97 protein-coding genes, 2 pseudogenes, 1 riboswitch and 1 other annotated feature (2 of these 101 only partly in view) are annotated in these 115,343 nt (G+C 47.2%); of the genes and pseudogenes, 10 read left to right on the forward strand and 89 right to left on the reverse strand.

Features of this window, described 5'->3' with window-relative positions:
* The 8 genes from DWX68_RS05000 to cysK all read right to left on the reverse strand — a co-directional run.
* Positions 1-143 carry the start of an O-methyltransferase gene (locus tag DWX68_RS05000; RefSeq protein ID WP_022359735.1) on the reverse strand. The gene continues 499 nt to the left of window position 1, outside the view, so only the first 143 of its 642 coding nucleotides appear in the window; the start codon lies at positions 141-143; its stop codon lies off the left edge, out of view.
* Positions 130-543 carry an aminodeoxychorismate lyase gene (locus DWX68_RS05005; protein ID WP_118628759.1) on the reverse strand — a complete coding sequence of 138 codons (414 nt, stop codon included), beginning with the start codon at positions 541-543 and terminating at the stop codon, positions 130-132. Before DWX68_RS05005 ends, DWX68_RS05000 begins: the two co-directional genes overlap by 14 nt.
* Positions 544-573: 30 nt before the next feature.
* Positions 574-2,241 (reverse strand): ribonuclease J, encoded by a 1,668-nt coding sequence (locus DWX68_RS05010; RefSeq protein ID WP_118628760.1) that lies wholly within the window; start codon positions 2,239-2,241, stop codon positions 574-576.
* A gap of 34 nt (positions 2,242-2,275) precedes the next feature.
* The gene (locus DWX68_RS05015) at positions 2,276-2,578 is read right to left on the reverse strand and encodes a DUF1292 domain-containing protein (RefSeq protein WP_107001592.1); all 303 of its coding nucleotides are present in this window, start codon (positions 2,576-2,578) and stop codon (positions 2,276-2,278) included.
* Positions 2,579-2,634: 56 nt separating this feature from the next.
* Entirely contained in the window at positions 2,635-3,072 is a 438-nt protein-coding gene (gene ruvX / locus DWX68_RS05020; protein ID WP_117795092.1) for a Holliday junction resolvase RuvX, read from the reverse strand.
* Positions 3,073-3,179: 107 nt separating this feature from the next.
* Positions 3,180-3,443, reverse strand: coding sequence for an IreB family regulatory phosphoprotein (locus DWX68_RS05025; RefSeq protein WP_022359731.1), 264 nt, complete (start codon positions 3,441-3,443; stop codon positions 3,180-3,182).
* 110 nt (positions 3,444-3,553) lie between these two features.
* Positions 3,554-4,723: an ATP-binding protein gene (locus tag DWX68_RS05030; RefSeq protein ID WP_118628761.1), complete on the reverse strand. Its 1,170-nt coding sequence runs from the start codon at positions 4,721-4,723 to the stop codon at positions 3,554-3,556.
* 281 nt (positions 4,724-5,004) lie between these two features.
* Entirely contained in the window at positions 5,005-5,940 is a 936-nt protein-coding gene (cysK, locus tag DWX68_RS05035) for a cysteine synthase A (protein WP_107001595.1), read from the reverse strand.
* A gap of 808 nt (positions 5,941-6,748) precedes the next feature.
* Here cysK and DWX68_RS05040 point away from each other — a divergent pair.
* Positions 6,749-7,507 (forward strand): tRNA threonylcarbamoyladenosine dehydratase, encoded by a 759-nt coding sequence (locus DWX68_RS05040; protein ID WP_118628762.1) that lies wholly within the window; start codon positions 6,749-6,751, stop codon positions 7,505-7,507.
* Positions 7,508-7,633: 126 nt separating this feature from the next.
* Here DWX68_RS05040 and mtaB read toward each other — a convergent pair whose 3' ends face one another.
* Positions 7,634-8,950 (reverse strand): tRNA (N(6)-L-threonylcarbamoyladenosine(37)-C(2))-methylthiotransferase MtaB, encoded by a 1,317-nt coding sequence (gene mtaB, locus DWX68_RS05045; RefSeq protein ID WP_118628763.1) that lies wholly within the window; start codon positions 8,948-8,950, stop codon positions 7,634-7,636.
* 91 nt (positions 8,951-9,041) lie between these two features.
* Between mtaB and DWX68_RS05050 the strand changes: the two genes are divergently transcribed.
* Positions 9,042-9,272 carry an HPr family phosphocarrier protein gene (locus DWX68_RS05050; protein WP_022359725.1) on the forward strand — a complete coding sequence of 77 codons (231 nt, stop codon included), beginning with the start codon at positions 9,042-9,044 and terminating at the stop codon, positions 9,270-9,272.
* 211 nt (positions 9,273-9,483) lie between these two features.
* Here the strand turns inward: DWX68_RS05050 and thiI are convergent, their stop codons facing one another.
* The 28 genes from thiI to DWX68_RS05190 all read right to left on the reverse strand — a co-directional run bounded on the left by thiI (position 9,484) and on the right by DWX68_RS05190 (position 40,604).
* Positions 9,484-10,662, reverse strand: a complete 1,179-nt coding sequence (thiI, locus tag DWX68_RS05055; protein ID WP_117795086.1) for a tRNA uracil 4-sulfurtransferase ThiI — start codon at positions 10,660-10,662, stop codon at positions 9,484-9,486.
* A gap of 80 nt (positions 10,663-10,742) precedes the next feature.
* Positions 10,743-11,897: a cysteine desulfurase family protein gene (locus tag DWX68_RS05060; RefSeq protein ID WP_118628764.1), complete on the reverse strand. Its 1,155-nt coding sequence runs from the start codon at positions 11,895-11,897 to the stop codon at positions 10,743-10,745.
* 31 nt (positions 11,898-11,928) lie between these two features.
* Positions 11,929-12,663 (reverse strand): 16S rRNA (uracil(1498)-N(3))-methyltransferase, encoded by a 735-nt coding sequence (locus tag DWX68_RS05065; RefSeq protein WP_118628765.1) that lies wholly within the window; start codon positions 12,661-12,663, stop codon positions 11,929-11,931.
* A gap of 2 nt (positions 12,664-12,665) precedes the next feature.
* A complete protein-coding gene (prmA, locus tag DWX68_RS05070) occupies positions 12,666-13,622 on the reverse strand; it encodes a 50S ribosomal protein L11 methyltransferase (RefSeq protein WP_107001601.1) in 957 nt (318 codons plus the stop codon).
* A 273-nt stretch (positions 13,623-13,895) separates the two neighbouring features.
* Positions 13,896-14,657: a TSUP family transporter gene (locus tag DWX68_RS05075; protein ID WP_107001602.1), complete on the reverse strand. Its 762-nt coding sequence runs from the start codon at positions 14,655-14,657 to the stop codon at positions 13,896-13,898.
* 92 nt (positions 14,658-14,749) lie between these two features.
* Complete coding sequence (hemW, locus tag DWX68_RS05080; protein ID WP_118628766.1) at positions 14,750-16,006, reverse strand: radical SAM family heme chaperone HemW; 1,257 nt, start codon at positions 16,004-16,006, stop codon at positions 14,750-14,752.
* On the reverse strand, positions 16,006-17,820 hold the full coding sequence (gene lepA / locus DWX68_RS05085) for a translation elongation factor 4 (RefSeq protein WP_022359720.1): 1,815 nt from the start codon (positions 17,818-17,820) through the stop codon (positions 16,006-16,008). The genes hemW and lepA overlap by 1 nt, the downstream gene beginning before the upstream one ends.
* A 178-nt stretch (positions 17,821-17,998) precedes the next feature.
* On the reverse strand, positions 17,999-19,225 hold the full coding sequence (gene spoIIP, locus DWX68_RS05090; protein ID WP_107001604.1) for a stage II sporulation protein P: 1,227 nt from the start codon (positions 19,223-19,225) through the stop codon (positions 17,999-18,001).
* A gap of 88 nt (positions 19,226-19,313) precedes the next feature.
* Complete coding sequence (gene gpr, locus DWX68_RS05095) at positions 19,314-20,315, reverse strand: GPR endopeptidase (protein WP_118628767.1); 1,002 nt, start codon at positions 20,313-20,315, stop codon at positions 19,314-19,316.
* A gap of 574 nt (positions 20,316-20,889) precedes the next feature.
* Entirely contained in the window at positions 20,890-21,495 is a 606-nt protein-coding gene (gene yihA, locus DWX68_RS05100) for a ribosome biogenesis GTP-binding protein YihA/YsxC (protein ID WP_107001606.1), read from the reverse strand.
* Positions 21,496-21,516: 21 nt separating this feature from the next.
* Positions 21,517-23,838 (reverse strand): endopeptidase La, encoded by a 2,322-nt coding sequence (lon, locus tag DWX68_RS05105; protein ID WP_118472498.1) that lies wholly within the window; start codon positions 23,836-23,838, stop codon positions 21,517-21,519.
* Positions 23,839-23,979: 141 nt separating this feature from the next.
* Positions 23,980-25,278 carry an ATP-dependent Clp protease ATP-binding subunit ClpX gene (clpX, locus tag DWX68_RS05110; RefSeq protein WP_117795072.1) on the reverse strand — a complete coding sequence of 433 codons (1,299 nt, stop codon included), beginning with the start codon at positions 25,276-25,278 and terminating at the stop codon, positions 23,980-23,982.
* 43 nt (positions 25,279-25,321) lie between these two features.
* A complete protein-coding gene (gene clpP / locus DWX68_RS05115) occupies positions 25,322-25,903 on the reverse strand; it encodes an ATP-dependent Clp endopeptidase proteolytic subunit ClpP (RefSeq protein ID WP_022359226.1) in 582 nt (193 codons plus the stop codon).
* Between the two features lie 249 nt (positions 25,904-26,152).
* On the reverse strand, positions 26,153-27,439 hold the full coding sequence (tig, locus tag DWX68_RS05120; protein ID WP_022359227.1) for a trigger factor: 1,287 nt from the start codon (positions 27,437-27,439) through the stop codon (positions 26,153-26,155).
* 199 nt (positions 27,440-27,638) lie between these two features.
* Positions 27,639-28,193, reverse strand: a complete 555-nt coding sequence (locus DWX68_RS05125; RefSeq protein ID WP_118570227.1) for a DJ-1 family glyoxalase III — start codon at positions 28,191-28,193, stop codon at positions 27,639-27,641.
* A gap of 127 nt (positions 28,194-28,320) precedes the next feature.
* Positions 28,321-28,989, reverse strand: coding sequence for a phosphatase PAP2 family protein (locus DWX68_RS05130; RefSeq protein ID WP_182429730.1), 669 nt, complete (start codon positions 28,987-28,989; stop codon positions 28,321-28,323).
* A gap of 47 nt (positions 28,990-29,036) precedes the next feature.
* Positions 29,037-29,510 carry a CYTH domain-containing protein gene (locus tag DWX68_RS05135; RefSeq protein WP_117795066.1) on the reverse strand — a complete coding sequence of 158 codons (474 nt, stop codon included), beginning with the start codon at positions 29,508-29,510 and terminating at the stop codon, positions 29,037-29,039.
* 36 nt (positions 29,511-29,546) lie between these two features.
* Positions 29,547-29,825 carry a DUF4160 domain-containing protein gene (locus DWX68_RS05140; RefSeq protein WP_107001610.1) on the reverse strand — a complete coding sequence of 93 codons (279 nt, stop codon included), beginning with the start codon at positions 29,823-29,825 and terminating at the stop codon, positions 29,547-29,549.
* Entirely contained in the window at positions 29,809-30,081 is a 273-nt protein-coding gene (locus DWX68_RS05145; protein ID WP_107001611.1) for a hypothetical protein, read from the reverse strand. Before DWX68_RS05145 ends, DWX68_RS05140 begins: the two co-directional genes overlap by 17 nt.
* A gap of 52 nt (positions 30,082-30,133) precedes the next feature.
* Positions 30,134-30,421 (reverse strand): hypothetical protein, encoded by a 288-nt coding sequence (locus DWX68_RS05150; RefSeq protein ID WP_227589388.1) that lies wholly within the window; start codon positions 30,419-30,421, stop codon positions 30,134-30,136.
* Between the two features lie 372 nt (positions 30,422-30,793).
* Positions 30,794-31,786, reverse strand: coding sequence for a beta-methylgalactoside transporter (locus DWX68_RS05155; protein WP_107001612.1), 993 nt, complete (start codon positions 31,784-31,786; stop codon positions 30,794-30,796).
* Between the two features lie 14 nt (positions 31,787-31,800).
* A complete protein-coding gene (locus DWX68_RS05160) occupies positions 31,801-33,309 on the reverse strand; it encodes a sugar ABC transporter ATP-binding protein (RefSeq protein WP_107001613.1) in 1,509 nt (502 codons plus the stop codon).
* Positions 33,310-33,421: 112 nt separating this feature from the next.
* Complete coding sequence (locus DWX68_RS05165) at positions 33,422-34,513, reverse strand: substrate-binding domain-containing protein (RefSeq protein ID WP_181357250.1); 1,092 nt, start codon at positions 34,511-34,513, stop codon at positions 33,422-33,424.
* Between the two features lie 247 nt (positions 34,514-34,760).
* Positions 34,761-35,789 carry a galactose ABC transporter substrate-binding protein gene (locus DWX68_RS05170; RefSeq protein ID WP_118628769.1) on the reverse strand — a complete coding sequence of 343 codons (1,029 nt, stop codon included), beginning with the start codon at positions 35,787-35,789 and terminating at the stop codon, positions 34,761-34,763.
* A gap of 24 nt (positions 35,790-35,813) precedes the next feature.
* Positions 35,814-36,788 carry a substrate-binding domain-containing protein gene (locus DWX68_RS05175; RefSeq protein WP_118628815.1) on the reverse strand — a complete coding sequence of 325 codons (975 nt, stop codon included), beginning with the start codon at positions 36,786-36,788 and terminating at the stop codon, positions 35,814-35,816.
* 31 nt (positions 36,789-36,819) lie between these two features.
* Positions 36,820-38,619, reverse strand: a complete 1,800-nt coding sequence (locus DWX68_RS05180) for a sensor histidine kinase (protein WP_117795062.1) — start codon at positions 38,617-38,619, stop codon at positions 36,820-36,822.
* The gene (locus tag DWX68_RS05185; RefSeq protein ID WP_118472438.1) at positions 38,619-40,247 is read right to left on the reverse strand and encodes a response regulator; all 1,629 of its coding nucleotides are present in this window, start codon (positions 40,245-40,247) and stop codon (positions 38,619-38,621) included. Before DWX68_RS05185 ends, DWX68_RS05180 begins: the two co-directional genes overlap by 1 nt.
* A 174-nt stretch (positions 40,248-40,421) precedes the next feature.
* Positions 40,422-40,604: a hypothetical protein gene (locus DWX68_RS05190; RefSeq protein WP_107001618.1), complete on the reverse strand. Its 183-nt coding sequence runs from the start codon at positions 40,602-40,604 to the stop codon at positions 40,422-40,424.
* A 185-nt stretch (positions 40,605-40,789) separates the two neighbouring features.
* On the opposite strand from DWX68_RS05190, the gene DWX68_RS14865 reads away from it, so the two are divergent.
* Positions 40,790-41,590, forward strand: coding sequence for a hypothetical protein (locus DWX68_RS14865; protein ID WP_243027557.1), 801 nt, complete (start codon positions 40,790-40,792; stop codon positions 41,588-41,590).
* A 46-nt stretch (positions 41,591-41,636) separates the two neighbouring features.
* Positions 41,637-41,742: riboswitch (TPP riboswitch) on the forward strand.
* A 140-nt stretch (positions 41,743-41,882) separates the two neighbouring features.
* Here the strand turns inward: DWX68_RS14865 and DWX68_RS05200 are convergent.
* Both DWX68_RS05200 and DWX68_RS05205 read right to left on the reverse strand, forming a co-directional pair.
* Positions 41,883-42,623 carry a L,D-transpeptidase family protein gene (locus tag DWX68_RS05200; RefSeq protein WP_118628770.1) on the reverse strand — a complete coding sequence of 247 codons (741 nt, stop codon included), beginning with the start codon at positions 42,621-42,623 and terminating at the stop codon, positions 41,883-41,885.
* A gap of 77 nt (positions 42,624-42,700) precedes the next feature.
* Positions 42,701-43,414: a DUF6198 family protein gene (locus tag DWX68_RS05205; protein WP_243027559.1), complete on the reverse strand. Its 714-nt coding sequence runs from the start codon at positions 43,412-43,414 to the stop codon at positions 42,701-42,703.
* 310 nt (positions 43,415-43,724) lie between these two features.
* Between DWX68_RS05205 and DWX68_RS05210 the strand changes: the two genes are divergently transcribed.
* Complete coding sequence (locus DWX68_RS05210) at positions 43,725-45,065, forward strand: MATE family efflux transporter (protein WP_118628771.1); 1,341 nt, start codon at positions 43,725-43,727, stop codon at positions 45,063-45,065.
* A gap of 360 nt (positions 45,066-45,425) precedes the next feature.
* On the opposite strand, the gene DWX68_RS05215 is transcribed toward DWX68_RS05210, so the two are convergent.
* The 22 genes and pseudogenes from DWX68_RS05215 to DWX68_RS05325 all read right to left on the reverse strand — a co-directional run bounded on the left by DWX68_RS05215 (position 45,426) and on the right by DWX68_RS05325 (position 71,870).
* Positions 45,426-46,322 carry a transposase gene (locus DWX68_RS05215; RefSeq protein ID WP_118472437.1) on the reverse strand — a complete coding sequence of 299 codons (897 nt, stop codon included), beginning with the start codon at positions 46,320-46,322 and terminating at the stop codon, positions 45,426-45,428.
* A gap of 493 nt (positions 46,323-46,815) precedes the next feature.
* On the reverse strand, positions 46,816-47,721 hold the full coding sequence (locus DWX68_RS05225; RefSeq protein ID WP_117795045.1) for a transposase: 906 nt from the start codon (positions 47,719-47,721) through the stop codon (positions 46,816-46,818).
* A gap of 241 nt (positions 47,722-47,962) precedes the next feature.
* Positions 47,963-49,174: a hypothetical protein gene (locus tag DWX68_RS05230; protein ID WP_118467375.1), complete on the reverse strand. Its 1,212-nt coding sequence runs from the start codon at positions 49,172-49,174 to the stop codon at positions 47,963-47,965.
* A 37-nt stretch (positions 49,175-49,211) separates the two neighbouring features.
* Positions 49,212-50,138: a sugar phosphate nucleotidyltransferase gene (locus DWX68_RS05235; RefSeq protein WP_347475161.1), complete on the reverse strand. Its 927-nt coding sequence runs from the start codon at positions 50,136-50,138 to the stop codon at positions 49,212-49,214.
* Positions 50,139-50,156: 18 nt separating this feature from the next.
* Positions 50,157-50,924: an acyltransferase family protein gene (locus tag DWX68_RS05240; RefSeq protein ID WP_182431299.1), complete on the reverse strand. Its 768-nt coding sequence runs from the start codon at positions 50,922-50,924 to the stop codon at positions 50,157-50,159.
* Complete coding sequence (locus tag DWX68_RS05245) at positions 50,899-51,201, reverse strand: hypothetical protein (protein WP_118472434.1); 303 nt, start codon at positions 51,199-51,201, stop codon at positions 50,899-50,901. Before DWX68_RS05245 ends, DWX68_RS05240 begins: the two co-directional genes overlap by 26 nt.
* A 112-nt stretch (positions 51,202-51,313) precedes the next feature.
* Entirely contained in the window at positions 51,314-52,315 is a 1,002-nt protein-coding gene (locus tag DWX68_RS05250; RefSeq protein WP_118467368.1) for a kinase, read from the reverse strand.
* Positions 52,316-52,362: 47 nt separating this feature from the next.
* Complete coding sequence (locus DWX68_RS05255) at positions 52,363-54,708, reverse strand: glycosyltransferase (protein ID WP_118472433.1); 2,346 nt, start codon at positions 54,706-54,708, stop codon at positions 52,363-52,365.
* 139 nt (positions 54,709-54,847) lie between these two features.
* Positions 54,848-55,645, reverse strand: coding sequence for a hypothetical protein (locus DWX68_RS05260; RefSeq protein ID WP_147354941.1), 798 nt, complete (start codon positions 55,643-55,645; stop codon positions 54,848-54,850).
* Positions 55,642-56,085: an adenylyltransferase/cytidyltransferase family protein gene (locus tag DWX68_RS05265; protein ID WP_118467362.1), complete on the reverse strand. Its 444-nt coding sequence runs from the start codon at positions 56,083-56,085 to the stop codon at positions 55,642-55,644. Before DWX68_RS05265 ends, DWX68_RS05260 begins: the two co-directional genes overlap by 4 nt.
* A gap of 17 nt (positions 56,086-56,102) precedes the next feature.
* The gene (locus DWX68_RS15065) at positions 56,103-57,491 is read right to left on the reverse strand and encodes a LicD family protein (RefSeq protein ID WP_333491332.1); all 1,389 of its coding nucleotides are present in this window, start codon (positions 57,489-57,491) and stop codon (positions 56,103-56,105) included.
* Positions 57,492-57,533: 42 nt separating this feature from the next.
* Positions 57,534-58,256 (reverse strand): annotated as a pseudogene (locus DWX68_RS15070) (ABC transporter ATP-binding protein); the annotation flags it as partial.
* An 11-nt stretch (positions 58,257-58,267) separates the two neighbouring features.
* Positions 58,268-59,050 (reverse strand): ABC transporter permease, encoded by a 783-nt coding sequence (locus tag DWX68_RS05275; protein ID WP_118628774.1) that lies wholly within the window; start codon positions 59,048-59,050, stop codon positions 58,268-58,270.
* 38 nt (positions 59,051-59,088) lie between these two features.
* Entirely contained in the window at positions 59,089-60,921 is a 1,833-nt protein-coding gene (locus DWX68_RS05280; RefSeq protein WP_118628775.1) for a glycosyltransferase, read from the reverse strand.
* A 112-nt stretch (positions 60,922-61,033) separates the two neighbouring features.
* Positions 61,034-62,005, reverse strand: a complete 972-nt coding sequence (locus tag DWX68_RS05285; protein ID WP_347475162.1) for a glycosyltransferase — start codon at positions 62,003-62,005, stop codon at positions 61,034-61,036.
* Between the two features lie 151 nt (positions 62,006-62,156).
* Positions 62,157-63,527, reverse strand: a complete 1,371-nt coding sequence (locus DWX68_RS05290; protein ID WP_118467352.1) for an exopolysaccharide biosynthesis polyprenyl glycosylphosphotransferase — start codon at positions 63,525-63,527, stop codon at positions 62,157-62,159.
* A gap of 100 nt (positions 63,528-63,627) precedes the next feature.
* The gene (locus DWX68_RS05295) at positions 63,628-64,638 is read right to left on the reverse strand and encodes a glycosyltransferase (protein ID WP_118492053.1); all 1,011 of its coding nucleotides are present in this window, start codon (positions 64,636-64,638) and stop codon (positions 63,628-63,630) included.
* Positions 64,598-65,293, reverse strand: coding sequence for a transcription termination/antitermination NusG family protein (locus DWX68_RS05300; protein ID WP_117795021.1), 696 nt, complete (start codon positions 65,291-65,293; stop codon positions 64,598-64,600). Before DWX68_RS05300 ends, DWX68_RS05295 begins: the two co-directional genes overlap by 41 nt.
* A gap of 712 nt (positions 65,294-66,005) precedes the next feature.
* On the reverse strand, positions 66,006-68,417 hold the full coding sequence (gene leuS, locus DWX68_RS05310) for a leucine--tRNA ligase (RefSeq protein WP_022360162.1): 2,412 nt from the start codon (positions 68,415-68,417) through the stop codon (positions 66,006-66,008).
* 195 nt (positions 68,418-68,612) lie between these two features.
* Positions 68,613-68,851, reverse strand: a binding site (T-box leader).
* Positions 68,852-68,979: 128 nt separating this feature from the next.
* Positions 68,980-69,192 carry a ferrous iron transport protein A gene (locus tag DWX68_RS05315; RefSeq protein WP_022360163.1) on the reverse strand — a complete coding sequence of 71 codons (213 nt, stop codon included), beginning with the start codon at positions 69,190-69,192 and terminating at the stop codon, positions 68,980-68,982.
* A 233-nt stretch (positions 69,193-69,425) separates the two neighbouring features.
* A complete protein-coding gene (locus DWX68_RS05320; RefSeq protein ID WP_118628778.1) occupies positions 69,426-70,484 on the reverse strand; it encodes an MBL fold metallo-hydrolase in 1,059 nt (352 codons plus the stop codon).
* A gap of 30 nt (positions 70,485-70,514) precedes the next feature.
* Positions 70,515-71,870 carry an MATE family efflux transporter gene (locus DWX68_RS05325; protein ID WP_118628779.1) on the reverse strand — a complete coding sequence of 452 codons (1,356 nt, stop codon included), beginning with the start codon at positions 71,868-71,870 and terminating at the stop codon, positions 70,515-70,517.
* Between the two features lie 404 nt (positions 71,871-72,274).
* On the opposite strand from DWX68_RS05325, the gene DWX68_RS05330 reads away from it, so the two are divergent.
* Positions 72,275-73,594, forward strand: a complete 1,320-nt coding sequence (locus tag DWX68_RS05330) for an acetyl-CoA hydrolase/transferase C-terminal domain-containing protein (protein ID WP_118628780.1) — start codon at positions 72,275-72,277, stop codon at positions 73,592-73,594.
* A gap of 158 nt (positions 73,595-73,752) precedes the next feature.
* On the opposite strand, the gene DWX68_RS05335 is transcribed toward DWX68_RS05330, so the two are convergent.
* The 3 genes from DWX68_RS05335 to DWX68_RS05345 all read right to left on the reverse strand — a co-directional run bounded on the left by DWX68_RS05335 (position 73,753) and on the right by DWX68_RS05345 (position 77,872).
* The gene (locus DWX68_RS05335; RefSeq protein WP_107001643.1) at positions 73,753-74,274 is read right to left on the reverse strand and encodes a hypothetical protein; all 522 of its coding nucleotides are present in this window, start codon (positions 74,272-74,274) and stop codon (positions 73,753-73,755) included.
* Positions 74,271-75,401, reverse strand: a complete 1,131-nt coding sequence (locus tag DWX68_RS05340; RefSeq protein WP_118628781.1) for a hypothetical protein — start codon at positions 75,399-75,401, stop codon at positions 74,271-74,273. Before DWX68_RS05340 ends, DWX68_RS05335 begins: the two co-directional genes overlap by 4 nt.
* 380 nt (positions 75,402-75,781) lie before the next feature.
* Positions 75,782-77,872: an elongation factor G gene (locus tag DWX68_RS05345; RefSeq protein WP_118492046.1), complete on the reverse strand. Its 2,091-nt coding sequence runs from the start codon at positions 77,870-77,872 to the stop codon at positions 75,782-75,784.
* A 334-nt stretch (positions 77,873-78,206) separates the two neighbouring features.
* On the opposite strand from DWX68_RS05345, the gene DWX68_RS05350 reads away from it, so the two are divergent.
* Together DWX68_RS05350 and aroA are read left to right on the forward strand one after the other, a co-directional pair.
* A complete protein-coding gene (locus DWX68_RS05350; RefSeq protein ID WP_117795005.1) occupies positions 78,207-79,313 on the forward strand; it encodes a prephenate dehydrogenase in 1,107 nt (368 codons plus the stop codon).
* A gap of 66 nt (positions 79,314-79,379) precedes the next feature.
* Positions 79,380-80,657 (forward strand): 3-phosphoshikimate 1-carboxyvinyltransferase, encoded by a 1,278-nt coding sequence (aroA, locus tag DWX68_RS05355; RefSeq protein ID WP_118628817.1) that lies wholly within the window; start codon positions 79,380-79,382, stop codon positions 80,655-80,657.
* Between the two features lie 74 nt (positions 80,658-80,731).
* On the opposite strand, the gene DWX68_RS05360 is transcribed toward aroA, so the two are convergent.
* The 22 genes from DWX68_RS05360 to DWX68_RS14515 all read right to left on the reverse strand — a co-directional run bounded on the left by DWX68_RS05360 (position 80,732) and on the right by DWX68_RS14515 (position 109,147).
* Positions 80,732-82,192: a penicillin-binding transpeptidase domain-containing protein gene (locus tag DWX68_RS05360; RefSeq protein ID WP_118628782.1), complete on the reverse strand. Its 1,461-nt coding sequence runs from the start codon at positions 82,190-82,192 to the stop codon at positions 80,732-80,734.
* Positions 82,176-83,516 carry an FtsW/RodA/SpoVE family cell cycle protein gene (locus tag DWX68_RS05365; protein ID WP_118628783.1) on the reverse strand — a complete coding sequence of 447 codons (1,341 nt, stop codon included), beginning with the start codon at positions 83,514-83,516 and terminating at the stop codon, positions 82,176-82,178. Before DWX68_RS05365 ends, DWX68_RS05360 begins: the two co-directional genes overlap by 17 nt.
* 47 nt (positions 83,517-83,563) lie before the next feature.
* Positions 83,564-85,948, reverse strand: a complete 2,385-nt coding sequence (locus DWX68_RS05370; RefSeq protein WP_118628784.1) for a DUF3656 domain-containing protein — start codon at positions 85,946-85,948, stop codon at positions 83,564-83,566.
* Positions 85,949-85,961: 13 nt separating this feature from the next.
* Complete coding sequence (gene zapA / locus DWX68_RS05375) at positions 85,962-87,116, reverse strand: cell division protein ZapA (protein ID WP_118628785.1); 1,155 nt, start codon at positions 87,114-87,116, stop codon at positions 85,962-85,964.
* A gap of 88 nt (positions 87,117-87,204) precedes the next feature.
* On the reverse strand, positions 87,205-88,227 hold the full coding sequence (ruvB, locus tag DWX68_RS05380; protein WP_117794997.1) for a Holliday junction branch migration DNA helicase RuvB: 1,023 nt from the start codon (positions 88,225-88,227) through the stop codon (positions 87,205-87,207).
* A gap of 158 nt (positions 88,228-88,385) precedes the next feature.
* Positions 88,386-89,009, reverse strand: a complete 624-nt coding sequence (gene ruvA / locus DWX68_RS05385; protein WP_118628786.1) for a Holliday junction branch migration protein RuvA — start codon at positions 89,007-89,009, stop codon at positions 88,386-88,388.
* Positions 89,010-89,265: 256 nt separating this feature from the next.
* Positions 89,266-90,792: an FGGY-family carbohydrate kinase gene (locus tag DWX68_RS05390; RefSeq protein WP_118628787.1), complete on the reverse strand. Its 1,527-nt coding sequence runs from the start codon at positions 90,790-90,792 to the stop codon at positions 89,266-89,268.
* A gap of 3 nt (positions 90,793-90,795) precedes the next feature.
* Entirely contained in the window at positions 90,796-91,617 is an 822-nt protein-coding gene (locus tag DWX68_RS05395; RefSeq protein ID WP_118628788.1) for a BtpA/SgcQ family protein, read from the reverse strand.
* Positions 91,618-91,631: 14 nt separating this feature from the next.
* Positions 91,632-92,468 (reverse strand): sugar phosphate isomerase/epimerase family protein, encoded by an 837-nt coding sequence (locus DWX68_RS05400; protein WP_117794989.1) that lies wholly within the window; start codon positions 92,466-92,468, stop codon positions 91,632-91,634.
* 29 nt (positions 92,469-92,497) lie between these two features.
* Positions 92,498-93,334, reverse strand: a complete 837-nt coding sequence (locus tag DWX68_RS05405) for a sugar phosphate isomerase/epimerase family protein (RefSeq protein WP_118628789.1) — start codon at positions 93,332-93,334, stop codon at positions 92,498-92,500.
* A 108-nt stretch (positions 93,335-93,442) separates the two neighbouring features.
* Entirely contained in the window at positions 93,443-94,810 is a 1,368-nt protein-coding gene (locus DWX68_RS05410) for a sodium/glutamate symporter (RefSeq protein WP_118492035.1), read from the reverse strand.
* A 31-nt stretch (positions 94,811-94,841) separates the two neighbouring features.
* Complete coding sequence (locus tag DWX68_RS05415; RefSeq protein WP_022360184.1) at positions 94,842-95,252, reverse strand: hypothetical protein; 411 nt, start codon at positions 95,250-95,252, stop codon at positions 94,842-94,844.
* A gap of 390 nt (positions 95,253-95,642) precedes the next feature.
* Positions 95,643-96,620: an SIS domain-containing protein gene (locus tag DWX68_RS05420; protein ID WP_107001657.1), complete on the reverse strand. Its 978-nt coding sequence runs from the start codon at positions 96,618-96,620 to the stop codon at positions 95,643-95,645.
* A 39-nt stretch (positions 96,621-96,659) separates the two neighbouring features.
* Entirely contained in the window at positions 96,660-97,517 is an 858-nt protein-coding gene (locus tag DWX68_RS05425; protein ID WP_022360186.1) for a fructoselysine 6-kinase, read from the reverse strand.
* Positions 97,518-97,776: 259 nt separating this feature from the next.
* Positions 97,777-98,538, reverse strand: coding sequence for a GntR family transcriptional regulator (locus DWX68_RS05430; protein ID WP_338108872.1), 762 nt, complete (start codon positions 98,536-98,538; stop codon positions 97,777-97,779).
* A gap of 379 nt (positions 98,539-98,917) precedes the next feature.
* Positions 98,918-100,225, reverse strand: a complete 1,308-nt coding sequence (locus DWX68_RS05435) for an AMP-binding protein (protein WP_118628790.1) — start codon at positions 100,223-100,225, stop codon at positions 98,918-98,920.
* Positions 100,226-100,329: 104 nt separating this feature from the next.
* Positions 100,330-101,475 (reverse strand): acetyl-CoA C-acyltransferase, encoded by a 1,146-nt coding sequence (locus DWX68_RS05440; RefSeq protein WP_107001661.1) that lies wholly within the window; start codon positions 101,473-101,475, stop codon positions 100,330-100,332.
* Positions 101,476-101,610: 135 nt separating this feature from the next.
* Complete coding sequence (locus tag DWX68_RS05445; protein ID WP_022360190.1) at positions 101,611-102,180, reverse strand: biotin transporter BioY; 570 nt, start codon at positions 102,178-102,180, stop codon at positions 101,611-101,613.
* Between the two features lie 182 nt (positions 102,181-102,362).
* Positions 102,363-103,004 (reverse strand): hypothetical protein, encoded by a 642-nt coding sequence (locus DWX68_RS05450; RefSeq protein WP_118696022.1) that lies wholly within the window; start codon positions 103,002-103,004, stop codon positions 102,363-102,365.
* A gap of 84 nt (positions 103,005-103,088) precedes the next feature.
* Complete coding sequence (locus DWX68_RS05455; RefSeq protein WP_243027561.1) at positions 103,089-104,225, reverse strand: FAD:protein FMN transferase; 1,137 nt, start codon at positions 104,223-104,225, stop codon at positions 103,089-103,091.
* Positions 104,226-104,246: 21 nt separating this feature from the next.
* Complete coding sequence (locus tag DWX68_RS05460; protein ID WP_147354942.1) at positions 104,247-108,677, reverse strand: hemoblobin-interacting domain-containing protein; 4,431 nt, start codon at positions 108,675-108,677, stop codon at positions 104,247-104,249.
* A 239-nt stretch (positions 108,678-108,916) separates the two neighbouring features.
* Positions 108,917-109,147 carry a hypothetical protein gene (locus tag DWX68_RS14515; RefSeq protein ID WP_147354943.1) on the reverse strand — a complete coding sequence of 77 codons (231 nt, stop codon included), beginning with the start codon at positions 109,145-109,147 and terminating at the stop codon, positions 108,917-108,919.
* On the opposite strand from DWX68_RS14515, the gene DWX68_RS05465 reads away from it, so the two are divergent.
* Entirely contained in the window at positions 109,132-110,547 is a 1,416-nt protein-coding gene (locus DWX68_RS05465) for a spore germination protein (RefSeq protein WP_118628793.1), read from the forward strand. The genes DWX68_RS14515 and DWX68_RS05465 overlap by 16 nt on opposite strands.
* 97 nt (positions 110,548-110,644) lie before the next feature.
* Here DWX68_RS05465 and DWX68_RS05470 read toward each other — a convergent pair whose 3' ends face one another.
* The gene (locus DWX68_RS05470) at positions 110,645-112,147 is read right to left on the reverse strand and encodes a PLP-dependent aminotransferase family protein (protein WP_118628794.1); all 1,503 of its coding nucleotides are present in this window, start codon (positions 112,145-112,147) and stop codon (positions 110,645-110,647) included.
* A gap of 286 nt (positions 112,148-112,433) precedes the next feature.
* On the opposite strand from DWX68_RS05470, the gene DWX68_RS15025 reads away from it, so the two are divergent.
* Both DWX68_RS15025 and DWX68_RS05475 read left to right on the forward strand, forming a co-directional pair.
* Positions 112,434-112,556, forward strand: coding sequence for a hypothetical protein (locus DWX68_RS15025; RefSeq protein ID WP_265104095.1), 123 nt, complete (start codon positions 112,434-112,436; stop codon positions 112,554-112,556).
* Positions 112,557-112,571: 15 nt separating this feature from the next.
* A pseudogene (locus DWX68_RS05475) lies at positions 112,572-112,718 on the forward strand (transposase); the annotation flags it as partial.
* 224 nt (positions 112,719-112,942) lie between these two features.
* On the opposite strand, the gene DWX68_RS14870 reads toward DWX68_RS05475, so the two are convergent.
* Both DWX68_RS14870 and DWX68_RS05485 read right to left on the reverse strand, forming a co-directional pair.
* Positions 112,943-113,176 (reverse strand): winged helix-turn-helix domain-containing protein, encoded by a 234-nt coding sequence (locus tag DWX68_RS14870; RefSeq protein WP_243027563.1) that lies wholly within the window; start codon positions 113,174-113,176, stop codon positions 112,943-112,945.
* Between the two features lie 117 nt (positions 113,177-113,293).
* Positions 113,294-115,343: the 3' portion of an S-layer homology domain-containing protein gene (locus DWX68_RS05485; protein WP_182432138.1), read on the reverse strand. Its footprint extends 830 nt past the window's final position; 2,050 of the gene's 2,880 nt are visible here — the last part of the coding sequence; its start codon lies off the right edge, out of view; the stop codon is at positions 113,294-113,296.

A 115,343-nucleotide genomic window follows, 5' to 3' on the forward strand; every position in this document is an offset into this window, starting at 1 on the left:
AGTGTTTTCAGAAATGCGGAGGTCTCCCTGCGGATGATCGGCACGCAGTCAGCCAGCGCTTCTTCCTCTATCGAGTCGAGCAGCGGTCCGTTGCCCGCGTCCAACGACTGGATATAGGCGGTAATTCTGTCATTTACTATCACTTTTATCCTCCTCCGGGCTGGCGGCAGAAGCTGCCGCCTCATCCATCTCCTTCAGCATCTCCAGAGAAGTCTGGGCGGTGCTGAACTGATAGGTTCCCGGATATATCTTGTATTCATAAATCTTTGCCTGCAGCACAAAGACCACGCGGCTCCTAATCAAACCGACGCGTTCCAGCGCTTCGCCTGCCTCGGAGGTGCTTTCGCTTTCCTCGATGGTAACCGTTCTCATTCTTCCCGGCTCTGCCTCAACTGCGGTCGGTTTAAATATCTCATGCCCCAGCCAGTAGCCCTTCGTTGCGCCCTCATAGAGCAGAAACAGTGTCAGTACCAGAAAAACGATCCGGAACACACTGTCCAGAATTGATACTGCGATATGGGGTTCCCCAGATGTCCGGCTCATATGCCACCTCCGTGCTGCTTTTGCAGTCTTCTACACTTCCATGATGATCGGAAGAATCATCGGATTTCTCTTCATCTTCTTCCATAGGAAATCACTCAGGCTGTCGCGGATAATGTTCTTGATCTTGCCCCAGTCGCTCACGTGCTTCTCAAGACAGCCTTGTACGGCTTCATCCACGATTCTCTGTGCCTCTTCCATCAGATCCTCGGACTCACGCACATAGACGAAACCTCGGGACACGATATCCGGTCCCGCTAAAAGCTGGTTGCTGTATTTCTCCAGCGTCAGTACCACGATAATGATACCGTTCTGTGCCAGGTTCTGGCGGTCGCGCAGAACGATATTTCCGACATCACCGATGCCCAGGCCATCGACCAGGATGCCGCCCGCCTGTACATGGTCGGCAACACGGTAGCCCTCGTCCCCGATCTCGATCACATCACCTGAGCGCATCAGGATGACATTTTCCTTCGGAATGCCCATTGAGATTGCCAGGTTGCGCTGCGCCATCAGGTGGCGGTACTCACCGTGTACCGGAATCGAGAATTTCGGACGAATTAAGGAGTACATCAGCTTGATCTCCTCCTGGCAGGCATGTCCGGATACGTGGGTATCCTGGTTGATAACCTCTGCGCCCTTCATCGACAGCTCATTGATAACTCTTGCAACGGCTTTCTCATTGCCCGGAATCGGGGTGGAACTTAAAATAACCACGTCGCCCGGCATAATCGAAACCTTCTTGTGCAGGTCTGCCGCCATACGGGACAGTGCCGCCAGAGACTCGCCCTGGCTGCCGGTCGTGATAAGGACGGTATCCTCTTTCTTATAATTTTTCAGATGTTCAATGTCGATCAGTGTATTTTCCGGAATATTAATGTATCCAAGTTCGCTCGCCGTGCCGATGACATTGACCATGCTTCGGCCCTCGACCACTACCTTACGTCCATAGTGGTATGCCGTATTGATGATCTGCTGGACACGGTCTACGTTGGAAGCAAACGTCGCAACGATGATCCGGTTGTTCTTGTGCTCTGCAAAAATCGAATCAAAGGTCTTGCCGACGGTGCGCTCCGACATCGTAAATCCCGGACGGATCGCGTTGGTACTGTCGCACATCAGCGCCAGCACGCCTTTCTTTCCAAGCTCGGCAAAACGCTGCAGATCCGCCGGTTCGCCGAATACCGGTGTGTAATCGATCTTGAAGTCGCCGGTGTGGACGATAATGCCAGCCGGGGAGAAGATCGCAAGCGCCGATGCATCTGCGATACTGTGGTTCGTCTTGATGAACTCAATCCGAAAACATCCGAGATTGATGGACTGTCCGTGCTTTACGACCTTGCGGCGGACGGTCTTCATCATATTATGCTCTTTTAATTTATTCTCAATCAGTCCGATCGTCAGTTTGGTGCCGTATACCGGTGCCGGAACATCGCGGAGTACATACGGCAGCGCGCCGATATGGTCCTCATGTCCGTGCGTGATCACAAAGCCCTTGACTTTGTCAATGTTGTTCTTTAAATAGGATACATCCGGGATAACCAGATCGATTCCCAGCATATCGTCGCTCGGAAATGCCATACCGCAGTCTACTACAATAATGCTGTCTTCATATTCGAAGGCAGTCATATTCATACCGATCTGTTCCAGACCACCGAGCGGTATGATCTTTACCTTATTATGATTTGTTTCCTTTTTCAATCAATGCACCTCCAAAAATTCGATTTTTAGATTTTTATTCGATATCAACGCCCAGATCGCTCATCAGCTCCGCAAACACCTTGGACATATACTCCAGTTCTCCATCATCGTCCACAAATTCGTAAGCTGCTTCTGCATCCTCCGGCTTTGATGTATCTCTCAACAGATAGCACTCTCCATCGCCGTCCTTCGTATCACTTGCCAGCAGATAGGACTCGCCATTTAACTTTGTCTCTTCCAGGACATACAGCTTCACTTCCTCGCCGTTCTCATCCCTCAGCGTGATGCTGTTTTCCATATTATTCAGTTCATCTAACATTGAATCCAGGTTTCCCATTCTATGATTCTCCTTCTATTCTTTATTTTCAATCATTGATTTTTATCACTGATAATTTATTCTTCCGCTTTTCCTTGTGCCTGTAAATCCAAATATCCCTGCAAAATCAATACTGCCGCAATCTTATCAATCACGCTCTTCCGGTTTTCCCGGCGCACTCCACTCTCGATCAGGATCTGCTCCGCCGCATTCGTCGTCAGGCGCTCGTCCCACATAACGACCGGAAGGTTCGTCCGCCGTTCCAGCATCTCTTTAAATGCCAGCGTCTTTTCAACGCGCTCTCCCAGCGTATTATTCATATTTTTAGGATACCCCAAAACAATCGTCCCAACCTCGTATTCCCGGATCAGCTCTTCAATCCGGGCGCAGGTCTGGCGAAGTTTGTTCTCATCCTTCCGTGTGATCGTCTCAATCCCCTGTGCTGTAATGCTTAACGGATCGCTGATTGCCACTCCCGTGGTCTTCGATCCAAAATCAAGCCCCATAATTCTCATATTCTATTTTCTCCATAACAAAACAAGCTGGCAGCCCGTCAGATATTGGACTGTTGTCGCCAGCTGTTTACTCTTCCGCTTTTTAATTGCCGTGCTGCATCCACTCTTTACTGAAGCTTCGTCTCAATATATACCTTCACAAGCTCTTCCAGAATTTCGTCACGCTCTACCTTCATAATCAGGCTTCTGGCACTCTTGTGGCTGGTAATATAGGTCGGATCTCCAGACATAATATATCCTACAATCTGATTGATCGGGTTGTAACCCTTCTCCGTCAGCGCTGTATATACCTGTTCCAGAACCTGGCTTGCCTCCAGCTTCTTCTCTTCCTGTACTGCTCTAAAAAACTGTGTATTGCTGATATCACCCATTTTGTCTTCACGTCCTTTTAAATACCCGCCGCGCTCTGTCACTCTGCGGATCCATGCGTGCAGGTAAACTACTCTTTTTTATTTTACTCTACTTTACCCCATTCGGCAAGTTATTTTTTATCATTATAATCATCCAGGAAATTGTACGTCCAATCGTCCTTGTGGTAACCGATCACAGTCTTTAAGTTGATATTGTGGACACTCTTAAAGATATTTTTCTCGATCACGTCGCTCTCCTTGCGGAAATGGGCGATCAATTCCTTCATCTCATCGCGCTTGGAACCACGTCCGCCTCCGCAGCTCACGCAATTTTCAGTAAAACGGCACGCGCACTGTATAAACTGCAGTCCGTTGTAATCACGCCACGCCTTGACCGCATCTTCCTTGATAAGGTACATCGGGCGGATCAGCTCCATGCCCTCGAAATTCTGGCTGTGCAGCTTCGGCATCATCGTCTCAATCTTGCCGCTGTACAGCATTCCCATGAGGATCGTCTCGATCACATCATCAAAATGATGCCCCAGCGCAATTTTATTGCAGCCCAGCGCTTTCGCCTGTGCATAGAGGTGACCGCGTCGCATTCTGGCACAGAGGTAGCACGGATTCTGTTCGATCGTCGCCACCGTGTCAAAAATATCGCTCTCAAATACCGTCAGCGGAATGCCGAGAAGTTTCGCATTGTCCTGGATGATCTTCCAGTTATCCGCATTGTAGCCCGGATTCATCACTAGAAAAACGGTTTCAAACTGGAATTTTCCATGTTTTTTCAATTCCTGTAAAAGTTTCGCCATCAGCATGGAATCCTTGCCACCGGAGATACAGACTGCGATCTTGTCGCCCTCCTGAATCAGGTCGTAGGTGTTGAGCGCCCGCGTAAACGCCCGCCAGATCGGCTTGCGGAATTTTTTTATAATACTCTGCTCAATTCTCGCCCGTTTTTCCTCTCGATCCGCCTCGGATTCTCCGCCTACGAAGCGGGACAGGGAGAGGCGCAGCCACGCACGGTAACCACCCTCCACATTGACCGCGTCAAATCCGTCTCCGGTCAGACGACGCACCCACTCCTGACTCTTCTCACCGGTATGGCACATCACGTACACTGGATGCATTTTGTCTAACCTGGCTGTTTCTTCCTCATATTGCTCTTCCAGCCGGGACGCCGGGAGGCTTACCGCCCCCGGAAAAGTTCCGCGCATATACTGGTCCTGCGGGCGGATGTCCACGATCGTCTTCTCCGCATCCTTTAACGCTTCCAGCTCCTCAATCGTAATCGTTTTCATTGTATATTCTCCTGTATCCGTTATCTGCAAAATCCTCTTTAAGAAAAAGAATGTAAAAAATGTACCTACCTGTGTACAGTAACCACAATTCTCATGAAATGAAACAAAAGCACAGGATCCGCGCTGACAGTGCTCTGCCAAACAAACGGGTCCTGTGTTTTTCTGCTGTTTTGTTACCGTTCACGCGCACGTAACCAGTCACTCATTTTCTGTCAATTATAACACTCTCCCTGCATTCTGGGAAGTCCTATTTCTATAATTAGTCTCTTATAATTAGTCTCTTAGTCCTCTGTAAAGAGTGGTGTGGAATAATAGCGGTCACCGCTGTCCGGAAGAATCGCTACGATGGTTTTCCCCTTATTTTCCGGGCGTTTTGCCAGCTCAATCGCACCATGCAGGGCTGCGCCGGAGGAAATACCGACTAAGATGCCCTCTTTGTGTGCCAGAAGTTTTGCTGCCGCAAATGCATCCTCATTCTCCGCCTCGAAAATCTCATCATAAATCTTAGTGTTCAATACATCCGGCACAAATCCGGCGCCGATACCCTGAATCTTGTGTGCGCCGCCCTTGCCTGTCTTTAATACCGGGGATGAAGCTGGCTCCAGCGCTACGACTTTCACATTCGGGTTCTGGGATTTTAAGTATTCGCCGGTACCTGTCAGAGTTCCGCCGGTACCAACACCTGCGATCAGGATATCAACCTTTCCGTCGGTATCATTCCAGATCTCCGGACCAGTGGTTGCTCTGTGAACCGCCGGATTGACCGGATTGACAAACTGACCGGCTAAGAAGCTGCCCGGTGTCTCTTTTGCCAGCTCTTCTGCCTTCTCGATCGCGCCCTTCATGCCCTTTGCACCCTCAGTCAGGACAATCTCTGCACCGTACGCTTTCAGAATGTTGCGGCGCTCCACGCTCATCGTCTCCGGCATCGTCAGGATGATGCGATATCCCTTCGCTGCTGCGATGGACGCCAGACCGATACCGGTATTGCCGGAAGTCGGCTCGATGATGACAGAACCCTCTTTCAGGACACCTCTCTTCTCTGCATCCTCAATCATGCCTTTTGCAATACGATCCTTCACGCTTCCAGCCGGGTTTAAATACTCCAATTTTACCAGAACCGTTGCTTCCAGTCCCAGCGCTTTCTCAACATTCACAACCTCAACTAACGGTGTGTTTCCTACCAGCCCCAGTGTTCCCTTATAAATGTTTGCCATGATGATTTCCTCCTAATATCTGTGATGATTTTTATATTTTTTAATTTTTATAGATTTCTATAGATTCTTCTTTTTTCCAGAACTCATTTCCAATTTGAAAAACTCGCTCCAAAAGAAGTTTAAAATGCGAAAAGAGCCCATCCTCTATACACATTTCCCACCCGTCCAATCCAGCTTTTCTGCCGCCTGTCCTGCTTGTTTTTCTGTGTACGCGGATGCGCTCTTTCTATATCCTTAACCCTTATGAATAAAAAGATTCACGAAACCCGTTTTCCCCGGAAACCCCGCTTACCGAAGTCCAGCTTTCTGGTTTTCGCGTACACAAATGCGACAACAACATCGATCCATACAAATACAAACATTGCTGCAACACATCATATTCATCCCAAAACCATTGACTGCTTTCATGATCTTCACTCCTTTTCTTTTTCCTATCAGCTTAGTAGGTATATTATCACTTTATGCAATATCTGTCAACCCTTTTTTGATTATTTGTTACTGTTCACGCATACGTGCCCAGTAACGGAATTTGCCGTGGATTCGCATTTAAATACGGCAAATTCCTGCTTCCACTACGTTTTCTTACGGCACTTTCGGTTCCAAAAGTGCCTACCCGTGAACAGTAACGATTATTTGCACACTTTGTTACGTTTCTTCATGTCTTTCTTGACAAACGCAGACCGCACCTTTACAATAAAATACCGAACTGATGGGTAAAAAACGTTCAGAAACAGAGCCTGCTACTATTTAGTATAGCACAGTTGTGACTGTGAAGCTACTGACAGAATATATTACAAGGGAGTATCATATGTTAAATTCATTTTCACGAACGGAACTTCTCCTCGGCAGGGATGCCATGGAGCGTTTATCAAAAGCACGCGTTGCCATCTTCGGCATCGGCGGAGTCGGCGGCTATGCGGTGGAGGCCCTCGCGCGCAGCGGTGTCGGCACGCTTGATCTCATCGACGATGACAAGGTCTGCTTAACCAACATCAACCGCCAGATCATCGCAACCACCTCCACCATCGGAAAGTACAAGGTTGATGTCGCTGAGGAACGCATCAAATCCATCAATCCACATGCAGTTGTCCACACCTACAAGACATTCTATATGCCGGATACCGCGAAGGAATTTGATTTTTCCCAGTATGACTACGTGATCGACGCAATCGACACCGTGACGGGAAAGCTGCTTCTGGTGGAACAGGCGGAAGAAACCCACACGCCGATCATCAGCTCGATGGGCGCCGGAAACAAACTGGATCCGACCGCTTTTGAGGTGACCGATATTAATAAAACCTCTGTTTGTCCTCTCGCGAAGGTCATGCGGCGGGAGCTGAAAAAACGCGGGATCAAGAAGCTGAAAGTGGTTTATTCGAAAGAAAAACCACTGACGCCGGTGGATGATATGGCTATCTCCTGCGGTTCCCACTGTGTCTGCCCGCCGGGAACCGCACGCAGCTGTACCGCCAGACGGCAGATTCCGGGGAGTATCTCTTTTGTACCGTCAGTAGTGGGACTGATTATTGCTGGGGAAGTTATTAAGGATCTCGTTGGGGTTCATTGATTGCTTACTGATTAATTTGTTAAGCCGATATATTCTATTTATGTCATTTTTTTTAATTTTATATGTATGTAAAAAACCAATGAATCCCATCTTGGGGGTATCATTGGTTTTTTCGTTTTCTGTCTTTTATTCTTTTTCCAGTAAAAGCACCTCTTCATTCAGTGCCTTCGTGAAGATTCCCTTCACCGTCTTATTTTTCAATCCTTCTTCGTATGGCACGGCACCTTTGACATACTGGCGGGTGTGTCCCATCATGTATTTGGTTCCGTCAATCTCGATTGGTTCTTCGAGAAGGATTTCTTCTTCGGTTCCGAGAAAGCGCCCGCGGTATTCTAAGGACTGCTGTTTTTCCAGTGCCAGCAGGATATCGCTGCGGACGGATTTGATTCCTTCTGGTACCTGATCCGGCATATCGGCGGCACGGGTGCCTGCGCGGCGGGAGTATTTGAATATATGCATTTCATAGAAATGGATCGCTTTTAAGAAGCGTTCTGTTTCGGCAAATTCTTCTTCGGTCTCGCCCGGGAATCCTACGATGACATCGGTCGTGATCGCCGGATTGTCAAATTCTTCCCGCAGAATTTCACAGCACGCCTGATATTCAGCAGCGTTGTAGCGGCGGTTCATGCGCTTTAAAGTCGCGTCACAGCCACTCTGGAGTGACAGATGGAAGTGCGGGCAGATGGTCCGCAGCCTCGCCAGCTCTTTGGCAAATTCGCGGGTTACGATACGTGGTTCAAGAGAACCGAGGCGCAGGCGCTCAATGCCCGGAATCTGGTCGAGACGTTTGATTAAAGTCAGCAGATTTTCTTGCTGCTCATCCTTGAAATCGACACCATAGGAGCTTAAATGGATACCTGTCAAGACAATTTCCTTGTATCCGGCTTCCGCAATCCCGCGCACCTCGTGCTCGATGTCCTCCGGGCGGCGGCTGCGGACGCGTCCTCTCGTATATGGTATAATACAATAGCTGCAAAACTGGTTGCAGCCGTCCTGTACCTTGATAAAGGCACGCGTATGGTCAGCAATCCGGCGGATATGGAGTTCTTCGTATTCCTGTGAATGTCCGATATCCAGAATCTCACCGCTGTTTTCGTGATCTGCAAAATAATCATCCAGGATCTGTACCAGATCTTTTTTCTGGTTATTGCCGACGATCAGATCGACCGCCTCATCTTTTTTCAGCTCCGCGCCTGCTGCCTGCACATAACAGCCGACCGCCACAACAGCCGCCGACGGGTTCATTTTCTTTGCCCGGTGCAGCATCTGGCGCGATTTCCGGTCGGCAACATTCGTCACGGAACACGTGTTGATAATATAAACATCCGCTCCTTCCCGGAACGGCACAATCTCATATCCTGCATCCTCTAAGAGCTGCTGCATGGCTTCCGTCTCATATGAGTTCACCTTGCAGCCCAGATTGTGGAATGCCGCTTTTCTCATTTTTATCTCCTTTAAATTGAATCCTCTCTTGACTTTTGTCAGATTACTTTGTAGTATAAAAGTATTATTGTAGATAGAGGAGGTTTTTTTCATGAAAACAGTTCGTATTTCTTTAAACTCGATCGATAAAGTTAAATCCTTCGTCAACGACTTAGCGAAGTTCGACGTAGATTTTGACCTTGTTTCCGGACGTTATGTGATTGACGCTAAATCCATCATGGGTATCTTCAGTCTGGATCTGTCTAAACCGATCGATTTAAACATCCATTCTGAGAACCAGATCGATGAGATCTTAACGACACTGGCTCCGTACATTGTATAGCAACCATTAGAACGATCGAGATGGTTCTGTTTGAAACGAAAAAAACCGCTGTTAAGCAACTCGCTTTGCAGCGGTTCTTTTTTTTCATAGAGAACTGCGTCCTATGAAAAAACACTCCGCGAGGATGCGCACTCGCGCGAAGCAAAAAACTGTCGCAAGCGACCGCGCGAGACGCCCGAATGTGCCAAGGCACATTCTTTTTTATATATGACTAGCACCGGATAACCTCAACCGTATCGATCGCCTCTTTTACCAGCGCATCTATCTTCTCTTCCAGATTGCGCTCGGATTTTTCAATCAGGTGCAGAACCGGCTTGGTAACCGGGTGTTTGGCTACGAAGATGGTGCAGCAATCTTCATACGGCTCGATCGATGTCTCGTAGGTACCAATTTTCAGAGAAATATCGACGATATCCTGTTTGTCGAAACCGATCAGCGGGCGGAAGACCGGAAGTGTGCAGACTGCATTGGTAACCGCCAGGGAATGAACCGTCTGGGATGCTACCTGACCAATGCTCTCGCCGGTGATGAGTCCGAGACAGTCGTCTTTCTTCGCCAGCTCTTCCGCGATCTTCATCATGTAGCGGCGCATGATAATCGTCAGCTCCTCATGCGGGCACTGCTCGTAGATGTAGAGCTGGATATCTGTGAAATTGACTACGTTTAATTTGATCGGACCTGCGTATTTTGCTACCTGCTTTGCCAGATCGACTACTTTCTGTTTTGCACGGTCGCTGGTGTATGGCGGCGCATGGAAATAGGTTGCCTCGATGGTAACGCCGCGTTTTGCGATCATGTATCCTGCCACCGGGCTGTCGATACCGCCGGATAAAAGCAGCATCGCGCGTCCATTGGTTCCGACCGGCATACCGCCCGGTCCCGGAATCACCAGAGAGTATACGTTGATACGTTTTGCACGCAGTTCCACATTTAAAAGAACATCCGGATTGTGTACATCTACCTTTGTCTCCGGGAATGCGTCCAGGATGACCTCACCGAGATCGCGGTTGACTTCCTCGGAGGTATGCGGATACTGTTTGTTGGCACGGCGGGTGTTTACCTTGAACGTAAAGTGTTTATCTGGGTATGCTTTGTCCACATACTCAACAATCTTCGCTTTCAGGTCGTCGTAGCCGTTGTCCTCTAACTGGACCATCGGACAGATCGCCGCAATACCGAATACCTTTTTCAGTGCGTCGATGACCTCATCGTAATCAAATTCTTCCGCTGCGGTCGCATAGATACGCCCTGCCTCCTTGGTTACGGTAAATTTTCCATCAAGACGTTTTAACGAGTGATGGATGTGGGACACCAGCGCGTCCTCGAATACATAGCGGTTTTTACCTTTCAGGCCAATCTCCGCATATTTAATCAAAAATGTATGAAACATGGAATTCCCTTTCTACAACAGGCTGTCATTCTTCTGCTTTCCCGCAAAAAAACTGAGCAGCCATTCTTTAAACAGCCATTTTATTTCATCTGGTAACGGCGCAGTACCGGAAGCAGTTCTCCCAGAACGCCGATCGCATAGTTTACTTCTTCCTCGGTATTCAGATCACCCAGACTGAACCGGATCGTCGAATCGAGAAGTTCTTTTTTCACGCCGATTCCCTTTAAAGTACCGCTGATGCCCGGATGATTGGACGAGCAGGCGGAACCGGACGATACATAAACCCCTTTGTCCTCCAGCGCATGGAGAAGTACCTCGCTGCGGACGCCCTCAAAGCTGGCGCTGACGATCTGCGGCGCGTTGGTGCGGTTCTCACTGCCGTTGATGGTGACGCCGCCGAGCGGTTTCAATCCCGCAATCAGGTGCTCCCGGAGTGTATACAGCTTTTCGATGCGTGCATCAAAATCTTTGTACGCCTCGCGTGCTGCCACGCCGAGTCCGACACACCCCGGCACATTTTCCGTACCGGAACGCATGCCCTTCTGCTGGCCGCCGCCAAACAGAATCGGGCGGATCTTGACACCGTCGCGGATATAGAGGAATCCGACGCCCTTCGGCGCATGGATCTTGTGTCCGCTGACGGAAAGCAGGTCAATTCCCTGTTTTTTCGGACGGATCTTATATTTTCCATATGCCTGGATCGCATCGACATGGAACAATGTCTTCGGATTTTTCTTCTTGATGCACTGGCTGATCGCCTCGATCGGCTCTACTGCTCCGACCTCGTTATTGACGTACATCACAGACACCAGGATCGTGTCCTCGCGGATAGCTTTTTCCAGATCCTCCAGAGAAATATGTCCCAGATGATCGACCGGAAGATAGGTCACCTCAAAGCCCATCTCCTCCAGAAATGACATCGTATTGTAGATCGACGGATGTTCCACACCGGTCGTGATAAGGTGTTTTCCGGCTCTGCGGTTTGCCAGCGCCGTGCCGATCAGCGCCGTATTGTTCGACTCTGTTCCGCCGGAAGTAAAGAGAATCTCCTTCTCCTGCACTTTCAGTGTATCCGCGATCGCCTTCTTTGCCTCGCGAATCAAATTTTCTGCTTCCACACCTTTTCTGTGCTTCGCCGCCGCGTTTCCGTAGTTGACGCACATTGCATCAACGACTGCATCCTTTACGCAGTCCAGCACCTTGGTGGTCGCTGAATTATCAAAATAGGCTTCCATTTTTATCTCTATCCCCTTTGTAATTTTCCAATTACACTTCCAACTGCAGCATCAGTGCCGACAGCATACACAAGCCTGCCGTCTCCGTCCGCAAAATTCTCTTTCCAAGCGTTACGATCTCCGCCCCGTTTTCCCTGGCAAGCTCGACTTCTTCGTCCTCAAAACCGCCCTCCGGACCGATGAAAACGGCGATATCCGTACCCGGCTTGACCGACGCCAGCAGTTCCCTCGTTTTCCGGATGCCGTCCGCCGACTCATATGGCAGAAGAACCATATCGTACCCGGCTACCTCTTTGACCGCCTCTTTGTAGGTCATAAGCGGCGCCACCTCCGGGATAAGGCTGCGCTTGGACTGCTTCGCGGCGCTCTCAGAAACCGCATTCCAGCGTTTTCTCTTCGCGTCCGCTTTTTTCGCATCCAGCTTGACAACCGAGCGCTTCATGCTGACCGGAACCACCCGGTATGCCCCCAGCTCCACCGCCTTCTGGATGATCAGTTCCATCTTATCGCCCTTCGGAAGCCCCTGGAACAGGTGAATCCGCGCCGGAAGCTCTTTGTTTTCCCATTCTTCCAGAATCTTTGCCGAAACATACTCTGGTTCCAGTTCTTCCACGCGGCAGAAATAGTCGCCGCCCTCACGGCTGCTGATCAGGATCTCCTCGCCCGGCTTCATCCGCAGAACATTGCGGATATGGTTGACATCCGCGCCCTCAATCCAGATTTCTTCCGCCCCGATCTGGTGCGGTTCCACAAAAAAATGGTACATGATTATTTCTTCCTCGCTGTGACAGAAACCCACTCGCCCTGATGGGTAATCTCTACAATCTCAAAGGCATCGTTCGCCTCAAATGCCGCCTTGACTGCCTCTTCCTTCATATCAATGATACCCGATGTGATGAAGATACCATTTTTCTTAATATGAACCGGGATCTCTTTCTGCAGCATGATGATAACGTCTGCCAGGATGTTGGCAACCGCAATGTCGTAATACTCGTATTTTACCTCGTCCTGCACTGCCTTATCGTCGATGATGTTGCCCTGTACGACCTTAAACTGCTCCGGTGCGATTCCGTTTGCTTCCAGATTCTCGCCAACGGCTGTGATCGCATTTTCATCCAGATCCGTTCCAAATACGTGTTTTGCGCCCAGTTTTAACGCCGTGATGCCTAAGATACCGCTTCCGGTTCCGACATCAAGCACCTCTGAATCCGGTGTCACGTATTTCTCGAGCTGGCGGATGCAAAGCTGCGTTGTCTCATGCATGCCCGTACCAAACGCCGTACCCGGATCGATCTGAATCAGCAGCTTGTCCTTGTGCTCCTCCGGTACTGTCTCCCAGGTCGGCTTGATGAGGATGTGATCGACCGTAAACGGTTTGAAATACTGTTTCCAGTTGTTGATCCAGTCCTTATCCTCCGTCTCGGATTCTGCAAACGTGCAGGCGCCCAGATCGGTAAACGGCTTCAATTCTTCCAGCGCCTCTTTGACTTTCGCCATCATCGCCGGGATATCATCATCCTCATCGAGATAAAAACTTACCTTCGCCACGCCCTCATCCGGCGGAAGCTCCGGCAGAATGTCGATGAACATTCCCTTCGTCTCTTTCTCGGTCAGCGGGATATTGTCCTCAATCTCAATGCCCTCGATGCCGAGTTCATCCAATGTGTAGCTGATGAGATCCACCGCCTCTGTGGTGGTCGTCAGCGTAAATTTCTTCCATTTCATGTTCGTTACCTCTCTTTATTGAAACGACTTATCATCCAAACATTCACATTTCATCACGCAGCTATTTTTGCATCATTTTCACTGTAAATGTGTCAAACGTTACTGTTCACAGGTAGGCACTTTTGGAACCGAAAGTGCCGTAAGAAAACGTGGTGGCAGCAGGAATTTGCCGTATTTAAATGCGAAGCCACGGCAAATTCCGTTACTGGGCACGTATGCGTGAACAGTAACTGTCAAACGAATGAATCCGCCTAATCGTTCTAATTTTCTTTTCTAATTTCCCAATAAAATCTTCACAAACAGGATCGCCAGCACCACCAGAATCAGCGGGCGCACGATCTTCTGTCCATTTCCCAATACCAGGCCGGAACCGATATAATTTCCTAAAATACTGCAGATCGCCGCAGCCAGTCCCAGCGTGTAAATGATCTTGCCGTGAATCACAAATGTGACAAACGCCGCCACATTAGACGAAAGATTGATCGCCTTTGTCGTACCCGCCGCCTCTTTCATCGTATAGCGCGCCGCTCCTGTGAGCACCAGCAGCAGGAAAGTTCCAGTTCCCGGTCCGTAAAAACCATCATAAATACCGATGATCAGCGCGGATGCCAGCGCAATCAGGAATGATTTCCGCTCCGGCAGGGTGCCCGCCAGCGAATCATCGCCCATTTTCTTATTCCGCATAACATAAAATGCAACAATCGGAAGAATCACGATCATCATATACTGTAAAATCTTATCGCTGACTAACAGAGTCAGGTTCGAACCGATCGAAGAACCGATCAGCGCCGCCACGATAAACCAGACCACCTTCTTAAACTGTATGTAACCGTTTTTGGCAAACCGCCCGGTCGCGATTGCCGTTCCCATCATGGAACTCATTTTGTTGGTTCCGAGCGCCATATGGGTCGGAACCCCGGCGATCAGGTACGCCGGAAGTGAAATCAATCCGCCTCCCCCTGCGATCGCATCCACAAAGCCTGCCAGAAATACCATCGGGCAGACGATTATAAACTGCAGTATCGTGCAATCCATGCTACATCCTCCAAAATTTTCATGCGCGCCCAAATTCCTCTTGCCGTCGCAAAACAGAAATCAAAAAGCACTCCGGGCATACATTTCTATTCTTATTGCAAAAACTCCGCCAGTGCATAGGTACTGACATCCAAGCCATATTCAGTCAGGCGGATATGGCTATCTGTCTGGACCGATGCTTCCAACAATCCTTCTTTCAAAAGCCGCTCGATCACCTCGCCGTACACCGCTTCCATCGCCACGCCAAACCGGCGTTCAAACTCTGCTGTCCGGACGCCGCCGGTCAGCCGCAGCCCCAGAAACATAAATTCTTCCATCCGCTCCTGACGGCTCAGTTCGTGTATTTCCTCATACTGCGCGCCCGCTGCCAGCTCTTCTTTCGTAAACACCAGATAACGGTTCAAATCCGCCGTCACCTGAAAGCGTTTCCCGCCCACCAGCGAGGATGCCCCCAGACCAAGCCCCAGATACTCCACACCGGTCCAGTAACCGATGTTGTGGCGGCAGGCATAGCCCGGTCTGGCATAATTGGAAATCTCATACCGCTCATAGCCCAGCTTCGCCAGCGTTGTTTTCGTGTGGTGGTACATATTCCGGTCTGTCTCCTCATCCGGCAGACATTTGCAGCCTTCATACTTCGTCTGTAAACGCTTTGGCATAGAGGCGTAATCGCCGTATTTCTCCAGATCCGCGCACATCTCCCCGTACTCTTCATATAACGGCGTGCCTTCTTCCACAATCAGGCTGTATGCGGAAATATGTTCCGGTTCAAGGTCGCAGACGAACCGCAGAGTCTCCTGCCAGCTCTCCTCCGACTGTCCCGGAAGCGCCGACATCAGATCGACATTGATATTGTCAAATCCAGCGTCCCGCGCAGCACGAAAACTCTGTAAAAACTGCTCCCGCGTATGAATCCGCCCTAAAAGCCGCAATTCCTCCTCCGAAGCCGACTGCAGCCCCAGACTCAGGCGGTTGACCCCTGCATTCCGGTAACCGGCTGCCGAATCCGGCGTCAATGTCCCCGGATTCGCCTCCATCGTGATCTCCGCATCCGGCTCTACCCGAAAGACCTGCCGGACGGCTGCCAGAATCCGCTCAATCGCCGATGGTGGAAGCAGGGACGGCGTTCCGCCGCCGATAAAGATCGTCTCCACCGTCCGCCCTGTCAGGTTTAGCCGCAGCGCCGCATTTTCAGGACACTGCCCTGCATCCTCTTCCGGAATGCTTTCAATCTCCCGGATCAGCTGATCCACATATTTTTCCCGCACGCACGCATCGGACGCAAACGAAAGAAAATCACAGTAACGGCATTTGCGGACGCAGAACGGGATGTGTATATATAATTCCATTATTCCTCGTCCAGCTTCAGGACGCTCATAAATGCCTTCTGCGGAATCTCTACGTTTCCGATCTGACGCATACGTTTCTTTCCTTCCTTCTGCTTCTCCAGAAGTTTTCTCTTTCGGGAAATATCGCCGCCGTAGCATTTTGCCAGAACGTCCTTCCGCATTGCCTTGACCGTCTCGCGGGCAATGATCTTTCCACCGACCGCCGCCTGGATTGGAATTTCAAATAAATGACGCGGAATCTCATCCTTGAGCTTCTCGCACATTTTTCTGCCGCGCTCATATGCCGAACCTTCGAATACGATGAAAGAGAGCGCGTCCACTTCCTCGCGGTTGACGAGAATATCCAGTTTTACCAGCTTGGATTCCTCGTAGCCCTTTAACTCATAATCAAACGACGCGTAACCGCGGGAGCGCGATTTCAATGCATCGAAGAAATCATAAATAATCTCATTTAACGGAAGTTCATATTTCAGCAGCGCACGGCTCGCCTCAATATACTCCATTCCCAGGTAAACGCCGCGGCGCTCCTGGCACAGCGTCATGATCGCACCGACAAACTCGGTCGTAACCATGATCTCCGCCGACACGATCGGCTCTTCCATATAGGCAATCTCGGACGGATCCGGCAGGTTTGACGGGTTCGTCAGCTCAATCATATCGCCGTTCGTCTTGTGCACCCGGTATACAACGCCCGGCGCCGTTGTCACAAGATCCAGATTGTACTCGCGTTCCAGGCGTTCCTGGATAATATCCAGATGGAGAAGCCCCAGGAAACCACACCGGAAACCAAAGCCCAGCGCTACCGATGTCTCTGGCTCAAAATAGAGCGCTGCATCGTTGAGCTGCAATTTTTCCAGTGCGTCCCGCAGATCCGGATATTTCGCACCATCCGCCGGATAAAGACCGCAGTATACCATCGGCGTTACCTTCTTGTAACCCGGAAGCGGCTCTGCACATGGGTTGTCCAGATCGGTGATCGTATCGCCCACGCGGGTATCCTGCACATTTTTAATACTGGCAGTCACATAGCCAACCATACCGGCTGAAAGCTCTTCGCACGGAATAAACTGACCTGCGCCAAAATATCCAACCTCCACAACCTCGGCAGCCGCTCCGGTCGCCATCATTTTCATGCGTGTGCCTTTTTTGATCGTACCGTTCTTCACACGGCAGAATACGATAACGCCCTTGTAAGAATCATACAGAGAGTCGAAAATAAGCGCCTGCAGCGATGCCTCCGGATCGCCCGCCGGTGCCGGGATCTTCTGCACGATCTCCTCCAGAACTGCCTCGACATTTAAGCCGGTCTTCGCAGAAATGCGCGGTGCATCTGACGCCTCCAGACCGATCACATCCTCGATCTCCGCTGCCACGCGCTCCGGATCCGCACTCGGCAGATCGATCTTATTTAACACCGGAATGACCTCCAGATCATGATCCAGCGCCAGATATACATTCGCCAGCGTCTGCGCCTCGATTCCCTGTGCCGCATCCACAACCAGAATCGCGCCGTCGCACGCCGCCAAGCTTCGGGAAACCTCGTAGTTAAAGTCCACATGTCCAGGCGTGTCGATTAAGTTAAAAATGTACTCCTGACCGTCTTTCGCCTTATATACCGTGCGGACTGCCTGCGACTTGATGGTAATACCTCTCTCCCGCTCCAGATCCATGTTATCAAGCACCTGCGCCTGCATCTCACGGCTCGTTAAAAGTCCCGTCATCTCAATAATACGATCTGCCAACGTTGATTTGCCGTGATCGATATGTGCAATGATGCAGAAATTTCTGATTTTGCTCTGATCTATAATTGCCATCCGTTCATTCCTCTCTCTGTATCACTTTGTTTGGCAGCAAAATGTTTGCTGCGATATCTTATTTTTTATTTAAAATCATCTTTTATAATAAATAACACCTGATCTAAATGAATATACCATTTTTTCAGGTACGCCGCAAGTCCTGAAATAGAAAAAGCCTTGACTAAAAGCCTTGCCATTAGCCTGTCAGCACCTGATCCAGAAGCTGCGCCAGCGGATCCATCGCATTGACCGCCTCTTCATATGTATTCGTCTGTGCCCCGACCTCAATCAACGCCGAGCGCGGGCGTAGATGTAGATTGTAACGAAGCCCCTTTAAATAAATCGTCCGCGTAAACCCAGGATATATCTGATCGGCATTCCACTTCATCTGAAAACTGAACGCCAGATTTTCCTTCCGGCAGGGATTTGCCAGATACTCGATCGGTCCGTCCGGCGTCTCGCTGGTACCGTTGAAAAACATGATCTGTGCCGTTGGTTTCCCTTCTATCTGCGTGACTAGATGCGTCTGCTCGCTGACACCGTCCCGGTGCACATCTAAAATCACTTGAATCGACGGGTATTTCTGCAAAAGGTTCGTGACACCCTCGCAGGCATATGTATAGGCACGGCTCCGGTCGAGATGCCCCGACTTCATATCATAGGCAGTTGTATCGTGCCAGACCTGATATCCTTTCGCCCGCAGCCGTTTTGCCAGCTCTTCCCCCAGAGACACTACCGCGCCCTTTCCGTCGCTTCCCGCATAATCTCTATAATTTTCCTGCGAATGGGTATGATAAATCAAGATCTGTGGTCCGTCCGCCTCGTCCTTCCTGATTGTCAGATCCATCGACAAAAATGTCTCTGCGTTCATCAGGCTCCGGTCAATCGACGCCGTCGGGTGGATTGTAAAAAAATGCTGGATCAGATAATCATAATCTTCCAGCTTTTTCCGCAGACGCGGGCTGTCCACCAGTGCGGCAGGATTTGCCCTCTCTGTCTTTTCTCCATTCTTTCCAACACTATACAGCCTCTCTTCGTCCGTCTCTCCGCCGCCCTGTCTCCCACTTTCATGAACAAGCCCGTTCCATTTTCCAAGTAAAGTTCCATCCACCAGCCTACTCCCGGAAAACTGTGCCAGGAAATCCATATACTCCTGCCGGACTTCCTGTTCTTCCAGATATTTATAATAGGACGGATCGGCTTCTCCCTGCGTCTGTTTCTTCCACCCGGCAAGTCTATGCCTTTTCCCCTCCTCCGAATCTGGTATATCCCGCAAATTAGTCCCCCAGACCGGATACCAGGACCTTACCACCGCATTCTGCACAGCTGTCCAGATGAATGCACGCATCTTCCAGCCGACTGTCAGCAAAAACAGAACCATCAGGAGCCCGGCTGCCCTCTGCCACCACCGCACCGCATTCATCTCCCTTCTTTCCTGTTCTATCCTATGCGATTAGCAAAGTGTAGTTTCCTGTTTGGTTCTGTTTTTCAATCTGGCATTTTTTTCAGTGTTATCTTTCTTCCTCCAGCCGTTCCACTGCCCGCCGGATCCCCTCGGCGATTGCTGCGCTCAGCTTGCAGATACGCTCGTCCATGTCCTGCGGGGTCACAAACATCGCTCCAAATTCAGGTTCCAGAAGTTCCCGGATCAGCTCATACTGGCTGTCCGAATCCAGTTCCCGGATGTATTCACCGTACCGGCTGCCCTCTTTTGAGGCGGTTAGTGTCCGCACTAACGCATTGACCGTCCCGTGAACGATCGCCGCCGCGCCCACAACCGTCGGAACGCCGATCGCGATTACCGGCACGCCGAGATTTTCCCGCGTCATTCCCCGGCGGTGGTTGCCGACGCCGGAACCCGGATGAATTCCTGTATCCGTCAGCTGAATGGTGCTTGCCAGACGGTGGACGTTTCGCGCCGCCAGCGCGTCGACCGCGATCACCAGATCCGGGCGGCTCTCCCGCACGACGCCGCGGACAATTTCTGCCGTCTCCATCCCTGTCTGTGCCATCACCCCTGGATGGATACCGCTGAGAACCGGATGCACCGTCCGCCCCGCTTTCTCAGCCGTATAGAGGTATGTGCCATTTCTTCTGCCTGGCTCCGTCCGCAGATGGCGGTTCATCGAAAGCCCATCCACCACGCGCGGTCCCAGCGAATCCGGCGTCACCTGCCGGTTTCCCAGTCCCGCTACCAGAATCGAAAGTCCGGCCATGGTTGAAGCACAGTTTTTCCGGATCAGGGACGCCAGCTGCCGTCCTAACTCCCCGGCAGCCGCCTCACAGTATACATCCTCTGTCTCCGACAGACCCGGATCTTCCATCGTCAGGTAGGTTCCCATCGGCTTTCCCATTGATTCCGCACCTTTTTCGTTCAAAATCGAGACTTCCGTCATCCGGATCGAACTGCCATGACAGCGCCATTCCCGCAGCGCCACACCGCCGATTTCGCCCCCATCCCCCTCAAAACTTTCTCTCTCCTCCAACGCCAGATCCGTCCGATTTTCAAACATGGCTGCTCCCTTCTATCTCACAACTCAATCACAACCCGCACCACCATAAGGCTTAAATTCCATCCTATCACTTTTTACTTCAAGATAGCCTTATTATTTTTCTCAATTCGTAACTGTTCAGTACCTTCACAGTCACGCGCAAAAATCCATTAAAACGCAGTAAATGCGCAGACCTACTGAACAGTTACCTCAATTTTTATATTTTCCAGAAATATATATTTTATTCTCTCAAAAAAACCTAACGCTTTTTTGTTTCATAGGACGCAATTTCCTGTGAAACAAAAAACTGCGCCACCCAGCCCAGATATTTGACATCGCCCGCAAGGATAGGCGCCGCCTGATATCCGGTCAGATACCGCAGTTTATATGTTTATTTTTCGATTTTTTCTAAAACTCTATTCTATTTCTCGCCGTCCGCACTCTCCACCGGCGTTACTGTTCACACATGTGTGCTCAGCAACGGGATTTTGCCGATGCTACGCATTCCAAATCGGCAAAATCTGCTGCCGGAACTGTATCGTACGGAATTTTCAGTTCAGAAAATTCCTACCTGTGAACAGTTACCCACCGGCATCTATTCCCCCGGATGTTCCACCTTCCAGATCTCCGTCTCCAGATAGTTCCAGATCTCTTCTCTGCCCTGTTTTGTCTCGGCGGAGAACGGAATCATCATCACTTCGGTGCCGACTCCCAGACCTGTTCTGAGAATCTTTAACTGTTTCTGGAGCTGGCTGCGCTTGATCTTGTCAGCCTTGGTCGCAATCAGGATCGGCTGGAAGCCCTGGGAAACGATCCAGTCGTACATGAGCTTGTCGTTTGAAGACGGCTCATGACGGATATCAATCAGCAGGAAGACGCAGCGAAGCATCTGCGATTTGTGCAGATAATTCTCAATCATCTTGCCCCACTTTGCCTTGACCTCGACGCTCGCGCGCGCGTAGCCGTACCCTGGCAGATCGACGTAGTAAAACGCGTCGTTGATATGGTAAAAATTGATCGTCTGGGTCTTGCCCGGCTGCGAGGATGTTCTCGCATAGGATCGGCGGTTCATCAGCGCATTGATCAGGGACGATTTTCCAACGTTTGATTTGCCTGCAAACGCGAACTCCGGCTGTGTATTTGCCGGCAGCTTACTGGTAATACCGCAGACGGTTTCCAGATTTACATCTTTTATAATCATATTTTTTCTCCTACTAAACCGCTATTTCTCCGGTACAAATGCCTCTCGGATGACTTCGTTCATCTCCTTGATGTATACGATCTCCATTCCTTTCGTGATTTCCTTCGAAAGCTCCTCGACATCCGGCTGATTTTTCGCCGGTACCAGCACCTTTTCCACCTGCGCCATGCGGGCTGCGAGCAGTTTTTCTTTCAGACCGCCGATCATCAGCACATGACCGCGCAGCGTTACCTCGCCGGTCATCGCCACACGCGGCAGTACCTTCCGTCCTGTCACCGCCGACAGCATCGCCGTTGCCATCGTGATTCCGGCCGACGGACCATCCTTCGGCACCGCGCCCTCCGGGATATGCAGGTGAATATCGTGTTTCTCGAAATAGTTCTCCTTCACGCCGTAATCAGATGCAACCGAACGCACATAGGTCAGTGCAATTTGCGCCGACTCTTTCATGACATCGCCCATCTGACCCGTCATCTGCAGCACGCCTTTGCCCGGCATGACATTGACCTCGATCTGCAGTGTATCGCCGCCGACGCTCGTCCACGCCAGACCGCGCACGATACCGACCTGTGCCTCATTTCCGGCTGCATCGAAGAAGACTTTCTCGCGTCCCAGATAATGATCCAGATTCCGCTCTGTCACGCGGATCGACGGTTTCTTCTTCTCCAGCACCTCTCTGGCTGCCTTGCGGCAGATATCGCCAACCCGGCGCTCCAGATTCCTGACTCCAGCTTCCCTGGTGTAGCTGTGAATCATTTTCTCCAGCGCCGAACCCGTGATATTTAACTGTTCCTTCGAAAGGCCATTCTTCTCCAGCTGTTTCGGAATCAGATAGTCTTTTGCAATGTGATATTTTTCATTTTCCGTGTAACTATTGACTTCAATCAGCTCCATACGGTCCAGCAGCGGTCCAGGGATCGTCTGCGTTGTATTCGCCGTCGCGATAAATAATACCTCCGACAGGTCAATCGGGATCTCCACATAATGGTCGCGGAATTTCACATTCTGCTCGCTGTCCAGCACCTCTAAGAGCGCCGAGGATGTATCTCCCTTATAATCGCTGCTGACTTTGTCGATCTCATCCAGCAGCATCAGCGGATTGGCAACCCCTGCCTGCTTGAGCCCTTCCACGATGCGTCCCGGCATCGCGCCGACGTAGGTCTTTCTGTGACCGCGGATCTCCGCCTCGTCGCGCACGCCGCCCAGGCTGATGCGGACATATTTGCGTCCCATCGCCTTCGCAATCGAGCGGGCGATCGAAGTTTTACCGGTTCCAGGCGGTCCCACCAGGCAAAGGATCGGGCTGGTGCCCTTCTTCGTCAGGATGCGGACTGCCAGGTATTCCAGCACGCGCTCTTTGACCTTTTCCAGACCATAATGGTCGGCTTCCAGAATCTCTTCCGCATGCTTCAGGCTCGCGTTATCCTTCGTCATTTTGTTCCACGGCAGTTCCAGCACCGTTTCCAGATATGTCCGGATCACATTCGCATCCTGGCTGCCAGCCGGCATATTCTGGAAACGGTTGATCTCCTTGCGGATCCGCTCCTTTACTTCCACGCTGGCTTTGATCTTCTTCAACTGTTCTTTCATCTCATCCGCATCAGAAACCGGATTTTCCTCTCCCAGCTCCTCCCGGATCACACGCAGCTGTTCCCGCAGAATATAATCACGCTGATTTTTATCCAGCGCCGCCTTTACCTTCGTCTGAAACTCGCGTTTCACGCGGTAAACCTCTAATTCCGTCAGCAGAAGCTGCAGCTCTGTCTCATACATCTCCGTCAGCGTCCGGCATTCCAGTACCGACTGGCGCGCTTCATAGTTCCACGGGAACTGGGCTGATATCTGGTTCATTAATTCGGTCAGATCTGGCTGTGCGATCAACGGACTTAATACTTCACGTCCCGCTGCCACATTTAATTTTCCGTATTCTTCCAGCTTTTCTTTCAGAATCCGGAGCATCGCCTCTTTCTGAATCGTGTCCAGATCGTCCTCGACCGGATCCAGAATCTCCACGATCGCAGTGCAGCATGCCTCGCCCTTCTCCATCTCCAGAAGCTCAGCTCTCTCCTGCCCTTCCACCGTGACGCGCACCATGCCGCCCGGCATCTTGACAAGCTGTTTCACGTAGCCAATCGTTCCTACCTGAAAAATCCCATCAATATCCGGGATCACCTCATCCGGCTGCTTCTGCGTCGCCAGAAATACTCGCTGATCGCCCACCATCGCCTGCTCCACCGCCGCGATGGATTTATCCCGGATGATATCGAAATTTACCGTCATCTGCGGCAGCACGGTCAGTCCGCGCAGCGCGATCATCGGCATTGTCAGTTTCTTATCTTCCATAACACCTTTATCTTTCTTAATCAAATGTATCGTTATTTCCTGTGAAAAGAAAAACAGGGGTCTGCCTATGGCAGTTCGCCATCTCACAGACCCCATTAACAGCCGCCATTCTCAAGCTGCTGCATTTATTTTCCTTTACATTTACGCAATCTCGCCGGTTCTGTCTTTCTTAGAACGTCCTGTAAAAGACTTGCGGGGCACCGTATTGTCGCGATATACCAGCTCCGGCGCACTCTTTCCCTCGACTACGTCTTTGGTAATCGTGCAGATGCCGATCGTGGAATCGGACGGAATCTCATACATGGTATCCATCATCAGGGACTCCATGATAGAACGAAGTCCTCTAGCTCCCGTCTTTCTCTCGACTGCCATGTGGGCGATCGCCATCAGCGCATCATCCGTGAACTCCAGCTTCACGCCGTCCAGATCGAGAAGCGCCTGATACTGCTTGATCAGTGCATTCTTCGGCTCTCTTAAAATGCGGACCAGCGCCTCCTCATTGAGCGTCTGGAGCGATACCGTGATTGGCACACGACCGATAAACTCCGGAATCAGACCAAACTTCGTCAGATCCTGCGGCATTACCTGTTTCAGAAGCTCATCGATATCCTGATGCTTGCGATCCACAATATCGGAGTTAAATCCGATGGAACCGGCACCTAAACGGCTGTCGATGATCTTCTCCAGACCGTCAAATGCACCGCCGCAGATGAACAAGATGTTGGTCGTATCGATCTGAATCAGTTCCTGCTGCGGATGCTTTCTGCCGCCCTGCGGCGGAACACTGGCAATGGTTCCTTCCAGAATCTTTAAAAGCGCCTGCTGTACACCCTCGCCCGATACATCGCGGGTGATAGATACATTTTCAGACTTCTTCGTAATTTTATCAATCTCATCAATATAAATGATGCCGTACTCTGCCTTGCTGACGTCGTAATCAGCCGCCTGGATGATCTTCAAGAGAATGTTCTCTACATCCTCGCCGACATATCCAGCCTCGGTCAGAGTGGTCGCATCCGCGATGGCAAACGGTACATTTAAGATCTTCGCCAGCGTCTGCGCCAGGTATGTCTTACCGGAACCGGTCGGTCCGAGCATCAGGATGTTGCTCTTCTGAAGCTCTACATCCTGCGTGGACTTGGACATAACTCTCTTGTAATGGTTATAAACCGCTACGGAGAGTACCTTCTTGGCGTCGTCCTGTCCGATAACATACTCATCGAGAAATTCTTTGATTTCCTTCGGCTTCAGCAGGTTGATTCCGCTGAAATCCGGTCCTTTTTCCTGATCGGCAAATTCCTCTTCCAGAATCTCCGAGCAGAGTTCGATACAGTCATCGCAGATATATACATTATCTGTGCCAGCGATCAGTTTTCTAACCTGATCCTGTGTCTTGCCGCAAAATGAGCAGCGTATTTTGTCGTCTGTTCTGCCTGGCATACTTCCACCTTGTTCCTTTCTATTATTCCATCCAGAAATCTAATTAGTGGTTGGTAATGACACAATCAATCAGACCATACTCTTTCGCCTGCTCTGCTGTCATGTAATTATCACGCTCTGTATCACGCACGATCACGTCATACGGCTGGCCTGTATTGGCTGCCAGAATCTCATTTAATTTCTTCTTGGTACGAAGAATATTCTCCGCTACGATCTGGATCTCGGTTGCCTGTCCTCTCGCGCCGCCGGATGGCTGGTGAATCATCACTTCTGCGTTCGGAAGTGCATATCTCTTTCCTTTGGTACCGCCGGAAAGCAGGAATGCGCCCATGCTGGCTGCCATACCCAGACAGATGGTAGATACATCACATTTGATATAATTCATCGTGTCATAGATCGCCATACCTGCGGTAACAGAACCGCCCGGGCTGTTGATATATAAGCTGATATCCTTATTCGGATCCTCTGCCTCCAGGAACAGAAGCTGTGCTACAACCAGGCTGGCTGTCACATCATTTACTTCCTCTCCCAGGAAAATGATACGATCTTTAAGCAAACGGGAGTAAATGTCATACGTCCGCTCGCCGCGGCTGGTGGATTCAAGGACATAAGGTACTAAACTCATGATTCTTCCTCCTATAATTGAGAATGAATGTTTATGGCAAAAATTGTTACAGTTCACACGCGTGCAAACTGTAACAGGATTTTGCTGATGCTTCGCATTACAAATCAGCAAAATCTGCTGCCACTATGTTATCGCACGGCACTTTCGGTTCCAAAAGTGCCTGCCTGTGAACAGTAATACAAAATTCTATGATGCCTTAGGACACCATAGAATTCTGCCTTATTTCAGTATTCGCTTTTATCGGTTTGATTAAGCAAGCTTTGCCTGCTCTACCAGTAAATCGATCGCTGCCTGAACTTTCAGGTCCTCACGGATCTGCTCTTTCTCGCGCTCACCCATCATTTCTTTCAGCTTAGCGCCTTCCAGTTTGTAGGATGCTGCGATCTCGTTGATCTGCTCGTCAAGCTTCTCATCGGAAACTTCTACGTTCTCAACTTCAACTACTTTCTCAAGAACCAGTCTGGTCTTGATTCTCTTCTCTGCTTCCGGACGCATCTGCTCCATCAGCTTCTCCGGTGTCATGCCGGTATATTTCATGTAATCGTTGATGTTTAAGCCCTGGCTCTGCAGACGGCGAGCATAGTTCTCTACCATCTCTCTTGCCTGAGTGTCAACCATCGGCTGCGGCAGTTCCATCTGAGCGTTCTCAACTACTTTTTCGATTACGTTGTTCTCGTTCTCTACTTTAGCATCCTGCTCTTTCTTCTCCTGCAGTTTCTTGCGGATGTCTGCTTTGTACTCATCCAGAGTATCGAAATCAGATACTTCGCTTGCGAACTCATCGTTCAGCTCCGGAAGCTCGTTTCTCTTAACCTCTTTGATGGTTACAACGAACTTAGCCGGTTTGCCAGCCAACTCGTCTGCATGGTACTCAGCCGGGAAAGTAACGTTTACGTCACAGGTCTCGCCTTTTTTCTTGCCGATTAACTGATCCTCAAATCCCTCGATGAAGGAGTGGGAACCGATTACCAGCGGATAATCTGTACCAGCGCCGCCGTCAAATGTCTTGTCATCAATGTAGCCAGTGAAGTCGATGATAGTGTTGTCGCCGTCCTCGATTGCGCCGTCTTCTACGTCGATTAATCTGCCGTTTTTCTTACGTGCTGCAGTCAGCTCGTTCTCTACATCCTCGTCTGTCACAACAGCTTCTGCCTTCTTAACTTCTACACCTTTGTACTCGCCCAGAGTTACTTCCGGTTTCAGAGCTACGGTTGCCTCGTAGATGAATGCCTTACCTTTTTCGATCTGAGTTACTTTGATCTCCGGAGTGGAAACGATCTCTTCCTTGCTCTCCTCTGCTGCCTTCGGATAAGATGCGTCGATCACTTCGTTTGCTGCATCCTCATAGAAAATGCCAGCGCCATACATCTTCTCCAGCATAGCTAACGGTGCTTTACCTTTACGGAATCCCGGGATGCTGAATTTGTTTTTGTTCTTGTTGTACGCATTTTTGATTGCTGCATCAAACTCTTCAGCCGGAACTTCGATGGTCAGCTTTGCCATGTTCTTCTCTAATTTTTCTACCTGTAAACTCATTTTAAGGGGTCCTCCTTGCTTCTATATGTGAACCGCCATTCTACCGGGCGTTACACTTCAAGATAGCATTATAGCATATCTGCGTGCTAAATACTAGCGGAAAATATAATTTTGGGTTCACTTTTTGCGGGTTTATGAGTGGTTTTATGTGGGTTTTATGCCATTTTTGATGTATTTTCTGTGTGTTTTTTAGTTGAAACTACACCTGGTCATACTGAATTGAATCTTTGACCTGTAATGCTACCGGGCGATCGACTAAGAGCGATGCCAGCTCAATTCCCAGATCCAGCGCATATCCAAGTCCACGCGCCGTTGTGATATTGCCGTCCGTCACAACGCCCGCACCCGTCAGCTTCGCACCGGTCAGGGCATCCTCAAAGCCCGGATAGCAGGTTGCCTTCTTGTCCTTCAAAAGCCCCAGCTGCCCCAGAATGCTCGGAGCCGCACAGATCGCTGCCAGGCGCTTTCCAGCAGCATCTGCCTGCACCAGTGCATCGCAGAGCGGTTTGCACGCCATCAGATTTTTCGTTCCCGGCATACCGCCCGGAAGGAACAGAAGATCCGCTTTCATCGGGTCAACCTCATGCAGCAGGGCATCTGCATGGATACCAAATCCATGTGCACCCTTCACCTCTTTTTTACCCGTAATCGAAACCAGTTTTACCTTCACGCCCGCGCGGATCAGCACGTCCGCCGTCGCCAGACATTCCACTTCTTCCAGTCCATCTGCTAAAAATGCGTATACTACAGCCATGATTATTTCCTCCTGTTCTTTATTTTTATAAGACTTTTTATATTAATTTTTTTATTTTTCACAAAGTAATCATTTTTTCTTTTTAGATATCAGAAAATCATTGCAACTGTTCAATTCGTTCACTTTTTTATTCTTCATGAACCGCATTCGTTGTTTTTCCAGCTTTTCCTTTTGAAAATGCCTTTACTAGTACCCACACATTCACCGCCTCGTCAAGAATCAGGCTCAAAATCCAGCCACAGAGCACATCGACCAGCGAATGCTGTTTGATGAACATGGTTGAAAGACAAATCAGAATCGTGACAATCCACGAAAGTGTACGGATCGGTTTCTTGTTCCGCACACTTGCCGCGTGGCAGATCGTCAGATGTACCGCCACAGTGCTCGATACATGGATCGACGGGCAGACATTGTTCGGCGGATCCACCCTCCGCAGAAACCGCACAATCTGCGCGCAGAAATTCTGTGATGTGATCTCCTGCCGCAGATTTAAACCGTTTGGTGCCAGCAGGTAGACAAATAAGCAAAAGGTTGCTCCTGCAAACATCACAAAGCAAAGTCTCAGATATGCCTCCCGGTCCCGAATCATAAAATAAAGCATAAACACCGGCACCCACGCGTACCACAGAAAATACGGCAGTACAAACCATTCATTAAACGGTATCAGGTCATCGACCGCACAGTGTATAATATGAACATCCGATGGTTCATGCAGCTCCAGCAGAAAAAATCCTGACAGAAACACCAGCATATAGAGTCCTGCCAGACAGTAGCGGTGCGTTTTGATCCAATTCATTACTTGTTTTATCATTAATAATATACCTTTGTATTGTTCTTTCGTTTTTATTCTTTCGTTTTTAATACCAGGTTTTCCGCCAGCGCCAGACGGCTGTTCTGGTACTCGCCCGTAAACGTCACCTCGCGTCCGAACCATTCCGGCGGCACAAAGGCAAGTGCGGCTTCCTCACTTGGAAATTCAACCTCCGCCAGCTTCAATCCCTCATATTCACCTAAAAAAATGTCCAGCTCAATCGTGTACTCCGTTCCTTCCATCGGAATCAGATAACGCTTTTTCGTCAGAATCCTGCCGTCAGCCTTCGAACGGAGATGCTCATAGGATTCCTTCGTCAGCGGCAGATTGTATTCCTCCCGCGCCATCAGTCCTTTGGATTTGTAGGTCAGATAATAGGTGTCATCCTCCTGACGGACACGCACAACCGGGGCAGTGCTTAGATATGCCTGCTCGATCTGGTGGAAGGGGTATCCGGCTATATCAAATGGAATGTGACTAATTAAATATTTGCGTTCGATTTCCATAAAATTAGTTGTCCTTTTTATATTTCTTAAAAAGTCTTAACAAAAGTACCGTATTTCTCCAAAATGAGAAAGCCATTTTTCTATAATTTCTTCACTGTTGGCCTCTATCACCCGAATCATACTGTTCAAAATTTGGGCTGATATTTTGGAAGAATTGTGGCTGAGCAATGCCTTGCCCGTACTGGTTATCCACACTTTTGTCGCATTTGAAGTTGCTCTTCCCTCTGCAATATGGACATGCACCGGTTCCAGCGGCTCATTTTCATTCGACCAAAAATATACAATATATGGTCCAATCCTAAAAATTTGCGGCACTCAGAATTCCTCCCTCTTGTGAAAACTCCATAATCAAGTGTGCATTTTCCCGAATCAGTTTCTTGAAATAACTCATTTCCATATCTGAATAACCATTTATATTCTCCCACTTGTAATCTGGCAAATAGCATATCGCATTGTGAAATCCATCTTTTTCATCGGGTGTTTCTATATAAACTTTAACCCTGCCATCTGCCCGCATTTCAGAATGGGTAATTTCCGTATCATCATTTAAGGTCATAAATGGGTACATCATCTTTCTTCCTCCTCTCATTTATCCTCAAAACAGTTTTAACCACGGCTGCTTTCTACTTATTCAGCATCCCCATCACCACAACCACCACAAACAGTACCACCATCACGCCGATAAAAATATCCATCGTCCGCACAGAGACATGCACATGGTCATAGATGCGCTCTTTGATGGTCTTTTCTTTCATGAGTTCCAGCTCCCGGCGGAGCTTTTCATTCTCCGCTTCCAGTTCCTCCAGAGTTTTATCTGCCGTCTCCTCTGCCGCTTCTTTCGCCGTCTCCAGTTTTTCGCTCACTGTTTCTTTTATCGTCTCATTCTTTTCCAGCATTTCGTTTTCGCTCATCCTTGTTCCTTTCAGAATATGGCTTGTTTTCTCTGCTGCTCACTCTGAAACAGCCTCTTCTCTTATTATATCCATAAAAATAAGTTCAGGCAATCCAAAAATATTTTTCCGTCACTGTCAAAGCAAGAGCTGGCACGCCATCTCATCCACCATCCCCTGCCGATTACAACTTTTCAGATTTATACAAGAAAAATCCTGCCCGGCAGTTTATATAATAGAAGATTCCAACGGATTATCCTATTATAAAAAACTCCCCCGCCATGCATCCATGGAGAGGGAGTTTCTGATTTCTTTTCGAACTTATATTTATGTACGGTTTCAGACGACTTTTCATATGGTACATACATTCTCGTCAGAACACAGTTAATCTTATTACTTCTTCGCAATATACTTACGGATATCCAGCGCAATCGCAACAACGATAACGATACCCTGTGCAATATACTGATAGTTCGGGTCGATGCCGAGGAACTGTAAGCAGGTCTTTAAGAACTCGAATACAAGTACACCGATGATAACACCGGAGATACGTCCGATACCACCATTTACAGATACACCACCGATGGTACAAGCTGCGATAGCCTCCAGCTCGTAACCGTTACCGGTATTTACACCGGCACCACCAGATTTAGCTCCCAGAAGGAAACCTGCGATAGCATACAGTGCAGTAGCTGTTACATAGATGATGATCTTGGTTTTCTTAACATTTACACCAGCAACCTCTGCTGCTGCCTCGTTGCCGCCGATTGCATACATATATTTACCATGGCGGGTGTAGTTAAATACGAACCACATGATCGCGCCGATGACAAATGCAATGATGAACAGGTACGGAATACCGAAGAAGTTACCATTTGCAATGATGGTATACTCCTGACGATAACCGCCTAACGGAACGGATTTTGTGTAAACCAGGTTGATACCGTATACGATCATCTGCATACCCAGGGTACCGATGAAAGCCGGTACATTCAGGTAAGCAACTACGATACCATTGATAAGACCAAATACACAGCAGATAGCGATACAGATAAGGAGAATCAGCCATACGTTCTGCTCGCCAAATCCTTTGGTAAGTTCAAAATGTCCGCTGTAATCACTCTTCTGGAGCAGAGTACCTGCCAGGCAGGCAGAAAGTCCAACCAGACGTCCTGCAGAAAGGTCGGTACCTTTCGTAATCAGACAGCCGGATACGCCGACTGCGATGATGAAACGGCATGCTACGTTGATGGAAATGTTGCTAAAGTTGCTACGGCTGAAGAAGTTCTGTTTTGTCACACCAACAAAGAGAACCATCAACAGGATCAGAATAACGATACCGTTATTGATCAATATATCTTTTACATTCAGTTGTTTCTTATCCATTCTCTCTTCCTCCTTTAGAACTTAGTCGCGTAGCTCATGATACGCTCCTGAGTTGCTTCCTCACCCTGTACCTCACCGGTAATGTGACCATTACACATGACAAGGATACGGTTCGACATACCAATCAGCTCCGGCATCTCAGATGAAATCATGATGATACCTTTGCCCTGCTTTGCCAGGTCAATCATGATCTGGTAGATCTCATACTTGGCACCAACGTCGATACCACGGGTCGGCTCATCCATGATGAGGATATCCGGGTTGTTGGCCAGCCAGCGGGAAATCAGAACCTTCTGCTGGTTACCGCCTGAAAGTGACTGAATCAGTGTCTTACTGCTCGGCGTCTTGATTGAAAGCTTTGCCACGTTATCCTTGACAAGCTGCTCAATCTTCTTCTTATTCAGTTTGATACCATAGTGTAAATACTGATCCAGGGAGGAAATTGATACATTATCTGCAATGGACAGACATCCCAGAATACCAGTTCCGCGTCGGTCCTCGGTAATCATACCGATACCGCCCCGGATTGCATCCTGCGGACGCTTAATGTTCATTTTCTTACCCTTAATATAAACTTCTCCGGATTTAATATGACGCATACCGAAGATACCTTCCATCAGTTCCGTTCTCTGAGCACCTACCAGGCCGCCGAATCCAAGAATCTCGCCTCTTCTAAGGGTGAAGGAGCAATCCTGGAAGGAACGATCATGGATACTGGAATATCCTCTGACATCCAGCAGTACCTCTCCAGCTTTTGTATCATTCTTCGGAGGATAGATATTGGTCAGCTCACGACCAACCATCTGTTTGACGATCTCATCATCCGAAATCTCGTCCATATGCCAGGAACCAACATAGGTGCCGTCTCGCATGATGGTAATATCATCACAAATCTCACGAATCTCCGCCATCTTATGGGAAATATAGATGAGGGATACGCCTCGTGATTTCAGGTCACGGACAATGCGGAAAAGCGCCTCTACCTCATTATCCGTCAAGGAGGAAGTCGGCTCGTCCAGAATTACAACTCTGGCATTTAAGGATACAGCCTTGGCAATCTCGACAGACTGCATCTGGGCGATGGACATGGTTCCCAGTTTTGCCTTCGGGTTATACGGCATCTTAACATCATCCAGCCATTTTGCTGTCTCTTCAAACATCTTTTTATGGTCGATGACCTGAATCGGACCAAATTTCTTGGTTGGATAACGACCGGTGTACATATTCTCTGCTACCGTTCTCTCAGGTATCGGCTGCAGCTCCTGATGTACCATGGCCAGTCCTCTGTGAAGGGCTTCATCCGGATTATGGATCTCCACTTTTTCTCCATCCAGATATACCTCACCTTCATCCATATGATAAATACCAAAGAGACATTTCATCAAGGTGGATTTACCAGCGCCGTTTTCTCCCATCAGTGCATGGACGGTGCCGGGACGTACTTTGAGGTTTATCTTGTCCAGAGCTTTTACGCCAGGGAAGCTTTTCGATACCCCGCGCATCTCCAATCTGTACTCTGCCATCCCATTCTCTCCTTTCATAAAATCGGGTGTGCCATCTGCACACCCGACACTTTATTCACTCCCCTGCAGGGGAGTGATATGTTCATAACCGTCCTTCTCTGAACAGCTACAATTATTTAATCATTTCCAGAATATCGCCAGCGTTCTCAGTTGTAACCTTTACATAGTCTACCATGTATACGTTGTCAACATCTTTGCCGTTTACGAAATCAAGAGCTTTGTCAGCTGCTGTATGAGCCTGTCCGAAGTAATCGTTGAATACGGTACCGGTCATCTTGTCGTTCATAACGTTCTCAACAACCTCAACCAGAGCATCAACACCTACCAGGTAGATATCTTTGTTTACAGTTCTTCCAGCTGCCTCGATAGCCTGCAGAGCACCAAGAGCCATAGCATCGTTGTTGCAGAATACAACATCGATCTTGTCGCCGTACTGGGACAGAGCGTTAGCAGTGATCTCCTGACCCTTTGTCTGATCCCAATCACCACGCTGCTTGGTCAGCTCTTCAACCTCTACGCCAGCTGCCTTTAAAGCCTCAACGGATTTCTCAGTTCTGTACTGAGCATCTACGTTCTCCGGATCACCCTGAACCATGATGTAACGAACAACGCCGTCGCCGTCTGCATCACCCTTGTTCTCAAGCTCAGCGATCTCTTCACCCTGATATGTACCGGACTGTCTAGCATCAGCACCTACATAAGTAGCTTTGATGCCGTCGTCAACCCAAGCCTGCTCTCTCTCAGCATCCGGCTCACGGTTGATGTAAACAACCGGGATACCTGCTTCGTTGCAGATGTTGGTTACATCCGGCTCAGAAGAAGCCTGAACCAGGTTGATGATCATAACATCAAATCCCTGAGTAACGAAGTTACGGATCTGGTTCATCTGCTCGGACTGGTCATTCTTACCATCCATGATGGAGATGTTCTCTGCCTTTAAGCCAAGCTCATCTACTAAATATTTCTGAAGTTCGTTTCTATACAGTGTCATGAAGTTATCAGCGAACTGGTAAATAGAAATACCAACTTTAACTTCTGCCGGATCTTTTCCTTCGATTGCTTCTTTAACAGTCTCTGCTGCGTCAGCTGCTGCTGTTGTCTCTTCTGCCGCTGCAGTTGTCTCTGCCGGTTTGCTGGAGCAAGCAGTTACGGAAAATGCCATTGCAGTTGCCAAACCAAGTGCTGCTACTTTTTTCAGTTTCATAATGTTTGTCCTCCCTTAAACTTGCGTATCCGTTTGCGCTGTCCGGATCCACCGAACAGTTAAATTTTCCGCATACACACATTATACAGTTTCGCCGATTCGTCATTTTTTCTTATCGACACCTTTATTATACGGATCGTTTGTACACTTTTCCATATAATTTTCTTGGTTCTTATATAAAATTTTTTTAGATCCTTTGTGATTTTATTCACATATTCTTGTTTTTCCGGTGTGAAACTGTGGGATTTTATGGTAAATCAGCAACAGTCAACGCTTTCTGACTGCATTGATAATAGGTTCCTTCCTCTAATTCGACCTTTTCCTGTACATTTTGACCAAGTGCCTCAGCGGCAGCTATCTCAAAAATCACTTCTGCATACTCGTCGCTGTCACACTGGACTGTTCCATACAGTTTTCCGCTCTTAAGCCCCTCGATTCCCTGCGGGGTTCCGTCGATGCCGACCACCTTGACGCCCCTTGTGTCACCGGCGCGTTCAAGCGCCTCGGCAGCTCCAAGCGCCATCTCATCGTTGTTGCCGATCACCACCTCGATCGCATCCCCGAACTGGCGGATCCACTGTTCCATCAGCGCCGCCGCCTGGCTCCGATCCCAGTTTGCCGAACCACCGGTCAGTTTTTCCAGCGGAATATCTCCGTCGCGCATCGTCTGCACCGACCACTCTGTCCGGATCAGCGAATCCTGATGGCTGCGCTCGCCCTCCAACATCACATATCCCACGGTTCCATCCCCATTTAAATCAAGACTGCCCGGATTTTCCTGATACGCATCCACCAGAAGCTCTCCCTGCAGAACCGCCGATTCCCGCGCGTCCTCCCCTACATAATAGAGGTGCTCCCACCGTTTCATGTCCTCCTCGACCGGTTCGCGGTTGAAAAATACGACCGGCGTCCCGGCATCCATCGCCTTGTTGATGACATACGATGCTGCTGAGCGATCCACCATATTGACGCAGATCGCATCGTATTCCAGGGAAAGGAAACGATCTACCTGGCTGTTCTGCGTATTTTGGTTTCCCTTCGGATCCATGATTTCCAGATTGACCTTAATGCCCGTCTGCTGCTCATATTCCTTCGCCTTTTCCTCCAGGCTGGAACGGATATTGTTGATAAAGGCATCCTCGCCCCGGTACAGCGTTACACCGATACGGATGCTCTTTTTTTCTGCCGGTTTTGCCGCGCTGCATCCATTTAAAAGAAGTGTGCCCACTGCCAGAAGTGCCAGCGCCATCTGAATGCTTTTTTCGTTTTTTTTCATCTTTCTATACTCCCTCCCGGATTTTTAATCAATCGGGTACAGCATCTTCTCATATTTCTTCGAGCGCAGCTCATCCTTCTCTATATAGTAGGATTCCAATGAAAGCTGGCTTCTCTCCTGCTCTTTTTCAATCGCCTGCACTGCTTTTTTGACCGCAAAATAGCCCGCGTCAAACTGGTTTGTCACCACCAGCCCCCGGATTGTCCCCTTGTCAAGCTGATCCAGCAGGGACGGCATCATCCCGACGCCGTACAGCCCGGAAATGTATTTTCCGTACACGCTGCTTCCGCCGACAATCTCCGCCGCCTCCGCTGTGCTGGCGAAATCCAGTGCCGCCACCACCGCCGTGCCGCTGCCCGGATAAACTGTTTTTTCAATGACGGAACGGTAAGTATCATCGGTGCCGCGCGGCACAATGGTATAGGAAAAGCCCTGTTTTTCCAGTACCTCCGTCAGCCCCTGCTTCATCTCCCCCGCCTTGCCGATATATGGGTTATCTGCAAAGATCCAGACAGGAAGATCGGGGCTCTGTTCCGCTGCAATCGCCTCGCCAAGCTTTCTCCCGGCTGCCGTCCAGTCCATATGAACCGCCCCCTTGACCTCCTCATCTGGTGATAATTCGCCCAGCAGGATAATCGGCGTTCCATATGTATTTTCTTCCAGATATTGGCGGCATTCCAGCTCATCAACCGGCTCCAGTATCACTGCCCCGGCACCATCTGCCGCTTCCCGGCGCACCAGCTCCATCTGCTGTGCCAGATTATCCTTTTCATACAGGGTAATAAAGCTGACATCTACATTATACTCAACCGCCGCCTGATCCACGCCCTTGCGGAAGTTGACGTAATCATCATCCGAAGTATCGCTGATAATCAGGGACACCGGGTAGACCTCCACCTCTTTTTCCTTGATGATCCAATCCGTGGAGGAAAGGAGATACAGCAAAATAAGTCCCATACACAGGATTCCCCAGAGCACCAGCTCCTTTTTTTTTCTCACTCCATATCGCATTGATCTGTCGCCCCCACTTTTACACTTTCTTCTCTTCCAGCACTTTCTCGTAAGGCACTGCCGGAAGATGAATCTTCACCGCGGTTCCCTCATCCGGCTCCGACTCGATCGAAAGACCATATTCCGCGCCGAAATACAGCTTGATCCGCTCGTTGACATTGCGTACCCCGATGCCGGATCCGCGCTTGGATGCCACGTGCGCCGTATCGGTAAAGAGGCTCTCGACCTGTTCCTCCGTCATGCCAAGCCCATTGTCCCGCACCTCCAGATACAGCTCTTTTTCCTCCTGCCAGGCGCGCACGAAGATCTCGCCGTCGCCGTCCATATATTCCATGCCATGGTAGATCGCATTCTCCACCAGCGGCTGCAGCATCAGTTTTAAACTTGCAAGTTCCAAAACCTCATCATCTGACTTGATCGTATAGGTAAACTTATTTTTAAACCGCATCTGTTGGATCATCAGGTAATTCCGGACGTGTTCCAGCTCATCCTTCACAGTAATTAAGCTCTTGCCGCGGCTTAAACTGATACGGAAGAACCGCGCCAGCGCCGTCACCACCTTGACCGCCTCCGTTTTCTGCTCATTTTCAATCATCCAGACAATGATATCGAGCGTATTATAGAGGAAATGCGGATTGATCTGCGACTGCAGCGTATCAAACTCCTGCTTGCGTTTCGCCTCATGCTCACGCACAATATCCTGCATCAGGAGGCGGATCTGACCCGCCATATCACTGATCGATTTTCCCAGATGGCGGATCTCATACGAACCGCCGATGTACACCGGTGCGCTTAAATTGCCCGCCTCCAGGACGCCGACCGATTTTTCCAGCTCGCGGATCGGATTCGTGATCCTCGATGAAATATAAGAGTTAATCAGAGCCAGAATGCACAAAATGAGGGCAATGACAAATACGATAAAAAGCCGGGTTTTGATCGTGTTGAGCGACACGGCATTTTCCGGCGTCACCCCGACCACCTTCCAGCCTGTGTAGCCGATCGTCTTGACCGTCGCCATCCGCTTTTTTCCGGCAAATATCTCCTCATGATTTCCGTCCGAATAGCCGGCTGCCTGTCCATTGTTCTCCTGCACCCAGCCGGAATCCAGAAGCTGCATCTGCGGGTGGTAAAGAATCTCGCCATTTCCGCTGATCATATAGAAATAACCGCCGCGCCCCGTCGTGATGCCGCCAAAGAGCTGTTCCAGGCTCGAATAGCGAATATCGACCAGAAGGACGCCCTGCGAGGTCGAGGTTCCGTGTGTCAGTTCGACCGCCCGCGATAGCGAAATGACCCATCGGTATTGATTTTCCGCATTGTCAAACACATACTGTACGTGCGGCAGGGAAAAATGCTGGTTTTCCGTCCGGTTTAAGGCGCTCCGGAACCATTCTTCCTGCGTCACATCCACCTCATTTTTCAGACGCACCGCCGGGACTGCCTCCAGAAGCGCCCCATCCTCCGAAAACAGGGCAATATTCTCCACATTATCCTTATTATTATCGTAGAGAAGCGTAAATTCACTTCCAAGCGACTGGCTCGACAGATCGGCATTCTTGATCGTGCCATAATAAAGCGAGTCGGACAGCTTCATGATCGTGCGGAGGTACGACTCCACAGAGCGCCCCACCTGCGCGATCAGGTTCTGGCTCTCCTCCTGTACTACTTCCGTGACCTGCCGTGACATTCTCTGGTACAGCGACAGGGAGATCAGCACGCTCGCCGCCAGCGCCGTGATCGTAAAATAGATAAAGATCATAGACCGGATGCTGGCGTCGTCAAAAAGCTTTTTCTTCCAGATCGTCCTTTTTTTACCCATTATGCCTCCCCGCTCCGGTGTGCCGTGCGGTACCGCGTCGGGGAAACACCGAATTTTTTCTTAAATACGTAACTGAAATAGTTCTGCTCCGGGTAGCCGACCTTTTCCGCGATGATATACGTCTTGTCGTCAGTTGCCATCAGAAGCTCGACCGCGCGCCCCAGCCGGACATCGGTCAGATAGGCGATGTACGCCTGTCCCGTCTCCTTCTTAAACATCGTTGAAAAATACGCCGGGCTCATATGCAGATGGCGGCAGATCTTCTCCACCGACAGCTCCGGATCTTGAAAATTGTCCTGAATGTACTGCTTCGCCTCGCGGATCACGTTTTTTGTCGTATTGCTCCGCTCTTCTTCCATTCCGGCATTCATCTTGAGCGCCACCTCGGTCAGGTACGGGCGGACATTCTCCATCTTCTGGACGCGCCCCAGAATCTCGAAATAATCATTTTCCACGCCAAACATCTCGCTGATCCGCAGATCATACTGCTGGGAGAGCTGTGTCAGCACATTGATGATCGCAAGCACATACGCCTGATACTGGCGGTAATGCACCCGCGCATCCTCCATCCGGCTCACAATCCCGTCTATCACGGAACGGATCTTTTCCTTCGGTCCAAACTTGACTGCCGCTATAAGCTCCGACTCCATCCGGCTGTCGAACCGGAGTTTTTCATGCCCGGACGGCTCCATATCGCCGATGCAGATCACACCGCCGGAACCTGTGATCGCACGGTAACCGAGTGCATTGAGTGCCGTGTGGCACGGGCGGCTTAAATCCGTCAGCGAACTGCAGCTCTCACCCACGCCGATCGTAACCGATACCTCCAGAATTTTCTTCGTCTCCTTGCAGATATCGCCCAGCAGGGCAATCAGTCCGGTCTGCGTATTGTCTTTGTCGATCGCCACCAGAAGGATCGTCTCAAAGGAAGAGTGGAACACAATAAAACGGTACTGCCCTTCCAGTTTTTCCTCAATCAGATTGCGGACGGAAATCGGAATCAGCTCCCGCTGCTGATGCAGCGAAACTGCCTTGTCCACCTTCTCATCCGGTTCCAGATGGATCGCCGCAATCACCCATTTGACCGCACCCGCAACGTCGATCGCATATTCGTTCAGTTTTTCCTCAATCTGCGCTTCCTCCATGCCGCCGTGAATCAGGTCATTCAAAAAATGTTCCCGGATCGCCGGAAGACTCTTGATATAACTTTCCCGAAGCAGGGTAACATTCCGCTTCTGCTCGATCTCCTCATCGAGATTTTTCTTGATTTTCTTTAAAATCGCCGTCAGCTCTTCGACATTGACCGGCTTTAAAATATATTCGATCACATTGAGCTTGATCGCCTTTTTGGCGTACTCAAATTCATCAAAACCAGAAAAAATCACGATCTTGATGGACGGATATCTCTGCCGTATATTCTCCGCCATCTCCAGCCCGTCCATATATGGCATCCGGATGTCTGTCAGCACAACATCCGGCTCATTCTGCTCGATCTTTTCCAGCGCTTCCTTCCCGTTCTCCGCATCCCCGATCACCTCGAATCCGGCATCCTGCCAGTCGATTTTGCGTATGATGCTTGTCCGTACTTCCTCCTCGTCATCTACCAGCATGATTTTATATGGGTTCATATGGATTCGTCCTTTCAGTTCCTGATGCAATGTTGTTGTGAGCCAGTTTGTCTTAGGACTCTGGAGCTCTGCTACGGTATCCCCATTCCAGCTTTCCCTGACACCTCATGAGGAAGTGGCTGGGCAGGCTGGAATGAGGGGAATTTCTTTCTTTACATTATACCACATCTTTCTTTATTTGTGAGTTTGTGATTTTTCACTGGCAGGTTCCAATTTCTGTAAAGGCGTGCTTCGTCCCCGGGTGCGGGAACCCGGTTCCACACAGCGTCTGCATCCAGTCCGCCGTCCGCGGCAGGCGAGACAGTCTTCATCTATTTCATAAACGGCATTTCCATCAATGATCAGCCGGGTGTTCATAGCTCTGAATCCTTTTCTTTCTTATTTTTTATAATATACTATATGTGGTTTTTCCTGTCCCGGAGCTTTTTTTCTTTAAACATTCCCGTTCTTTTTCGATTCCAAAAGTGCCTACCCGTGAACCAAAACGTCTTTTTTTCCTCTCATCTGCATATATTGAGACAAAGATTTGGGAGGTTTTTTTCGTGAACCAAGATGTTTCTCTCAAAATGACCGAGTTAGACCGCTTGACCTCACTCCCACATATGCAGCTTGTCAAGGCGGCGCTTCCCTATATTCACATCCCGGAACAGCGTTTTTTCTCCCTGTTTGTGAAATTCCGCGAACTAGAAAAGACGATGCAGCTATTTGCTGATCCGGCCGACGGTGAGATCGGAATCTGCTCGGTGGGCGAACGCGACAAGGATTCGCCGGTTGATATGCTGAAAGCGATCAAGCCGTATGGCACAGAGGAAGAGCAAAGTTCGATCGATCTGGTCTTAAATTTTATCGAAGGTTCCCGCCTCTATGAATCCTACTGGCAAAATATGCCGCAGACAGCATCCTTTCCGACTTCGCAAGATATCCAGAATGATTCACCCAATTCTGATGCAGTTCCGGCATCTGTCCTTTACCCGCAAGCCGAATATTCCCGCAGACAGAAAAAACCCACAGACCGTGCATCTGGCACATCCACTTCAAACAGACAGGAGGCACACACTATGGAATTTCAAAACTGGAAACAGGATCCGAGACTCCGCTCCATGGATCCAGACAAAATAAAACAGATGGAACAGTTAGCCGATCAGGCAAGAAACACGCCGCAAGACAAGCTTCTGCCGCTTCTCATGAGTCTCCGGGGCAGCAACGGTTCCCCGCAATTCTCAACCTCAGAAATGGACACTCTTTTTTCGATCCTGACAGACCAAATGCCCCCAGCGCAGAAACGGCAGGCGGAAATGCTGCGGATGCTGAGCCGGCAGATGGGCGGGGCAAATAAATCATAAAACCAGAGTTGCCATTGCTATTTTTTTCCAAATCATGCTACAATTCATTTCGATAATGGGGAGCTTGTGATGCAGGCTGAGAGGGAACCAAAAGTTCCGACCCAAAACCTGATTTGGATAATGCCAACGTAGGGACAAATATTTTGAGACACCTGAGCGCCGGATATTGTCCGGCGTTTTTGGGTTTCATTAGGAAATTATGTCCTATGAAACAAAAAAACTCATCTGGGGGTTCCTATCTGCTTCCAGATAAAAATCCCCAAATGAGATCTGACTCTCACAGCCTATCTAATTAGTAATTTGCTAAATCGCTCTCATCCTGCACCACCACAATCTTCGTCCCGGTATCCACCTGGCACACAACCTGTTTCATATCTTCCTCCGGAATACTGATGCATCCGGAAGTTCCCGTATTATTCCAGCTCTTCGGGCAATGCAGAAAGATCGCCGATCCCTTTCCCGGTGTACACTCCGGATTATAATCCAGTACCAGGCCATAATTATACTGCGGCGCCTGCGCCATCAGATCCTCCGCCGAATTCCAGTCCTTCTGTACCTGCTTCGTATTTGCCAGCTTGTTATAATACTGGCTGTTTCCGTCATCCACATAATAATCGCCGTCCACGATCTGGTGATACGGCAGAATCGTTCCCGGATTTGCCTTCAGGCCAAATGCCATCGTAAAGCGGTACACACCCGCCGGCGTCTTCTTATCGCCCTCCTGCTTCTGCATCGTGATACCGTTCATGCCGCTGACCGCTTCTTTCGACATCACCTGCACCAGTTTTCCATCTGTATCGCGTTTATACCAGTCCAGACGGCTCTTTGCCGGATCCTGGCGGTTGCCAATCACCACTATCAGCTGCGTTGCATCCTTCGATGCCTCCAGTGTATTTACATCCCCGTTGTAGCGTGCCGTAAGCGCCGGTCCTGTCGCTTTCTCCGCCGCCATCGCAGCCGCCGGAGCTGCCGCACTCATCAACATGCCTGCTGCCAATACTACCATTGCTTTCCGCTTCATTCTCAATTTCATCTTATTTATCTCCTATTATTTTATGTATCTGAATTTTACTCCAAAATCGGCTGCTTTTATCTTTTCCACACACTCTGTCAGTTCCTGCCACTTTCCAGTCCAGCCGCCTGCAGCATCGCCTTTCCAAAAATATGATGAAACAGCGCAATCACGCGCCCCACCAGCACGACAGCACAGACCGTTCCAATGCCGATTCCCACCGGTTTTCCCGCAAACAAAAGCCCCATGAGCAGTGACAAAACGATACAGGTTGCATCCACACAGTTCTTCATCAGACCCGTGCCGATTCCAAAGGTGTCTGCAAGCACCTGCACCAGACCATCGCCCGGATTTGGCACCAGCCGCATTGACAGGGACATCGCCGCGCCGATGCCTGTAAAAATCAGGGCAAGCATCAGCACTCCCAGGCGTCCTAAAAGTCCAGACGCCTCCGATCCGCATTCTTCTAACGACGGTATGCACACTGAAAACACATTCAGAAATCTTGTAAATACAATACTCAATGGAAACTGCAGCGCATCTTTCATAAGCAGGCTGCGTCCGGCTTTTCCTTTCTCCCGCAGATGAATCGCCGCCTGAATCAAGACAAAGATACCATACAGGACAAAGGTCATATCACCAAAATTCCGGTTCCAGATCACGGATGCCGCATACGAAAGTGAAATAATCGGCGACACTCCGAGTCCAGCTTTCGTATTGAGCGTAAGCCCCATCGCCAGAATCAGAAGCCCCATCAGATAAAAGCCCCACCGTGCTGCCCCGCTTCCCGTCGTTTTCTCCGTCATTTCCATGTTGTGATTCAAGATTTCCTCATCCCTTTTTCTTAATATTCGTTAAATCGTAACTGTTCAGTCCCCTCACAGTCACGCGCAAAAATCCATTAAAAATTGCCTATGGCAATGGGATTTTTGCCTGCTGGCCCATGTTTTCGTACGGTCAGCGCAGTAAATGCGCAGACCTGCTGAACAGTTACATTAAATCTATTCTATTATAGATCCTTCTCTTTCCACTTGACAAGCGCTTTCCGTTCTCTTTACTTTTTCCATCCTCTATGCTACACTAAACTCATGATTTTAGCTGTATCAAAGGAGTTTTATACATATGAAAAAAGATATGACCGAAGGGCGGGAATGGTCCTCCATCCTGCTCTTTTCCCTGCCTATCATGGGGGCAAACCTGCTGCAGGTTTTGTACAACCTCGCTGACAGCGTGATCGTCGGAAACCTCATCAGCGCAACCGCCCTTGGAGCCGTCGGACTAACCAGCTCCATGATCTGGCTTCTGACCGCCATCTGCACCTCCATCGGTGCCGGTGTCAACATCGCAGTCGCCCAGTATTTCGGTGCCAAAAAAGAGACAGACATACAGGAATCCATCTCCGTCTCCTATCTGATTGCCGTGGTCGTAAGTATATTTTTAACCGCCGCCTGCTTTCTGGCAGCCCGTCCAGTTATTTTCGGCTTTTTGCAGGCACCGGAAGAAATGCGTTTCGACAGTATGGCATACTTTCTGATCTACAGCGGTGGAATTATTTTCCAGCTGCTCTACAATGTCACCTATGGCATCCTGCGGGCACACGGTGATTCGCGCGGCGCACTCATTTTCCTGATGATCTCCGCCGCCCTGAACATTGTGCTGGACTGTGTGTTTATCTCCATCTTTCATATGGGCGTCTCTGGCGCGGCTGCCGCGACCGTGATCGCACAGGCTGGTTCTGCCATCGCCAGTTTCCTGTACCTGCGGCATATTTTCCCGGACTTGCTGCCAAAACGGCGTTATCTCTACGCCTGGAAAGGACAGGGGGCGCTGCTGATGCGCCTGAGTATTCCGATCATGCTGCAGACGGGCGTCAATTCGATTGGTTTCCTCATCCTGCAGCGTCTCATCAACTCCTTCGGCTCTCCCAGCATCGAGGGCTACGCTGCCATGCTGAAGGTCGAACAACTCGCACACATTCCGTCCCAGAGCTTTAACGTCGCCATCTCCAGCTTCGCCGGACAGAATATCGGCGCCGAAAAGCTGGACCGTGCCCGCCGCGGTTACCGCACGACCATCCTGATGGGTGTCCTGATCAGTATCTCCATCAGTATCGTGGTTCTGCTTTTTGACCGGCCGCTTCTCCAGATCTTCAACATCACCGGAGAGTCCCTGCGGCGCGCAAAGGAACATCTCGACATCCTGATGTTCTTCATCTGGACCAGCACGATCACCAACATCACCTGCGGTTTCCTGCAGGGAGCCGGCGATGTCAAGATCCCGGCAGCTTCCGGTTTCATCAACCTGGGCATCCGCCTCACGCTCTCCTTTCTTCTGGCGCTCACCCCGGTTGGCTTCCGCTGCTACTATGTGAGCATGCCGCCCGCATGGCTGATCGCCTGCTTCGTAGTTGTGATGCGCTACCGGAGTGGAAAATGGAGGGAGTTTCGGATTGTAAAAGAGTAAAGAAAAGGGATGGAAGAATTCACTTTGGAGGGTGATTTCTTCCATCCTTATTTCGTTTAGAGCTCTTTTTCGCGTTTTACCCTCTCCTAAAATTTTAGCACACTACTATCTATAAAACACAAACTCCATTTTTACCATGCACATTCCACTCCACGCGCACACCGCTGCTGCCAGTGCCCGGTATGTAAACACGATATGGATATAAGAATATTGGATCTTCATTCTGGTAATCTGGTCGGTAGGCTGCAGCAACGCAGTTCAGGGCACTGACATCTTCTTTTTGATAACAGGCATTTCCAATCATAAGCGCATCCGTCCAGTTATCCAGCGGATCCGCATATGTATAACCAACCGCCGCACCTATTCCTTAAACTTTTCCAAAATATGCCTAACTTCATCCACATCTATCTTCATCTGTTCTGCAATCTGGTTTTCTGTATATTTATCTCGATATAATCTATAAATTTCAAACACCCGTTCTTCACCCTGTTTCTGCCCTTCCTTCAATCCATCCTTCTTACCTTCCGCATACTCTGCCTTCCGAATCAATTCCTTTTCCCGTTTCTCATCATATTCGAAAATACACACCTCTATCGCCTCCGTTCGATTCTTTCTCAGGAAATCAGCCCGTATATTTTCCTCAATACATTCCGTCACAGCCTGCTCTGCTGCCCGGTTTATGTTCTTATACTCTGCTGCATATTTACGAATCTTGTCAACCAAAAGCATATACTCTTTCAACAGGCAGCAAGTTTCCAGAATCCTCTGTTTTTTATCCAGATTAATATTCAATACCTTCACTATCAATTCCAGCTCCGGTTCATCCGCCTTCTGGCAGAATGAATGTGACAGTTTCAGAACACTTTCCGCTTCCCGCTCCTCTTCTCCATTGTAAAATACAACAAAGTGTGGGGTCGGCAATTCTACCAGCGTTGACGCATACAGCGTTTGATTCCGAATGAGCATCTGGTATTCTTTCGTCACATAAATCAGAAAACGCAGCGGCATATTCGGATTCCAGGTTGACTGATGTTCATACAAATTCAACTGCATATCCAGCAAAAATGCCTGGTCATTTTTCATATTCATATAAACTGCATTTTCCAGCGTCACGATCTCCAACTCTTTTGCATCCGTATAATGTGAATGATTTACCGCATTATACAGACTCAACAGGTTCTCCCTTGTACTGAAAATCATCCGAAACAACGTATCCTTGTGATCCCGCCTTACTTTTACAGAATTCATATTTCTCATTCATTCTCCCTTCTGGCAGGAGAATTTCCACTTTTCTTTTAACCCTTTGAAAATCTCCTGCTCTTCAATTGTTGTTGACTTGGATAAGCATAAGATTTCTCAGATTAAAATTAGAATATTAGATACCGCTTAAATTGCTGATAAAGAAAAATATATGCTTGATAAGATAAATGTAGCATATCCGCATATAGGATGCAAGAAGAATTTATTTCTTTTACATTCTTATTTTATGCCCCAGTTACTGTTCACGCATGCGTGCCCAGTAACGGAATTTGCTGTGGCTTCGCATTCAAATACGGCAAATTCCTGCTGCCACCACGTTTTCTTACGGCACTTTCTGTTCCAAAAGTGCCTACCCGTGAACAGTAACTGCCCCAGAACATTCCCAAATACCGTTTCCGCATTTCCATATCCAACGGTGCATCTGTCATAACTTTCGTATTCAAATAAGGAGTGCCCTCCCTCCGAAAGACACTCCCGTCTAAGCTAAAAATCATTTAAATCGTTCCAAAATTTTCCGTACTTCTTCTACATTCATCCCCAGCTTCTCTTTAATCTGGTTTTCCGTGTAGTTCGCGCGAAATAATTGGTAAATATTAAATATCCGTTCGGCTTCTTCTTTCTTTCCAGCTTCCCGTCCAATCCTTTCTCCCTCTTTCATACCTTCCGCATACTCCGCCTTCCGGATCAGCTCCTTCTCCCGCTTATCATCATATTCAAAAATACACATTTCAATCGCCTCCGCCCGATTCTTTCTTAAAAAATCAGCCAGTATATTTTCCTCGATACACTCCGTCACTGCCTGTTCGACTGCCTGATTAATATCTTTATACTCATCCGTATATCTACGAATCTTATTCACCAGAAGCATATATTCTTTCAAAAGCTGGCACGCCTCCAACACTTCCTGTTTCTTATCAAGGTTAATATTCAACACCCTTACCATCAATTCCAGCTCTGGTTTATCCGTCTTCTGCTGAAACGAATGCGACAGCCTCAGAATCGTCTCCGCCTCCTGCTCCGTCTCCCCATTATAAAACACAACAAAATGCGGTGTCGGCACCTTTACCAGCGCCGATGCATAAAGCGTCTGATTCCGCACCAGCATCTGGTACTCCTTTGCCACATACATCAAAAAGCGCAGCGGCATATTCGGATTCCAGGTGGACTGATGTTCATAAAGGTTCAGCTGCATATCAAGCAGAAACGCCTGATCATTCTTCATGTTCATATAAACCGCATTTTTCAGCGTCACAATCTCAAGCTCCGATGCATCTGTGTAATGCGAATGATTCACCGCATTATAAAGACTCAGCAGATTCTCCCTCGTGCTGAAAATCATCCGAAACAGCGTATCCTTGTGATTCCGCTTCACTTTTACAGAATTCCTACTTCTCATTCATTCTCCCTTCTGGCAGGAGAATTTCCACTTTTCTTTTAACCCTTTGAAAATCTCCTGCTCTTCAATTGTTGTTGACTTGGATAAGCATAAGATTTTCTTAGATTATTTTTAGAATATAGATAAATATATGAAATGTGGTAAAGAAAAATATATGCTTGTTATGTTAAATGTAGCATATCCTTACAGGAGATGCAAGCAGAATAACATCCTTTTTTAACAAACTTTTGATGTTTCAAATTCATGTCCTTCTTCCCTTCTTCCCAGACATCCCCGCCATCACAATAACAAACCAGAAAAACGGCTGCCTGCAGTTCATCAGCGTAAAACTCTCTGCCAGAAGTGCCAGCACCGCCGCCCTCTGCGCTTTCTCACACCGAATCACATTTTTCACAATCCAATACACCAGAAATGTGGTAGGAATCAGTCCATACGAAAACCAGACATCAAAAAAGCTGGAATGAATCTCATTAACATGAAAAACATCAAACACGCCCGGACTCAGAAGCTTCTCAAATCCATCATACGGAATAAAACGTTCAAAAAAACCCTCTCCCGCTCCATAAAACAAATACTGAGGCGTCAATACCAGCCGCTCCGCACTTCTGTCATACAGCAGATCATAGAGATTTCCATTTGCCAGCTTCCATATTTTCTGCTGGATTCTGGAAAGAAGCGTATAATCCGTCTGCGAAACATCAAAATTTGCCCCTGGCCAGATCCGATAGACGCCCAGCGCCAGCATCACTACAACAGCTGCCCCGCCGAACCACCAGAGTTTTTTATACTTTGAGTGCGTGCATCTTTCCCAGAAAAACTGCCATGCCAGTATTACAAAAAAGGCAAGCAGTCCCACAAACATACCGGTTGATTTTGCTTTTCCAATCAGAAGAACTCCCCAAAAAAACATTCCCCAGCACGCAATCCGTGTCTTGACTGTATACTCTGCCTTCCGCCGGTATTCCATAAAAAGCACCAGAATCATCGTAAAGATGAAAAAAGCAAACTGGTTCGGATCATTAAACGTTCCCATAAACCGAGAACCGCCCCAGCTCTCATGAAAATAGCGTCCTCGTCCGGAAATCAAAACAATTGTCTGAAACACCAGATTGATCCGACATATCCAGCAAAGTCCCCGCATAAACGAATCCGAATAAAGTGTCCGGAACGCCCAGATCAGGAATGCAGAATAAATCCAATAAAGCGTATGTAACGGAAAACTTCCTTTTCCTGTCCGAACAAAATAAATGCCATTAATGACAGCTGCAAATATCAGGAAGACCACCCAGGGAAAATCTTCCTGATACCAGATTTTCTTACCACTTCTCCACGCCATGATAAGCGCCAGGGCACCGGACAAGGCGAAAAACAGATCCGCGATGCCGATGCTGCCGCTGGGGAGAAGGTAGAATTGTTTGGTGAGGACGGCTGTGTAAAATAAAACTTCAACCATCCTGTTTCTCTCTAATTTCATTTGTTCTTACTTTATCCTAATCCCACAAATTTTCCGGATATAATCCACTCTCTATCATCTGTCGGAATCCCTCCTGCGCCGGTTCTATATCTTCTTTATAAGTAATTCCAATCCATCTGTCCGGCGTATTCAAAACTTTTACGGAAGCTAACTTCTTTTCAAGCAATTCCGCCACAATATTTGGGAGAAGATACTCCTTCTTCTCCGGATTTTCCCCTAATGCATCAAGGAATCTGGCAAATCCTTCATCTATGTACCGCAAAAAATCCGGATATCCGGCCCACATATTCATGGATACCATCGTATCCGGTGTGATCCATTTGCTTACCTTCGCATTATCACACTGGATTTTTCCATCTACACACTGAATTCCCGTCGTTTCAACGACCTCTTTCAAGAATCCCGCCTCATCTGCCACGCAGACACCTCTGGTAACCGCTCCGTTTTCACTCAGCGTATTCTTTAAAGAAAAGCCTGCCATTGCCAGATTTATCTTATCCGCATCTGTATTTCCAGAAAGCAGGAACTCATGAAGCTTCGAAAAAGCTTCTTTCCCATAATAATCATCTGCATTGATGATCACAAATGGTTCTTTCACAACATCTTTACAAGCCAGAATTGCCTGCCCGGTTCCCCATGGTTTTACTCGTCCTTCTGGAACATGATAGCCTTCAGGCAAGTCTTCTAACTCTTGATAGACATATTCCACAGGCATAACCTTAGATAAGCGATTTCCAATCACTTCTTTAAATTCTTTCTCAATGGCTTTCCGAATTACAAATACAACTTTTGTAAAACCAGCTTCCTTCGCATCGTAAATCGAAAAATCCATAATAATCTCTCCATTCGGAGCCATCTTAGCCAGCTGCTTGATACCGGTTCCAAAACGGGAACCTATACCGGCAGCCATGATGATGAGGGTTGTGTTCATGTTTTCCTCCATAACTATAAAGATGCAAATTTACAGAGTTGTTTCTTTCTGAACTATTCTCTTCTGTTCTCCCCATTTTTTACAGACTAACAGCATCAATTCTGAAATCATTACCGACCAAACGATTGACATTCCTAATTTTAACCAATATCCATTTAAAGGAAATAATCTTTGAATCCAATCTTGAATAGGATAATGGATGCAATAAATTGGAAGTGCCAATTCACCCAAATGAATGCATATCGAATAAATATGCTTATTTTTTATATAATTTTCATCATTCATTAATGTAAAAAACATCACTATAATTAAATAGGCAATTATCTCCGCTGAAATATCAATTCCACCATTTCTAAAAAAAACAGTAATAAAAATAAAGCCTATAAATCCAATCACACTCGCTATACGAAATAACATTTTAGGGAAATCATCTTTTTCTTTATAATATCTTGTCATATAAAACAATGCGCTTCCAACAGTCAATCCAGCGATTCCTCTAAAGCACTGAAATATTCCGCCTTCCCAAATTGCAATTTTTTTCATATAATCCATGCACAATGAATATAACATAATAGGAATAAACCAGCATAAAAAATACTTATAAATTTTTTCATTTTTGACCATTAAAATTATAATCAACGGCAAAAACAAAATCAAATGCGTAATATACCACAAAGGTGGATCATAGGTATAAGAAGAATTTGCTATATCACTTCCTTTTAACAATAATAAATTATATATTAATGAAAAGGAAGCTACGCCTCTGTCATTTTCAGAGCATTTTGTAATAACATTCAAAAAGCTGAACAGCACCCCCCCCTACTGCATAAGGATACAATTTTTTTATTTTACTTTTTACATAAAAAAACATTTCATCGTACTCAACTTTATGTTTTTCCATTTTTTTGACAAAATGACTCGTTGTATAATATCCCGTTAATATAAAATAGAACTCTACAAATGCCCATCCTCCCAAAAAAATCGTACGATCCATCAATGTATATGAATGATGACATAATATTATAATTGCGCCAACAAACCTACACAATTCAATATATTCACACTTATTTTTCATTCATTCTCCTATACGTTTTACTTTTGCACACACAAAGCATGTACACAATTCTGTCTATAAATAAAATATTAAAACTTTTTCTTCATACTTTTTATTAATAGCTTTCACTATTTTATCTTGTCTCTGTGTATTCTTCTGGTGTATAATGAATAATTTTTGTACCACCCTCTTCAAACTTGAATGGGACATGTACCAAATCTTTCATTGCTTCTTTCACTCTACTTTGTCGTTCTTCCGGAACATAAAAAACAAGAAATCCGCCTCCTCCAGCACCTAAAAGTTTCCCTCCAAAAGCACCTTCTTTTATTCCAAGTTCATATAATCGATCAATAGAAGAAGTAGATATCTTCGAGCCCGTTTGCTTTTTTAACTTCCATGTAGTATCTAACAATTTTCCAAAATCATCAATATTTCTATTTTTATTTACCAATACCTGTTCCGCTTCATCTACCAAATCATACATTTCTGAAAGATATTCTGATTTACTTTTTGCAGCCACATTATTAACTGCTTGTATTTCAGAAGAAAATCGCGTGAAACCAGTAAAAAATAACAACAAATTATTTTCTAATTGTTTCTTCCTTTCCGGTGAAATCACAATTGGCCTTACATCATATTCATTTCCAGAAAAATCGATCCGATTCAAACCTCCAAATGACGCAGCTATTTGATCTTGCCATCCGCCTGCCTCTTTACAAAGTTCTCGCTCCAAATAAATAGCTTCATCTGCTAATTTCTTTTTATCCGCATATTTACCCTTTAATGCATAAAAAGCATTTAACATTCCCACCGCAAAAGAACTGCTTGTTCCAAGTCCCGATCTAGCTGGCAAATCTGCCTCATATACTAAACGTATCTCATGCATATTAAGCATATTCATTGCATTTCGAATTGCCGGATGCTTTATCTCATTATTTTCATTTACATATTCCATTTTCGAATACGTCAAATGTGTTTTATATTCAAAGAAACGCGGTAAATGACGGACATTTACATAACAATATTTATCAAACGTCGTAGATAAAACTGCCCCTCTATTTTCATAAAAATGTTCTGGGATATCTGTTCCACCGCCAAAAAAAGACATCCGAAATGGTGTTTTTGTAATTATCATATAATTTTCTCCTATATAAATTCAAACTTCATATTTTATGAAGACAATTAGCTTTTTAGAATATCATCCATTAGTTTATCCAATGGATATCTTTCAATAAATAAATTGTATTGATGAATACTCTCTTTTCTAATATCATCAATAGTCTTTTTCCGAACATCATCTTCATAATTTGTAAGTTCCATAAGATATTTAGCACACTCTTTTTCACTTTCTAATTGATGATATTTTTCTTTTAATCCAAGTCCAGTTGCTGCAATTTTTGTACAAATAATAGCCACTCCATATGACATTGCTTCTAATGTCTTACACTTCAATCCAGAATAAAAAGTATCAGGATTGATGTATATATCATATGAGGAATAGAACTTTTTCAAGTCATCAATATATCCTAAAATTCTTATATTATCTGGAACCTTTAATGATGAAAGCATATTACAAACCCCACCCGCAATATTTAATTGTATTTTTTTGTTATTTGCAAGATCCGATATTAATTTCTTAATAGCAAAATAATTAGGCGGATTTGAAGAAGCCAAATATCCTACTTTTATTAAATCTTCTTCATATTTATTATCATTCCTTTTTTCATCAATATAATGGCATGCAGGAACGAATGGATATGTAATTACCTTCGTTTGATAATTTGTTATTTTTCTAAAAAACGTTGCATCGTCTTCCTGTGATGCCAAAACAATATCTGCCCGTTTAAGTGCACGTGCTTCTTCTCTTTCCGTATTTACCCCAAACCAAAAACTCCACTCTGGAAAACCCGCTTTTTTTAATGATTCATTATGTTTTGTAAATTTGTCATGTGTATATAATACTTTCTTTGCATTTGGCAAAACCTCAAATGCTTTTGAATAAAATAAATAATTTGCCATGCAAAGATCGTAATGATAATGTTCATTCATTCGGACTATCGATTGTAAAAATTCATCATCAACCCAATCATCTATATAATCCCCATCCGCACAATTAGGTGAAACATTAGTATGCGAAAAATATGGATTTGATGCATGTTGATAAAAAACTCTATCCCAAACTTTTCTATTTATATTATCAGGTCTAAACTCATTATAATACAAAAACAAATGCATTTGATATTTTCTCTTTTTTAACATTTCGGCAATATTTTCAATGTTATGAATTGCTGCATTTTCAGAATACCATGGCACAATTACAAGTGCTTTTTTCCCTTCTCCCACAGGTTCTAATTCAAATATTCCTGTATCAAAATCCATGCAATATAATCGATTTGAATTACCATCTATTTGAACTTCTCCCTCATGTAATTTATTCCATATAAAAGGTCTATGCATGAATTGATTAAATTTTGTCCATATAAAATCACCCATTCTTGTATGATACATGACCCTTAGAATATTTTTCGTTAAATCATGTTTTCTACGACCATCTTCATTTACAACTATCCCTGTTTCAAATTGTTTTAAAAATGGATATACAGTTTTATAGTAATAATCTCGCATTTCCCATCTTTGGAATCGTGCATTATCTAATCCAACTCCAGCTTCTTTTCCCTCTTTATAAAATTCTTTTGCCTTCTCTAAAAATTTTTTTTGCGTTTTATCATCCAAACGATTATAATGGAACAAAAAATCAAAATACCCATGCAAATAAAAAGCATTTTTAAAAATCTCAAATTTTTTATGCTCCATCAGCCATTTTTTTATCTGTGCATAATTCTTAAATTCTGCATCCCAGTTCTTCGATGATTTACTTGAAGAATTTGTTGTCATAACTCGATAGTCATATACCGCATCAGGTATACACACAACTGTTTTGGTGGATGAATATATCATAAATTTAAAAATTCCATCTTGATACGCTGCTCCAGCCGATTCAATCATTCTAATTTGATTATTCTCTAAAAAATCTCTGCGATAAAGTGCCGCCCATATAGATGATTCCATTAACATCAAATCGTTAGAATAACATGGCTCTACTATCACCTCAGGCTCATAAAAAGGAAATGGGGGTTTTACTTCACAACTTCCACCATCTTGATATAGTTTTTTAAACCCCGCCTTAACAACATTGGCCTGATGTTTTTCAGCTGCTTTGTATAAAACTTCCAACATATTGGGCTCAATAAAATCGTCTGTTTCAACAATTGCAACATATTTTCCTGAAGCCTTATCAAATCCACTATTAACAGCTTTTCCGTAACCTCCATTTTTCTGATGAATAGGTTTTACACGATGATCTTTTTCAGCATAATAATCCATTATTTCTCCGCACTTATCAGGCGAACCATCATCAACTGGAATAATTTCGATATCTTTTAGCGTTTGATTTAATACACTCTCAATGCATTGTTGAAAATATTCTTCGACTTTATAAGTCGGCATTATTACTGATATTAAAGCCATTTTTTCTCCTTTATAACTTACCTCATTATCAAAATCTTTGCACTTTCATATAAAGCACTGATCACATCAGCACAATATCATTTATTTATCACATTACCTATTTCATCTTCCGTAATCCAATCGCTCACAACTCCATCACCTAAATATTTACTTTTATATTCCACAAAGTCATTTTCCACCGCCCAAAAATCTTGATTCCAGCTCTCCTAATATCTTTTATTTTCTCATCATCAGCATATTGTAAGTTTATATTAACTGCTTTAACTTTGTATTTATTACAATTCGAAAGCAATTCATCAAACTTGTCTGGATAGACTGCATGCTGTCTTAACATAATATTCTTAAATGGATATATTTTTAATACATCCTCTAAGTCCTGGACATCATAGCAAGAAACAACCAAATGATTCAGCATTTCATCATTTTCTTTAAAATGTTCAATAATCCACGTATATGTTTCTTTTGCATCCTCTTTTACATCCAAAACCATATACGCGTCCGAATGGGATTTCATCCAATCTACAACATCTCTGAATGATAACGGTGTATATTTTGACAAGATGCGAGCTTGTTTAAATTGTTCTAAAGTCGGCAGGTATTCTCTTGGTATCTGCTCTTGAAGATATTCACTCGGCTGGCGTTCAATCTGCTGTAAATATTCAAATTCAGGCTGCCCTAAGTCTACTTGTGTCCAGTCATGCCTCAGTACAATTTCATCATCCGAGGTAAATCTCAAATCAATATCAAATAGCCTTGTCTCATTTTGATAGGACTGATTGAGTGCTTCTAACGAATCTGTATATATGTTTCCATCTATTCCCCCTCCAGCATGAGCAATCACATTATAGTCATAAAATTTAGCTTCCTGAGTTGGTTTGCTGCAGGAACATAATACACAGCATCCGCATAACATTAATATGTATTTCCAACATTTCATCTTTCGCTGCCTTTATATTCTTCCCTTATTTTTTCTTTAATACTTTTTGTAGAAACTGATTTTGTATATGGAAAATAAACACACGAAACTCCTTTTTGTTTCAACTTTTCTTCTATTTCATTGTACATCTTCGTATTTTTCCAATCGTCTCCATGAAATAAAACGTTGTAATTAATTTCCGTTAATACCTCCAGCTTGTTCATTGTTTTCTGCGGAATTACTTGATCTACACATTTCAATGACTTTACAATACGAAGTCTGTCTTCAAAAGGAATAATGGGAAATTCTCCTTTATACTCTTTTACCAGTTCATCTGTGCTTACACCTACAACAAGGTATTCACAATTTTCCTTTGCTTTTTCCAGTATATTTAAATGCCCTACATGGAACAAATCAAAGGTGCCTGTTGTATACCCGATTTTGAATTTCTTTTTCTGCATAAAACAATCCCTTTATACTAATTTTCATCGCATTTCAGTTTACTTAGATACTCCTTGTAATCCATCTCTGTATCGAAAATTACCCCTCCATGCGTATTCGATACATTCTGAGGCGTCATATAATCTCCATACCTATTTGTCAGATATGCGTCATACCCAGCCGGTACCGGCATTTTCAAATATTCAAAGTCCATCCAAATTGTCTCATCATACATATGGCGGTCTCTGATTCTCTTTTCTGTATCAAAAATAAAGTTTAAAGGTGCCACCTTATCTGCATCTTTCTCTTTGACTGACCGGAACATATCATCTATATATTTCCAGCAATTGTCTGTACTCAGATTTTCTTTCAACTCCTCTGGAATTTCAAAATCCTCCGGCCATTCAAATTCTCTTCCATCTGTCGTTTCAACAATAAATTGCTTTAATACATCACAGTTCCTTCTCTGCTTCTCTACAACCTGTACATCATTTGAAACATTCTCTAAAACAAACAGATCGATAAAAATACCCTGATTAAATTCTTTATTCTGTCTTTCTTCTACGCTTAGGATTCCAGTTGTATAGCTATTTCGAATCTGAGCATGTCCATGTACATACTTTTTATCCGTGTACACATTCTGAAAAAAATACGGTTCTGTGAAATATCTGGGAGCAATCTCACATAACTTATCATAGTCTTCCCGGAACATTGCAAAATCCATATCATCATCCCAAGGAATGAATCCTTTGTGGCGCACTGCTCCCAACATAGTTCCTGCATCTGCGAAGATTTTTAAATTATTTTCCCTGCACACCGTCAGCAGGCGATCTGCCATCTCCAATTCAATCGCCCATACTTTTTTCTGCTGTTCTGTTATTTCAAAACCGAATTTTGTTTCCGGATCAAAAAATGACTTTATTGGATATGTGTTCCATCCATGCGGCATTACCAAAAATCCATGCTCTTTTCGCTCAGCTGTCTTGATATCCAACACAATAAAATCTGTCAGACTGTCATGAAGAACTAAATTTTCTCCCCATATACGTGCTTCCAAATAATATTGACCATCCAAAAGATAATTTTTATCAATATGACATTCCATGACTCCGCAATGCTCAGATAAAATCATTTTTTTATATTCCAATGCGGTTGATGTCCGATAAACTGGTGTATGATCCTTTGTAACAATTCCAAATGCAAAACTTAACGGCATATTTTTGGTTCTGCTTGCATATTGAAAACGAATTGTTATCTTATCTCCGGTATCAAAACAAGCACTGGATTTTCCTTCTTTGTCCAGCAGTTCAATCGAAGTAAAATGAACCAGTCCTGTTCCTTCTCTTTTCGCCTCCGGAGCGCTGAAAATACTCAGTGAGCTGCAGGTCTCATCAGTAAAAGGATTTTCCTTCTCCTTTTCCTTCATCTCTCCTTTATTTCCACTTAAGCTGTTTAAATACGCTCTTGATACTTCACGGACGGTTCCACAACCTCTGACAACTCCTTTTTCTAACCACAAAGCATTGTCACAGATTTTTCGAACCGATTCCATCGAATGAGATACGTACAGAAGTGTCGTTCCTTCTTCTCGCATCTTTTTCATTCTTTTCTCACATTTTCGCTGAAACGCATAATCGCCAACCGCAAGAACCTCATCACAAATCAGAATATCCGGCTTAACCACCGTCGCGATCGCAAATCCAAGTCTTGCTGCCATACCGGAAGAATAATTCTTAATCGGCATATCTAAAAATTTTTCCAGCTCTGCAAATTCTACTATTTCATCAAAATGCTCTTTCATGAACTGTTCGTCATGCCCTAAAACAGCTCCATTTAAGTAAATATTTTCCCTGGCTGTCAAATCACCATCAAAACCGGCGCCCAATTCAATTAAAGGAGCAATCGTTCCGTTTACCGTTACTGTTCCTTTATATGGTTTTAAAATTCCGCAGATCACCTTTAACAACGTCGATTTTCCAGAGCCATTGATTCCTATGATTCCCCAGGACTCACCTTTTTTTACACTGAATGATACGTTTTTTAATGCAAGGAACTCCTCAAACATTAATTCTCGCTTTACAAGCTTAATAAAATATTCTTTCAGATTATCTATCTTTTCAGAAGCCATATTAAATCTGGCTGTTACATTCTTTACTTCAACTGCTATTTCATTTTTTTCATTCTGTTTCATTTTTTCCTCGTCTAAATATATAAAATAAATTTATCCTGTGTTTTAGAAAAAACAATGCTTCCGACAACCAGCGATATAAGTGCTACCGTAAATCCGTAAAGAATCCACTTAATATCAGGGAATACTCCTTTTAAAACAATGGTCCGGAATTGTGCTACATATGAATACATTGGATTAAATATTTTAATTAAATGCTGTACTTGTTCTGGAAGCTGCTCAATTGGATAAAAAATTGGTGTAAGATAATTCCACGCTGTTAAGACTGCTGCATAGATATGCTGAATATCTCGGAAGAAGACACATCCCTGAGCCAATAGCAATCCAAGTCCAATACTAAATATATAAATTTGTATCAGCACAACCGGAATCCAAAACATATAAAAATTAAATTTCACACCGCACACAATAAATACAATCAACATAGCTCCAAGAGAAAATAAAGTATTTACGAAACTGCTTGTTATTTTGGATATTGCAAATATATATTTAGGTACATATGTCTTTTTTAGCAATGCACTATTTCCTATAATTGACCACATGGCCTGACTGGTTGCATCTGACATAAAACTAAACAATGTAGAACCAATAATCAAATATACCGGATAGTTTTCAATATTAAAGCGAAACATTTGTCGAAACACAATTACCATAATAATCATGATCATTAATGGATTCAGAATGCTCCATATATATCCCAGAAAACTTCTCCGGTATTTCAATTTAATATCTTTTATTACCAACTGCTTCATGAGCGGTTTATATTTTTTAAATAATTCTATTTGTTTCTTTCCCATTCTCAATTCTCCTAATGGATACTAACCTCTACTTTTTATTATTTTTCAATCCAGAGCTTTTCGTTTTTTAATATTTCGTATTTTGTCTTATATTCTTTTTGAGTTTTTCCATATTGAACCATCAGAATCCGCCAAGTATTTATGCAATACATAGCTGCTTTGAAAAGCTGTCTTTCTTCCCGGACTGCCGCTCTCTTCTTTTTTGCCCCAGTATCCCGCAATTCAATCCGCTTCTTTCGGAAAATCGAAAACGGTGCATCATACGGACGTAAGATACCTACTTCTTTATCTGCTGGCAGGAACCAGCCGTTAAAAGTTATCTTTTTCCAAAACTGTTTTTTATTCCGATCCGGGTTATAGCACCTCTGTAATTCTTTTAGGGTTGGCTGCTCTTCCAATTCCATCGGCTCTGTATCCGGAAGATGCTTTCTCAACTGATTGTTCAACCGCTCTGCGTCTGTCCCCATCAGCCATTCTGGACCTTTCATGAAATCTATCATTCCCCGCCAGGAGAAATAGGCTTCTTCATAACGCATCTTTAAAACAGCTGTTATGATAAATTTAGAGATCCATTTCCACATCTGAATTCGTGACATATCCGGTTCATGCAGTGCTGCAAATATCAGGTTATTCCGCACATCGTAATATGCGTTTGTTCCCAGAAAATTCACTTCAAACCCTTTATGCCAGACATTGAATCCGTTTAAGAAAACAATGCCTGTCTCTCTGTTTCGAATCTCATATTCGATATCATCCCGGTGAATAAACAGCGGAAGCGGCAAATTATCTTTTCGAACTGTATTCAGGGAATAGCAGCAGCACCACCAACCGGAATACATCCGGTATTCGTCCTGCGGTGTTTCAATTAATGGTTTCCGGCAGTTACGAAAACTTCGCATATCTGTCATGACGAGGCGGTTAGTCACATTGAATCCTTCAAACCACTCTCCCATCGCCTGACAAATATACGGATAATCTTCCCGAAGCAGCGTACCTCCCAAGCGGATATCCTCCCACTCATCCTTCCGCATCCCCAAAAATCCATACGCCCGCACAAACAGTTCCGGATCCATGACGGCATCATCATCCATCAGCTGTACATGCGTTAATCCGAGACGTTCTTTTTCCTCGATCGCCTCAATCATGCCTCTGGTGAAACCGCCTGCGCCGCCGACGTTGCGGTTTGGTATGATTCGAACGGTTTCTGGATATCTGGCTGCCAGGCGGCTGATTTCTTCATGTTCCGAAAGCGTTCTTCCGTTGTCTACCAGCCAATAGCAGAGTTTTAAAGAAGCATTTTCCGGTCGTTCCAGAAATTGCAGGATACTTTTCAGATTTCGGAGGACATACGGCTCTCTCTTAAACGTGCAGACTACCGCTGCGATCCGCACCTGTTTTTCATTCCGACAAGTTCCCTCATACCAGCCTTTTATATGATTTGATATATCAAAACCGATATTTTTCTTTGTATCCTTTATCGTTTTGGCAGCTGCATTTTCTACTGATTCTGTCTCCGCGTTTTTCACGTTCTCCGATTCTGTCTCTTTCCCGGCACCTATCTTTTTCACCGAAAACCAGAAAACTCCTTTTTCCGTCTCCGGATATGGGAACTCCAGATCCAGAGTTTCTTTCCCCCCCGTCAGCATCTTTTCCTGAATGATATTCTCATCCAGCATCAGACGAATTGCCTGACAGCCATTCAATTCCAGGTGCAGCGTCAAACTTTCCTGGTTTGTGTACTTCTTCCTTTTTTCGATATAGAAAAGGTTGAAATATCCATTGAAATCGACCCATTCTCCATTTCGATGGAAATACAGTTCTTCTTCCCTGCAGATATCTGCTTCCGGAAATCGTATATTTTGTAGACGCATCCGCTGTGTCTCCTTTTCAGTCCTTTTAGGAACTGCCGTTCCTCATTCCATGTTTTGAGAATTATATAGTTTCTAATCTGTCTTTATATCTCTGACGGATCTATCTTCATATTTAGAACTTCCTTCTGCTCCGCCCAAGCGCCCATACCGCCGCCCGGTACAGCCCATACCGGCTTACCCGCAGCAGCTTCACCGCCTTATTTCGGTTCGCATGGTAAATTTCCGGATAGTCCCGAAGTAATTCATCTTCAAACTGCATCAATGCATGCTTTACTTCCTTGCCAGCCGGAAGGCTCAGAAGTATCTTCACTCTCCCAGCTGCCACCCTGGCGATTCCATTTTCAAGATACTGTAGCTTTTCCTGAGTGCATGAAATCTTCTTTCCGTCTTTTCCGGTAAGTGTTCCGCCCTGATACAGGCGGTAAAAGGACAGCAATGATTCCATCACTCGGTCATAATTTTCCTTATTCCTGATCATCTTCTCCGGGCTGACACTCTGTCCTTCCCGGCCGATCCGGTACTGATAGACAAAGTCCGGGATAAAGGATACGGTCTTGACCCACGGAATCGGATACAGGATGTATTCGGCATCAACGTAATAGCAGTGTTCATCGATCGAAAGCGGCATTTTCCGCAGGATCTCTGTTTTCCATGTGATTCCATGCATTTTCATGTAAATCTGGTCTGCGATTCCATCGAATCCATAGGAAATCCCATATTTCACCCCTGAAAATGGTTCTGGAATTTCTGCTTTTTTCGGAAAGGAACTTTCCTCTCCGCTTCCGTTGTCAAACCGCCAGTAGAAACCGCTGACCAGCACATCATCCCGACAGTTTTTCAGCGCAGCAATCAGATGATCCAATGCCTCCGGATCCACCCAGTCATCGGCATCGACTACTTTCATATATCGCCCCGATGCATTCTGGATGCCGCAGTTGATCCCAGATCCATGACCGCCATTTTCTTTATGAATGACACGGACAACGGTCGGATAGCGCTCCGCATATTGATCAGCAATCGCACCGGTTTGATCTCTTGATCCATCGTCTATAATCAATATTTCCAGGTATTCGGACCAATCCATACCTGGTTGAAAATCAGACATTCTTGCTGATACAGTTTGAATGTTTGATTCCGTTTCATTTCCTGTCCAGCTCTGATTTTTCTTTTTCAAATCCTGGTCTTTGCATCCTGCGCACAGTGAATCCAGGGTATATGTGATATATTTTTCCGCGTTATACGCCGGGATGACGACTGTCAGAAGCTTTTCCATTGTCTGCGACTCCTTCCGTACTCTCTTTGAGCATCATGATCTTCGGCGTCATCAGGATGAGCTTCAGGTCGAGAAGCAGAGAGTAATTTCGTATGTAAGTCAAATCCAGTTTCAGTTTGTCATAGGACGTTGTATTGTATTTTCCATAGACCTGCGCATATCCGGTCAGTCCGGCTTTCATCTTTAAGCGGTAGCAGAATTCCGGGATTTCTTTCTCGATCTCCGCCGCCAGCTCCGGGCGTTCCGGACGCGGTCCTACGATCGACATCTCACCTTTCCAGATATTGAAAAGCTGCGGCAGCTCGTCCAGGCGGGTTCTCCGAAGGAAATGTCCCACCGGCAGGATCCGGTCATCGTGTTCCGCTGCCAGTCTCGCCCCGGTTTTTGCCTCCGCGTTCTGGATCATCGTCCGAAATTTGCAGATCTGAAATTCTTTTCCGCCCTCTGTGAGACGGGTCTGCTTGTAAAAGACCGGACCGCGGTCGGTCAGGTAGATCGACAGCGCCACCAGAAGGAAAAATGGGGATAATACCACGATTCCGATGCTCGAACAGATGAAATCCATCGCCCGCTTAATAAATCGCTGAAGATCCGATATGCCATCATTTCTCGATAATAGCAGAGGACTGTCAAAGATATCTAATTCCTGGGAAGTCCGGATCAGAATGTCCGATAATTTCGGCACCGTGTAGGTCCGGATATCCTGCTCAAAACATTTCTTTAAAAGCGCATTTCGATCCTTCGCCGGAATATCTCCGATGATCAGAGCGTCGTATTTTTTTGCTTCTTCCAGAATCGCTTTCATGCCAACCCGGATATGAATGGCTGTTTCCAGATAGTATTTATCTTCTCTGGAATGAATCTTTTCCATCAGATGAAAGGCCGGACGGTCTCCGCATACCAAAAGCATTCTTCTTGGCGGAAACAGAATCCTGTATATCTGCTGAAACAGGAACGTCCAGATCAGTGCAATCAAAAGCTGGACAACCGTCATCCCAAGCAGTATCCGGGGATCATGAAATTTTTTATCTAACAGAGAAATCTGAATATACGTAATCAGATTTAAAAGTCCGATCGAAAGGATCTGAGAACAGAGTAGATTTCCTTTTTTCAGGTATCCGATCCGGAATCCCCCGTAAGTCAGCAGGAAAAATAGTAATAGTCCCGCATACAGGGCGATCATCAGCCAGTTTCCTCTTCTCCAGAACGGAAATTCGATCATTTTGTTGAAATATCCGTTCCAGACATATCCATAAGCGCCAACTTCTGCCCCCATCAGGAGCAGCGCACCTATCAGACGGAACAGTCGTTTGAATGGTTCATATTGTCTCAAAATAGTTCCTCTTCTTTTTGTTTTTATTCAGGCCGAACTCCACAGAACCCAACGTGTAATTCTATTCCAGGTAATCTGCCTGTTTCTTTTTATAGGAACACTAAGCATCCTCAGAAAGCGTTCCTCTCAATTTTTTCTGATAGAGTATTCCACGCACGGATGCCGGAATCAGACTTGCAGTAACGCGGATCACGCAGTTTCGCAGATACTCTCTTCTATTTAAAAATCCACTTTTAAAAAACGTTTTCTGCAGATTCAGAGCGGCCCTGGCATAGGACAGACCGCCGCGGCGTTTGATCATCCCATTGTCCGTTCTCGCATACACCAGAATATCCGAAAGATTTTCTGCTTTATATCCTGCCTGCAAAAGACGGACCCACAATTCATAGTCCTCCGCCCCCGGAACCGGATGATAGTTTCCCACCGCCAGCACAGCTGAACGCCGCATCATGACGGCCATATGGTTCATCGGATTGCGCTTTCTGGCAAACGTTAAAATTTCTTTATATTGGCAGGGAAGTGACCGAATTCCAGTGATTCTGCCCGGCGGAAACAATTTTCCATTCATCCCACTTCCAATTTCACCTCTATCTGGCGCATTTAGGTTATCTACATTTTCCTGTTCTGGCACTTCTGCTGCGACAAATTCTGCAATTTTTCCGCTCAGAAGTCCGAGTTTCCCCTGTTCTGCTTTCTTTCCCAGCAATTTGCCCGCTGCTTCTTCTGCATATCGTTTCAGCTGCTTTTCACAGCGATCTGGACAGGCAATATCATCACTGTCCATGCGGGCGATCCATTCATTTCGGCACGCTTCTACACCTGCTGCCAGCGCCCGTGCGATTCCGCCGCATACAGGAAGGCGAAGCACCTGCAGAACTCCCGGCCATTCCCGGTCAATCGTCTGGATCGTTTCATCCAACACTGGTGTCAACGGTCCATCGCATACCAGGACAAATTCATCTGGAGGAATCGTCTGATTCATCATGCTGGCTGCCGCCTGATAGAAATACGCTGGATTTTCTTTGTGATATACCGGCATCAGAACCGAATATTTCATACACTCATACTCATTATTCTGCTGCCAGCTTTGTTCCATCGTTCTCCGCTCCATGTAATCTTGTTATCTTTTTTGATGGGTTCTTTCCAGAGACCGATACCCGGCTAAAATCGTTTTCCTGGAAATCTCCTGAAAGATTTTTAGGGTTCAGGGGTCCTTTCTTTGGGAAAACTGCCTCCGGATCATCTTCCATCCGGATTGCCAGCTCTACCTGTCGTGCTTCGTTCAGCAGTTCTGCCTGAATCGTCACGATTCGTTTCCGCAGCCGCTTCCGGATGATCTTTGGCAGCATCTCACCAAGCACCCCTTCCGCCCATTCGATCTCCCCCGCGTCATTTGCCCGCACCAGAAACCGCCGGACGGTGTGGGAAGAATCCTCCCGAAGAAGTTCTTTCAGAAATTTCTCTTCCTCTTTTTTCAGGGGGACTGCCGTTCCATATGGATGTGCTTCCGAACCAGCATTCAGAAATCGCACCAGCCCCGCCAGACATTTCACTCCGTCTTCCAAAACAGGCTCATCCGCCGTGTCCACAAACACATAGCCCGGAAACATGACTTCCGTATCTACATAGTAGACACCGCCCATCCGCCAGGTCCGTTCTTTGGACAACACAAAACAAGGCTTTTCAGCCTTATCCCGATAAAAATGATTCAGTTTTTCTGCCGCTTCTGCCTCGCGTCCCACAGGTGTCTGCACCACGTACCACATACAGGCGTTCTCCCTTTCATGTTTGCGATTTTCGCAGAATATCTAGTTCTGCGAAAATCTTCAATCATTATACGATACTTTCAAGGTTAATTCAATAGAAGTTTCTCCCAAGAATCTCTTATGAAATTATTAAGTCGTCATTTCTGAACAAAATTTTCTGAAATTCTCATATAATATTCCCCTTTGCTTTTGAAATTTTTGTCAATACAGCATCTGGGTTCTGCATATAAAACCGTTTATTTTCGCAGAACTAGATATTCTGCGAAATTTTTTATTCTGTTTTTTTCAGCTACAAGCTATTATGTTGCATTTATGATATAAGATTTATCTTTTGAATTGGTAGACTTTTTAGACAATTTCATCGAACGATAGTACTCCACGCCTTCGCTCTCTCCCAGAAGCTTCATGTGGAATGTTTCGTATAGACAGCAAAAAAGCATTCCAAATGAGTTTTTCCTCATCAAGAATGCTTTTTGCATTCAGGGCTGATTGAAATGCCGAATTGTCCGGGTTGACAAACATTCCCATATTCACCTATCCCTTCTGAAATCACATAATTTTATTTTTTCATTTAGGAAATCAACTAGCAAGCACGCGAAAAAGGATCGGGCAAAAAACAGCGGCCACACAGTTTTTCTCCCCTGTATAGCCGCTGGCCTTATCTGCACAGAAAAGTCACAGATTCTTCTGCTTCTTCCCATGCCGTTTTTATTTATTTCATAACAATATTCACAATCCGTCCCGGAACATAAATTTCTTTTACGATATTTCCAGTCAGCTTGTCCTTGATAGCCTCTTTACCAGCGGCGATAGCATCTTCTTTGGAGATGTCTGCCGGTACGGTGATGGTCGCACGGACTCTGCCGTTGATCTGAACGGCTACCTCTTTCTCGTCATCCTTCATCTTCTCTGCGTCGCACTCCGGCCAGGAAGCATGGAAGACACTGTCGGTGCCGCCGAGCTCCTGCCACAGCTCTTCACCCAGATGCGGTGCGAACGGTGCCAGCAGGATAGTGAAGGTCTTGAGGGTTTCTTTGTCGATGCCGCCCTCTTTCTTCGCCAGATCGATGAGCTTGTTGTTGTACTCCATGAAACCGGAGATAACGGTATTCAGGCTGAACTGCTCGAAACGCTGCTCAATGTCGAATACCAGTTTGTGGCGCAGTTTAACCATTTCCTTGGTCTCTTTGATGTCTTTGTCCTTGCTGGTCATAACCAGGTTGTAGAAACGGTTCAGGAAACGGGATACGCCCTCGATACCGCGGTCATCCCACTCTGCATCCAGTTCCGGCGGTCCTACGAAAAGCTCATAGAGACGCAGGGAATCGCAGCCGTAGTCGCGTACCAGATCATCCGGGGATACGACATTGCCTTTCGACTTACTCATCTTGATACCATTCTTACCAGTGATCATACCCTGGTTGAACAGCTTCTTGAACGGCTCGTCGAAGTCAATAACACCGATATCGCACAGGAACTTAGTGTAGAAACGGGAATACAGCAGATGCAGTACTGCATGTTCAACACCGCCGATGTACATATCAACCGGCAGATATTTGTCTGCTTTCTCACGGGATACCAGTTCTTTATCGTTCTTGTTATCTACATAGCGCAGGAAGTACCAGGAAGATCCAGCCCACTGCGGCATGGTGTTTGTCTCACGTTTTGCCGGAGCGCCGCAGCACGGGCAGGTGGTGTTGACCCACTCGTCGATGGCTGCCAGCGGGGATTCACCGGTACCAGTCGGCTGATAGCTTTCTACCTCCGGAAGTTTTAACGGAAGCTGATCCTCCGGAACCGGTACGTTGCCGCACTTCGGGCAGTGTACGATCGGGATCGGCTCGCCCCAGTAACGCTGACGGGAGAATACCCAGTCACGCAGCTTATAATTGACTCTCTTGTGACCGATACCTCTCTTCTCAATCATTTCCGGCGCTTCTTTTTTCAGTACGGAAGATTCCATACCATTCCACTCGCCAGAGTTGATCATCGTGCCGGACGCCTCGGTATACGCCTCGGTCATGTTCTCGATCTCTTTACCATCCTTTGCGATAACCTGAATGATCGGGATATTAAATTTCTTTGCAAACTCGAAGTCACGGTCATCGTGTGCCGGTACGCACATGATAGCGCCGGTACCGTAGTCAGCTAATACATAATCAGACAGCCAGATCGGAACCTTCGCACCGTTGATCGGGTTGATTGCATAAGTTCCGGTAAATACGCCGGTCTTTTCCTTATCCTGCAGACGGTCTACGTTGGAACGCATGGATGAATCGAAAATGTATTTCTCTACTGCCTCGCGGGTCTCATCGGTTGCCAGGCTCTTTGCCATCGCGTGCTCCGGAGCCAGTACCATGAAAGTTGCACCGTACAGGGTGTCCGGGCGGGTGGTGTAAACGGTGATCTTCTCATCGCGTCCCTCTACGCCGAAATCAACCTCTGCACCGTAAGATTTACCGATCCAGTCAGTCTGCATCTTTTTAACCTTCTCCGGCCAGTCCAGTTTGTCCAGATCATTTAAGAGGCGGTCTGCGTACGCGGTAATCTTGAGCATCCACTGACGCAGGTTTTTCTTGGTAACCGGGGTACCGCAGCGCTCACAGCAGCCGTTGACAACTTCCTCGTTTGCCAGACCTGTCTTACAGGATGGGCACCAGTTGATCGGGAATTCTTTCTCGTATGCCAGACCTTTTTTGAACATCTGGACGAAGATCCACTGGGTCCATTTGTAGAATGCCGGATCTGTGGTATTTACTTCCATATCCCAGTCATAGATGGCTGCGATCTCGTTGATCTGACGTTTAATATTTTTAATGTTGGACTCGGTCGAGATAGCCGGGTGTACGCCCATCTTGATCGCGTAGTTCTCTGCCGGCAGACCAAATGCGTCCCAGCCCATCGGATGGATCACGTATTTGCCGCGCAGCAGCTGATAACGGCTCCATACATCTGAAATAACGTAGCCTCTCCAGTGACCAACGTGCAGACCACTTCCGGACGGATATGGGAACATATCCAGGCAGTAGTATTTTTCTTTCTTTCCATCGTTTACATTGATGGGATGTTTTTCCCAGTTCTCGCGCCATTTTTTCTCAATGGCGGTATGATTGTACTGTGACATCTTTGTTCCTCCTGTTTTCTGCTTAACCCACGCTGATTTTTTGCTATTTCCTGTCAAAATCCGGCTCCAGTCTCTAAAATAATGATTCATTATTGCAATCGACTGATCCGTTGGCAGTTGCATAACATCCAACCCTTGCGGACATTCTTTCAATCCGGTAACGTCAAAAACGCCCTGCGTCTCTACATTACCTGTATAGAGACGCAGGGCGAAAATTCCAACTGCGCGGTACCACTCTATTTCACACGGAATCCGTGTGCTCCTCATCGTCCTGTAACGGCGGATGACCGGCTCTGTCTACTCGGGTATTCAAAAACACTTCTTTCAACAGGCTGCTCCCGGACCAGTTCGGCGGCTTCCTTCCGCTGCCTCACACCATCCGGCAGCTCTCTGTAGAAATTTCGCGGCTTACTACTTCCGTTCATTGCATTTGTGCTATCTGGTAGAATAGCATAAATGGGAAGAAATGTCAAGTAACGTGACCTTCTCAAACTTGCACGTGACAGATTCGACGTTCTTTCAATACATGACATTTTCGACAATCTTTCAATCACCGTCAAACCTACACCTGAATCCGCTCTGCCACTTCATCGCCCAGTGCCAGCCGAACCTTTCCATTTCCGATGATCAGACCATCCAGCACACGTCCAAGGACCCGGATACGGCTTCCTTCTTTGATTCCATAGCGCTCCAAAAAGTTCATCACATCCGCATTTCCAAACATCCACTTGATTTCACAGGACTCTCCCGCCTGCACCTTTGCCAACGACTGCATACAACGACCTCCTGACTGATATTCCGCTTTCTGTAACTGTTCAGTACCTTCACAGTCACGCGCAAAAATCCATTAAAAATCGCCTACGGCAATGGGATTTTTGTCTGCTGGTCCATGTTTTCGTACGGTCAGCGCAGTAAATGCGCAGACCTACTGAACAGTTACCGCTTTCTTTACTATTATTATATACAGTCAGACTATTGTTAGTCAATGGTAATAATTGTTAGTTAATTCTAACAGTATTTAGCCGTTACCGTGAACCATCTCCACACTTCTCCGTCCATCTCCCGACGGATTCTGCCGCGCAGGCGGAGGTAGTCCAGATGCGCCATGCACTCTCCCACCGCAAACCACTTCTGGGACGGTGGAAATTCTTCCCAGCTGGCGGCACGGATCTTCCAACGCATCTTTCCAGCCGTCTCATATGCCGTCATGCCCGGATGTTCGGCAAGCAGCGCCTCCGTCTCCGCCAGACGCCGCTCATGGTGTGCCAACAGTGTCTCGATGCGCGCTGCATAATCGCCCGTCTTCCGATGTCCCGGCAGGGCAAGGCAGACCGGATATTTTCTGGCGAGGCGCAGGCTGTCGAGATAATCGCCCAGCGGATCCTCCGATTCCAGCCAGGAAGTAATATTCGGCGATATATCAAACAGGATATGATCGCCCGTGAACATGATGCCCTGCTTCTCTGCCCAGAACATCGCATTGCCCGGCGTATGCCCCGGCACGGAGATCATTTCCAGGGTGTAATCTCCTACCGTGTATTTCCAGCCTGCCTCAATCGGAACAAAACGGTCATCAACCTGATCCAGCTTATAGCGGACTGCCGGATTGAGCGCCTGCGTTTTCTTCATCTCATCCTCCGGAAATCCCCCGGCACGGAATTGCTCCGCCAGCCGAAGCGGACGCTCTGGTGTAAAACCGTCCTTTAAAATCGCCAGATCGGTTCCGCTGATATAGATGCGGCTGTCCGCCCCTGCCGCCTCCCTGGCAAGTCCTGTGTGATCCGAGTGCAGGTGTGTCAGAAGAATATCCAGCCGATCCGGGCTACTTCCAAGTGCCCGAAGCCCGGCAAACAGCGCCTCCCGGCATTCCTCGCGCCGAAATCCGGTGTCAATCAGAAGATCACGCTCGTTTTCTTTTCCCTTGATCAGGTAACTGTTGAGTTCCCGCAAAGGATTCTGCGGCAATTCCACACCGATCCGCCAGATTCCATCTGCCACCTGTTCTACAAGGGCTTCCCTCTTCTCTATGTTCTTTGTGATTTCTTCTCTTTTATTTTCTTTAAGCATATTTTTCCTTATTGAATCTATTGAATCTTCTCAGCCTTCTGCTTTCTCTTCTCTATGATCCATCGTTCGGAACAGATGTGCACAAATCAAAATCGCCACCACAATCGACAGATAATCAGCCGCCGGCTGTGCATAGATAACTCCATCCAGGCCAAACATCGCATTCAGCACGAAAATCAGCGGAATAAAAATCAGTCCCTGGCGGCAGATCGTAAGAATCAGCGACGGAAGCGCTTTTCCCATTCCCTGGATCGTATTGATGCAGAGGAATAAGATACCGAGGAGTGGCGCAGAAAGCTGGAGGGCAACCACCATCTGAATACCATACTGGACAACTTCCGCATCATTAATAAACATCTGAATCATTGTCTTTCTTGCGACAATCATAATCAATGTCAGAATCGTTCCCATAATAACTGATACAATTCCTGTAAATTTGAATACCGACATCAGGCGTTTCTTGTTGCGCGCTCCATAATTATAACCGATCAGCGGCTGGATTCCCACGCAGAGACCAATCTGCAGCAGGACAACAAGCATATTGGATTTCATCGCAACCCCCATCGCCGCTACCGGTGTATCACCGTAGCCGACCAGCGCCTGGTTCAGGATAATATTGGCAAAGCTCATCAGGATGTTATTTAAGGAAGCCGGAATACCGATCCCTGCCACGCCGGAAGCGATTCCATCTCCCATCTTAAAATCACGAAAATGAATCGACAGTGTCGATTTTCCCCGTAGATAATAAGCAATATAGTAAAGACAGGCCGCAATATTGCCGATAATCGTCGCAAGCGCTGCACCGGTCACTCCCCAGCCAAGCGCCAGGATCATGATCGGGTCCAAAATAATATTTACTACAGTACCTAACAGGTTTCCGACCATCGATTCCCTCGATGCGCCTTCTCCCCGCAGAATATTCGCAAATGCAGTTGAAAACATAATAAACGGCGCGCCGATTGCAATAATCATCAGGTACTGTCTCGCAAAACCGATCGTATTTACACTGGCACCGATGAGATGCAGAATGGTTTCCATTCCAAGTACAGACAGGATAGCCACTATCACGCCCAGCCCCAGGGATCCATAGCAGCAGAATGAACTGATATGACATGCCCGATCTTTATGGCGTTCTCCCAGTGCTCTCGATATCGCTGAGCTGCCGCCGATACCGAACAGATGGCCTAATGCCATAAAAATCATAAAGACCGGCGTTGCCAGCGAAACTGCCGCCACCTGCAGCGGATCCTTCGTCTGACCGATGAAAAATGTATCCGCCATGTTATAGATAACAACCACCAGCATGGAAATCATGGTCGGAACCGCCATGGTTGCGACCGCCTTCGGTACGGGTGTTTTTTCAAATAAATCCGTATTTGTTTTCATTTGTCGTAACTCCTCTCTTTCTATATTTGTTGTATTCTTTACAGTCACATTCTCGCGCCGAGCGCGGTCGCTTGCGACATGTTTCTGCTTCGCGCAAGTGCACATCATTGGCACGTTAGTGCCTTTTTGTGTAATAGGGGATTCCAAGGAATTTCCTATTACATAAAAATACAGGCACTTCTGCCTGCTGTGTAAAAGACCAACTCTTATTTATAAACACTTAATTTTATCATAAACACCTATTTTGTCAACTATTTCCGTATTAAACCTATCTTAAACTCATCTTAAAACCCAGCTTAAAAATTGTCTTTTGGAATTGTCTTTGGAAGTTGCAAAAAAGCGCTTTCTGGGATATGATGGAAACTAGAAAATTATGAATTTCATACCGATGGAGGATTTTTACTATGTCTAACAATTACGCAGGCAAATTTGTAAGTGCTGAGACCGCCGTCAAGGCCGTTCAACCGGGCGACTGGGTGGATTATGGCTTTGGCGCTGGATTTCCGGAGCTTCTCGACCGTGCGCTGGCAGCACGCAGGGATGAGCTGACCGATGTCAAGATCCGCGGTGGTTTAGTCATCCGCCCGCGCATCGAGGTTGTCGAAAGCGACCCGGATCAGAAAGCATTCAGCTACTACAGCTGGCACATCGGCGATTATGAGCGCAAGCTGCAGACCCGTGGGCTCTGCAAGTTTATGCCGATGATGCTGCGTTCCCTGCCGGAAATGTACCGCCACCACATTCGCGTGGATGTTGCCTTTGTACCGGTTTCCAGACCAGATGCGGACGGCTGCTGCGGACTGGGTATTTCCAACTATGCATGGCGCACCATCTTTGAGAATGCGCGCACCGTCATCTTCGAGATCAATGAGCGCCTCCCGCGCTTACAGGGCGTCGATGGTTCCCACCGTGTCCACCTCTCAGAGGCAGATTTCATCGTCGAGGGCGAGCATGAGCCGCTTCCGATCCGCACCTACCGCGATCCGAGCGCCATTGATATTGAGATTGCCAAACGTGTCGTTGAGGAGATCCCGGACGGCGCTGTCCTTTCCCTGGGCGTCGGCGGCGTTCCGTTTACCGTTGCCAATATGCTGGCACAGTCCGACAAAACCGACCTCGGCTGCCACACCGGCACCATCAGCGATGCTTTTTTAGCCCTCCATAAGGCTGGCAAGCTGACCAACAAGAAGAAGGAAATTGACAACGGTTATTCTACCTGGAACCTTGCCATGGGCTCTCAGGAATTATATGACTGGCTGGATAATGAGCCGCAGCTCTTCCATCCGGCTGACGTCGATTACGTCCACTCTCCGTACCGCATCGGTGAGATGAAAAATGTCATCAGTATCAACGGTGGTGTCGAGCTGGATCTGATGGGACAGGAAAATGCCGAGTCTGCCGGCACCCGACAGCTCTCCGGTATCGGCGGACAGATGGATTTCCTGGAGGGCGCATTCCGCTCCGAGGGAGGCAAGGGCTTTATCTGCCTTGCTTCCACCCACAAGAAAAAAGATGGCTCCTTAAAATCCAACATCGTACCGTTCATTCCGGGCGGCAGCACCGTATCTGCACCGCGTACCATGATTCAGTACGTGGCGACCGAATACGGTATCGCAAAACTGACCGGGCTTACCTTAAAAGAACGAGCGGATGCCATGATCGCCATCGCACACCCGGATTTCCGTGATGAGCTGCGCCGGTATGCGGAGGAGAATTTTAAATAAAAATTGGAAAGATACATCGGAACCGAAACATCAACATTCCATGTTATCTTTGATTATTTGAAAACCAGAATTTTCAACATAGAAAAGCCGTAACCTTATACTTTCGCTCATGAGTTTAATCCCATGGGCGAGTATATCTGATTACGGCTTTTTATTTTTTATGCCTCTTTCTTCGCCCCTATAACAACCATAACCACCATAAACCGGCAGACCAGAATAATCATAGACGCAAAGAGCTGCCACAGCGCGATATGCAGAATCAGGCTGACTGCGTACCCACACAGTGCTGCTCCCATTACCATAGCATATCCACAGCACAGTTCGGAGTGATAGGAATGTCTGGGCGAACCTGCGGTGTAGCTTTCCATCAGTCCATAGAGCACCACATATTCCAGCATACACGGAATCAGCGACCAGATGGTTCCGTCCGGCCGCCTCCAGAACATGGACAGGAAGCTAGAAAAAGCAGTCACCAGCACAAGCGCCGCCCCTGCTGCCCGGTACACTCTCATCTCTTTTACATCCATCTGGAAAAATCCCGCCTGCCGCTCTTTCTGGAGAATCCCGATATATAAAATCAGAAACCCGATGCAGGGCGGCAGCAGCATCACATGGAACAGATTAATATGAATCGAAGCAAGAATCAGACCGGCTAAAATCTTATGATCTCCCGTTTTCACTTAAATGCCTCCTCTTTCAGCAGATATTTCCACACATCAATAAAGCGAAGCTCCCTTCTCTTCCTGTATTCATTTTCAAATGAAAGAACCTGCTCCCCGCCATCTTTGCCGATATATGAAAGCACTGCAACTCCTGAATGAAATACCTGCGGCGACTGGTCTTCCTCTTTGCCAATCCAATGGCTCTGGAACGTCAGGACATCACCCGTTTTTACTGTCAGCCGTTTCGGATCTTCCCCTTCTTTTTGGGCTGGGATAGGCTCTCCATTTAAGGTCATCGAAAAATTTTCCATCTCCCCGGCTGACGCAATGCAGCCTTTTACTTCGATGGTTCCATCTTTCTGAACGGTGTAAACCTGTGTGCCCGTTCCATCTGAATTGGCGCTGGAACTTGGATTTTCCAGGGCGCTCCCGCCCTCCGGATTTGCAATCAGTACCAGATTACCAATTTTTACGTCCGCTGTGTTTCCATCTGAATAGAGCACCTGCGCCCGCGTCAGGATTCTCCACTGACTGATCCCGTTATGCTGCGGATCTTCAATCGAAAGCGTAGCATCCAGGCGATGAAGCGCATACTGTCCCGCTGACTGGACTGTCTCCCGCATTTCCTGCATTTGAAGTTCAGGCAACTCTGAAAAACGAATTTCTCTCACACAGATCTCATCCGTCACATCCGTCAGATAGGCAAAATTTACCTGTGTATACCATACATCCGAAGTTTCATCTGTCTCATCCACACTTTCTTCCCCCAGTGCATACAAAGACACTGTATTCTCCAATCCCATATCCGCATTCAGGTCTTTCACACCTTCGTCTAAAACTCCAACTTTCACATCGGAATCGGTACTTTCTTCTTCAAGCGCCTCACTTGACACAGATGAAACGATTCCATCCTCCGAAGTTTCTACTCCGTCCAGCCCACAGCCCAGATAAGCCGACTGGCTGTAGTGCAGAAACAGCGGTTCTTTCAGCCGGAACGTATACTGGGAGATCAGACCCGCCAGCAGACAAATAAGCGCCAGCACCAGCCAGATACGCACGATCATCCGCTCCGGGTATTTCCGAACTGTTTTTGCCTGTTCTTTTACTTCCATGAGTTCCCCGCTTTTCTCATTTTTCTCTATCATAAAAAGGCCACCCACCTGTCTGTATAAGTTGTTCTCTTTGCAACATTATACCTTTTTACAGGTGGGTAGTCTTTTCTATTTTCTTACAATTTATAGCCTTCTTTTTGAAAATTGCAAAAGCACGCAATTCGTAGCAATTTGGCATCCGCATTCACTGCCTTAACTTCTCGCCTGTCCCATCGATAACATTCGCAGCGCTTTATTCAATTCAAACACAGCCTATAACCATATCGATCCGAAAGGTCTTCCAGAAAGAAAAAGCCGCCGCTGACAGCCTTGATGAATCGGTATCGATCCACTCAGCCGCCTGCGGCGGTTTTCTGCTTATTTATATAAGAATATCATATTTTTGACCGAAACGGTAAGCACTTCATCTGCCATTATTCAGCTTCTGCCGCTCTCGCCTCCACTTCTCTCTTCTGTACATCGCCCGGAGCCTGCTCGTAGCGGCTGAACTCATAGGAGAATTCACCGATACCGCCGGTCATGGAACGAAGGTCGGTGTTATAACCAAACAGCTCGGACATCGGGATATCTGCCTCGATGATCTGTTTGCCGTGATGGTTGGAGTTCATACCGAGAACACGACCTCTTCTGCGGTTCAGATCGCCCATAACGTCGCCGGTGAATTTATCCGGAACGGTTACTTTCAGAGATGCGATCGGCTCAAGGAGAACTGGATTCGCTTCCATGAACGCTTTCTTGAATGCCAGCGTCGCTGCCATCTTGAATGCCATCTCGGAGGAGTCAACCGGATGATAGGAACCATCTAACAGGGTTGCTTTCACACCGACAACCGGATATCCAGCCAACGGACCCTTCTGTACGCATTCCTGAACACCTTTCTCAACTGCCGGGAAGTAGTTCTTTGGAACGGCACCGCCAAATACCTTCTCTTCGAATACATATGGTGTCTCCAGATCGCCGGACGGCTCGAAAGACATCTTAACATCGCCGTACTGTCCATGTCCACCAGACTGTTTCTTATATTTGCCCTGTGCTTCTACTTTCTTGCGAAGTGTCTCGCGGAATGCAAATTTCGGTTTGCTGAGCACAATGTCTACTTTATATCTTGCCTGCAGCTTGCTGACAACAACTTCGAGCTGCTGCTCGCCGATGCCGTAAAGTAAGGTCTGACGGTTCTCGGTATCGCTGACGCTTCTGAGTGTCAGATCTTCGTCCATCATCTTCGCCAGTGCACTGGAGATCTTGTCCTCATCGCCTTTGGTCTTAGCTGCGTATGCCATGTAGGTATACGGGGTAGAAATCTTCGGTTTGTGGTATACAATCGGAGCCGTGCGGACTGCGATGGTATCGCCGGTCTGAGTAACGTTTAATTTGGCAACCGCGCCGATATCGCCCGCCTTTAATTCCGGAACCTCGATGACATCCTTGCCGCGGAGAACATATACTTTCTGAACTTTCTCTTCAGCATCTTTGTTTACATTGTAGATAACGGTATCTGGTTTTAAGGTACCGGTACAAATCTTCATCAGGGAGTATTTGCCGATGAACGGGTCAACCACAGTCTTGAAAACACGTGCCGACAGGGATACATCGTCATTATATTTAGCGGTAAAGCGCTCTGCGGTCGATACATCGACACCGACACACTCGAACTTGTCCGGTGACGGGAAGTATTTATCGATCGCCTGCAGCAAATATGCGAAGCCCTGTGCATTGATGCCGGAACCCATCATAACCGGAACGATGTTGCCCTCACTTACGTGCTCGCGCAGCGCCTGTGCGATCTCTTCCTGTGTAAATTCTTCACCGGAGAAATAGCGCTCCATATATTCTTCACTCGTCTCTGCCACTGCCTCGATCAACGCATCACGGATGATGCCGAGGTTCTTCTTGGTGTACTCCGGAATCTCGCATTTCTCATATTCGCTTAAATGGGTGAAACGGCGGCCTTCCATCTTTACCGCATTGACAAAGCCGACAAATTTTTCATTTTCACGGATCGGCACCTGGAACGGCGCGATCTTACGGCCAAACTGTTTCTCCAGTTTTAAGATCAGCTCACGGAAGCTTGCCTGATCGTCATCCATGTTGGTAACGAAGAACAGGCGCGGCAGGTTGTACTCTTCACAGAGTTCCCATGCCTTCTCGGTTCCGACTTCGATGCCAGCCTTGCAGTTTACAACGATGATTGCTGCATCTGCTACACTGATAGCTTCCTCTACTTCTCCCACAAAATCAAAATAGCCAGGGGTATCTAACAGGTTAATCTTGATCGGTCCATCTTCTCCCTGATACTCCAACGGAATCAGCGTGGTGGAGATAGAGAACTGTCTCTTGATTTCTTCTTTATCATAATCGCTGATGGTGGTTCCTTCCGGAACTTTTCCCATTCTCTTGGTAGTACCTGTTACCAATGCCAGCGCCTCTGCTACCGTTGTCTTGCCGGCACCGCCGTGCCCCAGTAACACTACATTGCGGATTTGTTTTGTCCCATACACGTTCATAGTTAAGTCCTCCCGTCTATTTATTTTGATGTTTTTTTCTTGTATTTTAACCTCTGTTCATATTGTACAAGAAAATAGAGAAAATTTCAAGCAAAACAACACCTTTATACAAAATTTATTCGTTTTATTTTGAAAAGCATTGAAAATGCGACAATTTCCCTGTTCAAAGGCGGTGAAATCAATCGCATTTTCGCAAATTTAGTAATAAACAGATGTAAAAAAAATTCTTTTTCACTTCAACGCGTAAAATCGTTGACAAGTGACTTGTTCTATTCTACAATAATTTCTAGTTTCATTTTTTACTATACTACCTATGAAAGAGAGCGTAATTGCTATGAATACACCGATTAATCATCTTACCGCCGGTTTCATCGGACTCGGTCTGATCGGCGGCTCTATCGCCAGAGGTTTGAAACGCAGCGCCCCGGATATTCAGATCATGGCTTATATGCGGACCCGCGAAAAATTGGAACAGGCACATGCAGACGGCATTGTTGACCTGATTCTGGACGGCGTGGACGAGCATTTAAGCGAGTGCGACATCATTTTCCTGTGCACACCGGTTGAATTTAATGAATCCTATCTGCGCCAGATCCGGCCGTTCTTAAAGGAAGGCGCGGTTGTGACTGACGTCGGAAGCACCAAGACCAGCATTCATGAGACCGTTGCCGCGCTTGGCATGGAAAGCTGCTTCGTCGGCGGACACCCGATGGCTGGCTCGGAAAAGACCGGCTACGAGAGTTCAACCGACCATTTGCTGGAAAATGCATACTATATCATTACCCCGACACCGCACACCCCAGCTTCCCACACTGACCGTATGGTGGATGTGGCAAAGGCGATCGGTGCGCTGCCCCTGGTGCTGGATTACCATCGTCATGATTTCATTGTCGCGGCGATCAGCCATCTGCCGCACCTCATCGCTTCCAGCCTGGTCAACCTGGTACACGACTGCGACAGCGAGGATCAGATGATGAAACGGCTGGCTGCCGGAGGTTTCAAGGATATCACCCGTATTGCCTCCTCTTCTCCGGTCATGTGGGAACAGATCTGCATGACGAACACAGGCAATATCACTGAGGTGCTGGATCGCTACATTGATTCCCTGACGACATTGCGGGAAGAACTGTCCGACCACCAGTCCAGAGCCATCTACCAGCTGTTTGAGTCCTCCCGCGACTACCGGAATTCGTTTGCAGAAACTCCAAAAGGATCGATACAGCCGGAATACGCCTTCTCCGCCGACGTGGTGGACGAGCCAGGTGCTATCTCCATCATTTCCTCGATCCTCTCCGGTAAAGGAATCAGTATCAAAAATATCGGCATCAGCCACAACCGTGAGCATGGCGAGGGCGCGCTGCGTATCAGCTTCTACGACAAGGCTTCGATGGAAGCGGCGTGGGCGCGTTTGAAGAAATACAATTACACGCTGTTCGCGTAGACTGCAATGTATGTTTCAAACTTAACTTTCAACATTAATGTTTAGGCAGGTACAACTATGAACTCAATGAAATTTACCCATACATCTTCTCTCCGGGGCGAACTGACCGTTCCGGGAGACAAGTCCATCTCCCACCGCAGCGTCATGTTCGGCGCTCTTGCGGACGGACTGACCGAAATCCACGGCTTCCTGCAGGGCGCAGACTGTCTCTCCACGATCTCCTGTTTTTCCAAAATGGGAATCTCCATCGAAAATCAGTGCGAGACCGTTCTCGTCCACGGACGTGGACTGCACGGGCTGACTGCCCCAGACTCCGTTTTAGACTGCGGCAACAGCGGCACCACAACGCGCCTGATCTCCGGCATTCTCTCGGCCCAGAAATTTGACACAACACTGACCGGCGACGCTTCCATCCAGAAACGTCCGATGAAGCGCATCATCGATCCTCTCTCCCAGATGGGCGCAAAGATCGAGAGTGTCAATGGAAATGGCTGCGCGCCGCTCCATATCACCGGCTCACCGCTGCACGGCATCCATTATAATTCTCCGGTTGCCTCCGCCCAGGTCAAATCCTCGATTCTGCTGGCAGGTCTGTATGCCGACGGAGAAACCCGTGTGACCGAACCGTACATCTCCCGCGATCACAGTGAACGGATGCTGTCCGCATTCGGCGCAGACATCCACACAGAAGGAACCACCGCGATTTTACAGCCGGCAAAACAGCTCTATGGACAGAAAATTCTGGTCCCGGGCGATATCTCCTCCGCTGCCTTCTTTATCGCAGCCGGACTCATCGTACCGGATTCAGAAATCTTAATTAAAAATGTCGGTATCAACCCGACCCGCGACGGCATCCTGCGCGTCTGCAAGGCGATGAACGCGGACGTCGAACTTCTCAATGTAAACACCGCCTCCGGCGAACCGACCGCCGACCTGCTCGTCCGTTCCGGTAAGCTGACTGGAACCGCGATCGAGGGTGCGATCATCCCGACTCTCATCGACGAGCTTCCGGTGATCGCTGCGATGGCGTGCTATGCCGAGGGAACCACCGTCATACGCGATGCCGCGGAACTGAAGGTAAAAGAGTCAAACCGCATTGCTGTCATGGTAGAGAATTTAACCGCTATGGGCGCGGATGTGACCGAGACCGAGGATGGCATGATCATCCACGGCGGCAAGCCGCTGCACGGTGCTGTGATCGACAGCAAGAAGGATCACCGCATCGCCATGACTTTCGCCGTTGCCGCACTCGGCGCTTCCGGCGAGACCGAAATTCTGGATGCAGACTGCGTGAACATCTCCTATCCGGGATTCTATGGGGATCTGGAACGGTTGTGTAAATAAAATGTGACTATGCATATTTGAGACAAAAAGGGCAGGAAAAGCTTCAAATCGCTTTCCTGCCCTTTTCTTTTGTTCTACTGCCCATATTTTGCAAAATACCGATCCAGCACCTGTCTTGCGATCGGCGCAGCGACCGCACCGCCGGAACCAGACTCTTCTGCCAGCACACAGATCGCCACCTTCGGCTTGTCTGCCGGAGCGAAACCGACAAACCAGGAATGTGTCTCCTTACCTGTCTCAAACTCGGCGGAACCGGTTTTTCCGGCCACCGTATAGGATGCCCCCCGCATCGCGGAACCCGTACCAATCTCGACCACCTGGCTCATGAGATGCGTCAGAAACTGTGCGTCATTCGCAGACATCAGGGTTCCATAGGCGGACGGAAGGAACTTCTTGACCGTCTGACCACCCACATTTTCAACATGATCGATCATATATGGCTTCATCAGCGTGCCGCCGTTGGCGATCGCCGATACGATCATCAGGTTATGCAGCGGCGTAATCTGGGTTTTCCCCTGTCCGATCGCGGTCTGAAGCTTTTCCCAGTCATCCGAACTGCCGTCGAGAGAAAACGTACTCTGATTGTACGGAAGTGTGTACGGAAGTGCCGAATTAAAGAGCATCTGATTTGCCAGCGCCCGGAATTTTTCTGAATTAATCTGCATTCCAATCTCCGCAAACGCACCGTTGCAGGAATTGGCAAATGCCTGAATCAGATTCTGCGTCCCGTGTGCCGTCCCGTGGTAACATTTAATCGTATAATCGCCATTCTGGTAAGAGCCATTACAATTATACACATAGTCCTGCCAGGTATTCGGGTTCTCTTTCATATATTCCAGCACCGTCAGCATCTTGAACGTCGATCCCGGCGGATATAAGCCCTGCGTTGCACGGTTGACTAACTGCGCCTTCGTGTTGTCCGGAGACACCAGCTCCGCCCAGCGCTCATCGACGAGATTTGCATTAAAATTCGGCTGGGAAACCATCGTCAAAATCTTTCCCGTATCCGGTTCCATGACGATCACTGCGCCCCGGTATTTTCCGATCGCGTCGGATGCCGTCTGCTGCAGATCCACATCGAGCGTCGTAATCACATTGTCGCCCAGATTTTTCTTCCCCTGAAATTCATTGATCGTTTTCTCAATCAGATTCACATGGGAGGAAAGCAGGTAGAAATTCGCCAGCGACTCCAGACCTGTTTTTCCATTTTTGCCGGAATATCCGACCGAATGGACAAACAGATAATCATACGGATAATAGCGTTTCTCGCTTCCGTCACTTGCAACGTTCGTCTGCGCCAGCACCGTTTTATCATTGCTCATAATCGAACCGCGGGTCACCCGGTCTGAGAGGAGATCGAGCCTCGCATTATAAGAGCTGCCGATTACATTTTCACTCTTAAACTGGATAAACCAGCCAAAATAAACGGCCATCGCGATAAAGAGCGCCGCAATCCCATAGGTCAGCCACAGAATATGACGGTTTGAACGCGCTCTCGCATTTTCAGTTCTTTCCATTTCATCCTTCTGCCTCATCAAACTGCTGCTCCTCCTCTTCTTCCTCATTCCGTTTCAGGACATATAGTCCCTGTATCACGCCAAACAGGATAAATGTGCTGAGAATCGAACTGCCTCCATAACTGACAAGCGGCAGCGTCACGCCGGTAGACGGAATGAATTTCGTCACGCCGCCGATCGTCAGGAACACCTGCACCACATACTCAATTCCCAGACCAAACGCGATCAGCTTGTAAAATAATGCCTGCATCCGGGTCGCAATCAGCATGAACTGCATGAAACAGCCCAGACAGATCAGGAGAATACAGAGCGCATAGATGCCGCCCAGCTCCTCCGAGATCGCCGCGAAAATGAAGTCCTTCTCAACAACCGGGATCTTCTTCGGCATCCCCTGGTAAAGTCCCATGCCAAACCAGCCGCCTGTGCCGATCGCAAAGAGCGCCTGCGTAACCTGATATCCTTTTCCTGCGATGTCACTCCACGGATCCTGCCATGCTTCCACGCGGACACGCACATGCGAAAACAGCTTATACGCCAGCATCGCAGCCGCACAGCCGCTTCCAAGACCGCCTGCCAGATACAGCCAGTTGGAGGTTGCAATAAACAGCATCAGGACATAGGCGAGGAAAAAAATCAGTGCACTTCCCAGATCCTTGGATAACACCAGAATCAACACGTGCGCCGCCGCCACGCCGGTCGTGATCGCCACATTTTTAAACTCCGTTGAGCGGTAAAACATCGTCGCCACGAAGAATACAAAGCTGATCTTAACAAACTCGGACGGCTGGAACGAAAACCCGCCGATACTGATCGAAAGCTGCGCGCCGAAGCTGGTATTGCCGATCACACAGACAACCAGCAGCAGCGCCAGACCTATCAGGCCGTACACCCACGGTATCTTAGCGAGCTGCCAGGTTCTATCTATCACATATGGTATAATCATTGTGATAACCGCCGCAACTGCCATGATGATAAACTGGCGGACCGCCTTGTCCATCGAGATGCGCGTCAGCATGATAAAACTGGTGCACAGAAGCATACACGTGTTGTTCAGCAACAGTCTCGACGCATTCCGGTAAAACAGCCGGTATAAGAGCTGGTACAGGACAAAAAAGACAAGCTGCGCGCCGAAAAACAGCACAACTGCCTCATCCTCGGTTTTTAGATAAATGATCGTACCCGACAGAAGAAATATCAAAAACAGCGGTACATTCTGCAGACGACAGAGCCGGAGTTTCGACTCGTCATCCGGCAGTGAAAAAAAGCGGAAATTATAATATGTATAAATCAGTATCAGCAATATCATCAGATACCGGGACATCGTTGTCACAAGATTTATCATGGTGATCCTCCTTTTCATGTGTACCCGGAAGATTCCCGGTACACACGCTACTCTACGCCCCTCTTAAAATGACCTCTTGTAAATTCGCCCTCCAGCTCCACCGGTTCCTGATGGAGGAAGGTCTTCACGTAGGCATCCAGCACTTCCCCGGTCTGTGCCGCACTCTCCGACGTAAATGCCAGACGCAGCACCTCCGGCTGCAGGCGGTCTATCTGCTTTTTATCCTTCAAAAGCGACAGGGGGCTGGAATTGTAGATCGTATTGCAGCAGAAACGGCACTGGTTCCTTACCGGAAATACCTTCCTTTTGCGATCCCGCAGATACAGATATTCCGGACATTTACTGCATCCTTCCACTGTTTTCCTGATGCACTGGGCGGTTACCATGACCGGGATCGAACCATATACGAGAAGTTCCCGTTCCCGGCTGTCGCGCGCCTCCAACTCCCGGCTGTTGAGCTCGACCGGAAGGGTAAAACGCATTGAAAGCTCCGGCGCCATCTCCCGCACAAAATCCTCCGCCCGGTGATTCATCGTATAAATACCATAATCCATCACAAGCGGGATGGAAATCTTCCACTCGCGCACCAGTTCCAGCTCTTCCCATGCCCGGATGACAAGACCGTCAAATCCCGCCGATTCCAGCCTGGAACGATGTGTTTCAAAATATTCCTTTGCCCGATCGCGGAAAATATGCGGCATTACCAAAAGACACTGCTTGTCTGCCTCATGGCAGCGCGATACCCATTCGTTCCACTGTTCGGCGCCAAATTCAGCGCTATCCAGATAGATGGCGCCGACTTCCGCTACGGATAACGCCACTTTTAACTGTGCCGGGTGTTCGACCGAAACGTGGATGTGGTACAGAGCTGTTTTATTCCCTTTTTTATTCTCAAACAGCGTTTTCTGGCTCTGTACAGGTAAATCTGCTGTGAGTTCAACGTCCTGAGCCGGGCTGGTTTTTTCTGATTCCGAACCTGTCTGGTTATTTTCTTCCAGATTCTTTTCTTCCGGATTTTGCCATCCTTTTCCTGTCCCGCACGCCCTATTTTCCGGTATCTCCCGGCGGTATGGACGCAGTATCTCCTCGGTCAGCTGCTCAAACGCAGAGCGGCGGAGTTCATTTAACTCCTGCACCGGCACAAAGGGGCTGCCGCCTGTCTCCACTTCCAGATTTTCAAAATAATACGGCGTATTTCCCGTTTTTCCGAGCTGTTTCTCAATCCGTTCCTTGCTCATCGGCTGTTTCACTGCCGTCTGGACAACTGCTCCGATTCCGCCTGCCATCCGGCTTTCTCCCGTCAGCGGATCTTCGTATTGAAGCGTCAGCTGCAGCGGTTCGCCTTCACAGACACGCGCAAACCCCTGAACCGGTTCTTTCACCTCTGCTTCCACATACGTTTTGTCCAGATACTGGTAAAGTTCCCGGTTTTCCTGGCGGAATGCCGGTTTCTCATGGCAGACCACCATATCGCGTCCATTGTGCTCGGTATAATAGCCTAACGTCTGACCGCCGCGGTCAAACAGATCCAGCAGCTCCTTCCGGTCTTTCGGGTCAACCCGGTAACCTTTTCTGCCATTCTTTAAATATAAATCTACATATTTCCGGTACAGGCGCACCACGCCTGCCGTATAGCGCGGACTCTTCATGCGCCCCTCGATTTTCAAGGAATAAACGCCTGCTTCCAGAATATCCGGCAAAATATCCAGCGTACAAAGATCCTTGAGACTGAGCACATACTTGGAATCACCCGGATTTAACACGCCATTTTCTTTCTTTTTGTTTTTGTTTTCATTCGGGTTGTTCTCATCCAGCCGCCGAAGGACATCAAACGGAAGCCGGCAGGTCTGAGCGCATCGTCCCCGGTTGCCGCTTCTGCCGCCGATCAGGCTGCTGAACAGGCATTGTCCCGAATAACAGTAACAGAGAGCCCCGTGAACAAAGCTCTCTATCTCCACGCCCGTCTCCTGATAAATGCGGCGTATCTCTTCCAATGAAAGTTCACGCGCTGTGACGATGCGGACCGCGCCCATCCTCGTCATAAGCGCCGCGCCCTCCGGTCCGGTAATCGTCATCTGTGTGCTCGCATGAACCGGCAAATCCGGAAAATGCTCCCGGATATAAGAAAATACCCCCATGTCCTGCACGATCACGGCATCCAGTCCCGCCTGGTAATACGGAAGCAGATAGTCGTATAAGTCATCCATCTCGTCTTCCTTTACCAGCGTATTGACCGTCATATAAAGCTGGCGCCCATGCAGATGCACGTAGTTGATCGCTTCCAGCATCCCCATTTCATCCGGATTTTCCGCATATGCCCTGGCTCCGAAACGGCTGCCGCCCATATAGACTGCGTCCGCCCCTGCTGCCACCGCCGCTTTCATGCTATCGAAGGAACCCGCCGGTGCCAGAATTTCCACCTTTTTTTTCATATCATTTCACCCATTATAACCGCAGAATTGCATCTTTCAGTTCCACCGTTCCCTGTCTCTTGGGAAATGGCTTCCGCTTCATATATGCCTCCACCTGTGCCTGACGGACAGCTGCCAGTTCCTCACGTGCTGCCCCTGCCTCCTGGAGGCTCTCTTCCAGATCTTTCTTTATCGTCTGTTTTTCCTGCTCCAGCTGGCTCAGCTGCTCTTTTACACTTTGTTTTTCCTGTTCCGTCTGCATCAGACGTGCTTCCAGCTGCGATTTTTCCGTCTGCACAGCTGTCGCCGCCTGTCTTGCTTCTTCAAGCTGTTGTTTGAGAATCTCCAGCTTGTCCTGCAAAGAAGCGATTTCACTCTGGGATGACTCGACCGCCAGACGCTGATCTTCTGCCTCCTGCTTCCAAACCTCTGCTTCTCCACGGAAATCGTTTGCTTCCTTCTTTGCATCCGCAATCTGTTCCAATGCCTCTTTCTTTGCAGCTTCTGCCTGCTCCCGGGCTGTCTGCTCCGCCCTGGCAGCGCGATCCTGGGCTGCTTTTTCCGCGGATTCCACGCGATCCTGTACCTCTCTCTTCGCACGTTCAATCTGCTCCTGCGCTTCTTTTCTTGCAAACTCAACCTGTTCCTGTGCTGTTTTCTTCACAGCCTCGATCTGCCCCTGCGCTTCTTTTCTTGCAGACTCAACCTGTTCCTGTGCTGTTTTCTTCACAGCCTCGATCTGCTCCTGCGCTTCTTTTTTCACACGCTCGATCTGTGCCTGTACCTCATTTTTAGCAGCTTCCGCCTGCTCAGCTGCCTCTTTTGCCGCCTTCTTTGCCGTCTCCAGTTCTTCCTCGCTGACGGTGCGCTCATTGCGGAGACTCTCGAGTTTCATCTGGGTGCTGACCATCTCATGTTTCAGACGGTATGTCTCTTTTTCCATGCTCTCTTTGTCAGATGCAAGTGCCTTCGCACTCTCTTTTTCTTTAAAATAATCATCCGCCAGATTCAGATAAGTCATAATACTCTGGTAGTCTTCCGGCATTTTTAAAAATCCCGGCTGCGCCTTGAGCTGGAAAATCTTCCCATTCAGATACGTGGCAATCTGCTGTACATATCCTTCCGTCTCACTGCCGCCCAGGCTATACACTTTTCCATCAATTAATACATCTATATACTGTTTTGCCATCGCATTCTCTTCTTTCTATCTATAATAAATATGGTTCGACGTTGTCACGTCACCCACACAGAAATACCACCTTCAAATCAATCAAATATCAAATCTCAGAAATACCGTTTTTTGCTTGATTCCAGGTATACCCGAGATGCCGATACGCTGCTTCGGTCGCCATCCGCCCACGCGGAGTCCGGTTGAGCAGACCGTTCATCAGAAGATACGGTTCATACACATCTTCCAGTGTCCCAGCATCCTCGCCCAGCGCTGCCGCCAGCGTCTCCAGTCCGACCGGACCGCCGGAAAACTTGTCGATAATCATATGTAAGATCGCACGGTCGTTGTTGTCAAGTCCCAGCTTGTCCACATCAAGGATATCCAGTGCAAAATCCGCGACTTCTTTCGTAATCACGCCGTTGTACTTGACCTGTGCAAAGTCCCTCACACGTTTTAACAGGCGGTTTGCCAAACGCGGCGTTCCTCTCGAACGTCTCGCAATCTCATAGGCGCCCGTCTTATCAATCTCCACATTCAGAACTCCCGCCGTCCGCAGGACAATCGTCTGCAGCTCTTCAGGCGTATAAAAATCCATCTTCTGCACGATGCCGAAGCGGTCGCGCAGCGGCGCCGTCAGAAGCCCCGCGCGTGTCGTCGCGCCTACCAGCGTAAATTTCGGCAGATCCAGACGAATCGAGCGCGCCGTCGAATCTTTTCCCAACATGATATCGATCGCATAGTCCTCCATCGCCGGATAAAGCACCTCTTCCACCTGGCGGTTTAAGCGGTGAATCTCATCCACAAAGAGGACGTCTCCCTCCTGGAGCCCGTTGAGAATCGCCGCAATCTCCCCTGGTTTCTCGATTGCCGGACCGGAAGTAACCTTCATACGGGTTCCCATCTCATTGGCGATAATGCCGCTAAGTGTCGTCTTTCCCAGTCCCGGCGGTCCATAGAAAAGAACATGGTCAAGCGCCTCGCCGCGGGATTTCGCCGCATGGATAAATACCTTTAACGTCGATTTGATCCGCTCCTGACCGATATATTCGTCTAAGGTCTGCGGGCGGAGACTTCCCTCAATCCGCTTATCCTCCTCCGTCACCTCGGTTGTAATCGTCCTTCTGCTCATACTTGTTTCCTGTCTTTCCTGTTTTTCTCTCTCATTCAATTAAGCCATGACAGTTCCATTTTCTCATATCTGCCACACATTCCAAATTTTCATCTGACGCACAAGCACCACTATTTTTTATGATCCAGCAATTTCGAATGTCCGACACATAGGTTGTTTTACAAAAACGCCAGATATTTCAGTGATGCCTTCAATACCGCCTCGGAATCCATCTCTTCCGTCACATTGGCGCTCTTGACCGCCTTCACCGCCTCGGCATTCGTATATCCCAGCGCCACCAGCGCCTCCACGGCTTCCTTCGCCGCATTGCCTGAAAGCCCGTTTCCCGCAGCCGGCGAAACCGCCGCACTGCCATCTAACAGCGGTGTCAGCAGATCCTCTGCCTGTACTTTATCCTTCAAATCGAGAATGATCCGCTGTGCCGTCTTTGCCCCAACGCCCGGCGCACGGGAGATCGCCTTCGCATCCCCAGTCATAACCGCAAGACGCAGCTCCTCCGGACGCAGCGCCGACAAGATGCCAAGTGCCCCCTTCGGACCAATGCCGTTGACCCCCAGAAGCTGGCGGAACATCTCCAGATCCGAACGGCTTAAAAAGCCGTACAGGCTCATATCATCCTCCCGCACCTGCAGGTGCGTATATATCTTTACCTCTTCCCCGAGCGGCGGTAAAACTTCCAGCACCGACATCGGGACAAAAATCCCGATCCCCATCATGCCGGACTCGACCACGATACGGTCCTTTGCTTTCTCCGCCAGGATGCCTTTTACATACGAAATCACGGTAAATTCCTTTCTTTTCTCACTGGTTCAAGATCTGGTTCAAACAAAAAAAAGAACGCTTCAAAATGCCTCCAAATCTTCTTTTCAGTATACCATAGCACAGTTTTCATTGCAAGGAAAGTGCGGAATTTCGAACATATATTCTGCCCGGTTGATTGAATTTCATTTTTACACATTATCGGGAACCTATAAATGAAAAAGCTTTTCAATTGTAATATCAATGATTACAGTCAAAAAGCCTTTCCATATCTTTTATTTACTTGTTATGCTTAGATAAACTATGTAATATTTCCTGATTACACCTATATAATTCATCAAATAGCTTTCTAAATGGCTTGTATAACTCATGCCTCTCTAAATCCGGCTTATAAATACATTTCTTTTGGATTACTTGGCGCAAATCTGAAAAACCTTGGTAGAATCCGACTCCAATCGCTGCCATCAGTGCATCTCCATAAGCTGCCCCTATGTCTTCCTTTGGTGTTTCTAACGATACTCCTGCTATATCCGCCACTATCTGCATCCAAACTGCATTTTTCGTTCCTCCCCCCGCCGCTGCAATCCGGTTTACAGGCAAACCATTTTCACGGAATATATCAATATGCTGCGCAACTGAATACCCAATTCCTTCCAATGCCGAGCGATACAAATGCCTTTTTGTATGGCTCAATGAAAGTCCCACAATCATTCCTCTTGCGTCTGGATCATTCAGCGGTGTCCTTTCTCCCGCAAAGTAGGGTAACGTTATCAAACCATCTGATCCGGGTGAAATCTCAGAAATTCCTTTCATCATTTCTTCATATGCATTCACTCCAGCTGTTTTTTCCTTTTCCACACATTCAGAAAATAACAGTTCCAAATACCATTTTTGAAGTGTGCCTCCATTATTAGTTCCTGCTGCTACACTATAAGTTTCTGGAATTAAAAATGGATTTCCGCGCACTCGCTCATCCTGAATCAGCCGATCTGCACAACAATAGAAAAATAAGGACGATCCAAACTGTACCATCAGATCGCCTGGTGCAAGTACTCCTACACTGATTGCCTCAGCTGCTGAATCTCCAGTTCCAGTAATAACTGGCGTTCCTTCTTTGAGTCCTGTCTCCTTAGCTGCCTGCTTTGTTACCGTTCCACAAATATGGGTAACCGGCATTCCTTCTGCCAACTGCTCCGGCATACAAATCGGTTTACACATTTCTTTATGGATGCTCCCATCCGGATAATACAGCGGACGAAATGAAGCCATCCCCAAAAATGTATCTATTACATATTTTCCAGTTAGTTTAAATGTTAGATAAGAAGAACCTGTCAAAAACTTGTGTGTGCGTCTATATACCTCTGGTTCATGATTTTTTATCCATAAAATTTTAGCAGATACATCTCCACTGCAAATTGGACGTCCAAATAGTTTTTTTACTTTTTCTGTGCCATAATACTGTGAGAGGTACTCCATTTCTTCCACGCAACGTGCATCAATACCATATAAAATTGCTTTTCGTAAAGGATGCCCGTCCTTATCAACTGGAAGGCAATCCGCTCCCAATGTGCTTCCCCCTACACAAGCAATTTTTTCTGGTTCTACACCACTCTGCTGTAAGAGCATTTTTGACAAAATGCAAAAATCATTCCACCATACCTTATCCGCGTCCTGCTCATAATAACCAGGTTCTGGATTTTCCATTCCGTGATGAGTAACTGCCCGACTTACCACCTTTCCAGACTCATCTGTTAGAACTCCTTTACTTGAATATGTACCAACATCAATTCCTAAAAAATAATGCAACGTCTATACGCCTTCTTTCATTGTACAGCGATACGCCTTAACTACATCCATAAACTCCATGACTCTCTGTTTTTCAACAAAATTCTCAAATTTACCATCTTTCTTAAAAGCAGTCCCTACACAGGCGCCATCACATTCACTAAGTTTTTCAACCACATTTTCTTTCGTACACCCTGTATTACAGAAAACAGGAACAAATCCAGAAACTGCCTTGACCCTGCGTACCAAACTTGAATCCGTTTCCTGACCAGCACTACTTCCAGAAACACACAGACCATCTGGAAAGCAATGAAAAATCATGGATTTTGTTATTTTTTCCAGACTTCTCTCTGCTAGATATACATCCGACTCTGGATTTACCTTATATAGCAATTTCATTTTATCTAGTCCAAGTGCTTTTTTTCTACGCAAGACTTCTGGAATATTCGTATCTGTAATTCCATTTTCACCTATATAGGCACCCGTAAATGTACTTCTTACAAAATCTGCCTCGACTGCTGCTGCCAAATCGATCGTCGCCAATGGATTAGAAACAATATTGACACCAAATGGAACTTTTATCTCTTTTTTTAATTCTCCCACAATCCGTCCCATCGCTGCCACAGTTACGTAGGAAACCTTTTTTTCATACGGAAGGCTGAATTCATTGGCAATCAAAATTCCATCTACTCCTCCCTCCTGGAGCGCCTGAAGCTCTCTGGCTGCATTTTCAATTACCTCTCCCATCGTTGCATCTTTTTCATACAGAGGATCCCCCGGCAGCGCCCGCAAATGCAACAGTGCAATGATCGGCTTTTTTACATGAAATAATTCATCTGTCCACATATTCTTTTTCTCCTCTATTCCATGTACATTCTCAAATTCTGCACATTTCTTTTGTCATAACGAAATGGATCCAGGTAATACGCCGGTGCTGTCAGTTCCTGCGTAAAATATCCCTCATATCCATTTTTTACCATGTCCTCTAAATCCTTCCTTAAGTTTCTCTTCCCTTCACCCCAGATGTAATGCCCATAGGGATCACAATCCTGAAAATGTGCATGTACAATGTTTTCCTTTCCAAAAACATCAAACCACTGCTGAATCGTTTCACCAGAAACCGACATTGCTGTCAAATCAATCATAACTTTAAAGCGCGGATGATCGACTAAATCAAATAACTGTTTCATTTGCTGCAAACTATACCCAATTCTTGATTCCTGCGGCCGTAAAGACTCTGCCACAATTGTCACGCCATTTTCCTCTGCGACCTCACAAAGTCTCTGATGCATCTCAGCTGCCCGTTTCAATCCATCCTCCTCCGCTTCATCCCAGTAACCCCATCCGGAATTTGCTTCCATCTTCTCTGCCCCCAGCGCAGCCCCCAGACGTATCGCATTTGCAAAAAATCCAAATGTTTTTTCTCTCAGTTCTGGTTCTTTTACACCAAATTGATAACCAAACCGGCAATTCTGTGGTGTAAATACCGGACACTTCAAACCGTGTTCCTGTAATTTTTTACGGACTGGCTCCGGATCCTGATATTCATTTGGATCCAGCCAAAGTCCTTGATGTCCTCCCAGCAATTCTACATTTTTGATTCCCAGTTCCTGCATACAATCCAGGAAATAATCCAACGTATATTGGCAATAATGAAGATTCAATACCGAAAGTTTATCAAAATCAACTATTTTCATTTTCGCTTTCTCCTCATACAATTACTCCATTAATCCATTATAAACGGTTCCAATTCACGCATATTCTGCCGATCGGCTGCAGCCGGATCCTCCAGGTAGCGTGCATCATTCAGTGCCAGGCTTAGCAATCCTTTATATTTGTACTGATCCAGACAAATCAATTGATCCTCTAACGGTCTCAAACCGTCTCCCCATGCAAGGCATCCCTGCGGACGTCCATCCACAAAACGGATATGGTATATTTTGTCTCCAAATGCTTCAAACCAGTCTTTCATCGACTCTCCTGCCACTCCAGCACTCGTCAAATTCAGGGCAGCCTGTATCTGCGGCTCATTAACCGACTCCAAAAGTTTTTTTAATTCTGGAAGCATATTAATAACCGTTGCGTCTTCTGGCCGTACTGTTTCCACTGCAAGAACAATCCCCTCTTCCGCAGCCGTTTTTGAAAGCCGACGCAAGGTTTGAACCGCACGTTCAAAAATACGTCTCGGATCTTCATTTCTTGCACCACCGCAGCAATTGAGTACCATCACTTTCGCACCAGCTTCTGCCGCTGCACGGATTCCATTTTCAAAATATCCGATTGAATGCTTTCTTGCCGTCTCATCATGACAGCAAAGTGCATAATTATAAATCGTACACTCCGGTGAAAAAGCTCCGATTGTCAATCCATAATCCGCTGCCTTCTTTTTTAATTCAGCCGCATTCTCAAACCCATAATCATCTAGCAGGAAATGCGGTCTTGCACACCAAAACTCTATATTTTTTATTCCGAGAGCCTGCTGCGTTTTAAAGAAATAATCCAAAGTTCTGTATTTATAGTGCATATTCATTCCTGCAATCCGTTCCCGCCTTATCTTTATCATCCAGTTATTCCTCCTCTCTACACACAAAGGCACTGCAAAAACCTTCGCTCTATCAGATTTCACAGTGCCCGCTTATTTACAGATTATATTTACATCTTTTGTCTTTCCCTAAGACTCACTTTCATCCCATACTTTACCTGGATGTTTATGCCACCATTTGAATACAACCGGGACAATGCAAAGCGCTGCCAGGTAAATCAAAATTGGTGTTACAGCTGCAATCCAGTTTCCCTGAACACAGGCAACCGGAACTGCCGCTAATGCAAAAATTTCAATAATTGACTCAATCGGTGTTACAATTGCTGCATCATCCAGTGTACAGCTCTTGTTCTCCGGATCTACAATTCTTAAAAGCGCCATGCCGATTGCTGTTACACCGGTCGAGTAACCATATACATAGATGCCTCTCTCAAACCACTCCTGTTTTAAGAGTCTCGGCGCAATCACTGTAAAGTGGAATACAACCCAGACAATTCCAAATAACATCAGCAGGCCAAACGGAACTGCGTACTCAATAACAACCGGAATCTTAATTGATGCCACACCGAAAAATACAAGGAAATCAGTTGCACAGCTTCCCATACGGGAAATGATGCGGTTATCTACATATTTATCGGCTTTTATTCCTTTTAATACAAAATGAAATACAATTGCTACCAGGAAGCCGACAGAGAAGCTCGGAACGCCAAGTCCGGTTGCTCCCTGAATTACATTTGTTAAAAGATATCCAATACCGGTTGGAATCAGAATCAGAAGAAGATGCCATGCCAGCGGATCAATTGCCATCGGTGAAACGGTTTCTTCGCCTAATACCGGGCGTTTTCCTTCTTCAATGAGTCCCGTGCGCATATCGTCAGGAAGCTGGCTGAAATCTTTTACAAACTTGGTATAGTTTCTTTTCGTTCCGATTTTGATTAAAGCAATTCCACCAAAAATACCGGTTAAAATACCTACCGTTGCACTTGTCATCGCCAGATCTGTTGCATCTTCCCATCCAAGTGTGCCGAGTGTCGCGCCAAGTGCTGCTGCTGTACCATGACCTCCCTGAAAGCCTGCAGGAATCAACATTCCAAATGCCGGATTTAAATCAGGAGCAAACATTTTCAGGACTACCATTGCAAAAATAATCGGCATTGCATACTGAAACGCCCAGCCAATATTGCGGAAGCAGTAGTAGCTGCCAATCCGATCAAAATTTGTTTTCCAGCCACCAGCTGAAAAATTAAAGCCCCTCAGCCCAATTGATACAAATACTGCAATAATCAGCAGACCTGCATAAGAACCAAACTGTGAAGAAAAACTGATAATTCCAAAACCATTCTGTCCTAACGCAAGCCCGATAAATCCAGCCAGCAGACTGACCGGAACAAAAAGGCTCTGCAGAATCTTGATTTTTTCCCTCAGCATTTTCGCCACAAACAGGAAAATACCTGCCCACATGAAATCCACCAACATGGAATACGCATTAAACTCCATCTTTTGTCCTCCTCATTTCTTTTTTATGATGCTACTGCAATGCTTTTTTTGCTTTTTCCCTAACCATACTCAATTCCACTTCTGTCATATCACAGTATTCGCTGTTTTCTGTTGTCGTCCCCGCATCCTGCACATATATCAGCTTTGTATCCTTCTGTGTGATCGTATTAAACCATGTTCCCTGCAAAACATTGTAAACTTTATTTGGCTCCATCGGAATTACATCAATCTTAAATGCATCATTCTCGCGGGACGCTGTCAAAAGAACTGCTTTTCCCTGAACCAGAATAAACTGCTCATCGGTTGCGTGATGCACTTCCAGATACTGAATCTTCTCAATATCATTATTAGGCTTCCAGTTTTTAATACATACGACCCATTTTTTATTGTCATATACACACTGAATACCTTCCCCTTCATACTCAAACACATCTGCTTTCATGACATTTCCTCCTACCTTCTTTTCAAATTCTTCTCGTTCCTGCAGGTTTCAAGCGAATCATTTCATATCATGTCATTATAATACATCATATATCATTATGTTGTCAATGCTAATTTGTCATTTTACATATTTTTTTTAGGGGGTCAGCCTCTCTTCCTATCATATTTTTATTACGTTTTCTTTTTCACCACACACATCCATATCAATTTTCACAATTTTTTTCACTTGTCTGTTATCTTTTTCAGCAATTCTTTGATGCCAAACGTTCTGATTTTTTACTTACACTATGCTCACTCTAAATTAACTTGCCCGTATGGACAAAACAGCGAAGTCTGCTCCATACGGTCAGGCCTCGCTGTCTGTCTAAGAAAATATTTAATTGGAGGATCTTTAGTATTCCACTTTCCACATATAACGTCTTTCATCCATAGAATGGCCACGCACTTCCGCCATCTGGGAAACATAGTATCTCTCAATCGGAATCATAACAACCGGATTAAAGAATTCTACGACGCTCTTATCGATTTTACCGCCATTTAATTTTTCAAAATCAATTACAATATAATTTTCCGCATAAGTGCGCAGGAATTTTAAGCAGCGTTCATCCAATGCGCGGGTTCTTCCCTCACTCATCAGAAGGATCATCGGAAGCTTCTTATCCGTTGTTTCAAATGGACCATGGAAGTACTCACCCGTATGCAGGCACACAGCATGCTTCCACTGCATCTCCATGAAATGACAGCAGCACATGGAATATGCAACTCCATAGTTTGAACCAGATGCCAGCACGTAAAATACAGGTTCATCTTTATATTTTTCTGCCCAGGCTTTTGCATCCGCCAAAACATTTTTCTTGCCTTCTTCTATAATTTCATCAATGTAACGGTATGCTTCCATCGCCTTGTCATAATTCTCCCAGTTTTCAAACTGTTTTAACAGCTCAAAACCAATCCGAAGGGCGTTCGCCTGGTTAGAATCACTATATACCTGATCATCTCCATTTGAATATGTCACAATATACTGTCCAACTTTTGCCATACCTGTCTGCATATTTCCTGTCATAGCGATTGTCACTGCACCTGCAGCATTGGCTGTTTTTACTGCCTCCACGGTCTCAGGCGTTGCCTTTAATGAACAAATAACTGCGACGCATCGCTCATCCAGTTCTTTTGGTGTTGCATGAACAAATTCATTGCTGGTATATGTAGTAGCGCTAAAAGTTTTTGCCTCACTCTGAAGAAGGTACAGCCCTGGGAAAATAGCTGCCTTAGATCCGCCGCAAGCTACAAAATACACATGCTTTAATCCACCCAGTTTGTCCATCTTTTCTTTGATCTCTGCTACAATTTCTTTTACTGATTTTTCCATCTTTCTGATCTCCTTTTCTTTTTTTGTATCAATTATTTGTCAAAATGACTTTCCATGTCCAAAAGCCCCCTGAACCATACAGGTTTTCGAAGAAAACTCTGCCCCTGCTTCCAGTGCTTTCCTTATCTCTTTTTCATAAATGCTTTCTTTCATCTGTATGCCATACTTTTTCCGGCTCTCCAGAAACGAAAGCAGAAATGCCGTTGCAAATGAATCCCCTGCTCCCAGCGTATCTACTGCTTCAACCAGATGCGGCGGCTGCTCATAAAACTGCGTTCCATCAAATAGAACTGCTCCATAGCTTCCTCTTGTTGCAATTACCATTGGGCATCCAGCACGAAACATCTTCTTACAAATTTCTTCCGCATCCTCTCTTGAAACGGAACCACATGAAAGAAACGCATACGTAATATACGGAGCAACCTTTTTTACTCGTTCTTCATCGATCCACTGACCCGAAAAATCATACGATACAGAGATTCCCTGTTCTGCCAATTTAGGAAGCTGTTCATCAAAATAGCTATTATTGGTCGTGTGCACATGATCAAATGTTTTAATATACTCCAGATCTTCCACGTCCAGATTTAACGGATTTTCTTTTAATACGCCGCCTTTGTTGCTTCCGAGAAAAACACGGTCTCCGTCTACCAGCGTAACCCTCGCATAACCATTTTCTCCTTCATACTGACGGCACCGGCTGTGTTCTACCTGCAGCTCATCGAGTGTTGCTATCACATGTTCTGCAACCTCATCCCGTCCGAACACTCCCATATAAGCTGACTCTGCCCCCAGCATCCCTGCATAAACCGCAAAGTTTGCAGCCTGACCTCCCGGAAACATAAGCCTGAGATGTTCATATTTGTCGCACACATTGTCCCCAATTCCAATGACCCGCATTTTTTCATCTCCTTTGGATTGATTATATATCATTATATAATGTTATGATATCATATTATACTTATGTATGTATTTTGTCAAGTGATTTCTGCATTTTTTTACATCACTTTTTTCTAGGTACTGTTCACGCATACGTGCCCGGTAATGGAATTTCTATCATCTCCGTTTCCATGTTCCTGATAAAAAGAAAAGGCTGACTCCTGTTAGCGCAAATTTTTCTTGCTTCCTAACCTGAATCAGCCTTTTCTTTTCAATTAATTTACTCGATTCCTATTGTAGATTCACAGACATAAAATGAGCATTTTTCTCCATTAAACACCTGATGCCCTACATAAATGGGTTCCTTCTCAGCCGTATATGCCACACTTTTGATAAAAAGCATCGAAGTTCCTTTCGCCATCTGCAAAAGCTCTGCTTCCGCTGCTGTCGCCTTGCAAAGTTCAATCCATTTTTCTGAAATTGCCACTGCTGTATGAGAGTGTTCCTTCAAAAATGTAAACAATGAATTGTCATCAAATCGTTCTTCCAGAAGAAATGCATATTTAAGCGGAAAATAGTTACGCTCAATCGCCATCGGCATACCATCCGCATAGCGGACTCTGGATATATAGATAACCTGGCTGCCTTTTTCCACATTCAAAAGCCGGGCTATCTTTTCACTCGCCGGTTCCAGCCTGTTTTCAAGCATACGTCCTCCGGCCTTCATTCCCATATGAGCACACATTTCCGAAAAACTCTGCAATTTTTTCATATCCTTAGTTACTTTGCGCTGGCAGACAAATGTTCCTTTTCCCTGTTTTTTTTCTACAAGTCCTTTTTCCACCAATTCGCTGACTGCTTTTCGAACTGTAATAATACTGACTCCAAACGATTTTGCCATTTCACCTTCCGTTTGCAGCTTTTCTCCTGGTTTATATTCACCATCACTTATTTTTTGTTCAATTTTTTCTTTTAATTGGACATACAGCGGCACTGCGGCACTACTATTTAACATTTTCTTTCTCCCTGTTCCTAATAACATGAATGATATAACTCTTTATATAACAATATAAACTATATCTAAATAAAAAGCAATCCTACATTGATGCCAATGGAAAATCTACTTCCAGGACTATTCGAAAACTTGGCACCTTAAAAGAATTGCTGGTTGAACACGGTCCTACAAGAGATGACGTTATGGCTTGGGCAAAAGAACAGGCCCGGATTGAAACAGACTATGAATTTATCACAAAACGAAAAAGCACCGCCGGAAAAGCTATATAGAATAAGCCTTTCTGCGGTGTTTTTCCAAACATTACTGTCAAAGACGGGAATATACCACCCTTTTCCAATTTTGTCAACGTCACTTTTGTCATTTTGCACAATAAGCAATTTTCTTTTTTGACAAGAAAAAGCATTTTTCACAGTTCTTTTTTACGAATCTTTCCGCTTTCAGTCTTTGGAAACTCCTTTAGAAAGACAAATTCGCGTGGAATCTCATAATCTGCCAGTCTTTCTGCCAAAAATTCCCGAATTGCCATATTGATACAACCACTTTTTTCGCTGTCACTTCCGGCAATTTCTTCCCTTTCAGCTTCTTTCTCCCACACAATCCACACTTTCAGATAATCGCGCCCATGCTCATGGACTGCCTTCACTGCCGTCTCTGCCACTCCCGGAAATGTCCGCACCGCTTCTTCGACCCGGAGGGATGACACTTTTCTCCCATTTATGTTGCAGATATCATCATCCCGCCCATCAAAATAGAAGAGTCCCTCTGCATCTGTGTGACCGCAGTCCCCAATCACCGCGTCATTTCCAATTCCAAGAATTCCATACCGCGTTTTTACATGGAAATGGTCGTTTTCAATCCAGACATCCACCTCTGGAAATGCACGACCAACCAGCGTCGTATCTTCTTTCATCTCACTTCCATGGATATAGGTAATATAATTCAGCTCGCTGGCGCCATAATACAATGTAATCTCCGCTTCGGGAAATGCCTTTTTAAACTGCACTGCCTCCGCACCGCCCATACTCTGGGAGCCGCTGACAAAAGAAATAATCCGGTAATTGACCGCCTGTTCCCGCTCATAGATACGCCGCAGCGCCCGCATCTTGACAGGAATCAGATAGACGCAGGTCGCCTGTTCTGCCTCGATCATCCGCTTCCAGAGGCGCGGATCAAAGGAATCCGCCGCAACGACGCTTCCGCCGGACGCAAGCTGCGCCATATAAAGGTTCAGGTTGCCCGTAAACGCCAGGCTCCCCTGCATAAACGTAATGCTTCCCTCTCCCATTTTGAAAATTTTATTCTGAAGCTTAAAAAAATCGTGCCAGCTTTCAAAGGAGCGGAACAATACTTTCTGACGACCGGAGGTTCCCGACGTCATCACACCCATATATGCCCCTTCCGGAGGTGTCACGTCACGCAATTCATCGGAAATTTTTACATCGGACGGTGCAATCACCGGAACCGTATTTCCGTCTCCATATGCCAGAAACTGAATAAGCTGATGCGCGATCGTCGGTTCCTGGATCCAGTGGATGTGACGTTTTCCCTGTTTTTCTTCTATCTCTTTCGGATGTTTCCTTACACGTTCTGCCGCCTTGATGAGCTCCCCGAACGTATAGCGCTCTTTCTCCGTGATCAGGGCTTCCCACTCTGGCGGGTATGCCCGGAGTGCATCCAGATATGTATTTATACGTTGTGTCTGTATTTCTTTCATGATTAATTCCTGTCTTTTACTTATTTTTATATAGAACTTTTTACCAATTTGAGCTTTTAAATTTACCACATTTACTTTTTATATCATTCAAGCACTGTCTTCATCTACTTCATTACTTTCTCCACCAGAATACTGCTTCCGATCCCTCCGGCGGCTGCCACGCAGCACATTCCCAAGTGCCCATTTTTATGTTCCAGTGCTTTCATCAGATGCAGCAGAATCATTGCGCCGGAGACTCCATATGGATGCCCATAGGCAAGTGCCCCGCCCCAGATATTATAACGGTCTTCAATCCCCGGAAATGCACGTTCAAATAGAACATCAATAACGGCAAACGCTTCATTGACCTCAAAAGCATCGATCTCCTGATAAGAATGCCCCGTTTTTGCAAGTATCGCCTTAGCAGCGCTGACGGCTGATTTTGGGCTCATCATCGGATCATCCCCGATCGCTGTACCAAACCGGAAACGGCATTCTGCTTTCCGTCCCTGTTCCCGCAAAAACCGTTCCGAACAAAGTACCACAAATGCCGCGCCATCGTGCATCAGGCACGCATTTGCCGCCGTGATTTTCGTGCCATTTGGAAGCAGATACGGCAGGCGGTCGATCAGACGCTGGCTCATTGTCGGACGGATTCCCTCATCCCGGCTGCTACCGTCGATGGAAACCGTTATATCCTCCAATATTCCCTCTTTGCGCGCCTGCGCCGCCCTCTTATGGCTCCGGAGCACCCAGGTGTCCATCTCTTCCTTAGAGACATTTTCCCGGATCGCAGTCTCCTCCGCGCCCTCTAACATAACCTGCTCACCGCGCTTTCCCGGCACAAACTGTGCAACCGTATACACCTTTCCACCGTCATACTCCGGATGGTTCGGGGACATCATGCGGTACGGCTGTACCGAAGAACTCTCCATTCCCCCGGCAATGACCAGATCCGCCATCCCGCTCTCAATCTTGGCTGCTGCCGCGCTGATCGCCTCCAGCGCCGACCCGCACTGCAGATCCAAAGTAACCGCCGGAATCCGCTCTGGAAACCCTGCCGAAAGTGCCGCCAGACGCGTGATATTGCCGCCTCCCCCGACCGCATTTCCTCCTATTATATAGTCGATCGCATCGGTTGGAAGCTCAAATCGCGAAACCACCTCCCGCAGCACCTCCGCCCCCAGCTTTTCCGCCGGGATATGACGGTACATTCCATCTTTCACCCCGATGTAACTGCGCAAACCGCCCAGAATATATACGTGATTCATACTTTTCTCCTGTTTTTCTTCTATTCCTAATTAAAATTAAAGGGATGCGGCAACGGACTCCTCATACCTCCTGGCTGCATTTCTGCACTAAAAGGCTGATTCTGTTCACTACCACATCCCATCTTTATTTTCTATCTAATTTCCAAATAAGCCCGTCCGCTTCAGCGCCTTTCCAAGTGCTACCGCTGCCACACACTTAACGATGTCCAGCGGAATAAACGGAATTATCGACTGCACGATAACTGCACCCCACGGCTGTCCGGTCACGTGTTTCATCCAGCCTGCACCGAATGCGTAAATCACCGGAATACCAACTACAATCAGGAACGCTGTCTGGAATGCAACATTTTTCCATTTCCGGCAAAACAGGGAAATCAGGAACGCTACAACCAGAAATCCGATATAGTAACCGCCGCTCGGTCCAAGCAGTTTTCCCGGTCCTGCGCTTCCGCCGCTGAATACCGGCACGCCGCATAAGCCTAACAGCAGCCAGCTCGCCATAACTAAAATGGTATCCTGTGGTGCAATCAGCAGACCGATCAGGTTGACAATCATCGTCTGCGCTGTGATCTTTGCATCCGAAAACGGAAGCGGAATCGCAATATACGAAGACACACTGATAAGAGCCAGCATCATCGCCAAAAGTGTAAGCCGCTTCGCGCTCCATGCGCCGTGTACGTTCACTGCACTTGTCTCTGAACTCATTATATATACCTCCTCAGTGATAAAATTCTAAGCCGTGTAATGCATTTTCCTATGAATCACACACAGAGAATCTTTGCTAGAAAAGAGTATATCGGAATTTCAGAGGATTGTCAACCTTGTTTTTATAAATGGTTTACATATGCATCCATAGCTCCTCTGCACCCACTTTATCATCGGCATCCCTATTTTTCTGTAATCGAAAGAATTTCCTTTCCCTCTTGCTTCGTTCTCAGATACACCGCGTTTCTTCCCTCCTGCCCCGAATCCGACAGATATACCTCCTCATCAGGACGAAGTGGGGCAAGAAAACGTACTTCCAGAGCGGTCTGTCCCTTCATCCAGCCCTTCTTCCACAGACGAAGCAGGCAGGCATTCATAACAAGAAACCCCGGCAGAACTGCCGCTTCTCCCTGATGGATCGGATTGGTATCTGCCGCCTCCCGGAGATATTCTTCCATCTGGCTGCGGCTAAATGCCAGCGTATCATCATCCTCACTGCCCAGTTCCGTAATTGTTTTCATGAGCGGCATTTTCTCTTTTTCCGGGACAAGGACGCTCTGGCGCGGTTTTACCAGCAGCACTTCCATCTCCTCATTTTCCCGTTCCTTTTCCTCCTCCGCTGCCGCTATGCGGACCCGGATTGCCGAGCGGCCTTTTTTGATGATTTCCGGAGTTAATTTGGTATGGCAAAACTCATTCTCCCCCTGTTTGGGCTGCCAGTCCAGATGAAGTGTAGTTGTGCCTATCATCCAGCCCTCGTATCCTTCCAATGTGGAGAGAGCGCGCTCAAAGCAAAGAAGCTTCTTTTTCAATCTATCATTCACGGTATTTTCGACCTCTTCGTTATAAATTATAAATCTGACTCGTATGCACTTTTCGCTGCTCATTATACTAGATCTGTTCCAGAATCACAATATCCGAATCTCCCGCGTCTCCCCCTGATCCACCGGAATAAATCGGTCTTTTAAGCCCGGCGTCAGCCAGATCGTGCCGCCCTCGTCAACCAGGACTGCCTCATAGTCCTGATGCGCCGCCCAGTGTGCCGCTGCCTTTTCCCGTCCCATGACAAACAGGGCGGTCGAAAGCCCATCGCAGCGCAGTCCGCACGGTCCGATGATTGTCACAGAAATCAGCCCGCTATGCGCCGGCGCCCCAGTGGACGGATCCATGATATGCCAGTAAATTGTTCCGTCCTCATCCGTGAAATAGCGCTCATAGCCGCCGGAGGTAATGACCGCCTCATCCTGCACCCTGACTCCGCCCAGATAGCCGTCGCTCTCCGGATCCTTGATGCCGACATACCATTTCTCGCCATCCGGTTTTGTTCCGATCGTCTGGATATTGCCTCCAAGACTGAACAGTGCGCTTGTCACGCCGTCCTCCTTCATAGTCTTTACCACCTCATCTCCGGTAAATCCCTTTCCGACGCCGCCTAGATCCACCATCATTCCTGGCTCGATCGATGCCGTATCTGCTTCTAAACCGACCAGACGATAATCGACCGATTTAAGCAGGCTTTCCCGCTCGCTCTCACTGGGGACCCGGTAATTTCCCGTTGTAAATCCCCAGCTTTGCACAACCGGGTAAATTGAAATATCGAGTGCACCATCTGTTTCCGCTCCCAGCGCCAGCGCCTCCTGCATCAGATAACGCGTATCATCGGAAAGTTTCGCTGTTTTCTCCTGATTTAGATAGAAAATATCGCTGTTTTCCTGCGTTGTCGAAAACTCCCCTTCCAGCTCTTCCACCCGCCGTTTCACTTTTTCCTGCAAATTTGCACTTCCACCGTAGGCATCAAACTGCATCACAGTATCCATCGCAAACACCGTCCAGTTCTGCCCTTCTCCCGGATTCTGGTTCGAATTTGAGGGATTTTTCTCTAAATTTTCGTTTTTTTCTACTTCTGCCACATTTTCTGCCGTCTCTTCCGTAGACGCAGATAAACGAGGACGGTCATTCTGGACCGCCCCCGTTTGATCCGGCTGCGATGAAACACCGCAGCCACACAGCAGCAGGGTTAATAAAATCCACCACTTCTGTTTCAATTTTTACTCCTTTAAATACAACTACTCTTCTTCGGAAACAGACTCTTCTTTCTCAGAAGCATCGCCTTTACCGCCGTCGGATTCTTCCTTATCAGAAGTATCATCTTTTACGCCACCGGTCTCATCCTTCCTGGCATCATTGTCCTTAGATTCGTCCGTTTCATTCTTCTTGGAATCGTCACCAGTTTCGCCGGATTCATCTTTCGAATCATCCTTGTCAGCATCGCCTTTATCTGAAGTTTCGTCTTTCTTCTCATCCGAAGTATCCTTGGACTCGTCCGAATCCTCTTTCTTGTCCTCGTCTACTTCCGGTGCCTTGTTCGCATCGTCTGTCTCGTTCTTCTTATCGCCATCCGGTACATCTGCCTTGTTTTCGTCATTCGTCTTCGGCTCTGCCGGTGTTTGCTCCGGTGTGGTTACTCCCTCGGTTGGGGTGGTGACGATCTCGCTTGGGAGGACTTCGTCGGCAAGAAGCGTTTTGGATTCCTTGATTAATTTCCAGTTTTTATCAAGTTTGCACTCAATCGTTCCGTTATTCTTAGTGTAGATAAGAATTTCATTATCCTCTTCTTCACTCAATCCGGACGCTGAAACCTTTAAACAATCATAATTATCATTGCTATAAGATGTATCCGTTGCATGCGGTGCAAACTCCCCACTTCCAAGGAACGAGGAAACGGATGCCTTGCTATACTCTGTTCCATTTACCGCAACCGAATCAATCTCCTTTAAGAAGGTTTTTAACTTTTCCCCCTCAACTCCATTGAAGCGAATCAGTAAATAATCTCCTGTCCAACCACTCTCTTTTACAACACTGGAAACCTCAATTTCTGTATCTGCTTTCTGGCTCTCAACTGTAACCGTGATCGACTGATTCTTGTAACCTTTTGCTTCGATCACAACCTCATTCAGACCACTATCCAGTGCGCTTGTCTGAATTGTCAATGTTGTACCATTTACTGCAAATTCAAGTGCAACATCTTCCTCCTCATCATTGCCAGTTACTTTTACAGACTTAATTGCTTTCAGATACTCTTCATCACCAGTCAGAACCAGCGGTTCTCCCTCATCAACCGTAGTGCTGCCTGTCAGCTTCGGTGCTGGAAGCAGTTTCTCTTCGTCACCCGCTAACTTCATATCCTTTGTAACTGTAAAGGTAAGCTCTTCGTATCCTTCTGCCTGGATCGTTACGTCGGTGCTTTCTTCGGTGCTGAAACCGTCTAAAGTGAAATCGATGCAATCAAACTCCTGTACATTGTTATATGGATCATCTGCATCTGTCATCTTCCATGTAGGGTTATACGAACTAAGGCTGTAAGTTGCTTTCGTATACTCTTTATTTCCAACTTTCACGGATGTAATCTTAGCCAAGTAATCTTTTACACTCGTTCCCTTTGAAGCCTTAAAAGAAGCACGGCCAAAATCTGGTTCAAATGACCAGCTGGCTTTATGTTTGCTAAACTCCACTACTTCTGGAGCTGCCATCTCTTCCTTAATTTCTTCCTCTTCCTTCTCAACCACAAATTCACATCTCAGCGCCTCTGTGTAGTAATTCGAACGAAGAGTCAGCTTATAGCTTCCCGGCTGAACCTGATGGAGAATCAGCTTCTTGCCATCCCCGGATACTTCATAGTAAACATCGTTGCTGCTGGACACGCCTTTCGTGTAGATATTTCTCTCAACCGCATCTTCCTCGTCAGAAAGCAGGGTAACAGATTTCAGGTTCTTCAGGAAATCTCCCTTGCTGCCATTAACGGTAAATTCAGCATTTGCAAAATAGTAGGTCTTATTAGAATCTTCTTTTTTCTCAGCTGCAAACGCCTCTTTACCATCCGCATAATCAACGGTCAGCAATAAATCGTTTTCCAGCACCTTATCGTATGTAAATGCAATACTCTGGCTCTTATATCCCGTTGCATCAACAGTCAGCTTGTACTCCTCACCAGCCTTGAATACATCCGCCTCTATGGTAATGGTGCCAGCTTCTTTATCGACGGAATATTTGTCCTTGCTGAGTGCCTGCCAGTTTCCGTTGACAACGATACTCTGAACCGCTTCGATATACTCTGTATCCTCTGTCCGCAGGACTACCGGCTCGCCCTCTTTGTTCTGTACAACTGTAATCGCCGGTGCATCCTGACGAGAGAAGTTTCCATTGTACTGGATATCGCCGAGCAGACCATCTTCAAGAACCTCTTTTGCCGTTGCCGGATGGTTCGGATCCAGTGCTCCGTTTTCACGGTAATCTGCAAATGGGAGCATTCTGTTCTCTTCGTATTTCTGATTCTCGCTCTTATTTACGTAGTCTGTCCATCTGAAGAAATCATCATCTCCAGTATCAAAGACTGCATCCGGAATCGCATTGTACCACCACTCCATCACTGCCTTGGACGCATCATTTTCCATCTTGGTCTGTTCAAGGAGATGTGCATTTACAAGCAGATCTGAATCAAAAATCAGGTTTGCAGAGATTGCAGAGCTTCCTGAGCTACTGCCGCTGGAGCTTCCACTTCCGCTGGAACCGGTCGATGCGGTGCTAATACCGTCGAATCCGTATGCCGCCATTTTCTGACCATTGGTCTGTTCCTTCTCTTTTACCGGCTCTGCGCCCGTTGTCACCTTGAAGCTCTTAGAGAATGACCGGAAACCATTTGCATATACAGTGATCTTGTAATTGCCCTTGTATGGCAGATGGTCTGTATTATCATTGTACAGAACAAATAAATCCTGGCTGTAGAGATACCAGTCATCGATCATCTTAAGGTCGCTTACTGTTCCGTTCGGATCTTCCAGTGTCACACGCTCGATCGGTGTCTCAATTGCGTATACCAGATCGCCGACTGCAAAATGGAGATTCTTACCGGACTGCGGTGTTTCCTTAAGCTCCAGTGTCGGTACTGTCTCATTGACGACATGAATCGGGACGAGCGCGGAACCGCCTGCCGACGATACAACCCGCACATAATAACGTCCATTATTAAAGAAATTGCTCTGTCCTGTCTGGATAGTCAGCTGTCCAACGCGTCCCTGTCCGTGCGCCACATTCTTTTCACTGTCAAATACGAGACTCGAATTGATTGTGTTCTTCTGCTCATTGTATTCAACCAGTTCCAGTTTGCGGATGCCGTCAAACCACTCTTTTTCCTCATCTGTATTATAGTTAAACAGAATGGTAACGGCTGCTTTTCCATTTTTTGGAAGAACCGCATCCGGCGAATAGCTCGGATGAGTTTGTTTCTCCTCATTCAAGTTATACGTAGTCTTTTTCGGAGAAATGCGGGCATTTCCATTTTCATCGTAATTGGTCAGATAATAGTCCCAGTAAGCAACCGGCTCATGCGTCAGAATCTTCTCAGGCAGATAGCCGTCGTTTTCCTCATATACAGCATCTTCCTGGCTCTCATTGCTCAGAACCACCGTCTCTTCCTTTGCCCCATCTTCTTTGCTGCTGACGGTTACTTTGCCCGGTGTGCCAAGAAGCGCCAGTTTTGCCATACGTCCGTCATCTGTGATCGGAGTTAAAAGATTGGTTACATCTTTTCCATCGACCTTAACGACCGTATTGCCTGCATTGTATCCCTCATCAAATGCGATCGGAAGCCACCAGCCCAGGGAATTTACTTCGGTAAGCTTTGTCTTCGTCTCATCTACCAGCGAAACCATCTGCGGCTTGTCTGGATTTTCAGCGTTTCCGTTATCTCCGGCATTTCCGCCATTCTGATTTCCGTCATTCCCGGAATTACCGTTATTTCCAGAATTACTGTTATTTCCAGAATTACTGTTGCTTCCAGAGCCCCCCGAATGGCTACCGCCGGAACTGCCGGAATTCCCTGAACCGCCTCCTGATACGCTGCTTCCGGTGCCGGCTGCTGCCGGGTTGCTCGCATAACCTCTATCCGCACGGGTCTGGACCTCTCCGTTTTCATTGACCCACTGTCCATCCTCGTTGACGCTGTAGCCGTCCGGTGTCCGGCCTTCGGTGTGCATCTGACCAAAGTTTTCTGCACTCAAGTTATCAAAATAATAGCATTTTCCATCAATCCACTGCCATCCGGTCACGGTCATACCTTCCGTTCCATCGGATGCAGTGCTGAAGAAATACCATTTTCCTGCATTGTCCTTCCACCAGCCGCGGCGCATCTGTCCTTCCACGCCATCGGCAGTTGTGTTCATATAGTACCGGCGTCCATCGACGGTGATCCATCCAGTCATCATCCGTCCGGTCTGCGGATCCAGATAATACCAGCCGCTCTCGGTCTTGACCCATCCAGTCTTAAGCGTTCCGTCCGTTCCCTGATATTTCCAGTCCTGTCCTTCCTGAATCCAGGCGCCGGTCTGTACTCCGGACTCCGATGCCGGTCCGGTTGAAGCATAAGCAGTACCTGCCTGCGCCGCCGCTAACACGGTCACCGCTGCCAGAATTGCCTGCCGGGATCTTCCCTTACCTTTCATACATATTCCTCCATATAATCTTTTGTAATATCTTACCCTCCGCACCGGATTAGGAACCCCTAACTCAGGCGGCCGAGGAGGTTAGTATAAACTAATCTAATAAAATCTGTCAATTATTTAAATCTGTTTGAAAATGAGAATTTTTATCTATTTTTTTTATTGAATTTTATTCTCAATAAAGCATTGGTTTTTTAGTTGCTAAAACTAACATGCAAATTTCTTTTTCCATTCAGCACATGTTAAGTCTCATTTTGCAGCGATTTTTCCACCTTTTTCCCTGATATTGCCTCGCTTGCCATGAATTTTAAAAAAACATATTTTGAGAATTTTTTTCTGTTTGCTTCATTTCGTATATTTTTATCCTTTTCGCACATACTCCATCTGTAAACATTTTGTCCCATTCCAGTCCCTTCGCGGTCACTGATATTGGCTTCTCTGATAGGAGATTTACACGATGCAGATTTCTTCATCCATTGAAAATAACCGGACTTTTTTTCAAAAAAAGCTCCGACCGGACATCAGTTTTGATGTCGTAGATCGGAACCTGATGATCGGCGGGCGCGATGCCTGCCTCTACTGTATTGATGGTTTTACCAAGGACGATACGCTTTTAAAAGTGCTGCAGGCGATGAGCAGCATTGAAACCGCCCAGATGCCTGACAATGCAAACGATTTTGCCGCCCTCTACCTCGCCTACGGCGAAATCGGGCTGGAAACGGATTCGGACGCGCTGATTATCCAGCTTCTCTCCGGTGTTCCTTTTCTTCTGATCGACGGGTATGCACAGGCACTCACGATAGACTGCCGCACCTATCCCGCCCGCGGAGTCAGCGAACCTGAAAAGGATAAAGTATTGCGCGGCTCGCGCGATGGTTTTGTCGAAACCCTTGTGTTCAATACGGCTCTGATCCGGCGGCGCATCCGCGATCCGAAGCTGCGGATGGAAATCATGAATATTGGGGAAAGTTCGCACACCGATATCGCCATCTGCTACATGGAAAACCGGGTGGACACCGAACTTTTAAACCGCATCCGCACCCGGATTCAAAAAGTGCATGTCGATGCCCTCTCGATGAACCAGGAAAGCCTTGCCGAATGTATTTATCCGCACAAATGGTTCAATCCGTTCCCAAAATTTCGTTTTTCAGAGCGTCCGGATACCTCCGCTGCCTCGATTCTGGAAGGAAATATCATCATTCTGGTGGACAATTCGCCATCCGCAATGATTCTGCCATCCTCCATTTTCGATATCATCGAGGAAGCCGACGACTACTATTTTCCACCGCTGACCGGCACCTATCTGCGCCTGTCGCGGACGGTCATCTTTTTCCTGACCTTATTTCTGACACCGCTGTGGCTGCTTTTTATGCAGAATCCCGGCTGGATCCCGGAATGGCTCGCTTTTATCCGTGTCACCGACGAGATCCATGTGGCGCTGATCTATCAGCTTCTGATCCTGGAATTTGCCATCGATGGTCTGCGGCTCGCGGCAGTCAACACCCCCAGCATGCTGACGACACCGCTCAGTGTCATCGCCGGTATCGTGCTTGGAGAATACTCGGTCAAATCCGGCTGGTTCAACAGCGAGACGATGCTCTATATGGCGTTCGTCACGATCGCCAACTACTCGATGACGAGCTTCGAACTCGGCTACGCACTCAAATTCATGCGCGTCCTGCTCCTGATTCTGACCTTTTTCCTCAATCTCTGGGGCTTCATCGCAGGAACACTCATTGCCGTCGGCTGCCTTGTCTTTAACCGGACAATCGCCGGAAAAAGTTATATTTACCCGCTAATTCCATTTCACTGGAGTGAATTAAAAAAGCGGCTGCTCCGGAACCGGCTGCCGCATGAGAAGAAAAACGGGTAAGAATGTCGCATAAAATGTCCGCATACCCACAACTGCCCGGATGGTTCCGGATACTGGCTGTGGTTTATGCGGACATTTTAACTTCTATATCTATCTTCTATTTTTCTTTCTTATACACTACCTCTTTCAGCACCTCCAGCGCCTCCTCATACCGCTCTGCCCCCATCGAGGCACAGGACAACAGGAGCTTCGGATATCCCTCTTGAAAATGATGCTCCTGTTTTTCCAAAAGACTCCCGACCGACTCCACCGGGCGGACGGCGACGCCTGCCTGTGCCGCACGCCCGGCAATTTCCGCCGATGTAAGCGGGCTGTCAAGCTCCATGAGAACCAGAAAACCGGCATCGCCCAGATGCGTTCGCGCTTTTTCTCCAAAAATGCGCCGCACCGCATCACACAGACACTTTGCCTTTGCCGCGTACAATTTCTTGGACTTTCGGATCTGACTTTCCAGATGTCCGTCCCGGATAAACTGGCAGAGGGCAATCTGCTCTGCCTTGGACGCCGTCTGGTTATAAAAACGCCCCCGCTCCTGATACCGTTTCAGCAGATCCGGCGGCAGGACCATGTAGCTCATGCGGATCGATGGCAGAAGCAGCCTTGAAAATGTCCCCAGATACACGACGCCCCGCCCGCCGGAAAGCCCCTGCAGGGACGGTGTCGGGCGGTTATAATAGCGGAACTCACTGTTGTAATCGTCCTCAATAATCAGCATATCCTCGCGCGCCGCATTCTTTAAAAGCTTCATCCGGTCGCCCACCGGCATGACCTCGCCCCAGACTGTCATCTGCGATGGGGTCAGATAGCAAACACTTTTCCCTGTATGTCTCATCGCCTCTGACATCTGTTCGGATAACCCTGTTTTCATCTCTCTTGCACATACATCTGGCTTTTCTATTCCGCACAAATCCTTTTTTGAGGACTCAATCCTCCTATCATTATTTTCCCAATACTCTCTTATATCCCCGGTCCGAAACCCATAATCCTCAAAAATCTGGCGTCCCTGCCGGAACGACGGATTAAAAAACCATGCGCTGTCCCGCTCCCGCAGCATCGGGCACAAAATATGCAAGAGACTCTGCACACCCGCCCCTACTACGATACTGTCCGGCGTACAGATCACATTGCGGTGGCGCCCCAGATACGCACAGAGCGCCTCCCGGAATTCCCGCTCTCCCTGCGGTTCGCCGTAAGAAAGCAGCCGTTCATCCTGGCGCAAGGCGCTCTTGACATAGCGCCGCCATAAATCAAACTGGAAGCTCTCCCGATCCACATTCGAAGACGCAAAATCATACCGGATTTCCGGGCGTTCCTCCTGACGCGGCACACCGTGCTCTATTTCCTCCCGGTTTGCAGCCGCCAGCACCGCATCCGTTACATAAAACCCACTCTGCGGACGCGAAATGATATAGCCATCCGCCGCCAGCAGCATATACGCCGTCTCCACCGTCGTCCGCGAAAGCTGCAGCTGCAGGGAACATTTGCGGATCGACGGCAGCTTCGCTCCCGGCTTCATCTGCCCGGACACGATCAATTCTTTGTAATATTCATATACTCTCAGATACCGGCTCTGTCCCGGTTCGCTTAAATTCAGTTCCATCGTATTTCCTCTATCTATTTATGTAAACGGCGATGCACCGCATCGATCACCCGCATCATCCCATATCCCAGACAACCGCCCCTCTTTCCGTCTTCACAATATTTTTCATCTCCACCACTTGTACCCCTTATACCCAACTGCCTTCCTCAATTATACCGTTTTCTCCTGCTTATAGGCAATCCCCAAAATTGAGTATTGTCACTGTTTACGCATACGTGCCCAGTAACGGAAATTCCGAGGAAGAAATCAAAGAGCCGCTTCTTCCTAAGAAAGATGAGATCCCCGCATGATTCCGGCTGAAGTTGGTCTGGCATACTGCAACAAGCTTTTCTTTTTGGAAAAGCAGTTCCGTGACCTTACTCCGGAAGAGCGAAAAGACAGATGTCTGGAAACAGAAGTGCCGGTATAGGAAAGCTTTTATGCATGGTTGGAACAACTCAATCCTGTAAAAAGAAGCAAGCTGGAAAAAGCTGTGATATACGCAAAAAAACATAAAGAAACACTGCGTAATTATCTTCAGAATGGACGTTGCGAAATATCGAATAATACAGCGGAACCACTGCCTGTTTAAGGCGAAGGATACCAAGGGGCAGTGGACAATACGGTGGATTATTCAATCAACTTAAAAAGAGACACGGCATAAATTATTCTGATAGATTTTACATCAGATTGCTTTATGCCGTGCCTTTTATGTTATTATAATGATTGCTACATACATATAGCAGGCTTCACCCTCCGTTATACACCGGATTCGCATTGATTTTCGGTACGAAGGCAACAGCCGTTCCGCAATTTTCACCATCCTTCCCATACTTCTTCATAGATCTGTCCGGCAGAAAATACCCAGGATGGATGTTTTGCCAAGTATACCAATGTTGCAAATTCCCGACGAGTCATAGAAATCAACTCACCGTTTCGGTATGCTGTTCTCTCCTTCAGCCGAAGCTCCAAGCCCGGAAAAACAAGAGTGTTACAAGGGTGGGATGTCACAATATGGTCAAATCCTGGCTCGACCGCAATAATCTCCATAATTCTACTGAGTATATATTCTTCATGGTCGGTAAGCGACAGTACCAGAAACTTGCCCATATTGTTCACATCCCTCTTTATTGATATTATTTTTGCATTACATTACGGGTTCATTTTTCATCTGTCGGATGCGGTATTCACCGCCATCGCCCCGTCTGCATAGAAGTAGTACCACTTACCATCAATCTGCTTCCAGCCTCCGGCAAACATTATTCCGGTGACCTTGTCCAGCCAGTACCACTTCTGATCCTCGGAGAGCCAGCCCTTCACTGACTCCCCGTTTCTGTAATAGTTCCACTGGCCGCTGTCATTCTGCTGCCAGCCGTTTGCGGCCTGCGGGTCAATGACGATTTCCACAAACCGCCGCAGAACCGTGGCGACCTCGGCGCGGGTGGCGGTTCCCTTGGGGTCAAACTTATTTTCATTCTTCCCGGTCAGGATGCCCGCCTGCTGCATGGACTTGACCGCATCCTTCGCCCAGCTGCTGATCTGTGTGTTGTCCGCAAAGGTCACAGCCCTCAAGGTCTGGGGCAGGTCATAGCCCAGCTTTGCAGCATAATTTTTCATAATCACCGCCATCTGTTCCCGGTTGATGTTGGTGTCCGGTGCAAAGGTGGTGGCGGTAATGCCTTCCACAATACCGGTCTGTGCCGCCCAGTTCACATAGGGGGCATAGTAAGCGTCGGCTTTCACATCGGTGAATTTCCCGGTCTGGTAACTGTCCGGGTTGATGCCCGCCAACCGCCCCAGAGTTGTCACAAACATTCCTCTGGTCATGCCGGTGTCCGGGCTAAAGGTGGTGTCGCTGGTGCCGGAGAGCAGTCCCCGGCTGGCTGCAAAGAGGATGTTATCTGCTGCCCAGTGGCCGGTAATGTCGGTAAAAGCCGGGACAAAAGTTTTGTAGCCCACGCCGTAAACGCTGAAATGACCGGTTTCAAAAACCACCGCTTTCAGGCTGGCATTGTAGCTGGATTTGGTGATCCATTCCACCTTGCCAGCGTCATCTACATAGACTGCATAGAGATTACCTGTCTGCTCACCCTTTGCCGGTGTGTAGGGCAAACGCACCGATATAGTGTGACCATTTAAGTTGGCAATCGGTGTTTCTTTGCCGCCGGAGAGGTAGACCAGTGACAGGTCATAGGTCGGTCTTGTGCCGATGGTGGCTTTGGCCTCGGTGGAACGCAGTGCATCCACCTTATCTGCCCGGAGAATGATGTCCCCGCCAGCGGAGGCGGTATCCAGCTGCTTCAGAGTATCCAGGCCGATAGTAACCGAAACCAGATGGTCTGTTGCTACGGTAAACTGCCGGACGTTTTCTTTAACCAGCAGATCCGGTGTCTGCGCCTTGATGGTCACGTTAAAAGAGGTCTGGCCTGCCGCCGGGGTGATGGGAACCGTAACACCAATCCCGTTCTCTGTGGTGCCGTTCTTTTTCGCATCCTGTTTGGCCTTGTCGATGGCGGACTGGACAGAGCTGTTATCCACTGCCGCATTGCCGTTTTTATCCGGCTGTATGGGTTTGGTTTCACCGGTGACAGGGGCTTCCGGCTGGTTGGTGTTATCATTGCTTCCGGAACCGTTAGAACCGCCGGAGGATGAGCCTCCACCGCTGCCCGAACCACCAGAGGAGGAACCGCCGTCGCTGGAAGATTGCTTGGAAACAGTCAACGTTCCAGAAACATAGGTGATCGCATAATTGTCATTTGACAGCGTACCAGTAATGTTGATCGCGGTTTTTCCGGTTTTGCTCATATCCAGTGTCTGTGCGTAGTCCAGTGTTACCGTGCCGCTCAGGGTATCTGCACCAACCAGCCCCTCCACCTTGTAGTCCTTATCTGCTTCCGGGCTGCTCAGATCGGGCGCGGTGCTGCCGGTGTAGGCGCTCTGATCAAGCGCCGTAACGGTAACTGACTTTTTCGCTACGGTCACAGTCACGTTCTGTTCTGCCACATCTGCGTACTCTGCATTTCCCTGAACCTTATACCAAACAGTGTATTCCCCGGCGTTTTTCGCTGTGGGGAGCTGCTCGCTCCACTCAGAATTGTCAAGCCGGTAGAGCATCGTGCCGCCAGTGGTCTTGCCTGCTGTAACCAGCGCCTGTTCTGCACCGTTGTAGGTCAGGGCGTTTGCCGTAGGTGCCGTAACAGTGGGGACAAGCTTGTTG

It is taken from the genome of Clostridium sp. AF20-7 (genome assembly GCF_003479275.1).
GTDB classification, from domain to species: Bacteria; Bacillota; Clostridia; order Lachnospirales; family Lachnospiraceae; genus Otoolea; species Otoolea fessa.

Bases quoted from the DNA above. Each gene is read 5' to 3' on its own strand.
- DWX68_RS05200 (WP_118628770.1), bottom strand. From the start codon at position 42,623: ATGAAATTGAGAATGAAGCGGAAAGCAATGGTAGTATTGGCAGCAGGC.
- DWX68_RS05280 (WP_118628775.1), bottom strand. From the start codon at position 60,921: ATGCGTCTACAAAATATACGATTTCCGGAAGCAGATATCTGCAGGGAA.
- DWX68_RS05365 (WP_118628783.1), bottom strand. From the start codon at position 83,516: ATGATAAATCTTGTGACAACGATGTCCCGGTATCTGATGATATTGCTG.
- spoIIP (WP_107001604.1), bottom strand. From the start codon at position 19,225: ATGAATGCGGTGCGGTGGTGGCAGAGGGCAGCCGGGCTCCTGATGGTT.
- DWX68_RS05155 (WP_107001612.1), bottom strand. From the start codon at position 31,786: ATGGATAAGAAACAACTGAATGTAAAAGATATATTGATCAATAACGGT.
- DWX68_RS05285 (WP_347475162.1), bottom strand. From the start codon at position 62,005: ATGGATTGGTCCGAATACCTGGAAATATTGATTATAGACGATGGATCA.
- yihA (WP_107001606.1), bottom strand. From the start codon at position 21,495: ATGATTATAAAAGATGTAAATCTGGAAACCGTCTGCGGTATTACCAGT.
- DWX68_RS05245 (WP_118472434.1), bottom strand. From the start codon at position 51,201: ATGAAAAATAAGTGTGAATATATTGAATTGTGTAGGTTTGTTGGCGCA.
- aroA (WP_118628817.1), top strand. From the start codon at position 79,380: ATGAAATTTACCCATACATCTTCTCTCCGGGGCGAACTGACCGTTCCG.
- DWX68_RS05190 (WP_107001618.1), bottom strand. From the start codon at position 40,604: ATGAACACCCGGCTGATCATTGATGGAAATGCCGTTTATGAAATAGAT.
- DWX68_RS05345 (WP_118492046.1), bottom strand. From the start codon at position 77,872: ATGAACGTGTATGGGACAAAACAAATCCGCAATGTAGTGTTACTGGGG.
- DWX68_RS05420 (WP_107001657.1), bottom strand. From the start codon at position 96,620: ATGGAAAAATCAGTAAAAGAAATTGTAGCAGAGATCAAAGAAAAGATG.
- DWX68_RS05005 (WP_118628759.1), bottom strand. From the start codon at position 543: ATGAGCCGGACATCTGGGGAACCCCATATCGCAGTATCAATTCTGGAC.
- DWX68_RS05125 (WP_118570227.1), bottom strand. From the start codon at position 28,193: ATGGCTGTAGTATACGCATTTTTAGCAGATGGACTGGAAGAAGTGGAA.
- DWX68_RS05275 (WP_118628774.1), bottom strand. From the start codon at position 59,050: ATGGGAAAGAAACAAATAGAATTATTTAAAAAATATAAACCGCTCATG.
- DWX68_RS05430 (WP_338108872.1), bottom strand. From the start codon at position 98,538: ATGTTATTAGGAACAGGGAGAAAGAAAATGTTAAATAGTAGTGCCGCA.
- DWX68_RS15065 (WP_333491332.1), bottom strand. From the start codon at position 57,491: ATGAAGGAAAAGGAGAAGGAAAATCCTTTTACTGATGAGACCTGCAGC.
- ruvB (WP_117794997.1), bottom strand. From the start codon at position 88,227: ATGAGCAGAAGGACGATTACAACCGAGGTGACGGAGGAGGATAAGCGG.
- DWX68_RS05400 (WP_117794989.1), bottom strand. From the start codon at position 92,468: ATGAAAATAGTTGATTTTGATAAACTTTCGGTATTGAATCTTCATTAT.
- DWX68_RS05040 (WP_118628762.1), top strand. From the start codon at position 6,749: ATGTTAAATTCATTTTCACGAACGGAACTTCTCCTCGGCAGGGATGCC.
- DWX68_RS05160 (WP_107001613.1), bottom strand. From the start codon at position 33,309: ATGGCAGAGTACAGATTGGAGATGCGCGGGGTATCGAAAAGCTTCCCT.
- DWX68_RS05075 (WP_107001602.1), bottom strand. From the start codon at position 14,657: ATGGATTGCACGATACTGCAGTTTATAATCGTCTGCCCGATGGTATTT.
- DWX68_RS05315 (WP_022360163.1), bottom strand. From the start codon at position 69,192: ATGCAGTCGTTGGCAAAGGTGCAGGCGGGAGAGTCCTGTGAAATCAAG.
- DWX68_RS05260 (WP_147354941.1), bottom strand. From the start codon at position 55,645: ATGAAATGTTGGAAATACATATTAATGTTATGCGGATGCTGTGTATTA.
- DWX68_RS05360 (WP_118628782.1), bottom strand. From the start codon at position 82,192: ATGAGGCAGAAGGATGAAATGGAAAGAACTGAAAATGCGAGAGCGCGT.
- DWX68_RS05130 (WP_182429730.1), bottom strand. From the start codon at position 28,989: ATGAATTGGATCAAAACGCACCGCTACTGTCTGGCAGGACTCTATATG.
- DWX68_RS05265 (WP_118467362.1), bottom strand. From the start codon at position 56,085: ATGCAGAAAAAGAAATTCAAAATCGGGTATACAACAGGCACCTTTGAT.
- leuS (WP_022360162.1), bottom strand. From the start codon at position 68,417: ATGTCACAGTACAATCATACCGCCATTGAGAAAAAATGGCGCGAGAAC.
- DWX68_RS05250 (WP_118467368.1), bottom strand. From the start codon at position 52,315: ATGATAATTACAAAAACACCATTTCGGATGTCTTTTTTTGGCGGTGGA.
- DWX68_RS15025 (WP_265104095.1), top strand. From the start codon at position 112,434: ATGATTCCGGCTGAAGTTGGTCTGGCATACTGCAACAAGCTTTTCTTT.
- DWX68_RS05065 (WP_118628765.1), bottom strand. From the start codon at position 12,663: ATGTACCATTTTTTTGTGGAACCGCACCAGATCGGGGCGGAAGAAATC.
- DWX68_RS05215 (WP_118472437.1), bottom strand. From the start codon at position 46,322: ATGAGAAATATGAATTCTGTAAAAGTAAGGCGGGATCACAAGGATACG.
- DWX68_RS05060 (WP_118628764.1), bottom strand. From the start codon at position 11,897: ATGGAAGCCTATTTTGATAATTCAGCGACCACCAAGGTGCTGGACTGC.
- DWX68_RS05425 (WP_022360186.1), bottom strand. From the start codon at position 97,517: ATGCGGGTCATTGGAATTGGGGACAATGTGTGCGACAAATATGAACAT.
- DWX68_RS05185 (WP_118472438.1), bottom strand. From the start codon at position 40,247: ATGAACCCATATAAAATCATGCTGGTAGATGACGAGGAGGAAGTACGG.
- DWX68_RS05225 (WP_117795045.1), bottom strand. From the start codon at position 47,721: ATGAGAAGTAGGAATTCTGTAAAAGTGAAGCGGAATCACAAGGATACG.
- DWX68_RS05030 (WP_118628761.1), bottom strand. From the start codon at position 4,723: ATGAAAACGATTACGATTGAGGAGCTGGAAGCGTTAAAGGATGCGGAG.
- cysK (WP_107001595.1), bottom strand. From the start codon at position 5,940: ATGGCAAACATTTATAAGGGAACACTGGGGCTGGTAGGAAACACACCG.
- ruvX (WP_117795092.1), bottom strand. From the start codon at position 3,072: ATGAGAATTATGGGGCTTGATTTTGGATCGAAGACCACGGGAGTGGCA.
- DWX68_RS05235 (WP_347475161.1), bottom strand. From the start codon at position 50,138: ATGGAGGAAAACATGAACACAACCCTCATCATCATGGCTGCCGGTATA.
- lon (WP_118472498.1), bottom strand. From the start codon at position 23,838: ATGGAAGATAAGAAACTGACAATGCCGATGATCGCGCTGCGCGGACTG.
- DWX68_RS05230 (WP_118467375.1), bottom strand. From the start codon at position 49,174: ATGGTTGAAGTTTTATTTTACACAGCCGTCCTCACCAAACAATTCTAC.
- DWX68_RS05440 (WP_107001661.1), bottom strand. From the start codon at position 101,475: ATGAATCACGTATATATTCTGGGCGGTTTGCGCAGTTACATCGGGGTG.
- prmA (WP_107001601.1), bottom strand. From the start codon at position 13,622: ATGAAATGGAAGAAATTTACGCTGACGACCACCACAGAGGCGGTGGAT.
- DWX68_RS05470 (WP_118628794.1), bottom strand. From the start codon at position 112,147: ATGGAACTGAATTTAAGCGAACCGGGACAGAGCCGGTATCTGAGAGTA.
- DWX68_RS05255 (WP_118472433.1), bottom strand. From the start codon at position 54,708: ATGGCTTTAATATCAGTAATAATGCCGACTTATAAAGTCGAAGAATAT.
- zapA (WP_118628785.1), bottom strand. From the start codon at position 87,116: ATGGCAAAACAGTATATAGATGTATTAATTGATGGAAAAGTGTATAGC.
- DWX68_RS05330 (WP_118628780.1), top strand. From the start codon at position 72,275: ATGTCTAACAATTACGCAGGCAAATTTGTAAGTGCTGAGACCGCCGTC.
- DWX68_RS05145 (WP_107001611.1), bottom strand. From the start codon at position 30,081: ATGATGTACCCATTTATGACCTTAAATGATGATACGGAAATTACCCAT.
- DWX68_RS05135 (WP_117795066.1), bottom strand. From the start codon at position 29,510: ATGGAAATCGAACGCAAATATTTAATTAGTCACATTCCATTTGATATA.
- DWX68_RS05050 (WP_022359725.1), top strand. From the start codon at position 9,042: ATGAAAACAGTTCGTATTTCTTTAAACTCGATCGATAAAGTTAAATCC.
- DWX68_RS05340 (WP_118628781.1), bottom strand. From the start codon at position 75,401: ATGATAGAGAAAAATGAGAAAAGCGGGGAACTCATGGAAGTAAAAGAA.
- gpr (WP_118628767.1), bottom strand. From the start codon at position 20,315: ATGTTTGAAAATCGGACGGATCTGGCGTTGGAGGAGAGAGAAAGTTTT.
- mtaB (WP_118628763.1), bottom strand. From the start codon at position 8,950: ATGAGAAAAGCGGCATTCCACAATCTGGGCTGCAAGGTGAACTCATAT.
- DWX68_RS05320 (WP_118628778.1), bottom strand. From the start codon at position 70,484: ATGCTTAAAGAAAATAAAAGAGAAGAAATCACAAAGAACATAGAGAAG.
- DWX68_RS05165 (WP_181357250.1), bottom strand. From the start codon at position 34,513: ATGAAACTGAAAAAAGTAGCAGCACTTGGTTTGGCAACTGCAATGGCA.
- DWX68_RS05205 (WP_243027559.1), bottom strand. From the start codon at position 43,414: ATGGAAATGACGGAGAAAACGACGGGAAGCGGGGCAGCACGGTGGGGC.
- DWX68_RS05350 (WP_117795005.1), top strand. From the start codon at position 78,207: ATGAATACACCGATTAATCATCTTACCGCCGGTTTCATCGGACTCGGT.
- DWX68_RS05025 (WP_022359731.1), bottom strand. From the start codon at position 3,443: ATGGGTGATATCAGCAATACACAGTTTTTTAGAGCAGTACAGGAAGAG.
- DWX68_RS05405 (WP_118628789.1), bottom strand. From the start codon at position 93,334: ATGATAAAGATAAGGCGGGAACGGATTGCAGGAATGAATATGCACTAT.
- DWX68_RS14870 (WP_243027563.1), bottom strand. From the start codon at position 113,176: ATGGAGATTATTGCGGTCGAGCCAGGATTTGACCATATTGTGACATCC.
- DWX68_RS05370 (WP_118628784.1), bottom strand. From the start codon at position 85,948: ATGAAAAAAAAGGTGGAAATTCTGGCACCGGCGGGTTCCTTCGATAGC.
- DWX68_RS05015 (WP_107001592.1), bottom strand. From the start codon at position 2,578: ATGGGAAACCTGGATTCAATGTTAGATGAACTGAATAATATGGAAAAC.
- DWX68_RS05410 (WP_118492035.1), bottom strand. From the start codon at position 94,810: ATGGAGTTTAATGCGTATTCCATGTTGGTGGATTTCATGTGGGCAGGT.
- tig (WP_022359227.1), bottom strand. From the start codon at position 27,439: ATGAGTTTACAGGTAGAAAAATTAGAGAAGAACATGGCAAAGCTGACC.
- DWX68_RS05445 (WP_022360190.1), bottom strand. From the start codon at position 102,180: ATGAGTTCAGAGACAAGTGCAGTGAACGTACACGGCGCATGGAGCGCG.
- DWX68_RS05300 (WP_117795021.1), bottom strand. From the start codon at position 65,293: ATGTGGTACGTGGTGCAGACACCTGTGGGACGCGAGGCAGAAGCGGCA.
- DWX68_RS05180 (WP_117795062.1), bottom strand. From the start codon at position 38,619: ATGGGTAAAAAAAGGACGATCTGGAAGAAAAAGCTTTTTGACGACGCC.
- hemW (WP_118628766.1), bottom strand. From the start codon at position 16,006: ATGGAATTATATATACACATCCCGTTCTGCGTCCGCAAATGCCGTTAC.
- DWX68_RS14515 (WP_147354943.1), bottom strand. From the start codon at position 109,147: ATGAAGAAATCTGCATCGTGTAAATCTCCTATCAGAGAAGCCAATATC.
- DWX68_RS05415 (WP_022360184.1), bottom strand. From the start codon at position 95,252: ATGAAAGCAGATGTGTTTGAGTATGAAGGGGAAGGTATTCAGTGTGTA.
- clpP (WP_022359226.1), bottom strand. From the start codon at position 25,903: ATGAGTTTAGTACCTTATGTCCTTGAATCCACCAGCCGCGGCGAGCGG.
- lepA (WP_022359720.1), bottom strand. From the start codon at position 17,820: ATGGCAATTATAGATCAGAGCAAAATCAGAAATTTCTGCATCATTGCA.
- DWX68_RS05210 (WP_118628771.1), top strand. From the start codon at position 43,725: ATGAAAAAAGATATGACCGAAGGGCGGGAATGGTCCTCCATCCTGCTC.
- DWX68_RS05150 (WP_227589388.1), bottom strand. From the start codon at position 30,421: ATGAGCGAAAACGAAATGCTGGAAAAGAATGAGACGATAAAAGAAACA.
- DWX68_RS05295 (WP_118492053.1), bottom strand. From the start codon at position 64,638: ATGGAGCGGAGAACGATGGAACAAAGCTGGCAGCAGAATAATGAGTAT.
- DWX68_RS05325 (WP_118628779.1), bottom strand. From the start codon at position 71,870: ATGAAAACAAATACGGATTTATTTGAAAAAACACCCGTACCGAAGGCG.
- DWX68_RS05435 (WP_118628790.1), bottom strand. From the start codon at position 100,225: ATGAAAGAAATACAGACACAACGTATAAATACATATCTGGATGCACTC.
- DWX68_RS05395 (WP_118628788.1), bottom strand. From the start codon at position 91,617: ATGTGGACAGATGAATTATTTCATGTAAAAAAGCCGATCATTGCACTG.
- DWX68_RS05465 (WP_118628793.1), top strand. From the start codon at position 109,132: ATGCAGATTTCTTCATCCATTGAAAATAACCGGACTTTTTTTCAAAAA.
- thiI (WP_117795086.1), bottom strand. From the start codon at position 10,662: ATGTTTCATACATTTTTGATTAAATATGCGGAGATTGGCCTGAAAGGT.
- DWX68_RS05170 (WP_118628769.1), bottom strand. From the start codon at position 35,789: ATGAAAAAAAACGAAAAAAGCATTCAGATGGCGCTGGCACTTCTGGCA.
- DWX68_RS05460 (WP_147354942.1), bottom strand. From the start codon at position 108,677: ATGAAAGGTAAGGGAAGATCCCGGCAGGCAATTCTGGCAGCGGTGACC.
- clpX (WP_117795072.1), bottom strand. From the start codon at position 25,278: ATGCCAGGCAGAACAGACGACAAAATACGCTGCTCATTTTGCGGCAAG.